The sequence below is a fragment of the Pedobacter hiemivivus genome, assembly GCF_004331685.1.
Classification (GTDB): Bacteria; Bacteroidota; Bacteroidia; order Sphingobacteriales; family Sphingobacteriaceae; genus Pedobacter; species Pedobacter hiemivivus.
The window spans coordinates 1-83,136 of record NZ_SJSM01000022.1 but is presented as its reverse complement, the minus strand read 5'-3'; the positions used below and the strand labels follow the sequence as shown (position 1 = coordinate 83,136).

At 40.0% G+C, this 83,136-nt stretch carries 69 protein-coding genes, 1 tRNA gene and 1 pseudogene; 28 read left to right on the top strand and 43 right to left on the bottom strand.

Going from position 1 to position 83,136, the window contains the following annotated elements; translation table 11 throughout:
- The 3 genes from EZ444_RS27475 to EZ444_RS22475 all read right to left on the bottom strand — a co-directional run.
- The coding region (locus EZ444_RS27475) for an ISAon1 family transposase N-terminal region protein (protein WP_455430282.1) at positions 1–229 on the bottom strand (229 nt) is incomplete at its 3' end.
- Between the two features lie 152 nt (positions 230–381).
- Positions 382–455: transfer RNA gene (locus EZ444_RS22480), tRNA-Arg, on the bottom strand.
- A gap of 86 nt (positions 456–541) precedes the next feature.
- Positions 542–1,912 (bottom strand): exonuclease domain-containing protein, encoded by a 1,371-nt coding sequence (locus EZ444_RS22475; RefSeq protein WP_131611577.1) that lies wholly within the window; start codon positions 1,910–1,912, stop codon positions 542–544.
- 150 nt (positions 1,913–2,062) lie between these two features.
- Here EZ444_RS22475 and EZ444_RS22470 point away from each other — a divergent pair, with 150 nt between their 5' ends.
- Positions 2,063–2,428 carry a response regulator transcription factor gene (locus EZ444_RS22470; RefSeq protein ID WP_131611575.1) on the top strand — a complete coding sequence of 122 codons (366 nt, stop codon included), beginning with the start codon at positions 2,063–2,065 and terminating at the stop codon, positions 2,426–2,428.
- Between the two features lie 63 nt (positions 2,429–2,491).
- On the opposite strand, the gene EZ444_RS22465 is transcribed toward EZ444_RS22470, so the two are convergent.
- From EZ444_RS22465 to EZ444_RS22395, 15 genes are all read right to left on the bottom strand, one after another.
- Entirely contained in the window at positions 2,492–2,893 is a 402-nt protein-coding gene (locus EZ444_RS22465) for an OsmC family protein (RefSeq protein ID WP_131611573.1), read from the bottom strand.
- A gap of 76 nt (positions 2,894–2,969) precedes the next feature.
- Positions 2,970–3,614, bottom strand: a complete 645-nt coding sequence (locus tag EZ444_RS22460) for a hypothetical protein (protein WP_131611571.1) — start codon at positions 3,612–3,614, stop codon at positions 2,970–2,972.
- Between the two features lie 127 nt (positions 3,615–3,741).
- The gene (locus EZ444_RS22455; RefSeq protein WP_225874816.1) at positions 3,742–3,963 is read right to left on the bottom strand and encodes a hypothetical protein; all 222 of its coding nucleotides are present in this window, start codon (positions 3,961–3,963) and stop codon (positions 3,742–3,744) included.
- A 58-nt stretch (positions 3,964–4,021) separates the two neighbouring features.
- The gene (dinB, locus tag EZ444_RS22450; RefSeq protein ID WP_131611567.1) at positions 4,022–5,125 is read right to left on the bottom strand and encodes a DNA polymerase IV; all 1,104 of its coding nucleotides are present in this window, start codon (positions 5,123–5,125) and stop codon (positions 4,022–4,024) included.
- A 60-nt stretch (positions 5,126–5,185) separates the two neighbouring features.
- Positions 5,186–5,362: a histone H1 gene (locus EZ444_RS22445; RefSeq protein ID WP_131611565.1), complete on the bottom strand. Its 177-nt coding sequence runs from the start codon at positions 5,360–5,362 to the stop codon at positions 5,186–5,188.
- A gap of 105 nt (positions 5,363–5,467) precedes the next feature.
- Entirely contained in the window at positions 5,468–6,328 is an 861-nt protein-coding gene (locus EZ444_RS22440; RefSeq protein ID WP_131611563.1) for a sigma-70 family RNA polymerase sigma factor, read from the bottom strand.
- Between the two features lie 232 nt (positions 6,329–6,560).
- Entirely contained in the window at positions 6,561–7,382 is an 822-nt protein-coding gene (locus EZ444_RS22435) for an endonuclease/exonuclease/phosphatase family protein (protein WP_131611561.1), read from the bottom strand.
- A gap of 3 nt (positions 7,383–7,385) precedes the next feature.
- A complete protein-coding gene (locus EZ444_RS22430; RefSeq protein ID WP_131611559.1) occupies positions 7,386–8,972 on the bottom strand; it encodes a RagB/SusD family nutrient uptake outer membrane protein in 1,587 nt (528 codons plus the stop codon).
- Positions 8,973–8,982: 10 nt separating this feature from the next.
- Positions 8,983–12,168, bottom strand: a complete 3,186-nt coding sequence (locus EZ444_RS22425; protein WP_225874815.1) for a TonB-dependent receptor — start codon at positions 12,166–12,168, stop codon at positions 8,983–8,985.
- 155 nt (positions 12,169–12,323) lie between these two features.
- The gene (locus EZ444_RS22420; protein ID WP_131611555.1) at positions 12,324–13,355 is read right to left on the bottom strand and encodes a FecR family protein; all 1,032 of its coding nucleotides are present in this window, start codon (positions 13,353–13,355) and stop codon (positions 12,324–12,326) included.
- Between the two features lie 55 nt (positions 13,356–13,410).
- Positions 13,411–13,980: an RNA polymerase sigma factor gene (locus EZ444_RS22415; RefSeq protein ID WP_131611553.1), complete on the bottom strand. Its 570-nt coding sequence runs from the start codon at positions 13,978–13,980 to the stop codon at positions 13,411–13,413.
- A gap of 244 nt (positions 13,981–14,224) precedes the next feature.
- Entirely contained in the window at positions 14,225–15,310 is a 1,086-nt protein-coding gene (locus EZ444_RS22410) for a Gfo/Idh/MocA family protein (protein WP_131611551.1), read from the bottom strand.
- Between the two features lie 15 nt (positions 15,311–15,325).
- The gene (locus EZ444_RS22405; protein WP_225874814.1) at positions 15,326–16,801 is read right to left on the bottom strand and encodes a Gfo/Idh/MocA family protein; all 1,476 of its coding nucleotides are present in this window, start codon (positions 16,799–16,801) and stop codon (positions 15,326–15,328) included.
- A gap of 2 nt (positions 16,802–16,803) precedes the next feature.
- Positions 16,804–20,232: a DUF1080 domain-containing protein gene (locus EZ444_RS22400; RefSeq protein WP_131611549.1), complete on the bottom strand. Its 3,429-nt coding sequence runs from the start codon at positions 20,230–20,232 to the stop codon at positions 16,804–16,806.
- A 49-nt stretch (positions 20,233–20,281) separates the two neighbouring features.
- Positions 20,282–21,625, bottom strand: coding sequence for a Gfo/Idh/MocA family oxidoreductase (locus EZ444_RS22395; protein ID WP_225874813.1), 1,344 nt, complete (start codon positions 21,623–21,625; stop codon positions 20,282–20,284).
- Between the two features lie 256 nt (positions 21,626–21,881).
- Here EZ444_RS22395 and EZ444_RS22390 point away from each other — a divergent pair, with 256 nt between their 5' ends.
- The 4 genes from EZ444_RS22390 (at position 21,882) to EZ444_RS22375 (ending at position 24,968) form a co-directional block, all read left to right on the top strand.
- Positions 21,882–23,021 carry an ROK family protein gene (locus EZ444_RS22390; RefSeq protein WP_205945333.1) on the top strand — a complete coding sequence of 380 codons (1,140 nt, stop codon included), beginning with the start codon at positions 21,882–21,884 and terminating at the stop codon, positions 23,019–23,021.
- A 78-nt stretch (positions 23,022–23,099) separates the two neighbouring features.
- On the top strand, positions 23,100–24,023 hold the full coding sequence (locus EZ444_RS22385; RefSeq protein ID WP_131611545.1) for a DnaJ C-terminal domain-containing protein: 924 nt from the start codon (positions 23,100–23,102) through the stop codon (positions 24,021–24,023).
- A gap of 11 nt (positions 24,024–24,034) precedes the next feature.
- Positions 24,035–24,325: a chaperone modulator CbpM gene (locus EZ444_RS22380; protein ID WP_131611543.1), complete on the top strand. Its 291-nt coding sequence runs from the start codon at positions 24,035–24,037 to the stop codon at positions 24,323–24,325.
- 145 nt (positions 24,326–24,470) lie between these two features.
- A complete protein-coding gene (locus EZ444_RS22375) occupies positions 24,471–24,968 on the top strand; it encodes a hypothetical protein (protein ID WP_131611541.1) in 498 nt (165 codons plus the stop codon).
- A gap of 61 nt (positions 24,969–25,029) precedes the next feature.
- Here the strand turns inward: EZ444_RS22375 and EZ444_RS22370 are convergent, their stop codons facing one another.
- The 8 genes from EZ444_RS22370 to EZ444_RS22335 form a co-directional block, all read right to left on the bottom strand.
- Positions 25,030–27,840: a M16 family metallopeptidase gene (locus EZ444_RS22370; protein WP_131611539.1), complete on the bottom strand. Its 2,811-nt coding sequence runs from the start codon at positions 27,838–27,840 to the stop codon at positions 25,030–25,032.
- A gap of 101 nt (positions 27,841–27,941) precedes the next feature.
- Positions 27,942–29,375 carry a RagB/SusD family nutrient uptake outer membrane protein gene (locus tag EZ444_RS22365; protein ID WP_131611537.1) on the bottom strand — a complete coding sequence of 478 codons (1,434 nt, stop codon included), beginning with the start codon at positions 29,373–29,375 and terminating at the stop codon, positions 27,942–27,944.
- 11 nt (positions 29,376–29,386) lie between these two features.
- Positions 29,387–32,866, bottom strand: a complete 3,480-nt coding sequence (locus tag EZ444_RS22360; RefSeq protein WP_165503697.1) for a SusC/RagA family TonB-linked outer membrane protein — start codon at positions 32,864–32,866, stop codon at positions 29,387–29,389.
- A 215-nt stretch (positions 32,867–33,081) separates the two neighbouring features.
- A complete protein-coding gene (locus EZ444_RS22355) occupies positions 33,082–34,221 on the bottom strand; it encodes a FecR family protein (protein ID WP_131611533.1) in 1,140 nt (379 codons plus the stop codon).
- A 69-nt stretch (positions 34,222–34,290) separates the two neighbouring features.
- Positions 34,291–34,854: an RNA polymerase sigma-70 factor gene (locus EZ444_RS22350; RefSeq protein WP_131611531.1), complete on the bottom strand. Its 564-nt coding sequence runs from the start codon at positions 34,852–34,854 to the stop codon at positions 34,291–34,293.
- Positions 34,855–34,975: 121 nt separating this feature from the next.
- Entirely contained in the window at positions 34,976–35,326 is a 351-nt protein-coding gene (locus EZ444_RS22345) for a c-type cytochrome (RefSeq protein WP_131611529.1), read from the bottom strand.
- Between the two features lie 67 nt (positions 35,327–35,393).
- Positions 35,394–36,008: a sterol desaturase family protein gene (locus EZ444_RS22340; RefSeq protein ID WP_131611527.1), complete on the bottom strand. Its 615-nt coding sequence runs from the start codon at positions 36,006–36,008 to the stop codon at positions 35,394–35,396.
- A 93-nt stretch (positions 36,009–36,101) separates the two neighbouring features.
- Positions 36,102–38,639 carry a BamA/TamA family outer membrane protein gene (locus tag EZ444_RS22335; RefSeq protein ID WP_131611525.1) on the bottom strand — a complete coding sequence of 846 codons (2,538 nt, stop codon included), beginning with the start codon at positions 38,637–38,639 and terminating at the stop codon, positions 36,102–36,104.
- Positions 38,640–38,709: 70 nt separating this feature from the next.
- On the opposite strand from EZ444_RS22335, the gene EZ444_RS22330 reads away from it, so the two are divergent.
- From EZ444_RS22330 to EZ444_RS22320, 3 genes are read left to right on the top strand one after another with little or no spacing between them, the layout of a single operon-like run.
- The gene (locus EZ444_RS22330; RefSeq protein ID WP_131611523.1) at positions 38,710–39,645 is read left to right on the top strand and encodes a ring-cleaving dioxygenase; all 936 of its coding nucleotides are present in this window, start codon (positions 38,710–38,712) and stop codon (positions 39,643–39,645) included.
- A 1-nt stretch (position 39,646) separates the two neighbouring features.
- Positions 39,647–40,267: an alpha/beta hydrolase gene (locus tag EZ444_RS22325; protein WP_131611521.1), complete on the top strand. Its 621-nt coding sequence runs from the start codon at positions 39,647–39,649 to the stop codon at positions 40,265–40,267.
- Positions 40,268–40,320: 53 nt separating this feature from the next.
- Positions 40,321–41,322, top strand: coding sequence for a 2-hydroxyacid dehydrogenase (locus EZ444_RS22320; protein WP_131611519.1), 1,002 nt, complete (start codon positions 40,321–40,323; stop codon positions 41,320–41,322).
- Here the strand turns inward: EZ444_RS22320 and EZ444_RS22315 are convergent.
- The 4 genes from EZ444_RS22315 to EZ444_RS22300 all read right to left on the bottom strand — a co-directional run bounded on the left by EZ444_RS22315 (position 41,319) and on the right by EZ444_RS22300 (position 50,514).
- Positions 41,319–41,855 carry an NADPH-dependent FMN reductase gene (locus EZ444_RS22315; RefSeq protein ID WP_131611517.1) on the bottom strand — a complete coding sequence of 179 codons (537 nt, stop codon included), beginning with the start codon at positions 41,853–41,855 and terminating at the stop codon, positions 41,319–41,321. The genes EZ444_RS22320 and EZ444_RS22315 overlap by 4 nt on opposite strands.
- A gap of 223 nt (positions 41,856–42,078) precedes the next feature.
- The gene (locus EZ444_RS22310) at positions 42,079–43,827 is read right to left on the bottom strand and encodes an OmpA family protein (protein WP_131611515.1); all 1,749 of its coding nucleotides are present in this window, start codon (positions 43,825–43,827) and stop codon (positions 42,079–42,081) included.
- A 15-nt stretch (positions 43,828–43,842) separates the two neighbouring features.
- A complete protein-coding gene (locus EZ444_RS22305; protein ID WP_131611513.1) occupies positions 43,843–44,817 on the bottom strand; it encodes a PorP/SprF family type IX secretion system membrane protein in 975 nt (324 codons plus the stop codon).
- A 27-nt stretch (positions 44,818–44,844) separates the two neighbouring features.
- Positions 44,845–50,514 (bottom strand): T9SS type B sorting domain-containing protein, encoded by a 5,670-nt coding sequence (locus EZ444_RS22300; protein ID WP_131611511.1) that lies wholly within the window; start codon positions 50,512–50,514, stop codon positions 44,845–44,847.
- 147 nt (positions 50,515–50,661) lie between these two features.
- Between EZ444_RS22300 and EZ444_RS22295 the strand changes: the two genes are divergently transcribed.
- The 6 genes from EZ444_RS22295 to pgl all read left to right on the top strand — a co-directional run bounded on the left by EZ444_RS22295 (position 50,662) and on the right by pgl (position 56,008).
- Positions 50,662–51,057 (top strand): hypothetical protein, encoded by a 396-nt coding sequence (locus EZ444_RS22295; RefSeq protein ID WP_131611509.1) that lies wholly within the window; start codon positions 50,662–50,664, stop codon positions 51,055–51,057.
- A gap of 43 nt (positions 51,058–51,100) precedes the next feature.
- Positions 51,101–51,298 (top strand): hypothetical protein, encoded by a 198-nt coding sequence (locus tag EZ444_RS22290; RefSeq protein ID WP_131611507.1) that lies wholly within the window; start codon positions 51,101–51,103, stop codon positions 51,296–51,298.
- Between the two features lie 277 nt (positions 51,299–51,575).
- Entirely contained in the window at positions 51,576–52,340 is a 765-nt protein-coding gene (locus tag EZ444_RS22285; RefSeq protein ID WP_131611505.1) for an ROK family protein, read from the top strand.
- Positions 52,341–52,343: 3 nt separating this feature from the next.
- Positions 52,344–53,759 (top strand): NADP-dependent phosphogluconate dehydrogenase, encoded by a 1,416-nt coding sequence (gndA, locus tag EZ444_RS22280; RefSeq protein WP_131611503.1) that lies wholly within the window; start codon positions 52,344–52,346, stop codon positions 53,757–53,759.
- A gap of 12 nt (positions 53,760–53,771) precedes the next feature.
- Positions 53,772–55,283 (top strand): glucose-6-phosphate dehydrogenase, encoded by a 1,512-nt coding sequence (gene zwf, locus EZ444_RS22275; protein ID WP_131611501.1) that lies wholly within the window; start codon positions 53,772–53,774, stop codon positions 55,281–55,283.
- Positions 55,283–56,008: a 6-phosphogluconolactonase gene (pgl, locus tag EZ444_RS22270; protein WP_131611499.1), complete on the top strand. Its 726-nt coding sequence runs from the start codon at positions 55,283–55,285 to the stop codon at positions 56,006–56,008. The genes zwf and pgl overlap by 1 nt, the downstream gene beginning before the upstream one ends.
- 29 nt (positions 56,009–56,037) lie before the next feature.
- Here the strand turns inward: pgl and EZ444_RS22265 are convergent, their stop codons facing one another.
- Both EZ444_RS22265 and EZ444_RS27310 read right to left on the bottom strand, forming a co-directional pair.
- Positions 56,038–56,487, bottom strand: coding sequence for a DinB family protein (locus EZ444_RS22265; RefSeq protein ID WP_131611497.1), 450 nt, complete (start codon positions 56,485–56,487; stop codon positions 56,038–56,040).
- Between the two features lie 45 nt (positions 56,488–56,532).
- Positions 56,533–56,709: a hypothetical protein gene (locus EZ444_RS27310; protein ID WP_165503696.1), complete on the bottom strand. Its 177-nt coding sequence runs from the start codon at positions 56,707–56,709 to the stop codon at positions 56,533–56,535.
- A gap of 229 nt (positions 56,710–56,938) precedes the next feature.
- On the opposite strand from EZ444_RS27310, the gene EZ444_RS22260 reads away from it, so the two are divergent.
- Positions 56,939–57,514: an RNA polymerase sigma factor gene (locus EZ444_RS22260; protein WP_131611495.1), complete on the top strand. Its 576-nt coding sequence runs from the start codon at positions 56,939–56,941 to the stop codon at positions 57,512–57,514.
- Positions 57,515–57,562: 48 nt separating this feature from the next.
- Positions 57,563–58,786 carry a FecR family protein gene (locus tag EZ444_RS22255; RefSeq protein WP_131611493.1) on the top strand — a complete coding sequence of 408 codons (1,224 nt, stop codon included), beginning with the start codon at positions 57,563–57,565 and terminating at the stop codon, positions 58,784–58,786.
- Between the two features lie 54 nt (positions 58,787–58,840).
- Here EZ444_RS22255 and EZ444_RS22250 read toward each other — a convergent pair whose 3' ends face one another.
- Positions 58,841–59,203 (bottom strand): hypothetical protein, encoded by a 363-nt coding sequence (locus EZ444_RS22250; RefSeq protein ID WP_131611492.1) that lies wholly within the window; start codon positions 59,201–59,203, stop codon positions 58,841–58,843.
- A 642-nt stretch (positions 59,204–59,845) separates the two neighbouring features.
- Here EZ444_RS22250 and EZ444_RS22245 point away from each other — a divergent pair.
- The 5 genes from EZ444_RS22245 to EZ444_RS22225 all read left to right on the top strand — a co-directional run bounded on the left by EZ444_RS22245 (position 59,846) and on the right by EZ444_RS22225 (position 68,157).
- Entirely contained in the window at positions 59,846–60,406 is a 561-nt protein-coding gene (locus EZ444_RS22245; RefSeq protein WP_131611490.1) for an RNA polymerase sigma factor, read from the top strand.
- Positions 60,407–60,481: 75 nt separating this feature from the next.
- Positions 60,482–61,579 carry a FecR family protein gene (locus EZ444_RS22240; protein ID WP_131611488.1) on the top strand — a complete coding sequence of 366 codons (1,098 nt, stop codon included), beginning with the start codon at positions 60,482–60,484 and terminating at the stop codon, positions 61,577–61,579.
- Between the two features lie 207 nt (positions 61,580–61,786).
- The gene (locus EZ444_RS22235; protein WP_131611486.1) at positions 61,787–65,110 is read left to right on the top strand and encodes a SusC/RagA family TonB-linked outer membrane protein; all 3,324 of its coding nucleotides are present in this window, start codon (positions 61,787–61,789) and stop codon (positions 65,108–65,110) included.
- Between the two features lie 10 nt (positions 65,111–65,120).
- Positions 65,121–66,512: a RagB/SusD family nutrient uptake outer membrane protein gene (locus EZ444_RS22230; protein ID WP_131611484.1), complete on the top strand. Its 1,392-nt coding sequence runs from the start codon at positions 65,121–65,123 to the stop codon at positions 66,510–66,512.
- Between the two features lie 70 nt (positions 66,513–66,582).
- Positions 66,583–68,157: a TlpA family protein disulfide reductase gene (locus EZ444_RS22225; RefSeq protein ID WP_131611482.1), complete on the top strand. Its 1,575-nt coding sequence runs from the start codon at positions 66,583–66,585 to the stop codon at positions 68,155–68,157.
- 163 nt (positions 68,158–68,320) lie between these two features.
- Here EZ444_RS22225 and EZ444_RS22220 read toward each other — a convergent pair whose 3' ends face one another.
- The 8 genes from EZ444_RS22220 to EZ444_RS27915 all read right to left on the bottom strand — a co-directional run bounded on the left by EZ444_RS22220 (position 68,321) and on the right by EZ444_RS27915 (position 74,071).
- Complete coding sequence (locus EZ444_RS22220) at positions 68,321–68,539, bottom strand: hypothetical protein (protein ID WP_131611480.1); 219 nt, start codon at positions 68,537–68,539, stop codon at positions 68,321–68,323.
- Positions 68,540–69,354: 815 nt separating this feature from the next.
- The gene (locus EZ444_RS22215; protein WP_131611478.1) at positions 69,355–70,383 is read right to left on the bottom strand and encodes a hypothetical protein; all 1,029 of its coding nucleotides are present in this window, start codon (positions 70,381–70,383) and stop codon (positions 69,355–69,357) included.
- Between the two features lie 71 nt (positions 70,384–70,454).
- Positions 70,455–70,676: a hypothetical protein gene (locus EZ444_RS22210; protein WP_131611476.1), complete on the bottom strand. Its 222-nt coding sequence runs from the start codon at positions 70,674–70,676 to the stop codon at positions 70,455–70,457.
- Between the two features lie 102 nt (positions 70,677–70,778).
- The gene (locus EZ444_RS22205; protein WP_225874812.1) at positions 70,779–71,234 is read right to left on the bottom strand and encodes a MauE/DoxX family redox-associated membrane protein; all 456 of its coding nucleotides are present in this window, start codon (positions 71,232–71,234) and stop codon (positions 70,779–70,781) included.
- A gap of 169 nt (positions 71,235–71,403) precedes the next feature.
- The gene (locus EZ444_RS22200; RefSeq protein WP_131611472.1) at positions 71,404–71,763 is read right to left on the bottom strand and encodes a hypothetical protein; all 360 of its coding nucleotides are present in this window, start codon (positions 71,761–71,763) and stop codon (positions 71,404–71,406) included.
- A gap of 101 nt (positions 71,764–71,864) precedes the next feature.
- Entirely contained in the window at positions 71,865–72,518 is a 654-nt protein-coding gene (locus EZ444_RS22195; protein ID WP_131611471.1) for a Crp/Fnr family transcriptional regulator, read from the bottom strand.
- Between the two features lie 160 nt (positions 72,519–72,678).
- Positions 72,679–73,659 carry a helix-turn-helix transcriptional regulator gene (locus EZ444_RS22190; RefSeq protein WP_131611470.1) on the bottom strand — a complete coding sequence of 327 codons (981 nt, stop codon included), beginning with the start codon at positions 73,657–73,659 and terminating at the stop codon, positions 72,679–72,681.
- On the bottom strand, positions 73,613–74,071 hold the full coding sequence (locus EZ444_RS27915) for a MauE/DoxX family redox-associated membrane protein (RefSeq protein WP_165503695.1): 459 nt from the start codon (positions 74,069–74,071) through the stop codon (positions 73,613–73,615). Before EZ444_RS27915 ends, EZ444_RS22190 begins: the two co-directional genes overlap by 47 nt.
- Positions 74,072–74,236: 165 nt before the next feature.
- Here EZ444_RS27915 and EZ444_RS22180 point away from each other — a divergent pair, with 165 nt between their 5' ends.
- From EZ444_RS22180 to EZ444_RS22160, 5 genes are all read left to right on the top strand, one after another.
- Complete coding sequence (locus EZ444_RS22180) at positions 74,237–75,703, top strand: aminotransferase-like domain-containing protein (RefSeq protein ID WP_131611466.1); 1,467 nt, start codon at positions 74,237–74,239, stop codon at positions 75,701–75,703.
- Positions 75,704–76,254: 551 nt separating this feature from the next.
- Positions 76,255–77,925 (top strand): immunoglobulin domain-containing protein, encoded by a 1,671-nt coding sequence (locus EZ444_RS22175; RefSeq protein ID WP_205945331.1) that lies wholly within the window; start codon positions 76,255–76,257, stop codon positions 77,923–77,925.
- Between the two features lie 27 nt (positions 77,926–77,952).
- Complete coding sequence (locus EZ444_RS22170) at positions 77,953–78,717, top strand: hypothetical protein (RefSeq protein ID WP_131611462.1); 765 nt, start codon at positions 77,953–77,955, stop codon at positions 78,715–78,717.
- A gap of 18 nt (positions 78,718–78,735) precedes the next feature.
- Positions 78,736–79,686: a T9SS type B sorting domain-containing protein gene (locus EZ444_RS22165; protein WP_131611460.1), complete on the top strand. Its 951-nt coding sequence runs from the start codon at positions 78,736–78,738 to the stop codon at positions 79,684–79,686.
- Between the two features lies 1 nt (position 79,687).
- Positions 79,688–80,671: a PorP/SprF family type IX secretion system membrane protein gene (locus EZ444_RS22160; protein WP_131611458.1), complete on the top strand. Its 984-nt coding sequence runs from the start codon at positions 79,688–79,690 to the stop codon at positions 80,669–80,671.
- Between the two features lie 35 nt (positions 80,672–80,706).
- Here EZ444_RS22160 and EZ444_RS22155 read toward each other — a convergent pair whose 3' ends face one another.
- Entirely contained in the window at positions 80,707–81,336 is a 630-nt protein-coding gene (locus EZ444_RS22155; RefSeq protein ID WP_131611456.1) for a P-loop NTPase family protein, read from the bottom strand.
- Between the two features lie 253 nt (positions 81,337–81,589).
- On the opposite strand from EZ444_RS22155, the gene EZ444_RS22150 reads away from it, so the two are divergent.
- Both EZ444_RS22150 and EZ444_RS27305 read left to right on the top strand, forming a co-directional pair.
- Complete coding sequence (locus tag EZ444_RS22150; RefSeq protein WP_131611454.1) at positions 81,590–82,546, top strand: hypothetical protein; 957 nt, start codon at positions 81,590–81,592, stop codon at positions 82,544–82,546.
- 18 nt (positions 82,547–82,564) lie between these two features.
- Entirely contained in the window at positions 82,565–82,732 is a 168-nt protein-coding gene (locus EZ444_RS27305; protein WP_165503694.1) for a hypothetical protein, read from the top strand.
- Positions 82,733–82,891: 159 nt separating this feature from the next.
- On the opposite strand, the pseudogene EZ444_RS22145 reads toward EZ444_RS27305, so the two are convergent.
- A pseudogene (locus tag EZ444_RS22145) lies at positions 82,892–83,136 on the bottom strand (hypothetical protein); the annotation flags it as partial.

The following is an 83,136-nucleotide window of genomic DNA, read 5'->3' as shown; positions in this document are numbered from 1 at the left end:
TATGAAAAAACACTTTATGACCACGGATAGGAAAGTCTTGAATTACAATCTGAGGGAAAAAGCCTTTGGACAAAACTTTGATCCCATCCCATTCTGAGGGGGGATTATTCAATTCTTCGAGTTCGATATGGAAGGTTTCACTATCCTCAATAACCCCTTTGAATTCAAAATTCTCTAGTATAAAATCTGGCAGAAATAATCTGAGCAAGGATGCAGTAGCTGATGGCATAAATATAAAACGGTATAGAAATACAAATCTATAATTTTATCGATTGCTCCACAACTTTTGGGATTGATCCGCTCTTATCTATCACATTAACAGAAGATTAAGGCATAAAAAAACCGGAGTAAAAACTTCTGAAAATTTTCACTCCGGTGATGTACCCTGGAAGGGACTCGAACCCCTGACCCTCGGTTTAGAAAACCGACGCTCTATCCAGCTGAGCTACCAAGGCATCTCCCCGTTAGGGAACGCAAAGATAGAATTTTGGATGTAAACACACAAATCTATTTGCAATTTTTATTAGAATAAATGCACATTTTAGATAACTACCTTTCTCTGTGGGAATTGCTGAACATGACTAATAATCAAATTTAGAATATAATCATCAGAAGGATAAGGTTGCAACACCGACTTCAGCATTTCTGCCCCCTCAACATCAGTATGCGGAGAAATATATCCCATACCATAAAACTTTCCCTGTTCAACCAAAAGACAGCTTTTTTCGTCTTCATTTCGCCCCTCACCCATCACCGCAAAGGTCGGAAGTATGGTTTTTAAATACTCAATCGCGTACTTCACCCTCACATTGTAAGCGGCGGCAGACTCTTTGCCTACACAAGCCCCACTACACTTCCCTTCCTCATGACCGGTACAGGCAATCCGGTTCTTCTGAATAAAACACAACTTCTCGCAAAGCAAATGCTCCTTGATCAAAAGCCTTAGTAAATCATAGCCCTCCAATTGCGTATTGAAACTATACAATGCAGGCGACTGCTTTTTATATTTATCCACCATGAGTCGCATATAGCCCTTTTGATCTTCAAAAACGTACAAACCATATTTCTGCTCATGACGCTTTAATGCACGGTTATTTTCAGGCCATAAACGCTTAATCTCTGTAGCTTCCAAAATAAAGGCCATCAATTCGGTTCCACAAACCTCAAAATCTACCGTATAAATGTGCTGAAGAAAATCCTGACGTTGTTTGCTGATATTATTCCCTGTAAAATGAGTACACACCCGCTTTTTAATGTTCTTGGCTTTACCAATATAGATCACCTTGCCTTTCTGGTCTTTAAAATAATAAACCCCTGGTACAGAAGGTAAGCGGTCTATCTGGCTTTTCGGCAAATTAGGCGGCAGCGCTTGCTCTTTCGAAAACTTATGAAGTGTTTGCGCAATGATATTTTCAGCATCCTCAGTAATCAACCTCGTTAACAATATCGCTGTAGCTGCTGCATCTCCACCGGCACGGTGCCTATTGCTCACAGAAATATTCAAAGCAGCACAAAGTTTACCAAGGCTATAAGATTTGTGTCCAGGCAATATTTTTCTACTTAACCGAACTGTACACAGCTTCCTGCTATTCAATTCATAACCACTCTGCATCAGTTGGTGCCTGATGAAAGAAAAATCGAAATTCACATTATGTGCGACAAAGATCTTATCATGTAGCAATTCATAGATCTGAGCAGCCACATCCTTAAATACAGGAGCCGTCATCACCATATCGTTGCTAATTCCGGTAAGTGACTCTATATAGGGTGGAATATCTTGCTCAGGATTAATCAATGTTTCAAAAACATTAACAACCTCTTGACCATCATGCACCAAAATAGAAATCTCTGTAATTCCATTTCCCGATGCAAACCCACCAGTAGTCTCAATATCTACAACAGCATATAACATTAAACTTTCATTAAACGATTAATAACGCAAATATGCTAATAATTTTAGCATTCAAAATGTAAATATTTCAATTGTCATCAGTTTTTATTTCCCAAATTTCATATATGGCATTAAAATAGTATACCATTAAATAACAAATGGGATACAGTAATGTCTAAAAAAATATTAGCAGTTGATGATGATACGGAGATCGTTGAGGTCATCAAGATCATATTAGAAGATGAAGGTTATGAAGTTTCCACGCTTACAAATGGAAAAAATGTATTAAATGTAATATCATCGCTCAGGCCCGACCTTATTCTGTTAGACGTGATGCTAGGGGGAATGGATGGCAGGGAAATATGTAAATCCATAAAATCCCACGCCATATTTAAATATATTCCTATCGTTATGATATCTGCAAGCCACAATTTACAAAATCTGTTAAAACTACCAGGCTCTCCAAACGACTTCCTCTCCAAGCCATTCGACATAGATCATCTTGTAAGCATGGTTAGAGCTCAGCTTCCTACCTGAGCTAAAAGTGTACTAATTATAGAATTTATAGTACTAAATTGTATATGATCGTTTAAAACCAGCTTAACTGGTTTCAATTTTTATAGGATTACTTAGTATTTTATGTATGGGACATTTATCCGCGATCACCAATAAACGTTGACGTTCGTCCTCAGTTAAATTCCCAGAAAACTCAATCTTCCTCGTTATCCTGGTTTCCTTATTCATTTCTTCTTCTTTACAAATAGCTAGTTCTATTTTGATCGCATCCAGATTATAGTTTTTTCGGTCTGCATACATCCTTATGGTGATGGCGGTACAACTACCTAAACTAGCCAACAATAATGCACCAGGAGGCATCCCTTCGTCTGTACCACCAATTTCTTCTGGTTCATCAGCATATATAAAATGTCCACCAGCGTACACTTTGGTTTTGTAATGAGATTTATCTAACTCCGTAATTGCTGTAATTTGATTGCTTGCCATAATTAAAAGTATAAAATCCAAAATACAACAAAGGCCGGAAAAATCCAGCCTTTGTTGTTTTATTTTAAAAAAGAAATCATTCAACTTCTCTTTTCACATACGTTTTATTACCATTTTTATTAATGTAGTATTTTCCACCACGCGGACCAGTTAAGATCTCCTCACCGTTCGGGCCTTTTAAACTCCTATCAATAGTTGGCACATATTCTTTAGCAGTTGAACTCGCAGTTGTGGTTACTTTTCTCGCAGTAGTTGTTGTTTTAGTGGTGGCTTTTGTAGCGGCTGCAGGTGCCGTTGCGGCCTCCTTAGCTCCTTTGTAACGTTTATCAGGCGTACCATCTTTTTTCATTCCAGGTACCGTTGCTGTTGCAGCAGCTCCTTCAGCGGCAGCTTTTTTGCTTGCAGCTGTTGCCTTTTTAGTTTCAGCTTTTGTTGCTTCTTTTGCTGCTGCTGCTTTAGCCCCTGCAGAGCGCATGTCAGGTGTACCGTCTTTTTTAAGCTTTACAGCAGCGGCAGCTGGTTTCTCTGCAGCAGCTTTTGTGGATGCTTTAACTTTTGCCGATTCTTTTTTAGCATCAGCTTTAGCCTTAGCTGCTTCTTTTTTAGCGGCAGCTTTGGTTTTAGCTGTCTGCTGTTGCGCTGTAGATCCTGCAGCTGTTTGCGCCATGCTTAAGTTTACACATAAACCCAACATAGCAATCAAGGAAAATAACTTTTTCATAGTGTTTAAATAATCTGATTTCTAAAAAACGACTTGTTACCTTGTCAGGTAACCTTATACAATTTAGGGTATTTTGTCGAATTTATAAAAAAAATGTATTATTTAACACTAACTTAATTTCATTAAACTACATTCTAAATCTCAGAGATACAGACCTTCCCAGCGCTTGGGCAAGCTCTGGCTCAACTTTAAACTCTCCACCATTCTGAACCCACACATTTTTCTCATCCTTCACCAGAACAATATCCTGTCCATCAAAATTGATGTGAAGCTCGGTTGTCTCCTTATTGATAGCAGAACTATTTAATATCTCATAAATATAGTCTGTATCCTTATATGTAATACGCATTGGCAGCCCCATAATCTTATCTCTAGGTTACAAAGGTAAGTTAAAATAAATTATAAGCTCAGGGAAACAACCGCGGTTGGTAAATATCTCTCTCATTTCCTGACGAATTTTCAAAATTCGAGATAGAAATACCAAGCAATCTCACCCGCCTATCTGTAAAATCTATAGCCGCCAATAAGCTCTTCGAAATATCAAAAATCGACTCAAAAGTCGTCACTCCTTCTGCAAAGGATTTACTTCGTGTGATTTGCTTAAAATCACTAAACTTAACTTTCACTGTTACCGTCCGGCCAGACAAATGATATAGTTTAATTCGGTTGAATACCAATTGGCTAATCTTTTCCAATTCGCCGTTCATTTCGGCCAATTCAGTTAAATCATAGGAAAAGGTATCTTCGGCACCAACCGATTTAGTTTCCTGATTAGGCTCAACAGGCCTGTTATCGATTCCCCTTACAATCTTGTAAAAGAACAGTCCACTTTTCCCAAACAGATTGGCCAATTCCGTTTCGGATAACCTTTTTAAATCCGCACCATAATGCAATCCCCTCAATTTCATTTTTGCCGCTGTCACCTTCCCTACTCCATAAAATTTTTCGACAGGCAACTGCTCAATAAATTTTTCAACTTTCGACGGCCCAATAAAGGTTAAGCCATCAGGTTTGTTCATATCAGAAGCTATTTTCGCGACAAACTTATTTACCGAGACGCCTGCCGAGGCAGTTAGCTGAAGTTCTTCCTTGATAGCTTGTTTAATTTCTTTGGCAATATCAATTGCAGAGCCTATGCCGAGCTTATCGTCTGTAACATCCAGATAAGCCTCATCTAATGATAAAGGTTGTATCAAGTCAGTATAACGATGAAAAATTTCACGGATATGTCTGGATACTTCTTTATAAGCTGCAAATCTGGGGTAAACAAAGATAAGATGTGGACATAATTTTAGCGCTTGTTTAGATGACATGGCCGAGTGCACGCCATACTTCCGGGCTTCGTAGCTTGCTGTCGCCACCACGCCACCTCTTCCTTCAGGAGAGCCACCCACAGCAATAGCCTTCCCCAGCAGCTCAGGGTTGTCCCTTTGCTCTACAGAAGCATAAAATGAATCCATATCAATATGAATTATTTTACGGTATTGCCTTTTCTCTATATGATCATCCATAAGCTAAAAACAAGAAAGGCCCACAATCTGCGGGCCTTTCTTGTAATAATTCAAAGAATATTATTTTACATTCTTTTTTTCAGTTACTTCAGTACGAATTTCTTGTGCTAAGCCTTTTAAATCTTGCATTGCTTTACGTACTCTGGTACCAGCAGCACCGTTACCTGAATTATAAAATTTGTCCGCATCAGCCTCTACGCCAGCGATTAATTCTTTAAGTTTTGAAAATTTTTCCATGTTTTTCTTTCGTTTAAGATTTTAAAATATATGATATAACGCTCTAAAGTATATAATTATTGGATTTTCACCAAATGATTTTTTATCAAAAAGGTCATTTTTCACCTAATTGAAGTAATCTGACAGGGTATTACAGCATTTTAAGCTAAGTGTTTTATGCGCTTTATCTCTCAACTTTCGGATCCGATCCCGCCCCAAATTAAAGATTGGCTCCATGTCATCCAGACTCGTTTTCGGGTAACCATTGATGCCATAAAACAACATCAATATCTTTTGTTCCCTTTTGGGCAAAATACTCAAGGACCTATTCAGATCCACCAGCAAAGAGGTGTTAAAGGTAAGGTGGTCACTCCCTGGGATGCTTTTGTCGCCAATGATATCTAACAAAGTAAAGCCATTCTTTTCATCAGCAATGTGGTCTAATGAATAAGGCCTTACTGTACTATTTAAATAACAAGCAATCTTATCCGTACTCAGCGTAGTATGTGCTACCAGTTCTTCAACTGTTGGCGTCCTTTCCAGCTTTTGCTCCAATTCGATAATTGCCCTATTAATCGTTTCAATAGCCAGCACCTGGTTAATCGGCAAACGCACCAGACGCTTCTGCTCTGCAATAGCCAGCAAAATAGACTGCCGAATCCACCACACTGCAAAAGAGATAAATTTAAATCCTTTGGTATCGTCAAAACGGCTTGCTGCTTTGATCAGACCAATATTGCCCTCACTGATTAAATCACTCAGCTTCAATCCCCGCTCCTGATATTTCTTTGCCACCGAGACCACAAAACGCAAATTACCTTTAACCAACTGCTGTAATGCGCCAATATCTCCATTGCGTATCCTGGCCGCCAAACTAATTTCATCCTCAACACTAAGCAGATCTATTTTACCTATATCATTTAAATACCGCTCTACCGAATCAGAATCCCTTCGGGTAATAGATCGTATTACTCTAAACTGTTTCATGCCTAATTTCAATAAAGTTTAACAACATTTCAGCAAAGCTCAAAAGCTAAAATGGAATTATCTTTACCTCAACCCAAATACAGCGGTTTCAACCGTGTTATGAGCAAATCACCGTACAATATTAGGTTTAAGAGATTTCCAGTCTTCTCAAATAAAATATAATTGCGTGGCACAAATACAAAAGACAGCCATTTAGGGCTGTCTTTTGGTAATAACGGTTTTGTTTAATCAATTAAGGCTTAAACCCAAGTACAGCAACAACAGGTAAATGATCAGAAGCCTCAGGAGCCGAAATCACCTGATGCGCCTGAACCGTCATTGGTTTCTTTGTCGTATAACCTACAAAATCAATACATTTAGTGGGTTTATTGGCAGGTATCGTCGGTCCGCAAGTGAAGCAAGTCCTTGTGAAAACCTCATCCATAGCCACAATCACCTCGCTGCCCGGCACCGCATTAAAATCTCCTGTAATAATAAATGGAGTACGTTCCTTTAATGCAATTGCATTGATCTCCTTAATTTGCAGACTCCTATTTGTAGGATTACTTGTTGCATCCAAATGTGTATTTGCAAAACGAATCACCTTACCTGAGGGTAAAACTACCTTGGCCGTAACCAATACACGCGGCTCCGCATTTGTTGAGGGATCAGAACTTAAAGGATAAACCTGAGCCTCACTAAGCTCATACTTACTTAAAATCGCAACACCATATCCTCCACCCTGGTAATCAATCGCTTTAGCGAAGTAATAATGCATATTGGTTTTTGCCGCAAGTTCCTTTGCCTGGTTAATCTCTTTGCCGGAGCGTATAGTATTCACATCGATCTCTTGTAACCCAACCAAATCTGGCTTTGCCGCATTAATTACCGCAGCAATTGCATTTAAGTCTATCACTTCAGGCTTTGCCGGGGGATTACAGTGGTGAACATTGTAGGACATGACTTTAATTGTTTCCTGATCTTTATCTCCAGGTTTAGCCAAATGCTTTTTTTCCGAACAAGATGATAACAGAAAACAAGTACCGGCAATAAAACAGATAAATAGATGCTTCATATTTTAATAATTAGGATTTTGAGTAATACCTGGATTCGCTTGTATTTCTAATTGTGGGATTGGCCATAAGAAATCTCTGTTTGCCTTGGCCGATTGCGTTTCTACTGGCACTGCGATACCTGTCAGCGGGTCAATAGCTCCGGTAACGGCTCCATTCATCACCTCTTCAAATATCCCCCAACGCCTGATATCATAATACCTTACACCTTCAAATGCAAGTTCCACCCTACGCTCACGTCTAACCAGCTCCCGTAATTTGTCCTTCGTGTTATACACCGCCACATTTACATTTGGCATGCCGGCGCGGTTTCTAATTTCGTTTAAATATTTAACCACATCAGGATTAGCAAAGTCATCCGTCTCAATAAGCGCTTCAACATAAGTCAGTAAAACCTCGGCATATCTGATGATCATAAAGTCAAGGGTTTTCGTCCCTGTTTTATCTTTTGGATCAAGATACTTGTTCTGCCAGTATCCAGTCGCAGTAGAATTCTGCGCACCAATTTTATCATTATTAGCAGGATTCAGGTCAAAAGGCTTCAATACCAACGCAGCATAAGTCTGGTCAGGAAACAATACTGAAGCTGCCAGCCTCGGATCCCTATTGTTCTTGTATTTCGGTTCTTTTAAATAAATAGCCAACGAATCAGGCCCCAGCTCGTAAATCGTTTTCCCCTGTTTGGTTTCATAACTATTGATCATATCTGAAGTTGGCGACAATACCGTTTTACCACCTACACCCTGAGGCGCAAAAGTTGACCAAGCCCCCGAGCATCCATTTTCCCTAAAAAAGATCCTTTCCTTATTTAACTCCCCTGTATAAAGAAATAAATCTGCATAGCTATTCTTTACATTTGCACTTTTGTATAAAGCATAAACATCCAATTTAATAACCTCCTTTGCCGCATTTTTAGCGACTTCATAGTGCTTATAAAAAGTGGCCAATCTGGTAATCAGTGCCCAGCATACCCCAGAAGTAATGCGTTTAATCTCTGCATTGGTGTATTCCTTAGGCAATTGACCGGCGCATTCCGTTAACTCAGCCAGTACAAAATCATAAACTTCCTTTTCGGTATTCCTTTTCAGGTAACTCGCATCCGGAACCACAGAATTGGTCATCAATGGAACCCCACCAAAAAACAACAATAGCTCCATATGATAATACGCCCTTAATGCTCTGGCTTCATACTTATACCTGGTTTTCAACTCTTCGTCCATATAGCAATTGTCTACATTTTCTAAAAAGCGGTTCGCACGTCTAATCGTCTTATAATCATCTCTCCATATACCTAATCCTACCCCCCAAGTACCATTCTGCAATCCTTTTACATAAGACTCGTAATCGCCTCTTGCAGCACCCTGACGTGAAACATTCTCATCCGCCATGGCAGACAAAAACAGTATTTGTCTACCCGAAGCTCCATCCGGTATACCAACATATGCTGTGTTTAGCGCATTTGTCGCATCAGTTTGTGTTTTCCAAAATTCTTCATCCGAAATACTCTGTGGATGATCATGTGTCAGAAACTTTTCGCAGGATGTGAATGTGATCAACATCATGCCTATGATAAAATAAAATCCCTTTTTCATCTGTAGCCTATTAAAATTGAACGTTTAAACCAAATGTGTATGTTTTCATAATCCCGTATGTCCATTCATCCCCCCGACTTTCCGGATCAGTTATTTTTAAGGAGGAGAACGTTACTGGATTTTGGGCATTCACATAAAAACGGATAGCGCTGATGCCCATCTGCTTCACAAATGAATTATCCAGATCATAACCTAACTGAATAAACTTAACCCTTAAATAAGCCGCGTTCTGAAACCAGAAATCAGATGACAACCTGTTATTAGATGGCGCAGTTGAGATCCGTGGATAACGGGCATCGGTACGTTGCGGTGTCCAGTAATTATTGGCATAATATACTGTGGGCACCCCACCATTCCCACTCATATCCAATGGAAATGCAAATTCATTTAACAAGGGGGCATCACTCTTCCCTGTACCCTGCAGTAAAAACTCCAGATTTATCTTTTTATAAGCAATCCTAAAATTTGCGAAATAATCCAATTCAGGGGTTGGATTACCAATATTTGTTTGGTCATCAGCATCAATAATACCATTCCTATTCAAATCAAGATACTTAATATCCCCAGGCTTTGCATCTTTAAGCATGGGCACCAATGGCGTACCATTGTTATCATAATCACTGCTTTGCAACAATCCATTTGTGCGGTAACCATAAAAACTACCGATACTTCCGCTCTCCTCATTAATAGTAGTCGTAGTTAGATAAGGTCCGCCCTTTAATGATAAAATAGTGTTTTTATTATAAGTAACTCCCGGAGAGAATGAAAAATCTACATGTTGTCCAAAACGCTCATTATAATTAAAAGACAGCTCAAGACCCCTGTTTTTAACCTTTCCAGCGTTAATCGGCACCACACCTTCAAAACCGCCAATCAAGGGCAATTGTGGGTTCAAAATGATCCCATCAGTAACTTTGTCGTAATAATCGAAGGTCAACCCGAGTTTGTTATTTTTAAAGAGCGATAAATCCATACCAATATCCAACATGTTCACCGTTTCCCAGGATACATCTGCGTTCCCATAGGTTGCTTCCTGCCCGTTGCTACTACTAATTAAGGTCTGATATTTATACAAGCCTATATTTTCATTACCCAACTGCCCATAAGAAGCCCTTAATTTCAAATTATTAATAGCCTTCATCCCTTTCATAAATCCCTCATTGTGAACATTCCAGCCCACAGCGCCGGATGGAAAGAAACCAAACTTATTTCCCGGACCAAAGCGGGAAGAACCATCGGTACGAACAGTACCTTCCAACAGATACTTATCCCTATAGGAATAGTTTAATTTAGCATAACCGGATACCATCGAATATATATCCCACTCTCCACTATTCGTTTCCTCCTGAGAATAACCCGCCATCGCAAACAAATAATGATCTTTAACCTTCAATGTATAATCTACATTACCGCCGATATAATAATAGGTTGTTCTGGCCATGCCAGCATCTCTTTGGGCAGTCCAGGATTGTAAGAGCTGACCATTATAATAATCGAAGAAATTATAAGCATCTCTTACGTCCCGCGTAGCATCACTGTTTAACCTAAAACTGAACTGACCTTTAACGTTAAAATTCTTAAACACTTCCCATTTAGGTTGCAAATTGATGCTGGTCTGCCCACTTTCAAAATTTCTAACACCTCCTCTTTCGGCATAGGCCAGTGGGTTTACAATATCCACGTACCTTCCATAAATGGTAGGCACACCGTCCTTTTCTGGATATTTAGGTAAAACAGTTGGCGGCGTACGGTAAATATCCTGCAACAACCTATTTCCATTACTCCCACTTGGTCTGTTTGGCTGTGTGGTATTTCTTTTTATGGCCAGCATATCCAGGTTTACCAGGAAATTCTTACTCAATGAAGTAGAAGTATTTGCCCTGATGGTGATGCGATTGGCATCATTTACTGGCAACATTCCCTTTTGATAAAGGTAATTGCCACTAAGGGCAAACCTACTCGTATTGTTACCACCACTTACAGAAACAGAATGACTGGTAATTTCGGCCGACCTGTCGATGATCAGATCCCCCCAATTTGTATTTGGGTATTTAACAGGATCCACATTATTGATGGTATTCTGAATATCTTCCTCCGAATAAAACAAAGGCTTACCCGCATTTAACTGCCCTTCATTATACATATTCATATATGTAGGTGCATCAACTGTATTTGGTAAATAAGAAGGCGAAGCCAGGCCAAAATAACTATCATAGGCCACTCTAACCTTACCCGGCACGCCTCGTTTAGTCGTTACCAGAATCACCCCATTTGCGGCCCTTGCGCCATAAATCGCAGCAGCTGCAGCGTCCTTCAATACGGTAACACTTTCTACCGTAACCGGATCAATATAGTTCATATCCATAGGAATCCCATCCACCAAAACCAGCGGATTAGAGTTCCCCAACGTACTAATCCCCCTTATTTTTATCGTTGCTGCATCACCACCGGGCAAACCAGAGTTCTGTGTCACATTGATTCCCGTTACCCCACCCTGAAGGGCTTGTGATAACGAAGTAATCGGTTTCCCTACAATCTGCGAGTTCACATCCAGCGAAGCGATAGAACTGGCAATGTGTTTCTTCTGCTGCTCAGATAAGCCAACTACGACGATCTCATTCAAGGCAGAAATGTTCTCTTTCAGAGAAACATTCAAACTTTTATCGGCTCTCAAAACCGTATACTCAAAGCTTAGGTAACTGATCATGGAGAAAACCAAAACATCATTCTTTCTGGCTTTAATCGTAAAATAACCATCCCCATCTGTCGTAGTTCCGGTTGTCGAACCTTTTATTCTGATACTAACGCCGGGCAATACACTAGGCGGTTCGTGTGTATCATATACCCGTCCACGAAGTGTTACCAAACTATCTTGCACAACACCCCGCGCTCTTTCTTTGGATAAGATGACAATCTGTCTACCCGAAATCGTGTAAGTAAGTCCGCTATCTTTTAGCGCTTTATCCAGAATCTCTTTAACTGTTTTATTGTTCAGTTTCAGGTTTAGCTCTTCGTACTTATTTAATTTAATAAAATCGTCTTTATAAAGGATCTGGTAATCACTTTGCTTTTGAATTTGCTGAAATAATTCTGGTAAATTACCTCTTACAAGGTCTATGTTCATCTTAAGCTGAGCAGATGTATTGGCATAAGTGGTCATCATCCCCATCCATAATAAAACCATTGTTACTTTCATAGTTCTTATTATTCTAGTTTTGAGCCTTAAATAAAATGCATGAGGTTCACATACATGAAGTTTTTTCATATTTTTGTTAATGAGTTAAATAGTAGCTTGAATTAGTTATTGTTGGAAGGAGGTGTTAGCGCACCTCCTTTTTTTTTATTCAATAGTTAGCGTTTTCTCAGTTCCAGCCTCCTTTCTACACCATTGTAAACGTATGGTGTTCCTGCGCATAAAATATTCAATACGTCATCGGCGCTACGCTGAAAATCCAGCCTACCCGAGAATTTTTCATTAGACAGATCCAACTGCTGTGTGCTGATCTCTATGTTATAATATTTAGCAATCCGCTGTATAATGAGATCCAAGGACTCACTGTTCACATCAACAAACCCCTCCTTCCAGGACTGAAATTCGGCTGTTTTAACCTCCGATATCAAAAGTTTGTTCTCTTTCAGGTCGTAATTGATCCGCTGCCCCGGTACCAGTTGGCGTTCTATTTTATTTAACCAGCTACCCGTTGAGAAGGCAATACTCCCCGCAACCAAAACCGCATAATTACGATCACTATTTGCGCTAGAACTCACATAAAACTCTGTACCTAACACTTTAATATCCATTTTATTGGCATGCACATAAAATGGATGTTTTTTATCATGACTGACATCAAAGTAGGCTTCTCCCTCTAAATAAACTTCCCTCGTATCTCCTGAAAATGCAACCGGATAAATTAACCTTGAATCAGAATTTAACCAAACTTTAGTACCATCAGGAAGTTTGATAACCGAACGCTGTCCATTACCTACAACCAGTGTATTAAAATCATTTGTAGTCGTAATATTTTCCGCCTCATGATCTGAGGATGCTGAAGCATCAGTGTTTGGCTTTAAGGTCTGATGCTGATCGGTACCGCTCTTTTTACCTACTTGCGTAGCTGCAAAATCCAGTAGCTTATGAGTAGGTGTATTTTGCTGATACAGCCAAATCCCAATACCTGATACGATGAATAGTATTGCAGCAACCTGCAAATACAGCTTCCAGCTAGATAAAAAAGGTTTATTGACGGACCGGAGCGCAATCTTTTCCCATAACTCATCCTTTACTAACGGGGATAACTTCTCATTCCCTACATGATTTAAAACCTGCTTGATCTCGCCAGCAAATTCACGTTCGCTATGCTCGCTATTGTTCTTTGAATCCATTTGTACTTTTACTAGTACTTACCAGAGTAAAGAACTTGTACTTTATAGACTCCCCTTACGCTAATATTTTGTAAGCATAATTGGCTAGCATTTGTTCTTTCAACTGCTTCACTCCACGATATACCAAAGTACGACAGGTTGCTAAAGAAACATCCATAATCTCAGAGATCTGCTCATATTCAAGTTCGGAGTTGTAGCGCAAATACAAAGCTTCCTTTTGCCTGGCTGGCAATAAGGCTAACTCCGTATTCAATTTCTGTAAGAGTTCCGCTTCATACTCATCATTGGTAATCTGCTCTTCAATACTGGGCGACAATAAAAAAGGGAGTTCAAAGCTATGTTTTACAGTTGCTGCGTTCTTTTTTAGTACGAGGCAAATCTTACGCTTTAAGGAGGTAAATAGATATGATTTTACATTAACTTCAGTCGCCAATTTCTTTCGATACTTATAAAGATCAACAAACAAGTCTTGAATGCCATCCTTAACCATATCAGTGTCATCTGTAAACCTTAATCCAAAGGCATACAGTAGGTCCACAAATTGCTCATACAGCAATTTTAAAGCATTGTCATCTCCATTAATGAATGAAGCCCATAAATCTTTATCTGTGTTTTTAAACATCATTCATCCAGTTCAAGTAAACCAGCCGCTACTACTAAATAACGAATTTCAATCCTACAAACCTAATCTTAGCATATAATATATAGTGCAACTCCCTGTTATGAATACATTAATTCGACCGTCATGACGAATACCAACGACAGATTGTCTTTCTATTGCGAGATCCTGAGATAAACTCAGGATGACGCCCGCTTAAAAACAATTTTATTTCAGGATGACGAAGCGCATAAAGAATAGCATAAATCAATCAGGAAAGCTGAACAATCTGCCCGGTTTTAACCGATTCATCACATGCAAAAGCAATTCTCAAACTGTTTATGGCATCATCAGTAGGATTCGTTAAATCAATATCCTCCAAAATGGCCTTTAAAAAATGACGTTGTTCGCGATTACAAAGTTCCTGATGATCCGGTTCATCCTTAAGGTCAATCCAGGTATCCGGCCTTGAGAATTTATCATTTCCATCCAGATCAGCATAATGTACCTTGATCGACTCGGTTTTAGTATGCGCGTCTACCTCATCAGATTTGCCAGCAGCACTGGCTGCTTTGGCCACTATAGATACCGAGCCTTTTGGACCGATCACATCTTTCACAAAGAAAGCCGTTTCACTCATCATTGGTCCCCAGCCCGCTTCATACCAACCCACAGAACCGTCTTCAAAACGAATTTGAAGCTGTCCGTAGTTATAGTTCCCCACAGGTACGTCATCGCTCAGTCTTGCGCCAATGGCGCTTACCTGTAAAGGTTTCGAACGCGTCATCTGGCACATCACATCAATATAATGAACCCCACAATCTACAATTGGGCTCAGACTTTTCATCAGGTTGCGGTGTACGGTCCATTTTGCACCCTGACTCTGCTGGTTCAGGTTCATTCGCATCACCAATGGTCTGCCCATATCTGATGATAATTCGATAAAACGTTCCCAGGATGGGTGATAGCGTAAAATATAACCGACCAACAATTTCTTACCATACCGCCTGGCTGCATCCGCAACACGTTCTGCCCCTTCAACAGAATCCGCCAATGGCTTTTCTATAAACACATGGGCTCCGCTTTCCATTGCTTTGATGGCAAAAGCCTCATGCGTATCCGGGTAAGTCGAAATGCAGACGGCATCGGGTTTGGTCTGTTCCAATGCTTCGTAATAATCATTAAACAAGGCATAACCACCCCCCAGCTTTTCATTCAACACGACCTTACTGTTACCAGTGGAGACGAGACCAGATATTTCAAAACCATCCAGGGTATGGTAAGCGGTAGCATGAGCCGAACCCATATTACCGCAACCAACCACCAGTACCCTAAGATTTTTTGTTCCTAACGACATGTTTTCTGATTAAAATTATACGCCTAAGCTCCAACCTTTACGGTATTCGCGTTTCACAAACTGATTCACATCATCAAAGTTTGTCACCCTTAGATTTTCCTTATCCCAAAGTAATTTGATATCTCTTCCCGGATAAGTAAAGCCTTTACCATTTTCCTTTGCCTTCTGCACATCTGTACCACGGATGGCCAGATTAGCAATTAAAAGTGTCTCGGTTAATGGCCCTGCAATTTCGAATGGTGAGCTTAGTTTTACTTTGCCATAACCCGCAATAGCAGCCTCTGCCCATTGCCAATAATGACCATCGACTCCACCTGGCACACGCTCCACACGTTTTTTAGTACGGTCTTCCGCATTTTTAGTCAGGGGTAATAAACGAGGGTTAGCCCCATAGGTATCACACATCATTTTCCCTCTTGTCCCTTCAAAAAGCACGCCGTTAGCACCAAAAGGTTCATTAGGCAATAACTCTTCCGGACGGGCAGGTTTTATACCACCATCCATCCAGTGAATCTGTAAATTGCCTTTGGTCTTTTTAGTTTTCTCAAAGGTCATGATTACATGGCTCGAAGGCGGACAACTATCAGGGAAATATCCTCTTTTAAATTCATCCACATAAATACTACCTACGCTACATTGCACATCAATTGGTGTATCCAAACCTAATACTCTAAAAGGAGGTTCAACCAAATGACAGCCCATATCGCCTATTGCACCGGTACCATAATCCCACCAGCCTCTCCAGTTAAAAGGAACCAGTTTCTCGATATAAGGCTTGTAAGGCGCACTACCCAACCATAAGTCCCAATCCAGCTCTTTAGGGATTTCGCCATTTGTTGATGGCCATAAAATCCCCTGAGGCCAGGATGGACGATCTGTCCAGCAATACACATTCTCCACTTTACCAATTACACCTGCATCAATCCAATCTTGTAACTGACGCACACCATCACCAGAGGAGCCCTGGTTACCCATTTGCGTAACCACCTGATAACGATTGGCAGCTTCTGTTAATTTACGGGCCTCATAAATATCATGGGTTAATGGTTTTTCTACATATACATGTTTACCCAACTGCATCGCAGCCATTGTAATCATCGCATGGTTATGATCCGGAGTAGAAATCACTACCGCATCAAAGTTTTTACCATCCTTATCCAGCATTTCACGGTAATCTCTGTAGTATTTTGCTTTCGGAAAGCTTTTTACAGAATTTGCGGCTCTCCTATCATCTACATCACATAAAAATGCAATTTCAGATTTACCACCTTTATAAATATTGGCAATATTACTTTGTCCTTTTCCACCTGCACCTACGGCAGCCACCATCAAACGATCACTTGGTGCTAAAAAGCCCCTACCGCCCAATACATGGCGGGGCACGATCATAAATCCTGCGGCCGCCAGTGCTGTGTTTTTAATAAAATTTCTTCTTGAATTATCCGTTCCTGAAGCTTTCTTCTCTTCCGTCATTTCTGATCCCTTTATCATTTTTATTTCGTTTTACTCAAGTCTTTAATTCTGATATTTTTAAATTGAACCGGAGAACCATGACCAAGGAAACCAACATGGCCGCTTTCACGCAATAATCCAGGATGCGGTTTACCATCAGCAGCACCATTCTTTCTAGCCTCAGTAATGTCGGCATCAAGAATCTCCGTACCATTTAAGATCACTTTAATTTTAGGACCTTTAACAATCACCTCCTGGTAATTCCATTCGCCTACAGGTTTTAAGAAACCTCTTTTTGCTGGAATCGTACCGTAAACTGAACCATGGTACTGATAAACATGAAGTTTACTATAAATTGGGGCTTCATTATCGATAATTTGTAATTCCATTCCCTGATAAGCAGCATCACCGGTTAAAGGCGCTCTGATGCCCAAACCATTGTTTGCACCGGGAGTTAACTGAAATTCAAAACGGAATACAAAATCACTATATTCTTCTTTGCTGAATAAATTACCACCAGAACCTTTTCCAGGTTTCGGGCGAATCGCAATGTTGCCATCTTCAATGATATAATCAGTCGTATTTCCTGTCCAGTTGTGCATATTCGTACCATCAAACAATACCTTATAGCCTTCTTTCTTTTCGGCCGCACTTAGTTCAAAAGGTTTTACACGAGGAATTTCTCTGATGTACAAGTCACGGTAAGCAACTGGCGATCCATGTGCCTGTAACTCAATCTGCTCTTCTGCAAAAATTGGCAAGGTCCTGTCCCAGAAGTTTTCAAGGATTACATTGTCAGTTACCAGTACACCATTTAAGTAAACCGTAACACGATCCCCCTTCATCAAAATGCGGAAGGTATTCCATTCATCTAACTTATTGTCGGCAACTGTAAGTGGTTTACTTGGATTTGATTTATTGTTGTACAAACCACCAGAACCTACCTGAGCGCCTACTTTTACACGGGCATTGTCCCAGATCTGTACTTGCGGTGTACCACGTAGATAGATACCAGCATCACCCTCACCTTTTTTATCATCAATAATTTTCCAGTCAACCAACATTTCAAAATCACCATATTTTTTTACGGTAGCCAGGTTGTTTCCATGGCTCATAAACTGAAGTTCGCCATTTACTGGCTTCCAGCTATCAATGGCCTCAGCATCCGCTTTTTCCTGAGCAGCAGCCAAAGTTTTGGCATCCATCTTCGCTCTTTTTAGTGGATCGCCAACCAAACCCTTCCAACCAGTAAGGTCGATACCATTAAACATAGATACGAAACCGTCACCCTTCGGCATTTCAGCAAGATATTTACGCATTGCTTCTTGTTGATACTCGCTATCAGCACCTTTAATTGCGCTAATTGTTTTATTTAACAAGCCTTTTACTAAATCACCATTGTACGATTTGTCTGCCAATGCGATGTTCATAACCGCCATAGCCGCAGCTTGCTGTGTTGATGCCTGATCAAGATATCTACCAGCAAACAATAAAGAGTTTAAGCATTTTGCCTGCTCCAGGTCTTTAAGAATTTGTTGTTGCTGAGCCGCTTTTTTGGATACCCCCATAGCCTCACGCAGCAACAACAACCTTTGTTCAGCCGGATATTTGGCCGCTCTCACCAAACGTAAATAACCATCAACAGCCTGGTTAACATAGGCCGCATTAGCTGGCTGACGAGCAATTTTGATCAATTCTCCTACAGCACCAGCATCAGCCCAAGATGATAAAGCCGACACAGTCGCTTTTTTAGTAGCTGCATCACCTGTATTAAAGGCATCTGAAACAGCTTTTAATGATTTGTCCCCACCTAAACTGGCCAGCATTTTATAAAAAAGCACTTTTTTATCTTCCGATGCAGCTGCCATTTGTTGCAACACCATATCCACCTGCTGATCTTTATTATCGCTACCTTTTATGGCAGCAATAATCGCATCCTGCACGTTTGTTAATTCAGAAGGATCCGAACTTTCTTTTAGCAACTTAAACAATTGCGGAAGGTTCTCACTGGTTACAGTTTGCTTAAGCGCAGCAAATGCCGCATTTTTAACCGCTGTATTTTTATTCTTCAGCTGACTATATATCGTATTTAACTGCGAATTTGCAGCTCTAGCAGCCAACACGTTAATTAAAGCAACCTGAACTTCTGGTTTGGCTTTAGGAATAAAAGCAGCAACCTTAGCTACAACTCCATCACCTTTCATTCTTAAGATCGCATTAGAAACCGTTACTACATCCGTAGAATCACCTTTACCAGCTATTTTAAGCAAGCCCGCCAATGCTTCCTCTGCGCCAATTTTACCAGCTGCAGCTATAGCGGCAGACCTTACGTTCTGATCTTTACTTTTATATAAAGCCGAAACAGCAGGAAGGATTGACTTAACTTTACTATCTCCAAGCATGTCCACAATAGCTACTTGCGTAACAGGATCAGCATTTTTAATCTTTTTAATCCAAAGGTTAGCAGTTACAGGCGTAATAGTTGGCAAGGCTAATTTCAATGCCGCAGCACGGTATTTAAATTGCGTATCACTCATTGCAGCTAATAAATACTCATCACTTTGTGCTTTACTAAAATCAGAAACCAATTTAAGGGCCGCAATACGGATGTGTACCTGATCGTCTGCCACTGCTTTTCCAAGTATTTTCTTAGCGATATTGTTTGCTTCTACCTTATTTCCATTGCTCATTAACCTTTCGGCATATAGCAAATAGGAAGCAACAGCATTGGTATTTTCGTATTTAAAACCTGCTTTTTCAGCAGTAGCAGCCAAAACAGCTTCAGAAGAAGGATCAGCTATGTTTGCCAAAGCATACAATGACATTTTAGCCAGGCGCTCATCTCCAGTAGTCAATTCAGCAATTGCTTTCGCAGCTTCTTTGGTACGACTGTCGCCCAAAGTTTCCACAACAGAAAGCTTTGCAGCACCCTTCGCTTTAGCCAATCCAGTCAATAAAGCTGCTTTTGAAGCCTGAGAGTTAATTTTCACCAATGCTCTTGCGGCTGGATCTGCCAGTTGTGCATCCGTTAAATAAGCACCTAAACTAGCTATAGCATCATCTTTACCAACCAACTCCAGTTGACTGATGACAAATGATTTATTTTGTTTATCAGACAACTTATCTAAAGCTTTAACATAGGCGTTTACACTCATTTTTCTCCAGCTTTCCTGCCCAGGCTGACTTACATAAGCAGAAAATCCGCCAATGGCATATTCCAGCAAAGCATTGTTGCCTTTTCCCGGAGCAGTTAATCCAGTAATTAGGGTCAGATAACCATCCTCTCCTAACTGTGCAATTTCCTGCATGTTTCCTTTTAGTTGTTTAGCATCCTTCGCAGGCAATTGTGCCAACAAATCTGCGATACGCGTAGTGATTGTACGCTCGTCTTTATTCCCCTGTGCTTGTGCAAAAACATTGCTCTGTAATAGGACAACCGCTAGCAGGATAAAACATATCTTTTTTATCATTATAGTATGAGTAAAATGTTCGTTTAAATTATTTTAAGGATGAAAATGATTAGATGGTAAATGGTGCACGCATTACTGGGTTGATCAACCTGTTTGCTCCTTCATCATCCACAAATCCCTGCTTAACCGGATCAAATTTCAAGTTCCTTCCTAAACGCAATGCAGCCAATCCAATGTTAATGATGTTACATGAACGATGTCCGTTTTGCTCATTTAAAGCAAATTGTTGCCTGGTCCTAACGGCTTCAGAGAAATCCGTCATTTGTGGAGCAGGATCAGGGAAAGCGGCTAGTTTACGATCCAAATCAGGAATATCTGATTTAAAACCTGGGTATAGCTTTCCTTTTGGTCCTTCAATATAAGGCACATTGGCATCTTTAGCCTCGCCATCTAAAATAATCTGACAACCGTCAGCATAAGTATATGTTATTCTTCTCCAAATCCCTACTGCATCAGTATGTTGCTGAGGAGCATCGATTTCAACAGAAATCGGATTGGTATCATCTTTACCTAAAAAGTATTGTATCGGATCCAGGTAATGTTGGCCCATATCACTCAAACCACCACCATCATAATCCCAATAGCCACGGAAAGTGGAATGAACACGATGTGTACTATATGGTTTGTAAGGTGCCGGACCTAACCACGAATCATAATCCAACTCAGCCGGAACCGGCTCAGGTGGCAAATTGTCTTTACCTACCCAGAAAAACTTCCAGTCATAGCCTGTATGTCTGCTTACGGTTACCTTTAGAGGCCAGCCCAGCAAACCGCTATCCACTAGTTTTTTAACCGGTTTAACCGTAGTCCCTAAACCGTAAAAATTATCTTTAAAGCGGAACCAGGTATTTAACCTAAAGATGCTGCCATTTTGTTTTACAGCTTCCATCACCCTTTTTCCTTCACCTATGGTATGGGTCATTGGTTTTTCACACCAAATATCCTTCCCCGCATTGGCTGCATCTACAGCCATAATGCCGTGCCAGTGTGGCGGCGTGGCAATGTGTACAATATCCACTTCTGGTAGCTTAATCAATTCCCTGTAGTCGCTAAAGGTTTTAACCCCTTTATCCAGCATGGGTAATGCTTTGGCAATGTGTCTTTTATCGACATCACAGATGGCAACTACCTGAGTTCCATCATATGGAAAATGGTTCCTGCCCATCCCACCAACACCTATAACGGCTTTGGTTAATTTATCACTTGGAGCAATAAATCCTTGTCCACCCAAAACATATCGGGGCACAATGGTAAATGCGGCTACTCCTACCGCAGCTTTTTTAATAAAATCTCTTCTTGTGTTTGGTTGTTGTGGTTCTTCCGGTTTCATATCAATGTGTGTTGAATTCATCTTCATGCCATCCCCAACGTTCATTACATCAGACAATTGCATGGTTAATATTAGGGAGAAATTGTCGAAAACACAAAACATATGTTAATTATTTATATAATAAAAATACTTTTATTATTTTTTAATATAAGTTTCCTACATTTAGCAAAGCAGAGCAATCAAACTAATGAATCTTCGTCTATTAAATAACATAACAGGACCAACGCATGATAAACAGCTGACCCATAAATACCAGCTTGTAAAACATCTTTTTAATTCAGGTCCATGTTCAGTTTCTACTTTATGTCATACTATGAACATGAGTTCACCTAGTATTTTAAAACTGATTAACAGTTTAATTGACGAAGACTGGGTCGAAAAGAAAGGCTATGGCGTGTCTATTGGTGGCAGAAAACCCGATCTGTATAGCTTAAAGGATAAAAAAATTCTGATCCTCTGTATTGATATCGCATTGTTCCACACCAAAATAGCCATAGTAGACAATAATTACAATTACATTGTCGAAGCTCAAACCATTGCCTTGCCGATCTCAAAAAGCACAGGATCCGATTTCTTCCATATTTTAAGCAGCCATATCCAGAACATTTTAAAAGATTGTGGCATCACCAGCGACCAGTTAATCGGTTGTAGCGTAGGCATGCCGGGCCTGATTGATTCCGAAAAAGGCAAAAGCTACAGTTATTTTCTTAGCGATATAGCAGACACTTCCCTAACAGCTGAATTTGAAAAAATGCTGAAACTCCCTGTTGTGATCCAAAATGATGTAAACGGATCATCCATGGCAGAATTTACACATGGGATGGCAAAAGGCAAGCAAAACGTCCTGATCCTCTTGATGGATCTGGGTGTTGGACTAGGAATTATTATGGATGGAAAATTAAGAAAAGGTGCCTGTGGTTTTTCGGGGGAACTCGGACACATCCCCTTTGTAGAGAACGGAGCCTTGTGTTATTGCGGAAAACACGGCTGCCTGGAAACCATCGCTTCAGGCAATGCTTTATCAGAAATGGCAAAAGAAGGTATTCTCTCTGGCAAAAATTCGATGCTGAACAAACTCAGCAAAGAGGAACTGCAAAGAATTGAACCCGCTGTCATCATCGAAGCAGCAAATAAAGGCGATCAATATGCCATTCAGCTGCTCTCCAATATTGGCACGCATATGGGAAAAGGAATCGCTATGCTGATCCAGCTCTTCAACCCCGAACTGATCATTTTAAGCGGAAAAATTGCCGAAGCGAAGCAATACATTACCCTGCCGATGCAACAAGCCATCAATACCTATTGCATGACCCAGATCAGGGAGCGAACAACAATTGTCTCTTCCGAGCTTGGTGAAAATTCAAGACTTTTGGGCTATGCCACAACAGGCATCGATCATTTTCTGGACACCTACATTAAGAAAATCGGAAAGTCAAAGCCAAAACCTCAGATGTCGTAATGATTATTAGCTTATTATTAGTATAAGCAATCATTTTATATTTTACTTTGTTATTAAATTGTAATAGCAAAGACATACATGGCATTCATCGATTATTATAAAATTCTTGGCGTTAACAAAACTGCCTCTCCAGAGGACATTAAAAAAGCCTATAGAAAACTCGCCAGGAAATATCATCCTGATCTAAATCCAAATGATAAAGAGGCGAATAAACTATTTCAACAGATCAATGAGGCGAATGAAGCTCTAAGTGATCCCGAAAAGCGTAAAAAATATGACGAATATGGGGAGCATTGGAAAAATGCTGACCAATTTGAGCAGGCTAAGCAATCGCGAGGAAGACAACAAGCCTATCAAGGCTCTGGAAATCCTTATGGGAGATCTTCTGCTGGCGGCTATACTGCTGAAGATTTTGGTAGTGGCGATTTCTCTGATTTTTTCGAATCCATGTTTGGTGGCGCAACTGGCAGGCAAGGCCGCAGTCAGGTAAAGTACAAAGGACATGACTATCAGGCCGAGTTAAAACTCAATTTATTGGATGCCTACAAAACCCATAAACAAACCATAACGGTAAATGATAAAACCCTACGCATCACCATCCCTGCGGGTATTGCAGATGGACAAGTCATCAAATTAAAAGGTCAGGGCGGTCCTGGTACCAATGGCGGTCCAAATGGCGATCTATACATTACGATTAACGTAACCGAGCACCCGGTTTTTAAAAGATTAAACGACGATATTTATATCAATAAAGAAATTGACCTGTATACGGCGGTCCTAGGTGGCGAGGTAATGGTCGACACCCTTGATGGTAAAGTAAAACTAAAAGTTGCAGCGGGTACCCAAAATGGCACTAAAGTAAGGCTAAAAAACAAGGGTTTCCCCCTTTACAAAAAGGAGGGCAATTTTGGCAACCTGTTTGTCAGCTACATTGTAAAAATACCTACAGCACTTACCGATAGACAAAAAGAGTTATTTGAGGAGTTACAAAACCTTGCTTAAAATCTGGAACCATGGAAAAAGAACTAATTGCCATCACCGAATACTGTATTAAATACGATATCGAGCCTTCTTTTATCAGTTCACTCGAAGAATCGGGAATCATTATACTAACCAACATTGGCGAAGAAAAGTATATCAGTACCGCTCAACTTACAGAAATAGACCGATACATCCACTTCCACTATGATCTGCTGATCAATATAGAAGGCATTGATGCCATCAGGCATTTACTCGAAAAGGTTAGCCTGATGCAACATGAAATCCACGAGTTAAAAAAACAATTACAGCTCCATCAACCCTAAATGTTTCTTTTTAAACCGATTAAAAAAAAAGAAACGCAAAATATTATAAATATTCTATATTTTAGTTTTAAATTAACCATTCTTACTCGCTAAATCTCTGAACATGTTAACTTTAAGACAGGCTTTCAAATAATCAAAACAGGCAGTGGAAATTAACGAATATATAGAAAGTGGAGCCCTGGAGGCCTATTTATTGGGTTCGGCCTCCGAAAAGGAAATCAGTGAATTGTTGATGTTAAAAGACAGACATCCACAACTACAGGATGCTTTGACGCAACTAGAAGAAGATCTGGAGCGGATTGCACAACATGGAGCGATCACTCCACCACCGGAAACCTGGAGCAAAATAGAAACTGAGATTAATGAAATTACCAGGAGGCAAAATTTTACTGGTTTAAAAATAACCAAGGCACCTTCAATTAATGGCAATGATAAAAAAGAAAATGCCGGAGAATTTGTTGAAGTGCAGGGCCCATCTAGCCACATGCGCGTTCATAAATTGTGGCGCTGGGTACTCGGGGCAATTTTTGTACTAGGGAAAATATTCCTGGCCTTTGCCATTTACTATTACCTGGAAACCAGGCAAGTGAAACAGGAAATCCAAGAGTTAAAACAAGAACTGAAAAACATTCAGAAAAAGTAAAAGAAAAAAAAGGTGTATCATTATGATACACCTTTTTTGTACGCTATCGTCAAAAAAAATACTATTCAGGCCTCATCGTTACCGTAACCACATTATTAGGCTCCAATATCTCTGTTAAAATCGCCTTCACTTCCTTCGCATCTATTTCATTCAATACCTTCTCCGCGTCCTTGTCATTATTTACACCGTTCTTGGTCGCATAAGTGTACAAAATATGGTGCCAGTAGCCATTATTTGTTGCCCGCTGTATCCGGCTTTTATTCATAAACTCACGACCTTTGGCAAGATCTGCAGCATCTACGCCTTCAACCGATAACCTTTTCAACTCCTGATGAACCACTTTAGTCAGCTCATCCATTAACTTAGGATCTGTCTCAAAAGATACAATCAGCTGCAATTTGGAAAGTGGGTCCTGCACTATAGAAGCTTCAGACATCGTCGAATAAACTCCAGAACGTTCATCCCTAAGCAATTTGTTAAAACGGATATCTATAATACCCTGCAAAAGCTGCATCGTTATTGCGCGCCTAAAAGAATATGGAGCCTCACGCGTATACTCAATAAAGGTGGTCGACTTTGGCGTTTCCATTTTCTGCTTAATTTCAATGCTCACAGGTCCTTTAGGACTCCTTTTACCTACATCACGCCATTCATCTTTACGATGTGTGGCACTAAGACCGCCAACATACTCCTCAATCATAGGTTTTACCTTAACCAGGTCAATTGCTCCAGTGAAAACGAAAACAAAATCTGCAGGATTACCAAAGGCTTGCTTATGAATGTCTTTCATCTTGCTAAAATCTACTTTATCAATATCATTGGCATCCAAAATCAAATTGCTCGACCTATAATGATGATTGCTTCTAATGTAAGTCACACTATCCTGCAAAGCAGAAAACGGATTCTTTTTACGGGAGACAAGGTTCTCTTTCGTCTTTTTCATATCCATTTTAAACGCAGCTTCATCAAAGCGCGGCTCTGTAAAATACATATAAACCAATTTCAACATCGTTTCTGCATCCGACGGCGTAGTTGAACAATCAATGCTCTCCGACAACTCCGATAAAAAAGGAGTTACATATACAATTTTACCAGCTAAAGCATTGCTCAGCTCTGTCGAACTCAAATTACCTACTCCCGAAGTCAGCATGGCCGAAGTCAGCAACCTTGCCGAGAAGTAGTCTTTATCATTCATTACAGAATGGCCACCTTTACTATAGGCCGTCATCATCAACTCATCCTTTTTATGTGGCGTTGGCAACAAGTATACTTTTGCACCGTTAGCTAAAGTCCATAAAGTAGCGCCAAAGTCAACCTTTTGCTCGCTGATGACTTTACCCGGTTTTGGGGCCGTTTTCGGCTCTAACTTAACCAGCGCTTTATCTTTATAAATTTCAACAGGCAAGGCCGACATACCAGCAAGCTTTTTAACAACCAGCTCGCGCGAAGGAATACCTGCCGCATCTTCAGTCGAAGTCACTACAGTTGCAATCACATTCTGCGCTGTAAAGAGGCCCTTCAACATCGCATTAGCCTGTGCCAGGGTAAAATTATCCAACACCTGGGTAAATAACTTATAGGACACCTCAGCACTGATCATCGGCGTATTCTCCAAAAAGTTATTCATATAACTTTCTATAAAGTTGTTGTTCGGTTTCTTATCTCTTTCCAAATACGAGCGTTCTAGTCTGCGTTTAAAATTGGCCTTCACCAAGTCCAATTCCCCTTTTGTAAAGCCATATCTTTTAAATCGTTCCGTTTCCGATAGCATCATGTCAAATGCAGGCATAATGTTGGCTACCCCCGGTTTAACATCTGCAGACACGCTAAAAACATCCTTATCCGCTACAAAAGAGCCAAAACCATACTGCAACCCTTTAATTGCAAAATCCTTTTTATGGGATAGTTCTTCCCAGCGACTGTTCATCATTGAGGTAATGATGGCATACTGGTACCCCAATGTGTAAGTACTTGGTTTTTGTCTGTCCGCCCATTTTTGCTGTGGATGTTTAACCATTAAGCTTATGGATGATGACGAGGCCTCTTTATCGCTGTATGTTCCGTAAATCAATTCCTTGTTATCAGGCAATGGATAAGCAGTTTTCGCTGTAGGGTTTACTGCTTTTGGCAATTTCGAGAACAGCTTTTTAACAGCAGCCTCCATGGCGTCCACATCAAAATCACCTACAATGGCTACTGCCTGCAAATCTGGTCTGTACCATTTGTGGTAAAAGTCCAACAGCTCCTGTTGTTTAAAGCTTTCAATGATCTTCATGTCACCAATTACATTTCTGATCGCATACTTTGAACCTTTAAAAAAGTAGGGAGAAAGGCCCTGATTGATGCGGTAATCTACCCCACCACGCATCCGCCATTCTTCCTTAATTACACCACGTTCAGAATCTACGGCTTCCTTATTGGCGGTAATAGAACCCGACCAGTCAGACAAGACCAGCAAACAAGTATCAATAATTCCTTGTCGGCTAATCGGCACCTGGTTAATCATATAGCGAGTATAATCAGTGGTCGTAGCAGCATTCAGGTTTTCTCCAAACTTCACCCCTATTTTCTCCATGTAGTTGGTCATGGATTTACCGGGAAAATGTGCCAATCCTTTAAAAGCCTGATGCTCTAAAAAGTGAGCCAGTCCATTCTGATTGTCTTCTTCCTGCATGGCCCCAACAGCATGGAAGATTTGAAAGTCAGCAAGTCCCTTAGGAAAATTATTATGACGGATGTAATACGTTAAGCCATTTGGCAACTTTCCAACCCTAAGTTTCGGGTCTGTAGGCAGTGCTGCGTCAGGTTTAATTTGAGCATAAGTGCCCAGGCCACTCATGGTGATGAGTAGCAGTGCTAAAATTGATTTCATTTTTTTAGTGTTTTTTAAATTGAATTTTTAGGTTAGAAAGCGCCTGCATCAACATCTTAGGGGAATTTAAAAGATTACACGATGACACAGGCGCTATATCATTAATTAAGTACCCAATCTGGGTTAAACTTAGCAGCATCAGGATAAATCTGACGCAAATAATCATCAGTATTTGGTTGTAAAACGTATTCCTTCCCTTCTGCAGTATGTCTGATCACCTTAGCGAACTTTGGATCTTTGTTTAACCGTTTTAAATCGGCTACCCTTGTCCCCATAAAAGCCAGTTCCCTACGTCTTTCGTCCAACACAAACCGCAATACCTTTTCCTGATCATTGTTAAAATCAGCCAACGTAAAGTCCCTGTAAGCTGCAGGTACAATCCTATTCTTTCTTAGCTTATTTACATCATCCAATGCGCCCTGCTTGTCATTTGCCCTGGCTTTACATTCGGCACGGGTAAGGTAAACCTCTGGCGTGCCCAAAGCATTGTTATAGTAATCACCACGTAAGTAAATTCTTACCTTATAGCGGGTCCAGTAATCTACAGGCGGCGGTAATGGTGGCCAGGCATTGGCATAATATAGTGTCCATCGCTGATCATTGTTATCAAATAAGGCCGACAGCTCTGGCGATGCACAAGCCACATTTCCTAAACCAAAAGGGCGCAAAAAATGGCGGGCAACAATAGCTTCAGGATGTTTTTTTCCATCTGGAATATCTGTCCAGCCTACCGGAGAACCGGGAACATTAGGAAAGGGCCCCGGAGTAACTATTTTAAAAGTATTCATATCCACCAATGTACTGTACAAGGCCAGGGTCTGATTGGCATAATCAAGCGCTTTGGCATAATCACCCATGTACAAATACACACGACTTAACAAGGCATAGCCGGCCGCTTTATTGGTTCTAAATTTGGTAATCTTGCTGTTTGCCGGCAGTGATTTAACGGCTTCTTCCAGATCCAGAATAATCTGGTCGTATACCTCTTTTACGGTATTCCGGCGGTGCTTTGCACTAATATCGGCAACCAACACCAATGGCACACCAGGATCAGTAGCTGCAGTTGCAGGATCATAATGCCTAGCATATACATTTACCAGCAGTAAATGTTCCAAAGCCCTTCCGAATAGCGCCTCTGCTCTTACACTTTTTTTATTGCTTTCAGTTCCATCAACCGCCTTCATAATGTCATTAGCTACACTATTAAAATAGAAGATACGTTTATAAGTTTCGGTCCATAAAAAGTCATTGGATCCCGGGTCAAAAACTTGCTTTTTAAAAGTATATATCCTTCTGGCGTGCAAGGGCTGTCTGCTGAAAAGCGCTCCAGGATTCTCTTCAGGAAAAAAAACATCATCAGTCAGCAAGTCATTAAAATAATCGCCATAACTAACAACGGTCATATCGTTTAGCATGTTTTCATAATCCTCTACCGTGGTAGGAATCAGTTTTCCTTTTGGCACAATGTCCAGATAATCCTTACATCCACTAAATGAGATCAGGATCAATAGGATTAATAAATATTTAGATTTCATGTTCTGTAGGGTTAAAAGTTAACACTGGCACCAAGGCTATAAACAGGCGTAACGGGCATGGTTCTTTCGGCATAAATGCTCGATTGCGCATAGGCTTCCGGATCAAGGCCTTTATCATTTCTAAACCATTTGTAAGGATCCCGCACCTGAAAAGTTAACAACGCATTTACATCCTTCCTTTTTTTGAAAAGTGCAGTTGTTAAATCATAAGTAAAGTTGATGCTTCTAATCTTAATATAATCTGCTTTTAGGGTATTGATGTTTGCGGCATACCATAAAGAAGCGAAATAAGAATTACCGGTATTGTTCAGATCGGGTGCCGGCATTACTCCAGGTATTTTTTCATCACCCGCCTTTCTCCAGAAGTTCATCACACGGCGATCTACATTCTGCGAAAGATTATTCTTCGACAAGATGGATGGCGTAGCATCACGCATCACATTTCCACCGTTGGCAATCAACTGTATGGCCACACTAAATTGCTTATACCTAAATGAATTGTTAAAACCGATGGTATAAGTAGGGCGCAAAGTACCTGCATATTCCAAGCCATTAACATCAGTCATATTTGCAACATAGCCACCTTGAGCATCATAATTCTTAACCACATTTCCGTCCTTATCATACACCATCACGGTGCCGTTGGTAGGATCTAAACCTGCCCACTTAAAGTTAAACAAGCTACTCATCGGATAACCCACCTTTTCTATTCCGCCACCATCCGTATAACCATACACCGTCTCGTGTCTGGTACTAATCTCGGTCATTCTGTTTTTGTTGAAACTCAAACTTACATTGGTATTCCAGCTAAAATTATCACTCTTAATGATTGTTGAGTTTAATCCCAATTCAATTCCACGATTGTATAGACTCCCGTAATTGACCAATGCAGTTCCAAAAGCATTGGTTGGATCGGTCTCTCTTTCGCCCAATAAATCGGTACTCTTTCTACCATACAAATCAATTGATCCAGATATGCGATCGTTAAGAATCGAGAAATCAAGCCCAATATTGGTTACTGCTGTACTTTCCCACCTTAAAGATTTATTCGGCGGATTTGTAATTAGCGTGGCCATGGCTTCGGCTTCCATATTATAAATCGTTGTGGCCTGTAAATAAGGACCAACACCTTGGGCCACATTACCATTTAAACCATAAGTAGCACGCAAACTCAGATTATTCAGCCAACGTATATTTTTCATAAACGACTCTTTGCTCAATTGCCAGCTTGCACCTACACTCCATAGAGGTTGGTGACGATATTTTGGGTCTGCGCCAAATAAGTTCGAATCATCAATACGTACACTACCAGTGATGTTGTATCTATCGTTATAAGTATGCCCTACATTGGCATATACAGATACAAATCGATCTTCATAAGCACCAAAATTATTGTTTTGAGTTTCATCGTAACTAAATTCGTCATTTACCGACTCTGTACCCGGTATTTTGGCCAGATCCACTGCATTTACAGGAACATACCTCAGGTTATTGTCATCATAACCCATCCGATGGGTATTAGTTGAGGAGCCCATTACACTTCTCTGCTCCATACCAATTAATGATGTAGTATGGTGCTTAGCTGCGATCTGACGATCAAAGTTTAGCTGAGCACGCGCAGTATAACTACGGGAATCTCCCCTACCTTCATAAATCTGTCCACCATTAGGCACGTTCAATTCTGCTACTCCATTTTCCATCTTTGTCGCATCATTGACCATGTTCTTTACCGTATATGCTGTTTTCTTGTAATAGCTTTTGCTATAATTGCCCCCTTTTTCGATCTGATATTTTAAATCCAAAGAGAGCCCCTTTATAATTTTAGCGTTAACATTTCCATTCAGTCTTACGTAGTTAGACTTCCCCAAACCATCAAATTTATCCAGCTCATTTAAGGGGTTAAAAGACTCATCATGCAAGCCCAATCCTATTAAGCGTTCAATCTCATAAGATGACTTGCGGTAATTCCAACGTAAATTCTCTCCATTTTCATCCTGCAGCATTTCATAAGGCATTGCCGATCTGTAATACCCTAAAGCATTAATCGGCGAAAATTTATTGTCACTAAAATAAGTCGTCATATTTACACCCGCAGTTAACCATTTTGAAATTCTAACGTTCTCATTTAGGTTCAAATTGATCTCATTGCTATTGCTGCCAATATTATATCCGCTATTGCGGGTATAATTCGCAGAAAGTCTAAACTCATGCACTTCATTCCCTCCCGAAACGGAGAAATTATGTTGTTGTTTGAATTGCTTCTGCATCAATAAGCCTTCTAACTGCGATCTATTGTCCAAACCTCTTAATTTGTTCAATGTTGCATTTAACTGATCATCGGATAAGCCCTCATATTTATTTAGGTATAAGGCTTCAATGGCTTTAGGCTGAGCGGTACGCTTGATGTAATCCGAGTAATCGTGGTGTGTCAGATTAAACAATTCTTGCTGCAAATCCACCGTTTCCTTCGCATTCATAAAATTGAAGTAGGATACATCAGGAAGTGGTGTAATGAAAAAGCTGTTGCTGTAACTGATCCTCGTCTTTCCCGGTGATCCTTTTTTGGTGGTAATCACGATTACCCCGTTTGCAGCGCGACTACCATATATAGAAGCTGCCGCTGCATCTTTTAGCACATAAATATCTGCTATATCATCATTAATTAAATAATTGGTACTTCCTTCGTAAGGAAATCCGTCAACCACATAAAGCGGAGTGCGATTGCCATACAAGGTAGATACCCCGCGAATGTTAATGTCGCCGTTTTTCATAAAGAGGCCTGGTACCGAACCTTCAATCCTATCCAGCAAATTGGTTTCCATTCTTCTCTTTAAAGTTTCTCTGGGCACCACGCTAAATGATCCTGTTGCGCGTTCCTTTGGCAAGGTTTGATAACCTGTGCTCACCATTACTTCTTCCAGTTTACTACTGGTAAGAATTAGCTTAATGTTGGTCAAATCACTATCCGCTCGTAGCTCTTTCGGTTCATAGCCTATAAAGGAGATCACAATAATGGCTTTTTCATCTACCCCCCTCAGCTCAAACAGGCCTTCGCCGTTGGTCATCACCACTCTATTGCTGCCTTTAATTTTTACGGACGCACCAGCCAAGGGCTGACCGCCCTCATCCAATACTCGCCCCCGGATATTGATGGCTCTAAAATAGTCCCGCAGCACATCCATCAACACCCTTTCCTTACGCTGTATCACTACTGTACGGTCAATAATCGCATACGTAAACAACTGTCCGTCCAGCAAAGCCTTAAGGGCTTGATCTAAACTTGCATTTTTAAGGTTCACATTCACGGGGGCTGCATCCCGCAGCATAGGCGTATTGTAAAAGATGTAATAACCGCTTTGTGCTTCTATGACGCGAAGGGCATCAGTAAGTGCAGCATTCTTTTGCTTAAGCGTAATCTTTTGTGCAAAACTGGAAGCCGAAACCTGGAAACAGGCCAAGGCAATGAAAAAAGCGATTAGGTTAATTCGCATAATTATCTTCCTGGTGCATTTTATCCAAGGCTCCGATTTCTTATCGTAGCACAAGGAGGTTTGAATATAAAAATTCATACTTTTGTTTGGTCTGGTTGATCAATCGATTTATTAGTTCAAGCTATAATTTGAGTAAAGCCAGATATAGATCAGGTTCCGATTCGCCGTCGGTTCCTGATTATTTTTGTTCTGCTTCACCGCTCTGTTTGTAAAGATTATGGCATAGCGATGATCCTCCTTCCTTCTATTTTAAATTGAATAGCCCCTGTTAATTGTAAAATCTGAAGTACTTCCGAAACATTACCATAACGCGAAACTTTCCCGTTAAAAATCTTATCCGTCATTTTCCCTTTATACTGTATATCTACATCGTACCACCGCGATACTTTCTTTAAAATCGTTGCAATATCCTCATCATTAAATTTGAAATAGCCGTTCTTCCAGGCTACGGCCTCTTCGGTATCAGCCGTTTTAACGGTTAAGCCTGCAGCTGAAAATTGTGATTGCTGACCAGGTTTAAGGATCAGATCTTTTCCCGATAACGAGCCTTCAGCCCCAGTAACTTGCACCGATCCTTCCAATAAGGTAGTTTTAACCTGACTGTCATCGGCATAGGCACTAACATTAAAATGTGTACCCAAAACCATTAAGTCCTGCTTGCCCGAGCGCAACTTAAATGGCCTGTGTTTATCCTTCGCTACTTCAAAATAAGCCTCCCCTTTTAATTCTACAGTACGAGTAGTTCCAGTAAATACCGCTGGATATTTTAAAGATGAAGATGCGTTGAGCCATACCTGCGTACCGTCAGGAAGTTTAATCTGATATTGTCCGCCTCTGGGTGTTTCGATGGTATTAAATCCCGCATTCCTATCTACAGCCCCATCCTGTTGTGCCAGGGTATAAATCAGCTGCCCATCTTTAGTTTTAGTAATGCTAACCCCTGCTTGTTCAGCAACCGCTCCATCAAGGGCATCGGTAAGGGATATCTTTGAACCATCAGCCAATGTTAAAAACGCTTTATTTCCTCCCGGCTTGATGTCGTTTGCGAATTGCAATTGTTTGCCGGCACCGGCTTTATCCATATAAAAATAAAGTCCAATACTTAAACAGAGGATCACAGCCGCTGCCGAAGCCACGAATGTCCAACGATAGGTCTTAACTGGTTTAGTAAGGGTGTGAAAAGGGAATGCCTCATCCAGTTCATTTAAGGCCCCAGCAAAATCATGGTGATCCTTTAAGGATGGATTTTGTACTGCCTGTTGGTTATACCAGGTTTCGAGTTCAGCCCGTTCCTGCGGACTAACCTTACCTTTTTTATATTGTGCTAAAAGTGCTTTTGCTTTATTGTTCTTCATACGGTTAAAAGAAAATTAATCCCTTTATACACGTAAGACGGACAAGTATACTACTGGTAGTACTGTAACTTAAAAAAAAGTTAACAATAAATTTATTTTCAGGCGAAGGAGCTTAATTGCTTTACTCACCTGCTTTTTCACGGTCTTATCGGAAATATTCAATTGAGCAGCAATTTGTTTATGAGATAGGTCCTGCTGCCGGCTCAGCTCAAACACTTCCCGCATTTTCGGGGGCATCAAACTGATTTCCGTTTCAATGATCGCCGTCAACTCCTTTTCCCTGATTTGATCATCTGTAACAGATTCTCCAGCTTCTAAAAAGCTTTGCAAGGTATCTGTGTATTTTAAAACAATCTTTTGATGGGCAATCACATCGAGAATGCGATTTCTGATCGCGCCATAGAGGTAGGCAGATAAGGTGGTTTTAATGATCAACTTTTCATGATTTGCCCAGATGGCAGCAAAAAGTTCCTGAACAACATCCTTTGCTTCTTCCCTATTCTGAATCATTCGATAGGCATGCAAGTACAGCACTGCCTTGTACCTGTTATAAATCTCAGCAAATACAGTTGGGTTGCCCGACTTTAACAAGCCCGACAGCTCTTGATCTGTAAGATTGCTGTATAATCCCATAATTCAAAATTCAAGGGGTCTAGGGATTCGTCATTTTGTTTAAATCGGTCGTCATCCTTTTTATGACGACCGATTTATCAAACGCCCTTTTTGTGCTGTCGTTTTCGTTATGACGATAGCCTTATTTCTTTGCAGGTGCTAAAGACAAAATATATTTTACCATCTTTTTTGCATCAGCCTGACTCACATTAGGATGGCCAGCCATAGGGATTGCACCCCAAACGCCGCTACCACCTTTAAGTACTTTTGCCGATAATTTGGTAACATTAGCTTCTGTAGGCGTATATTTTTTAGCAATATCTGCATAAGATGGTCCTACCAACTTGCCTTCTGGTTTATGACAAGCAAAGCAATCTGATTTTGAAATCAATAATTTACCTGCTTCTACGTCTTTCGGCGCTTGACTCTTCGCTAATTCACTGCTTAACAAGCCGATAGCAAGGCAGCTTGAAAAAATTAAGGTTCTTTTCATTTCTTGTGTAATAATTAGAGGTTGTGTGTTGCTGCTAAAAGTAAAATATTCCCCTAATTAAAGCAATTTATTTTTTCAGAAAATCTGAACCGAAAATTTTATCCCATAAAGCAGACGTCACCCCATACCCTCTTGTAGAGTCATCATAATGATGTAGCATATGGTGATGCTTAATTTTTTTCCATACCCCATTTTTAAAGTTAGCGTGGTGCAACATATAATGGGTAATGTCATAAAAAAGGTAGCCAAATAGGAAACCGGCAAAGAGACCGTCTAACATATCAATCGGCAATAACCACCTGAAAAGGAAATAAAATGCAGTTGCCAAAGGGATACTTGCCGAAGGTGGCAGTACTAATCTTTGTGCATCATTTGGGTAATCGTGGTGTACACCATGAAATATAAAATGAATGCGCTTGCCCCATTTAGACGAAGGGTAAAAATGGAAAACAAAGCGGTGCATGATATACTCAACAAGCGTCCAAACAATTAAGCCCAGAAAAAAATTCAGCAAAAGCGCCAATACCCCAGTGGTAGCAATTGCCGACCAAAGGAAATATCCAATAATAGGTATAAAAACTATTAGAGGTACATAATAAGGTACTTTAGACAATGCTTCGAACAAAGGGTTCTTAAACATCCTTATCGACTCCCGCGAATTGGATATAAAGTTTTTTTTCATGATTAACGAATCCTGCTATCTGATAAAATGAGGCGCTAAATTACAGCTTTTCTTTCATTCTAAAAATGGCAATTATTAATTATAAGTCATAATTTAATATCTGAACCTCAGGGACACATACGGGTACCAACCTTCGTTAGAATGGCCCATCACAAAACGAAACACGCCTAATGATGCTGGCGCAAAATAAAGGCCTCCACCATAGCCCTGATGCCATACATCCGACTTTTCGCCTTTTAACCAAACCCTACCCACATCATGAAAAGCCATCAATCCAAATTGCCCCGGCAGTATATAGTTTATAAAATCAGCAACCTTAACCCGCAGCTCCAAATTATTATAAAGGCTATGCTGTCCACCAAACCTAAATTCCCTATATCCCAACAAATTGCCTTGTCCACCTATAAACTGAGATTGGTAAAAAGCCTGCTGACCAATGGTAAGACCAGCACCAATGCGATCAGTAAGTACTACTTTTCGCCCTTTGCTTAGGTCTTTGTAAATGGAAAAAGCCGCTGTAAGTTGACCAATAGAGTTAGAAAAGTTATTTAAACCTTTATATGCAGCCATACGTGCTTCTAAATAAGTGCCGGCAGAAGGTAAAATATCGCTATTTCGGGTATTGTTAACGTAATTAACAACCAAGCCAGCATAAAGTTTATCTTTTGTTATTGTTGCACTATCTGGCGAGTTCAATTCCTGAACCTGGGTAATAAACCTTCCTTCATTGTCTTTCTTGTCGTAACTATAATATTGAAAAGAAGGACCAACACTTAATGAAGAATTAGACCATGACCACCTCAATGCCGGATCCAGCTGGTATATGCTAAACCTTGCCCGGTAATAGCGCACAAAATCTCCTGTGTTGTTAAAAGTACTTTCATTGCCCAAGCCATAAAAGTTCTGGGAATTTTCTGGAGCTAAAACATCAGCCTGCAAAACAATATCGGCCTTACCTAAGACTTTAAACAACTCAGCCTTGTAATTAAACCTAAAGCCCGAAGTCGCGAAAGAATGTAAAAAAGAAAAGGAATGTGTACTTCCATAGGGCAGCTTACGGAAGCCTGGCTGCACAATTTTATAAGAAAGACCCAACAATACCCGATCGTCGATGTTGTAACCAGCATTTAAAAGCAAGGTAGTTCGGGTATACAAATCTGTTGGGACAAAATGGGTATTCGAGGTATCATTATCTAGTTTTTTATACGCCCTGCCTGTATTTCCGCTAAACGTAACATTGTCAGCCTTACCATAAACCTGAACTTTTCTATAGGCGTTTTCTATCTGATATACCTTTTGCCCCTCTGCTCCGATGATCCTCAATTTTATCGTTGAGCTGTTGTTATTCAAGATTAAGCTGTCATTACCATCCTTCACATACAGCCTGATTTCTTTGGTCACCGCCGGATCAAATGTCCGGTTAAAAATAATATCCTTAACCCCACCATCCTTTGCAATTTTATGAATAGTAACAGTAAGCGCCTTACCAGGTGCATCTGTAATCTTAACCAATTCATTTTTATTGGTCGCCTGTACATCCACAATGCGGTTTATAAAATGATAATATTCATTCATCATTTTCGGCAATCTTGCCCTTCGTTCTTTCATCTGCGCCAGCAGCTGATCATGCCTTAATGAATATCCAGGTTCCGGCAATTTCTTTAAGGCCTTTTCCATCACCTCATCGGTTACCGCGTTACAAAAGTCATTTACAATCTTTGTCCATTCTTCCTCGGTTAACTGGGCAAACCACTTGCTATAGATCTCCCTACCCTCCCAAAAAAACCAATTGATGTTGTGCAGGTTTCTTTCATAGCCCTGAATCATCGGCAAGAGCCAGGAAGCCTGTGCATATCTTGGGATGATGCCCTCTGTCAAGTAAAAAACCTGGTCCCGATCACGGGGAATCGCCTGATATTCCGTCGTTCCATCCGCACGTTTTACCGGTTTCCAGCGCCACTGATCCTCATGCCTGTCCCAGTCCCCCAACAAAGCATCCAAAGCTTTTGCCCTTAACAACAAAGGGGCATCGTAACCATTGTCATTGTTGTCATTTAGCTTGCGCATCATTTTTAAGGAGTTATCGGTATCTCCGGCAGGCTCTCTTTCTTCGAGCAAACACAAGGTATTGGCAAATACTTTAGTATATTCTCCTAATTTTTCATCGGGTACTACCCAACCAATCATGGGATCACTGTGTGGTACATTTACAGCTTTCGCAATATCAGGCACCACCAAGGCCGAGAAAGGGTTCTGGGCCGACATATTGTCTTTCACCACTACACCGGCAAATGTTTTTCGCAATATCGGTGGTAAAAGTATCTCCGGAAACTTCTCTACACTTCTTAACACCCATTCTTTTCCCTGTTTATCCACCAATCTTAAGGAATGCGACTGGTTGCCGCCACCCCGTTGTGTTGGCGTAAGACCGCCTTTAATCACTGAAATTCGAATAATTGGCACCTTTACCGGCAGCGCATATTCTTTTCTGTAATTTTCTCCAAACAAAAAGCGGTGAAATTTACTTACTCTATCGTATTTGGGATATATGCTTACACTAACGGAGTCCTGTGCTTTGACAGCATAGCAACCTGCAAACAATAAAATGGCAGAGAGGAGAAGTTTAGTCATTTCTTAATCTATGGTAAGATTTGTAAAACATTGAAAAGGTAATTTTGTGTTGTAATTTAAATAAAGCAAAATGAAGAACGAAATTTTAGGAATACATCACATTACTGCAATAGCTGGCAATGCAAAAAAGAACTATGATTTTTACACAAAAATACTAGGATTAAGGTTGATAAAAAAGACTGTAAACTTTGATGATCCCCATACCTACCACTTCTATTATGGAGATGAAAAAGGAACACCAGGAAGCATTTTAACATTCTTCCCATGGGAAGGCATACAAGCTGGCAGAAGAGGCACAAAGCAGGTGACCGAAATCGGCTATAGCGTTCCTGCTGGAAGTTTAGACTTTTGGCAAAACCGCTTTGAGCTACACAACGTCATTTACAACAAACCTGCTGTGAAGTTTGGCGAGCGTTACCTTACTTTTTTGGATCCCGATGGATTGAAATTTGAGTTGACGGAAGCTAAGGTAAAAGATAGCCGCCCACAATGGGAAACGAAAGAAGTGAGCAAAGAAAATGCGGTTCATGGTTTTCACCACATTACCATTACCACCAATAAAATGGAGGCTACGGCTGCCGTCTTAACGCATATCTTTGGTTATAAATTAGCTGAAACAGAAGTTAACCGTTCAAGGTTTGTGACTGATACTGTTGAGCAGGCGAATATTGTCGACCTGGTTGAAGCTCCGGGTGAAGCTATCGGTCATGTTGCCGGCGGATCTGTACACCATGTGGCCTTCAGGGTAAAAGATGAAGCTACATTGATGTACTTCAGGGATAAAATAGTGGAAATGGGATTAAACATCACGGAAAAGATAGATCGTAATTACTTCTATTCTTTGTATTTCCGCGAACCAGGAGGCGTGCTTTTCGAATTGGCGACGGATAATCCAGGCTTCACCATTGATGAACCATTAGAAGAACTAGGTCAGAACTTAAAATTACCTGCCCAATACGAAAGTATCAGGGAAGAAATAGAAGATATTTTACCAAAATTAACTTAACATGTACACACATCAAAAAGATATCATGACTGCCGGCGTCCCAATAGCGGACGCCAAAAAGGCCGTTATCTTTATTCATGGAAGAGGAGCGTCTGCAGCAGACATCCTCTCCCTTAATGATCACCTACAAATAGATGATGCGGCGCTCTTCGCTCCTCAGGCTACCCACCATAGTTGGTACCCGTATAGCTTTCTCGCACCTGTTATGGAAAACCAACCGGCATTAGATTCCGCGTTAGCCCTCCTAAAAATTCTGGTAGCTGAGCTTAAAAACGCAGGTATCCCGCAGGAGAAGATCTATTTTGTCGGTTTCTCCCAAGGGGCTTGTTTAGTTTTGGAATACATCACTAGAAATGCGGGTAAATATGGAGGCGCAGTAGCTTTTACTGGCGGATTGATCGGCAAAGAGCTGAACATGCAAAATTACAAAGGCGACTTTAAAAAAACGCCGGTACTGATCACCACGGGCGACCCAGATCCCCATGTACCGGTTTCAAGAGTTGAGGTGAGCGAAGGCATTATGAAAAAGATGAATGCAAATGTGACGGTAAAAATATATCCGGGCAGACTGCATACCATTTCAAAAACAGAAATAGAGTTAGCAAAAAAGTTAGTATTTTAGGCCAGTGCCAAAGCTTAGTCCGGCATCAAAGCGCCTAAAATAACTACTCATTTATGAAAATAGCATTTTTCTCTACGAAGCCATACGACAAGACCTTTTTCAACAAGTATAATGAAACATATGGCTTCGAATTGGAGTTCTGGGAAACACACCTTGGGCCACATATCGTAAATGCAATTACTGAAGGTACCGAAGTCGTATGCGTATTTGTAAATGATAAGCTTACCGAAGAGGTTATCGACATCATGGCCGCCAAAGGTGTTAAAGTGATCGCCTTGCGCTGTGCAGGCTTCAACAATGTGCAGCTTGAAACCGCAAAAAAACATGGCATCAGGATTTGCAGGGTCCCAGCGTACTCTCCCGAAGCGGTTGCAGAACATGCGGTAGCCATGTTGCTTACCTTAAACAGAAAAACCCACAAAGCTTACAACCGTGTACGTGAGCAGAATTTCTCCTTAAATGGGCTTTTAGGCTTTAACCTTCATGGTCGTACGGTAGGGATCATAGGAACAGGAAAAATAGGTAAGGCTTTTATCAAAATCATGCTTGGCTTTGGCTGCAAAATACTAGCCTATGATATTTTTGAGGATGATAGCTTAACAGCAATAGGCGTTCAATATTTACCTTTTGACGAGGTATTGGCACATTCGGATATCCTTTCTCTCCATTGCCCGCTTACTATCGAAAACCATTACCTGATCAATGAAAGCACCATTGCCAATATGAAAAAAGGGGTAACACTGATCAACACCAGTCGCGGCGGATTAATCAAGACACACGATGTGATCCAAGCTTTAAAATCCGGACATATCGCTTATTTGGGAATTGATGTGTACGAGCAGGAAGAAAAACTGTTCTTCAAAGACCTTTCCGGATCCATCATCGAGAATGACGAAATCCAACGTTTAATGAGTTTCTCAAATGTGTTGGTAACAGGTCATCAGGCTTTTTTCACTGAAGAAGCCCTCTCGCAAATCGCATCGATTACCTTAAACAGTGTCGATCACCTTATTAGAGGTACCGTACCAGAAGATCAATCGGTATTGCTTGCTTAAGGCAATATCGTTACCAAATCCTGAAACGCTTTTACAAAAGCGTCCAGCTGCTGTTCTGTTTTCTGGTCTGTTATATTTCCAGCTGCATCAAACTTGCCTTTAATCCCCTGGATCAGCAACAGGGTACGTTCATTGTAGGTTGTTTCCAGTGTGCTCATGATCAGCTGAAGCTCCTCATGCCCCTTTACGCCGCTGGCAGAAGCAGTGATTATACCGAGCGGCTTACCCGAGAAAACAGTGGTAGCCACACACCATTCAATGGCATTTTTTAACCCACTCGGGATACTAAAGATATACTCCGGTGTACAGATCAATATCCCATCAGCCTTTAAAACAGCTTCCCTGAAATTTAAAACTTCCTGTGGCGTATTTTCAAGAGACAATTCTGGATTGAAATGAGGCAGCTCAGCTAAACGATCGAAAATGATGAAATTAAAATCATCATCAGCCAATGCTGCAATTTTCTCTACCAACCTCAAGTTTGAGGATTGCTTACTCGCACTTCCAATAATTGCAAAAATGTTCTTCTTCATTGATTATACACTCTTTTTTGTACGGTCGCCATTACGTCAGTTTTTGAACGGTCTACTAAAGCGTTCGTCATAATACAGACTAAAACGGTCGTCATTCTGAATTTTTCAGTAGTATTCATTGATTATTGTCTTCAAGAATGCTTCGCCGTTTATTTCAGCATCTCGCAATGCTAAGCTACCTTTCTCTTGAGAGATTCTGAAATAAATTCAGAATGACGAACGACTAAAGAAACAACTTAATTTCCGTTCGCCTGTTTAATTGCCGCCCTTCCGGATTATCCTTGCCGTTTAAGCTATTTGGAGCAACCGGTCTGCTTTCACCAAAACCATCTGCTTCCATACGCGATCGCTCGATTCCCTTTTCGGTTAAATATTTAACCGCAGCTGCAGCACGTTGTCTAGACAAGCGTAAGTTATAAGCGGTTGTTCCCTTACTATCGGTATGCGATGAAAGCACCAAATTCGAACTCGGATTCTGCAGCATCAAGTCGTACACCTTGTTCAATACCACAGAGGCATCCCGACGAATATTCGCCTTATCAAAATTATAGTAAATGTTCTCCACATAAATAGAATCCCTTTTCTTTACAGCCACAACTGCCAGCACAGGAGCAATTGGCGTTACCAAAACCACCTCAGCAGGTTTTTCCGGTAAAAGCGTAAAAGCATAAATGTCATCACTGCCAGCTCCATTCATACGGTTAGATGAAATAAAACCCGATGATGCTCCAGTCAAACTAGTTGCAAAATCATCCTGAGCCGAATTCATTGGATAGCCCACATTAACCGCCTTTCCATTTTGGACATTACTTAATGCGATCTTAAAGATATCCAATCCCCCCATTCCTATAAGTCCATCAGAAGAAAAATAAAGCAGATCATTGTAAACCGCGGGAGAACGTTCATTCCCAGTCGTATTCACCGCAGGGCCAAGATTAACAGCATCAGACCAGGTACCATCAGTCTTCCTGCTTGATTTATAAATGTCCGTCCCCCCCTGTCCACCTGGCATGTCCGACACAAAGTATAAGGTTTGGCCATCAGCAGCAATACATGGATCACCAACAGACCATTTCGTCATATCCGTATAGCGAAAAGCCTTAGGCGCTGTCCATTTCCCATCCTCATACCTACTGCTGTACAAGCCAATATAAATGGTGTTCAAAGTCTTGTCAAGCTTCTTTTTGTCCTTTACATTGGTCATGGTAAAATAAGCTTCCTTCCCATCCGCAGTAAAAGAAACCGCAGCCGTATGATAGTCATTTCCGACAGCCAAAGGGAAAAGACTAATTTGATCGCCTTTGCTGTAATACAAATGTTCATAAGGACTCCCAGTCCACCGGTAAATCTGTTTATCTGGCAGCCTAGTCCCATCAAACTTTAAGAAAGGTCTGCCTTTTGCAGCCTCAGCAATTAAAGCAGAGGAACGGTCGGATGTAAAAACAACACCATCCGCATATTTAACAGCGCCCCAGTCTGAGCCTCCACTATTCAACTTTGCTTCGTTTTCAATTTTAAAGGGCTTCGGGGCAGCGATCCAAGCCATAGCCGAATCACAGGCGCTTATCCAGGTTTGTATTTGAGCCGGCGTTGCTGTTCCCCCTGTATATTGCTGATACGCTGTTTTAGCCGCCGTATACATGCCCAGACTTTTTAAAGCTTCAGCCTGCCACAGCCGGCTATCCGGATTACTCCCAGCCATGCCTGACAAGCGGCCATACCATTGTTCCGCAGACTGGTAATCATTCATTCTCCGGTAACTTTCCCCAATTCGCTCCGCAGTATAAGGCTTTTCCTTCTTCTTCCAGGCCTTTAAATAAAGTTTTACGGCCTCACTGTAGTTGTAAAGTTCATACTGTTGATCGGCTGCTTTAATCACATATTGTGAATGGGCATCGAAGCTGAATATGCTCAGCAGAATCACTAACATCCATGTCAATGATTTTTTATGTTTTAATATGCTTGATTTCATGTTGACTTGCTTAGGCTAAAAATATCTTGGACTTAACATTCTGGAACTTTTACGCTTAAAGAAAAAGCCTATTGAGATCTCGTGGGATCCATTGTTAAAGTTGCCGGCTTTATTCAGGTTATGGTCATAAGCATAACCAATCCTTAATCGGTCGGTAGCAAACAATTCAACCAATCCTACCAATGCATTTTCCTTCGGTAAATTCGCTTGCAAATAATCCTTACTATACAAACTCACACCAGTACGGTAAGATGCGCCAATCCAGATGCGGTTCCCCAAAAGCACAAAGGAATTAATGTCCAGGCTTGTCGGGCCGCCCCTATCATCCTTTAACAAAAAAGAGGGTTTTAAAAGTATATCTTCCGACAAAGGAAACAGCATACCCGCAGTCAGGTAATAATGCATTTTTGGCCTCCGTATTCCCTTTTCTCTAAAATCATCGCTTGAAGCGTATTGTGCAATCAGGTTGTCCACAGAAAAACCTGCATAAAACCGGTCATCCGAGTAATATACACCAGCACGCGCATCAGGTGTTAAAACACTTTCTGTACCAACAGGAATTCCGGGATCATTGCCATCGTAAGGGTTTAACTTAGCACCGTCAATACCATGCTGGATAATTCCAGCAGCTACTCCAAAGGCTAAGCGCGAAGATTCGGACTGCCCAATACGTAGGCGATAGGCATAATTGGCATAGGCCGAAAGCGTATTTTGAGCACCAACTACATCACTGGCTACCTGCAAAGCCAAACCAACATTGCCATCATTGGCAATCGCATCTACAGCAAAGCTGAAGGTTTTAGGCGCTCCTCTTACACCTGTCCATTGGTTTCTGTAAAAACTATGCAGATTAAGCTGCTCTTTATAACCGGCATAAGCTGGGTTAATATAAATTCCATTAAACATATATTGACTAAACTGCGCGTCCTGCTGTGCCACAGACAACAAGGATGCAGTGCATATTCCGATAGTGATCATTAATTTTTTCACGGCGATTCTTTTTATGTAATACATCTGTTATCTGTTGCGAAGTAGGGTGATATAACCTTTAAATATTTGCCATTGGCCCGATGTGGTTTGAACCCTTAAGGAGTAAAAATAAGTCCCATCGTTTAAGCCTTCTCCTGTCCAGTCGTTCTTATACCCCGTACTTCGATACACGCTATTGCCCCATCGGTTCAAAATATTCAACTCATTGGCTGCATACATTTCAATACCTCTGATTTTAAACTGGTCATTTTTACCATCGCCATTTGCCGTAATTACATCAGGGATGAAAAGCCCTGTAATCTCCTGCTCGGTATTCGATATATTATTACCAGGAACAACATCCTGTTCTTTTGAGGATATTTCGGCAACAACCGCATATTTCCCAGGTCCAACAGCTTTAACACTCAATATTAGGGTTTCCGTTTTCCCGGCTGCCAATGCACCAATATTCCAGGAAAGGGTGCCTGTACTTTGGTTATAATTTGCCGTTCCAACCGCAGTTTGAAAGCTAACAAAATTTAATCCTGCCGGAAGTTTTACCGACACCAAGGCTTCTGTAGCATTTTGTACGCTTTTATTTGATGCAGCGATGGTGTAATTGAAAACCTCGCCCGCCCCAATAGGCCTGGATTCAGCTGCAATGGTAACGCCAAGATCTACTTTTGGCGCTTCAACTACTTTGATGGTAAACGACAGCGTAGCAGTACAATTACCAGGTCCGGTATAGCTATAGGTAAGCGTATGCGTGCCAATACCCGCTGTTATCGGATTAAATGATGCTGTTCCGCCATTCAACACCACGCCCGTACCAGTAAATGTACCTCCAGCGGGAGTTGCAGTTAATACTCTGGCAGCATCTTCATTGGTCAGATCAGCAACGCTGCTTGTGATGTTGAGCACTGGTTTAGCGTTAATCGTTACTGTAAGTCCTATCCGTGCACTCTCACAACCGCTTGCATTGGTTTGACTGGCCCACCAGGTTGTTACTCCAGCCACTGTTGTTGCTGGAATGGGTGCTGCAGGCAAGGGAATCCCCCCAGTTTGTCCTGTATACCATTTAATCTGTTGCCCGGTTGCTACCAAAGCAATAGCAGGATCGCCCTGGCAGTAAGCTATATTTTGAACAATCGGTACACCAGGTGTAGCAGGCTGTGGAATAATCACTACTGATAATGCTGTAGAAACACAGCCAGCAGCATTCTTAACCGTCAGCGGATAAGTTGTTCCTGCGGCTAAGTTGTTAAAATTAACACCAGCTTGATAATTAGTTCCATCAATAGAATAAGTTAGACCGAGTCCCAATGGCGCAGTAACCGTGATGCTTCCAGTAGCCACTCCACAAGTAGGCTGAACTGTTGTTGCTGTAGCAATTGGGGGTGTAGCAGGTTGAGGATTGATCACTACCGATAACGCAGTAGAAACGCAACCTGCTCCATTCATTACCGTCAGCGGGTAAGTTCCGGCAGGAAGTGCTGAAAAATCAACTTCAGACTGATAATTACTTCCATCAATAGCATAAGTTAAACCAACACCTAAAGGCGCAGTTACCGTAAAACTCCCTGTAGCTACTGCACAAGTTGGCTGAACAATCGTTACACTAGCCACAGTAGGTGTGGCAGGCTGAGGAATGATTACGACTTGTAATGGAGCAGAAACACAACCAGCAGCATTCTTAACTGTAACTTGATATGTAGCTGCAGCTAATCCTGTAAAATTAACTCCCGACTGATAGGTAGCACCATTCACAGAATAGGTTAAACCAATACCCAATGGCGCGGTAACTGTTATACTTCCTGTTGCGACAGCGCAAGTAGGTTCAACGGTTGTTACTGTTGCAATAGCGGGTGCCGCAGGTGGCGTATTGATCACTACGGCTGCCGGACTAGAAACACATCCTGCACTATTCTTAACCGTCAGTTGATAAGTTCCCGCAGCCAGTCCTGTAAAATTAAGACCAGCCTGATAAGTCGTACCATTTACAGAATAGGTAAAATCAGGATCCAATGGAGCAGTAACTGTAATACTTCCCGTCGCCACAGCACAGGTAGGTTGAACGGCTGTTGCTACAGCAATAACAGGCGTGGCAGGTTGCGGATTGATCACAATCGACAATGGATCAGAAATACAACCACTGGCATTCTTAACCGTCAGCAGATAGGTTCCGGCAATTAAACCATTAAAGCCAACACCTACCTGATCAGCGCCCCCATTAATGGCGTAAGTTAAGCCGACACCTAGTGGTGCAGTAACGGTAATCGTTCCAGTCGCCAAAGCACAAGTAGGCTGAACTGTTATGGCTCTTGCAATTACAGGTTTCAGCGGCTGAGGATTAATCGTAATAGATACGCTAGTAGAAACACATCCCGCATTATTCTTAACCGTCAAGTTGTAAACACCTGGAACCACAGCCGCAAATGTTGGACTTGACTGGTAATCTATCCCATTAATCGAATAGGATAATCCGACACCCAATGGAGCATTAACTATAATACTTCCTGTAGCAGTAGTACAATTTGGATTCAGTACACTAAATGTAGCTGCTGTCGGTGTAGCCGGTTGAGGGTTGATCACGACCGTTATTATCCCCGACAAACAATTGTTACCATTCTCTTTTACAACAATCTGGTAAGTCGCCGGGCTTAAACCCGAAAACAAATTCCCAGCCTGATAAGTCCCACCCCCGTTAATAGAAAAGGTATATCCAGCCCCAAATAATGGATTGATTATTTTGATACTTCCTGTACCCGTACCACACGTTGTTTGAATAACTTCAACTACAGGGTCCTCAATTGGAAAAGCAATTTTTGCAATGTAAGGTTCCGAAACACAGCCCCCCACACTCCTTATCGTTATGGAATGTGTCCCCGGGGCAACACCTGTAAAAACCGCCCCTGGCTGATAAACACCATCCAAGCCATACTCCTCACCAACAGCTCCTGTAGGCGTAATCGTAATTGTACCGGTCGGTAAGGCGCAACTCGCATCAACCTGAGAAATGACAGGTGCAGGTTCTGGAAAGTCTACCTTTATACTAAGCGGAGCTGAAACACATCCAGATGCATTCTTAACCGTTAAATTATAAGTACCGGGAGCAACTCCTGAAAACACAAGCCCAGCCTGATAGCTTAGTCCATCGATGGAATAACTTACCCCTACTCCCAGTGGTCCGGTCACGGTAATCGTACCTGTCGGAGTAGCGCATGTTGCCGCGGTAGCGGTTGCGCTTGCCGTAGCAGGTAAAATCGGTGCCGCATTTATCGTGATTGGAGTTGCTGCAGAAACACAGCCAGCAGCATTTTTCACGGTCAGTTGATAATTACCTGCCGCTAAACCACTAAAAGTCGTCGATGGCTGGTAGCTAATTCCATTAATCGAGTACGTCAAACCCGCCCCTAAGGGTGCAGTCACCATAATACTACCCGTAGTAACAGCACAGCCAGGCTGAACAGCAGTGGCCGCAGCAGCCACAGGCGTTACAGGTTGGTTGTTAATGGTTACATTGGCAATGGGCGACAAACATCCACCTGCATTTTTAACCTGCAACACATAATCTCCAGGAGTAAGCGAAGTAAATGATGTGCTTGCCTGAAACGTAATCCCATCAACAGAATAAGTTAAAGCAGCCCCCAAAGGCGCAGTAACCGTAATACTTCCGGTTGCAACCGCGCAAGTAGGTTGTACTACAGTACTTACCGGTGCTGTAACCAATGCCGGATTTACCGTAACCTGAATATTTTTTATGTTATTGCAACCTACACCTGATGGTGCCGAATTACACTCTGCATCCGGGTCTGTAGGGACCGCAATATCAGGATTAGTTGCATCAGGGTCGGTTACATCCGCAGGGCGAAGTATACTTGCCTTAAAAGCTAAAAAACCTGCAGGAGGTACAGCAGGAACAGTACCACTAATGGTAAATGTCATAACCGCTGCATTGTTCATATTCAAAACCGCATCGTAAGAACCTGCGAGTAGATTTGAAGATACTGTCGTTGCCGTGCCCGAGCTAACTGCAGGAACAACCGTTGTACCGCTTAATCCGGCTGGCAAATCGATATGAAACTTAGTCCCGCTTACATTGTCTGGCCCATTGTTTCTTACCGTCACTACAAAACTTGCGGCAGCACCCTGACAAATAGAGGCTGGACTTGTAATCGAAACCACTTCTAGATTGGCTTCAGCAAGTCTAAAAGCAACCGGATTAAGTAATGGCGTACTTGGTATATAGCCCCAACTGTCCATCCCATTATTGTCACCAAAATTATCAGTCCATTTATGCCCATTCGTCTGACTACTAATACCCGCCAGGTTTCTTTTTGGGTTAGAGGGTGTCCCGGAATCAGGAATATCCGAATCATCCCAATATAGTTTATCATCGGGCGAATTTCCGTTTAAGCGAGTCACAATAATACCCCCCGGATTCTTTTCTACATCCAATAAGGGAAAATGGACTTCACCACTTAACAGCTCAACCCTTACTGTTCCCGGCGGGAAAATTGTATTCCCCAAAACTTTAACACCTTGTCCATCCAAACCATCCCAATTCACAACAATATCGGTATTGATCGTTGTTGCGTATCCGGTCAACATGCGATCAATTACATCTGTAAAGACCCCATTTTTGTTGATATCCAAGGCGATCTGATAAGCTCCGGCGACAGTGGTTCGAAAGGTAAAATTACCCCCTAGTGGATTTGTTCCCGAAAGGTTTGCTGTCCCCTCAACTCCTTTAAAAGAAAGGTTGCTTAAGGTTGGCGTAACTATGGTATTCAGTAGCCACACAGAACCTGATGCCGATGGAGCAGCGGAAGGAAGATCTGATGCAGGCGCATTAAAAAAGAGTTTATGGGTTACATTGGTTGCATCGTCGGCCGCAGTAGGATTTTGTACAGGAATAGTCGCTGCAGAAGTCCCAACATTGACCACACTTTTATACATTGCATTCCCAGTCAAGTCTCTGAACCCTTTGTTATTGACAAAAAACTGAAATGCAGCGCCCTGCATTCCATTTGCATTCACTGTATACTTATACCCATCCCTGGTGAGCACATTAAATATCCCGTTAAATGAGCCATAGGTATTGGCTACATTGGAAGTATTACCAGAAAACACATTCATAAAAGCACGTCCAGGTACGATAGCATTCGTGGTACTTTTCACCGAGACATCAAAAGCCTCAATATAAAAGCCATTTGGATTTTGTGCCAGCTCATCCCCAACGGGAACAATTGGCGCATTTCCGCCGGCAGCGGTCAGACTGGTAGAGATAAAAGTAATTTCCCATACCCCTTCCTGCCCTGGCCCAACCACTAGGGTATAAGGCGTGTAGCCGCCGTCTCCAACTGTTAATGATGGACCAAAGACTTCCTGTGCTCTTGTTTTAATTAAACCAACTGTTGTGCTCGTTCCACTATTTCCCTGAACACCATTTGGCGCAGACCATCTCATGGTCCCCGTTGTAGAACCGACTATACCCTGGGCACTGGAGCCCAAATAGATGGTTTCACCAACTTTGGCGTAAACTTTAATAATGCCTAATGAAGGAAAAGGGAATTGCGTACTTGACACCGTACTACTTCGCCAATGGGCGCGACTGCCACCATTAGCTGCTAATTGTTTACTGCCTTCTGCCACAACTTTAAATGTGGCAAAGACCAGCAAGAGCATGAGTATGCCCTTAAGACGAGATGTTTTCATAGATGTAGGAGGATGATTGTTTTAGGTATTTTTTTTATGTTTTTACATGCTTTCGTGCTTAGTGTTAGATAATTAGTACTAAACTAAATTTAACAAGTTTTAAGCAAAAAGCAATAAAAAATATTTTTTTCATACCTTTATATCTAAATGAATACTAAGGCAATCCAATATCAAAACCCCTTTTCAAAATACCTGTTCGCAGTTATTTTGCTCCTTAGTATCTTCAATTTCTCTGGCTTTTCCATTGCTCCCGTTCAAGTTAAAACCGATAGCCAACAAACCGGCCGATTAGGAAATACCCAACGTAAACCAATAAAAAGCCTCAGTTATAAAAGTGCGCTTAACCAGCTTAACCACCTAAAGTATCAAAGTTCCTTTCTCGCAACTGATCCAAACTACTTAGCTGCATACCACACCCTACTTTTTAACCTGGTATTTACAGCGCACAATAAACCAAACCTCTCCACCCAACAAAATATCCTCTCTTATCAAACAACAATCACCGTTTCCAAAAATGATGATGATGACGACCTTAAATGCTAATCACATAAGCATCTAAACAATCATTTCATTTTAAAAACAGCCCATGAAACAGCTCAAAAAGCTGATGCGGTTCTGTACATTATTTCTTTTTATGGTATTGGCTTTGGTAGGAATAGGTATCACCGGCGTTCCACCAACACTATCCCGTGACAGGAAATTATTTGCAGACACCGAATCAGTTGCAGAAATAACCTCAAATAAAATAGAAAAAAACAAGCAGTTACCCCCAGAAAAAGAATAGCAATTGCGAGATCCTGATACCGGCCTGCGCCGGCATGACGAAATTCAGGATGACGACCGACCTTACAGTAAAACCGACTCCAACTATGCTAACACCCCTGTGAGGAGAAAATTTGCCTTCTCAGAAAGAGCCTAGCTTTCTTCGCTTTTTCAGCGAAGCAATGCAGATCTTGAGGAGAATGGCTAATTTTCATCCTTAGCATACAAGATTATTGCGCTTTATTTTGTTATTTTGAAGAACAATAAAGAACAGGCCATTTTTTATCAAAAATCAAAACATGCCAGTTACAGAGAAAAAAGAGAACAACCATAATATTTTATCGATTGATATTGGTGGCACTAGCATTAAGGCCTGCATTTTAAACGCTAAAGGTGATCTTATTTCCGAGTTCAAAAAGGTACCTACACCAAATAAGGCCACTCCGCATGACGTATTAAGTTGCATCCAGGAGCTGGCCAATACTTTAAGCAAAGATTTCGACAAGATCTCTATAGGCTTTCCCGGGTATGTAAAATGTGGTAGAGTGCAGACGGCGGTAAACCTGGCTGCAGACAAATGGATAGATATAGACCTTGCCCAACAGGTAAGCGATATCTTTGGCCGACAAGTGCGCTTAGTCAACGATGCCGACCAACAAGCCTTAGGCATTGTATCTGGCAAAGGATTTGAAATTGTATTTACGGTCGGTACTGGCTTCGGTACAGCGCTGGTATTTGATGGCGACCTGCTTCCACACCTGGAACTGGCACACTTGCCTATTAACAAAACCAAAGACTACGATGATTATATCGGCGACAAGGCCTTCCAAAAAATCGGTAAGGAGAAATGGAATGAGCGCTTGCAACGCATTATCGAAATCTACAAAACAGTATTCAATTACGATACCCTTTATATAGGAGGGGGGAACTCCAAAGAAATTACTTTAACGCTCGATCACAACATCAAACTCGTTTCCAATAAAGACGGAATTAAGGGCGGTGCGAAACTTTGGGATCTGGAAGAAAAATATCATGTATTTACCAACCACCCTAATAAAAATTAGACAATGAACAACAAATATACTTTAGGAATGATCGGCCTTGGCACCATGGGCCGCAATTTATTGCTCAACATGGCCGATAATGGGTTTGCCGTAACAGGTTACGACAAAAGCGTCAAGATGCTGCAAAAATTGAAGGAAGATGGTAGAGCCCATAATTTACAAGGTTTTGCTATTTTATCAGATTTTGTCCAGTCATTAGAATTGCCAAGAAGAGTCATGTTATTGGTTCCTGCAGGGCAAATTGTAGACAGTGTAATTCAGGAGCTTATTCCTTTATTGGATAAGGGCGACATGATCATCGACAGTGGAAACTCACACTTTACCGATACCGACAGAAGAGCTACTCAGCTTGCTAAAGAAGGTATTCACTTTTTCGGAATGGGAATCTCTGGTGGTGAAGAAGGTGCACGTTTCGGTCCTAGCATGATGCCTGGTGGTGACAAAGCGGCTTATACCGCAGTAAAACCTATCCTCGAAGCTGTATCTGCTAAAGTAAAAGGCGACCCTTGTGTGGCCTATATCGGTCCGGGCGCTTCTGGTCACTTCGTAAAAATGGTGCACAATGGTATCGAATATGCCATGATGCAGATCCTTGCCGAAACTTATTACTTGCTTAAAAACGGTATGGGTTACGATAACGAGCAAATCTACAACACCTTTAAAAAGTGGAACGAAGGCAGGTTACAATGTTTCCTGATGGAAGTAACCAGAGATATTTTTAAAGTTAAAGACGAAAAGTCTGGCGGTTATTTAATCGATGTGATTAAAGATGAAGCCAGATCTAAAGGAACCGGTAAATGGACTTCTCAGGTTTCTATGGACCTGCAATTGCCTATCCCGACCATCAATGAGTCGGTAAGCTGCAGAGACCTTTCTAAATTTAAACAATTGCGCGTAGCACTAGCTGCTGCCCTACCGCATGCTGCCGAGAAAATAGAAAACGTTGCCGAGTTTGAAGTTCAACTGGAGCAGTCACTTTACTTCTCTATGATCACTTGTTATGCCCAAGGTTTACACCTGCTTACACAAGCATCTGCAGAGTTTAAGTACGAACTGAACCTGCAAGAGATCTCTCAGATCTGGCGTGGTGGATGTATCATCAGAGCGACCTTGCTAGAAAACATATACCAGGCCTATAAAAAACAACCTGATCTGGCACACCTTTATGCGGATGCAGGCATTCAGGAATTGCTAAAAGAGATCATTCCGGGAACTAGAAAAGTAATCGGTTCGGCCATTCAAAATGGCTTGGCTGTACCTGCTTTTGCTTCGGCATTGACTTATTATGACTCATTAAGAACGGATAAGTCTCCACTTAATTTAACCCAGGCACAGAGAGATTTCTTTGGCGCCCATACTTTCGAACGTACGGATGAAGACGGTATTTTCCATGCCGACTGGAATTCTAATAATTTGTAAAAACCCCATATAATGAAGACAAGTATCAACCTTAGCCCAACCATTATCGTAATTTTTGGTGGTACCGGTGATTTAAATCTGCGCAAATTGGCGCCTGCTCTTTACAACCTTTATGCTGAGGGCTATATGCCCGAAAAATTTGCCATTATTGGTACGGCAAGAAAGCCACTTAACGACGAACAGTTCAGAGGGACACTGATGGCGGGCGTAAACAGCTTCTCACGTACGGGTAAAGTAGATAAGGATAAATGGGGAACTTTTTCAGAGAATGTTCATTATAACTCGGTGGATGTTAAAGATTCAGCATCTTTTGACAACCTTAAAGTTACCATAGATAAATTTAAAGATGAATTCGGTGCAGGCACACAAATCGTGTTTTACCTGGCTGTATCACCTGATCTTTTCCCATCAATAGCCAAACGCCTGGCTAAATTTAAGATGGCAGAAAATGAAGACAACTGCCGTATTGTAGTCGAAAAACCATTCGGTAAAGATCTGGACACTGCCCGTGAATTAAATGAGCTATTGAAATGTCGCTTTACGGAAAAACAGATCTATAGAATTGACCACTACCTTGGTAAGGAAACTGTTCAGAACATTATGGCTTTCCGTTTTGCCAATTCATTTCTTGAACCGCTTTGGAATAGAAATTATATCGACCACATCCAGATTTCGGTAACAGAACAATTGGGTGTAGGTGATCGTGGTGGTTATTATGATGGATCGGGTGCTTTACGCGACATGATTCAGAACCATTTGCTACAATTGCTGTGCATCATTGGTATGGAAACTCCAATTAATTTAGATGCGGATGAAATCAGGGATAAAAAAGTAGATGTATTGAAAGCAATGCGTACTTTCTCTGCCGAAGATATCCGTTTCAATACGGTACGCGGACAATATACCAAAGGCTGGATTAAAGGCGATGAGGTGGTAGGTTACCGTTCGGAAAAAGATGTTGCCGAAGATTCTAATACAGAAACCTTTGCAGCTGTCAAATTCTTTGTTGATAACTGGCGTTGGAAAGGCGTACCGTTTTATGTACGTACCGGAAAACACTTAGCGCAAACTTCTTCTTTGATCACCATCCAATTTAGGGATGTTCCACATCACGTATTCCCGGGAGGGGCGGCGGAGCATTGGCAGCAAAACAGGTTGATCATCAGTATACAACCAGAAATGAGTATCCGTTTGCAGGTTCAGGGCAAGAGACCTGGACTGGACATGATATTGAACCCGGTTGATATGGTATTTGATTACAAAGGCACTTACACAACTGAATCTCCAGAAGCATACGAAACGTTGTTACTAGATGTAATGACTGGTGATCAAACGCAGTTTATGCGTGCTGACCAGGTTGAAATTGCATGGGAGTTGTTGATGCCTGTAGTCAATGCATGGGAAACTAAAAAATCGTTGAGCTTCCCTAACTATACTGCTGGTTCATGGGGACCAGAAGATGCCGAAGCATTGATTGCCAGAGATGGTTTTCACTGGTTCACTTTACCTTTGAGCAAAGACTAATGAATTTATTGATCTATAAAACACAAAACGAATTATTAGAAGATCTTGCAGCCTATATCATCAAAATAGCCAATAAGGCAATTGATGAGCAGGGTCGCTTTAATTTCGTACTGACTGGTGGCAATTCGCCCAAGGCTTTGTACGAAATGTTGGCTACTACCTATAAGGACAAAATAGACTGGACCAAAGTGTTTTTCTTTTTTGGCGATGAGCGCAATGTGATGCCTACGCATGAAAGCTATAATGGCCTGATGGCAAAAAATGCGATATTGGATCCCTTGAATATTCCTGCAGCGCAGATCTTTTATGTAGATACTACCCTGGCACCAGAAAAAGCAGCGATAGAATACAACAAAGCTATTGTAAAGCACTTTGACGGTGCTGATCTGATCTTCGATCTGATTTTATTGGGTATGGGTGATGATGCACATACGGCATCGTTGTTCCCAGGAACCAGCATCTTAAAAAATGAGAATGTGGAGATTGATTCTGTGTATGTAGATAAGTTATCTACTTACCGTATTACTTTTACCGCACCATTAATCAATAAGGCAAAGAATATAGCCTTCCTTGTTTTTGGCGAGAATAAAGCGAAAGCAGTAAAACATGTGATTGAAGACGAGCACAAGAATACGAGCTTGTACCCTACTCAATTGATCCAACCAATTGATGGCAGCGTAACGTGGTTTTTAGACCAAGCCGCAGCAAGTTTACTAGAAAACTAAAAAAGGGGGCCTCTGGCCCCCTTTTTCTTTTAAATATCCAGCAATCTCCGATGATAATTGATTTGCCCAAGGTGATAAGCCAGGTGCGTGCTCAAGTGAATCAGCATAAAACCTACAGAACTCCCTCCTGCTACAATCTTAACCAACGGATAATCTACCATCAGGTCCCCCTCAGATAATCCATCCAGCGTCGTATTTACCGCCTTAATCGTATCCTCAACTTTCACCAGCAACTCAGCTCTAGGAACATCCTTTAAAGAGAACTCCAGTTCTCTGTTTCTAACATATCCTGTTTTCCCAAGCTCGGCACCAATAAACGTATTCAAATTTCCAACCAGGTGCAAACATAAGTTACCCGCAGAATTGGATATCCCCTTGTCTACAATCCATAAATTCTCCTCTTTCTGGTATTGTTCAATTTCAGACTTTAGTTTATTCAGATCTCGCGTAAAAAGTGATTTTAAAGATTCTTTTAGCATAATAAAATAGTTATCGACTAAAAGTAAACAGAAAAATCAATATTACTATTTCTTGGGACCGAACAATCTATCAGCTTCAGCTTTCAACTTATCCAGCTTTACATTTACCTGATTAAACTTCTCTTCAATCAACGTCCTTTTGTCGATGATGCCTTTAAATACATCTACTTCTGTTTGAATCCTTTCTAGAAGATTCTTTTGGTTTAGTACTTTTTTTTCCATATACTTTAAATTAGTTATAGTAAAAATGGCGAAAGCGTCAAACACACCAAACATTCATATTGTTCATTAATTTACAACAATATTTATCAACTTTCCAAATATATTAAACAATTAATTTTCATTGGTGTTACGCTTAAAAAATGAACACAATGAATAAAAAGCAAAAGTTACGATTCCTATAGTTTTACCACCATACAAAACGGTTTAGTATTTAATCCTAAGCATAAATATGAGCGATTATACAAAATATCCGGATGTAGAGCTGGTCAGGCTTTTAAAAACCTCCGACCATGCAGCTTTCACCGAAATTTACAACAGGTATTTTTATCTACTATATGTACACGCAGTTAAAAAGCTTCGGGATGAGGACCTGGCTAAAGATCTCCTTCACGAGCTTTTTACCAAACTTTGGGTCAGGCGCGAATGGCCGCTAACCGCCGAAAACCTGACCGGCTACTTGTTCACTTTAACCAGAAACCGTATACTCGATCATTTCTCTCATCAAAAGGTGAAAGCAAGGTATATGGACTCCTTAAAAAACTACATGACTACATGGAGTAGCAGTCGCACCGACGCCTTGGTGAGGGAGAATGACCTCAATGCCCTGATCAATAAAGAAATCGATGCCATGCCAAAAAAAATGCGGGCCATATTTGTATTGAGCAGAAGAGAACAACTCACCTATACAGAAATCGCAGAGAAGCTAAACACCAACGAAAACAACGTTTCGAAGCAGGTAAACAACGGAATTAGGTTACTTAAAAAAAAATTAAGCATTTTTTTTCATTTCCTCTTCCTATTTTAATACCCCTCCTCGTTTTAACCACAATCAATAAGACAACAACAATAAAAAATGGACGACAAAGACCCCAAAGACTTACTCCTCAAGTACACTTCAGGCACTTGTAATGAGGAGGAGAAGCGCCTAGTCGACGATTGGTATGCTAGCTACAATATAGATGTAGCCGATATTTCATTTGAAGAAGTTGAAGCAGCAAGGCTGGAAGTTCTTAGCCTATTGCCGCAACCTAAAAAGTCAGTTAAGAAAGTATTAATGCCTTGGCTTAAACCGCTTACAGGTGTTGCTGCAGCTTGTACACTTATATATGGTATTCATTACTTCTTAAAAGAAGAAATTCTTCCAAAAGCAGAGACAAAAACAGAAGCGCTTGTCAACGATATAAAACCTGGCTCCAATAAAGCTACCCTTACCTTGCCAAATGGTAAAACCATTGATTTAGCCGATGCCAAAGAGGGTGAAATAGCCAGCGAGCAGAATGTAAAAATTATAAAAAAGGCGGATGGGCAACTCCTTTACCTATTTAATCCAGATCCGGTTTTAGCAACAGGCAAAATGGACTCCCTACCCTCAAAGATTACAGGCAAAATAAGTTATGCAAAAGACCACCCAGGTTTAAATGTCATCATGACTCCATCTGGGGGACAATACAACATCGTTTTACCCGATGGTACCCAGGTTTGGGTAAATGCCGGGTCAACACTTAAGTTCCCTTCTACATTCGAGGATATGCCAGAGCGCCGGGTTTATTTATCAGGTGAGGCTTACTTTGAAGTTAGGCAGATCCAATCTGTTTTAAATATGAAACGCAGAGCGCGAAAAGTACCTTTCATCGTACAAACCAATACACAAGAAATAACGGTATTGGGCACGCGCTTCAACATCAACAGTTACGATGAGGACGGGTTGATCAAAACAACTTTAGCCCAGGGGCTGGTCAAGGTTTCTACGCCCACAGAAAATGTTACTATTAAACCAGGACAAGCAGCCTACAGTTCAGGTACTGTTATCAGGGTAGAAAAGACTGATGTAGCAGCAGATTTAGCCTGGAAAAACGGCGAGTTTAACTTCGACAGTGATAATTTACGTGAGGTTATGAAAAAAATAGCAAGATGGTACGACGTAAAAGTAGTGTATACTGATCCAAATCTCGGCAGTAAGCCTTTTAGCGGTATCATCACAAAATACGCGAATATATCTGAAGTATTGAATTTACTGCAGCTAACAGGTGCAATAAAATTTAAGGTTCATGGAAAAACGGTTACGGTTATGAAATGAGTTATAATTGAAAAATGGGAAAGTTGATACGGCCTTGGATGGAGATCCAGGGCTTTATTTTCTCAAGAACTCCTCTTTCTCCTTTAGCAATCTGATGACTTCATCTTGCTGCTTCAGCAGCTCAGTGCTGTGCATCAATTCAGCGGTCAATTTATCCAGTGCTGCCTGATGCGCTAATGCCTCTGCCTGGCGAAAGCTGGCAATTGGCTCCGCATCATTATAATAGGAAAAAAGGTTATAGTCCAGCACTCTGCTCAATATCAACATCAGCTCAGAGTCTATGCTTCTACGTTTATAAATATCCGAAACGTTCTGTTTGGTGCAATTAATCAATTCACTAAGGTCAGAAGGCCTAAGGTTCTTTCTTTCGGCAATCTCTCTTACGAATTCTCCAAATAATTTAAATTTATTCTTCATAAAACAAATATTTGTATAAAAAACAACATATGCGCTTATTACAAAGTAATTATTTTTATTTTTTATGAAGTTATTTTTGCCAATGTAAGATTAAATGTTTACATTTGTTCTATGTCAACATGTACCTCTAAGCTGTTCATAGCTTCCCCAGAGGTACAACTGTTCTTCATTATTGCATCTAATGAGCGACAGTTTTGTAGAAGAAAATCTACCCAAAAAACCCATGAAAACTGCCCAAGAACCGCTTTTTCCCCATCTAAAAAGAAATAGACGCTTCAACCACTCTTTAATCAATCTAAATAGTGATAAGCCATTTATTGAACAATATAGCAGTAGCTAAGCACTGTTCAAGCACAAAAAAACCGATCATTTAAAGGGCCAAACAAAGCGCAAAACACTTAGGAACAAAACTGCCTTAACAGCACCTCAAGAGGCTTTTAAAGCCGTTATGAAGTTAGAAATCAGCACGATAATAACACCAGAATAGCTAAGCTTTATTTCTTTATATTGAACAATGTTTCAGCCTAAACAAAATGAACAAAATGAACAAGATCCAATGGTTCTATTATTCGGTTTATTGATATAGAATATCAACATAGGGATATTATTTCTAGTATTATAAACATTTTAAGACTCAAAGACATGGGCCAGGCGATAGACTATAAGCAACTTTCAGACGCTGATCTCGTTCTACAATTAAGACATTCGGACGACGCCGCGTTCATCGAGATTTTCGAGCGGTACTATATTTTACTATTTTCATTTACCTGTAGACGTTTAAATGATAAAGAGATCTCAAAAGATTTGATCCATGATGCATTTGCTGATATATGGGAGAAACGCACCACAGTTAATATTCCTGGCGAATTAATCGCGTTTCTCTTCACCGTAGTTAAGAACCGGATTTTAGATCACTATAAGCACAAAAAAATCACACAAAAATATGCTGAAAATTTCCAGCCCTATCTTGATCAGGTGCAAAACTCTACCGACCATTTGGTCCGTCAGCATGACCTACAGTCATTAATTGAAAAGGAAATTGCTGCCCTGCCCGAAAAAATGCGGACTGTTTTCGAACTTAGCAGAAAGAATGCTATGAATCGTCAAGAAATTTCGCAACATCTGGGAATGCCAGAAAATACGGTAAAAACAAATCTTCAGCGTTCACTTAAAATTCTTAGGGGCAAACTACGACCAGAATAAAAGTTCAAATAAATTAACATTAATTGAATACTAATTTAACCTACGATCGTAAGAATATTAAAAATAAGAAACAAAATGGCAAATTTCAACGCTTACGACTTTTTAAAAAAATATGAGGCTGATGAATGTACCCCAGAGGAACAGGCTATTATAGAAGAAACTTATATTGACGCTCAAGTAACGCCTCAGGATTTACTTGAAATGGAACCAGACTTAAATGATTTAAGGTTAAGGCTTTCGAAAATCCCGAATAAACCTAGAAGAATAAACTGGCCGCTAAATATTCTCCTTACTGCAGCAGCAATAGCAATTATTGGTACCGCTACTACACTCCTCTTTAAAAAAGCTGCGCCTGCGCCTATACAATTTGCTACCGATATTTACCCAGGTGGCAACAGGGCAACTTTAACCTTGCAAAACGGTAAAACGATTCAACTCAGCGATACAAAAAGCGGTATTATCATCGATGCCTCAAAATTAACCTACAATGATGGGACATTCATTAACAACGAGCAGGCTCAAGCCTTTACCGTCTCCACTCCTCGCGGCGGCACCTATCAAGTGCAGCTTCCAGATGGTTCAAGTGTATGGCTTAATGCGTCATCCAGTATAACTTATAACCCCGCTTTAAAAGGACAAGAACAATACCGAAGTGTTAAGCTATCCGGCGAAGCATATTTCGAGGTAGCTAAAGATAAAAATCATCCTTTCGTCGTTACCACAGATAAACAAAGGGTTGAGGTACTGGGTACCCACTTTAACGTATCTGCCTACAACGATGATCTCTCAGTAAGCACAACCCTGTTGGAGGGCAGCGTTAAGGTTGCCCCTCTTACTACAACTGGTGTAAGTAAAGAAATAATACTAAAGCCTAATCAACAATCTGAGTTTGATGCAAATGGCATTACTGTGCATGCGGTTTATGCGGATGATGTTATTGACTGGAAAAATGGATCGTTCAGCTTTGCAAGCGAAAGCCTGGAAAGTATCATGAAGAAAATCTCACGCTGGTATGATGTTGAGGTAGTATATACCGATAAACAAGTTGGAGATAAGCCCTTCAGTGGGGCTATATCTAAATACGAAAAAGTCTCCCAGGTATTATGCCTTTTAGAGGCAACCGGAGAGGTGAAATTTAAAATTAATGGGAGGAAAATCACTGTTATGAAGTAAAAAAACAACCATTCAGCACGCGTACGCGCGCGCGGATAAGGCAAAAAAAAGTCGCTTATGTCTACGAAACACAAACGACGATGGCCTGTATTCAATCAAAAGTATCGAACTATCAACTAAACAGACAAACGAATTTAGCGAATTTTATTTAATCATCAAAATTAAATTTAAATCATCGTAAGCTACGTTTGTCATAAAACCGATGAAATGTATAAGATCAATTTCATGAACAGGGATGCTCTCATGAACGGCATCCACAAAACATTCTTCATAATGCGGTTAATCATTATTATAATTTTAATAGCAGTAATCCAATTGAGTGCAAAAGACTCGAATGGACAAAAGCTAACTTATAATAAAAATAACGCCACCATTAGAGAAATCTTTAAAGAAATCAAACGCCAAACCGGATACAACGTGATTTGGTACGAAGGTAAACTTAATTCCCACATGCCTATTGATGTAAATTTTTACAATACGCCACTTAATCAAGTGTTGGATAATGTTTTAGATGGCCGCTCAGTAACTTACCAAATTATCGGAAAAGCCATTGTTGTTAAAGCAGGTGAGCCTGCCTTTCGTGATAATGTTATTAGTACTCTGGCTACTATTGATGTGCGTGGCCGTGTGCTTGATGAAAATAACGATCCACTGGTGGGCGCGGTTGTAAAAGTAAAAGGCGGCTCGGCCTCTACCTCTACCAATTTGGCTGGAGAGTTTCTATTGAGGAATGTAGACGAAAAGGCCATTTTGGTAATCTCATTTGTCGGTTATGTGACTAAGGAGGCAAAAGCAGCTAAAAGAATAGAATTCATAAAATTAACACCAAGCAATGATAAATTAGAAGAGGTCGAGATCAATGCGGGGTATTATAAAGTTACAGAAAGAGAAAGAACAGGCTCTATTTCCAGAATTACTTCAAAAGATATTGAAAAGCAGCCAGTAAATAATGTACTGGCTGCTATGCAAGCTAACATTCCGGGAATACAAATAGTTCAAACAACGGGCGTGCCTGGCGGTGGATTTACAGTGCAAATTAGGGGTCGAAATAGTATTGCCCAAGGTAGTAATCCCTTTTATATGGTTGATGGAATTCCTTTTAATGCGACAAGTTTGGCTGGAGCCGCTGGAATTACAGCCAACGCAAATCCTATTGCAAATATTAATCCAAATGATATTGAAAGCATCGAGGTTTTAAAAGATGCTGATGCCACAGCAATTTATGGTTCAAGAGGCGCCAATGGTGTCATACTTATAACAACAAAAAAAGGTAAAAGCGGTAAAACAATTACATCAATTTCTATGAACCAGGGAATTTCACGTGTAGGTAAAATGATGGATTTCATGAATACTCAGCAATATCTGGAAATGAGAAATGAAGCATATTTTATAAATGACAAATTAACTAACAGTTCACCAATTTATGCCTCTCAATATGATATTAACGGAACATGGGATCAGAATAAATATACCAATTGGCAAAAGGAACTTATAGGGTCGTCTGCACCTTTAACTAATATTCAGGCGACATCATCTGGTGGCACAAACAATATTACTTATTTAATGGGGGCTAATTATTTCCGAGAAGGAACCGTTTTTTCTAAGGACCAAAGTTACAAGAGAGCATCCTCAAATCTTAATTTGCAGTATACATCGGATAATAAAAAGTTGAACATCTCTTTAGGTGCAAACTATAGCCAAATTAACAGTAATTTACTCTTAAACGATTTAACATCATTTATAACACTTCCTCCGAATTACCCAAATTTATTAACCAATGATGGATTATTAAACTGGGGAAATAATACCATGAATGTTAACCCAATGGCTCAGCTACAAAAGCAATTTGAGGCTAAAACAAATAATCTCATAGGTCATGCACAAATCAGCTATAAAATAATTTCTGATCTAAGAATCCAATCTACGATAGGCTATAACCTCACCACCAGAAAAGAATTTGATAGTCAACCCTTAGCGACATATAACCCTGCAAATAATCCCGGTCCGGCACAAAGAGTATCGGTATTTCGCGACAATTCAGCGGATAACTGGAACATAGAAGCGCAGGCCGACTATAATAAAAAAATTGGGCTGAGTACCTTTAGCGCTCTGGCTGGCTTAACTTTTCAAGAAGGAATGAGAGATCAGCAGGCCGTCACTGGTTCTGGATATGCGAGTGATGCATTAATGAGAAATATCGCCTCGGCTTCCGTATTTAGTACTTCTGCATCATTTGCTCAATATAGATATACTGCCGTGTTCGGGCGTTTAAACTATAATTATAATAGCAAGTATCTAATTAATGCTACCGCTAGAAGAGACGGAAGTAGTCGTTTTGGCCCTGAAAATCGTTTTGCAAATTTTGGAGCTTTAGGTGCAGCATGGCTGATCAGCGAAGAAAGCTTGATAAAGAAATACTTGTCATTTATCAGCTTTTTAAAATTAAGGGGAAGTTATGGCATTACTGGTAATGACCAAATTAATGACTACGGTTATCTAGAATTATGGCGGCCAACAGTGGGATCTTATCAAAATCAAGCAACTATATCCCCTTCTTCTATTTCCAATCCCACATATGCATGGGAGTTAAACAAAAAGGCAGAATTAGGATTAGAAACAGGATTTTTTAATAATCGCCTAGAGTTATCAATTAACTATTATTCAAATAGATCATCTAATCTATTAGTTTCCACATCCTTACCTCGAACTACCGGTTTTAGTGGAATCACCGATAATTTACCAGCAAAAGTTAGCAATGAAGGATGGGAATATGATTTTTCGTCTCAAAACATTAATAATGCTGTATTCAAATGGAATACTTCGTTTAATCTAACTATTCCAAAAAACAAGCTTATTTCATTTCCAAATATAGCCGCAACTAGTTACAACAGCCAGTATGCCGTTGGCGAACCTTTGTCAATTCTAAAATTGTATGATACTTTTGTTGATCCAATAACTGGATTATACCAGGTTGACGATTTCAATGAAGATGGAATTGTGGATAATAAAGACAAACATATAAATGTCTTCGTTGGTCGACGATATTATGGCGGCATCCAAAACTCATTCTCATATAAGGGATTCTCTTTTGATTTTCTATTTCAATTCGTAAAGCAAACAGGAAAAAGTTTACTGTCGGGTCTAAGAAACACAGGAAGTTTTAGTGTTGGTATCCCAGGCCGCAATCAGCCATCATTTTTAGTAGATAGATGGACGTTCAATCAAAACACCTCAATATATCAAAAGTATAGCACGTTATCGTCGGCAGATGTCAGCAATCTTAATGCAACAAGTTTTGGAAGCTATGGGACAGAGGATGCATCGTTTATTCGACTTAAAAATGTTTCCTTGTCCTACACCGTACCAGAAAAGATCTCTCAAAGATTGAAAATTGGAAGCACAAAATTCTTTTTGCAAGGACAAAATTTACTGACTATTACAAAATACAAAGGTCTTGATCCCGAGACTTTATCAATCGCCAATCTTCCTACCTTACAAATTTTTATAATAGGGATTCAAATCACTCTTTAATTAAATCATCATGAAGGTATTAAAATTAAATCTTATACTGATTGGGTTAATAACATTATCCGTCAATTTCTCCTGCAAAAAGTTTCTTGAAATTGACCCCCCAAAAGACTCGGCTACACCGAAGGAAGTATTTTCTAACGACGTGATAGCTACATCGGCTGTAACAGGAATTTATAGTCGAATGGCGACTTCGGGAGCTTTTTCAGGTGATGAAAATTCAATTTCAGTTTTTGCCGGGCTTTCGGCAGATGAGTTACTGAGTTACAGCACGGTATTAAATGTATTTTATGTCAATGATATTCCTACAACCAATACTGTAGTTGCAGGATTTTGGTTAGAGGCATATAATAATATCTATATTTCAAATGCAATTTTACAAGGCTTAGCTTCTTCGAATGGAGTATCCGAACCTGCAAAAAAACAACTTCAGGGTGAAGTAAAATTCATTAGGGCATTTTGTTATTTTTACTTGGTTAATATATTCGGGGAGGTTCCATTAGTTTTGCAAACCGACTATAGATTAAATCAAAGTCTCGGAAAATCAAGTACACAAAGCGTATATAGTCAGATTGTAAGCGATTTAAAGGATGCGGAGTCTTTGCTGTCTCCATCTTATATAACGACAGAGCGAATTAGGCCAAACAAATGGGCTGCTGCTGCTCTCTTAGCCAGGGTGTATTTGTATAATAGTCAGTGGTCAGATGCATTGATTAAGTCTAACGAAGTAATTAATGAAAAGCTCACTTATGAGTTATTGGATGACTTGGATAAAATATTCTTAAAGAACAGTAAAGAGGCAATCTGGCAACTGATGCCAGTTGCAGGGAGTAATACTAGAGAAGGAGCACTATTCATTCTTACTGCCACTCCACGATTTGTTTCTTTATCCAAAGCTTTCGTGCTGGAATTTGAATCCAATGATAATAGAAAATTAAAATGGACTAACCAGTTTACGACCAATTACTATTATCCGTGGAAATATAAGATTAGTACAACTACAAACGGAAGCATTAATGAATATTCTATGGTGATAAGGTTAGCCGAGATTTATCTCATCAGGGCTGAGGCCAAAATAAACCAAGGGGACATACCTGGAGGTGTGGCTGATCTTAATTTAGTAAGACAAAGACCTAGAGCAAATGGAACATTTTCCAATGGGATTTCAGCTCTTCCTACGACACTTAGTAAAAATAATGCCTTGTTGGCTGTAGAAAAAGAAAGACGATTTGAGTTTTTCTGTGAGTGGGGACATAGGTGGTTGGATTTAAAAAGAACCGGAAGAGCAACTTCAGTCCTTTCACCTATAAAGGGAAGTTCCTGGAAAGACACCGATGTTCTTTATCCGATTCCCAATGAGGAAATAACTAGAAATCCCAATTTAACCCCAAACAATGGCTATTAACAGTTCATTTGTAATGACTTCAAAGTCGCGAACGGTAATATTTAATTAGTAACACATTAATAATAAAATCATGAAAAAGCAATTTACATTTCTGTTATTTATACTATTTATTGCAAATACAACTATTTTTGCACAAAAAAACGAGTCCAGAAGACCCACATTTACATTTAAGCCTGCTTCTAATTTAGATATTCCCGATACCATTAAAGTGTTTATTAAGAAAGGTCCAGTGAATCTTCTTAAAGAAGGTGAAAGACTTAAAATAGTTCCAAATCCTGACGGAAGTTTTAATTTCTCTCCTTCATTCGACCAGCCTATCTATTGGATGCAAATAGGTTTTCAGTTTCAAAAAAAGAGACAACGTCCCAAAGTCCTAATTTATTACGCTGAACCAGGCGATAACTTAAATATTGTTTACAAAAAAGATACTACAACAGCTATTGGGCCTATTCCAAGAATGACTCTTTCGTTTTCGGGCATAGGGTCAGCAAAGTACAGGGTAGTTGAGAGTTTGGAAAAGGTAAATTTGGAACTAAAAAAAGAACTATCCGCAGATTTGAGGGGAGAATTTGGCAAAACGAACAAATCATTTGTTGCAAAAGCTGAGTCGGTAAATTATGCAAAATCCTCAGAATTTTCTCGTTATCTTGAATCAATAACAAGAAATATTCAAATATCACAACAGCGAAGAAAGGATACATTATCTAAATATCAAAGTCACCTTACTCCTAAAGTTTTTGATTTTTTCAAATATGAATTAGCTAGTCCAGGATACGAACCGATTTTTGCCTCAACTATCAATTACCTATTCAAAGTCAGTAAATCGAACTATTTCCATAAAATATTGACCGATTTTTATTTTGCAAATAAAGATTATTCTGTTCCTGAAGTAAATGATTCGCTATTCCAATATGCTGCAAGTTACAAAACAAGTAAATTAGCTGAGATCATGTTTGAAGGGACTTTCAAATCACAGGGAAAGGGGCTGTTATTTAGAGACCAGTATGAAACAATAAAAAAAATCAAAAATTCAGATCTTAGGCAAAACCTTTTGGCACATTATATCTATCAGCCATGGTTTCAGCAGAATGTCACGGATAAGGAGACGCAGGATTCCTGTATTCGAGATGCGATAAAATATATACAGTCGCCAATATTGCAAGCTCCCGTTAAGGAACAGTTAGTATTCTTTAAAGGTGCCGCAGTTCCAGATTTTTCATTTACCGACGTTAATGGAAATAAAACGACCTTGGCGGACCTAAAAGGCAAAGTATGGATGATTGACTTTTATTTTTATGGTTGTAAGGGATGTATTTCATTTGCGGAGCGATTTAAAAAAGAGGTCTATCCTCAATTTTCAAACAATCCAGATTTTAAAGTACTGAGCGTGAGTGTTGATGCAAAAAGGGAGCATTGGATAGCTGCCCTGAATACTAACTCATATAATGAAAAAGAATACTTGAACCTAAGTGCCGGTAGTATGGCATGGAGACACCCATTCTTACAACACTATAATAGAACCAGTTTTCCTTTTGTACTTCTTGTAGATAGGAACGGCAAGCTGCTTGAAAGAATGGAAGATTTCTCCCCAGCAGTTATTATCGACGAAATAAATAAAGCGTTGATACTAATTAAAAGCAAATAAATTAATATGAAATGTGCAATTATATAATAAATACTGATAAGCATTGAAATTACTCTTTATTCACAGATTAAGATTGGTTTTTCTTTTTTATCATAGTTTCAATATTACTATTTTTCATCAGAATTGATTCCTAAGTCAATCCTGATGAAAAATAGTTTTATGATTAAATTTCATCATAAAAAAGATCTGGTAAAGGGTAAACATAGATTCCAGAAGGATATTCATAAGCTCCACCAGATATTTCACGACACGTAGGTAATTCCTCTAAAGAACAGATGAAACGGAAACCCGAGCCATCAGCATTTTGAGTATACATCTGTTGAGCATAACCACCCCCTATCGCAACTGTTGCGAGGATGGCAGAAAAAAGTAATTTTTTCATTGTTTTGAGTTTTTGATTATTTACCTACTCTTTTACAGGTTTTCGGCTAACCCTGATTTTCAAATTGCGCAAAGAATATTTTACAGATTTAAAAAAATAGCAACGAAGGCCATAATAATAAAGATGATCTTAAAAATCAAATGACTCATTTCAAGTCAATTCAGAGATAACACCACCACGGGACTCTTGTACTCGGGATGCGACAAAATATATGAAGTCATCAATATTGAGAGCTCCAGTTGAGAAGCGGTTAGTGTTCTTTAGGAGCAGTTCCAAATTTTTCATTTGCCAACGTTAGTGGGAATAATACGGCCTTAACGACACATGAAAGGACTCATTCCTAAAGCATTATAATATAACGGGTTTTCTTTCTGCACTTTTTATTGATAAGAACGATAGCTTACTTGAAAGAATTAAAGATTCTTTCCAAAAGCGATTCGCCCAAATAAATAAAGTATTAAAAGTAATTAAAGGAAATAAATTAGTAGGAAATATGCGATTATATAATATGCTAATGAGTATTGAAATTGCCCATGATTCACAGATTAAGAGTTATTTTTTCTGGAAAATGCCTATATAAAAGTAAATGCGAATTTAAATGGTTTTTAATTATTTTACCAAAAAATTTGTATGTTGATCAAAAGATGACATATGTCTCAAGCCAATGTTAATAACAAATAGAACGTAAAGCCATAAACTGATTCTCTGTAACATATGGGCATCATTGATCGAAGGAGGTAGCTGGAGTATGAGCTTTGCCTAATATTTGAAATAATTGTGAAAATAAACCGTTTTAATAGGATCTTAGAACATATTTATAGGTTCGGAATTGTAAATACTGCCAAGGTATTTCGATACAATGCAATGATTTGTTTTTTGTAAACTTTAAATTCGGTTAATTTTTGTCTATCAATCCTTGGCAGATAAAAACTAACAGAATATTTGCCATCCTTTAGATCATAAATATCAATAACCTCTTGGAAGTTAAAATCTGATTCTTTCTCATTGTCAGCTTTTAATGCGGACTGAATATATACTTTACCATCTGCAATTGACATTTTTTTATTAACTAGATTGGGTGGGGTTGTATGGGTTTTCATTCCATTTTTAACCAAAAAATGGATTTTTGATTTTTTTACTGTGTCAATAGTTTTCGCTTGGTACTGCATTTTTAAGTTTGTGTCTAAGCAAACAAAATTACCTCTATAATAAAAAAGATAAACAAATAGTTTTGAGTCAGGATCATACCTTAATCTACCGTCATTGCAAAAATACCCATCAATTTGCATTTCAGGAAGATACATATTTAATTCCTGCCCTTGCCAACTTACTTTTTTTATTGCTCTTCTACTTATTTTTTCAACCTTTTTCTTACTCATATACACGAAAGAGTTGGGACTTATAACTTCAGCATGGTTAAAAGGTATACTATCTAATTTGCTGCTTATTACTTTATTTTTATCAAAGCCTATTCTATAGGCTTTAGATGCACCACCAGACATAATGAAAGTATAGTTATTCCTTTCTGCAACTGAGATCAACCCAGTAAATGATACATTCTTTAGAATGGCAACTTCGTTAGTAGCTCTGCTTTGAAGAGCTAAATTGATAGCTAACATTTCATAAGGTTTGTTTTTCTTGTAAAGAGTAATTCGATCTGATTTTACCTCTAGAATAGAGTACTTTTCTTTTTCCAATATCGTCTTACTTTTTAGTAAGGGCATTCGCTTAGAAAAGGTGCGATTAAATCCAGTCTTTAAATTGGAATTTCGATTAGAATAGATGTAAAAAGCAGTAAATATAGATAGGCTAATCAATAGCGCTAACATTGTTTTTTTTACCATAATTTTCGTTATTATTATAATTTATCAGGATTGATTACTAAGAACCAATCCTGATTGAAAATGCTTAATAATTAAATTTCGTCATAAAAAAGATCCGGTAAAGTCGAAACAGGAGTTAATGAAGGATATTCAAATGCCCCGTTAGGAAATATTTCACGACATGTAGGTTGATCTTCTTCAACGCAGATGAACTTTGTACCAGACCCATCTGAATTAGGAGCATACTGTTGTTGAGCATACGCGCTACCTATCGCAACTGTTGCGAGCAAAGCAGCAAAAAATAATTTTTTCATAATTTTATTTTTGTGATTTAACGCCTACTATTTCGGTTGCAGGGTTTCGGCTTTCCCTGATTCAAATTGCGCAAAGAATATTTTATTCGTTTATTACGAGGATTAATGTTTTATAGATTTTAAAGAAATAGCAATGAAGGCTAGGATAATAAATATGATGTTAAAAATCAAATGCTCATTCCAGTTCAATGCAGAGATTACGCCACCGCAACTGCAAGGAATATGGCTGCTCAAGTTTAATATAGCAATGATGTATGCTGTAAAAATTATCATCAGCATAAATGAGACATATAACCCGATGAAATTAGTTTTTGTCCAAATTAACAAAAGGGAGATGATAATTTCAATAGTTGGAACCAGCCAAACAAGTATGTAAGCAAACTCTGTAATAATTGGGGACTTTGACATCTGTAGTTCTGAATTTTCATAGTCCATCAACTTACTCGCAGCAGTATACAAAAACAGGAGTACATACAAATAAGTTATAATGTCAACAATGATTCTTTTTATTTTATCCGAAAGCCAACTTTTTGACTGCTTATTCATTGTTGTTTCCATTTTTAGAATCTTAGTCATTTGTTAATTTTAATTTATTCAAACGCTTCATCATCCATCCTCACCTAATTTTCAATTCAGCATCGAAGAAAAGACCGGGACTAATAGTCCATCAGATTAGCCCACGGCCTTTCTTAGAGTAAAAACTGTATATAATTTGGTTTTATTTGTATTATCTACTTTTTCTATTGAACCGCGATTGCTGTAACTTATGTCTTTCCCAGGCTAGACCCCACTCCCCTTTTGCAATCGCCTCATTCCTTATTTTAATCGCTCTTTTCAACGCCTGTGCTTCCGTATCTGCAAATACCTTCGAAATAAACAAACCATGATAACTCTCTGCTCCACCATAAAAGCAGATGTTGTGTTCTTCATTTTTAATATCTTCTTCATCATTGTCGTATTCGCACATAAAAATATCTTTCGGCGTAGTACTGTTTTGTTCAAGTGTAATGTAATAAGAACTCTGTTGCTCATCCATCACATCACAACTTTCTTCCTTCTGGAAATGGATTGTTTGATCAGCGTTCATAGTTTTGAGTATTAGCGTTTTGTTATACCAAATGTAAGGGGCTTTTAAAGGATAGCTTGTCCAATTTTGGACAAATGCATGTCCAAAATTGGACATTTAAATCATTTGGCGAATGACTTATCACTACCTTGCTTATATTGTGCATAAGCATCACTAAAACCACTTCTGGAAACTCCCAAAAGTGTAGCAATATAATCCTTGTTAATCCTATTACTTAGAGTAGGATTGTCATTCAGATACAGACGAACCCTATCTTCGACACTTAATTTTAACAAGCGCTGATAGAACATAAAATACCTCTCCCGTTCCGCCTGAAGACAGAGCACACAGGAAATCATTTTCGGAAAATTATTCAATAAGTTTTTTAAGCTGTAATAATCTATAGTCAACAACTCCCCTTCCTCCAGCATTTGAACAGTCTCCACACGATCTTCTTCATTCTGAAAACTATTGACATCAAATATCACATCGTGTTTTTTCCAGATTCTGGAAATGATCGGTTTATCACTAGAAGTATCATAATAAAATGTGCGGGCAATTCCGCTGGTAATGTAGAACAGTTTCCCATCTTCGAAAGACCTGCTTTCTTCGAGGTAGTGATCTTTAGCAAAGTTTTTTAACTTACTGCTTTGCAGCAGCAAATCGACAAATTCTGAGAGTTGAGCGCCAACAATTGATTCTAATTTAGGTAGAATTTCATTCCTGATGATCCGTTCTAATCTGTCTTTGTTTGATTCATTTTGAAATGGTATCATATATTCCTGATTAAAAAGATTTCAATAAACTACTGGTAACCAAAATATCGTAATAACTCAAAATTCGTGACTATTCTTTTAAGTTCATCTGGATTTTTCTGGCAAAATGCAGCAATTTTTAGCTACCCCTCATGCAAGAAAAATGCTACTCCTCCCAGAGCTATATCACACAAATTCTGACTTCATTTGGCGTAATGCCAAAGCGCTTTTTAAATGCACGGCTAAAATAATTAGCGTCTTCGTAACCAACGCTTACAGCGATCTCTTGTACGGTATGTTGAGTGGCTAAAAGCATTTTCAACCCATGGTGGGCACGCAGCTCTATCACCTGCTGATGTAATGGTCTACCGAAATAAAGTTTGGCCAGCCTGACCAACATCGTTGTAGAGATCATAAAGTGGCTGGCCAGAGCGGGCTCATCGCCAACAATTTTATTGGCAAAATTCGCAGTTACAAATTCACCAATTTCCCTGGCCTTCAGCTCCTGGCTTTTTGCCTGGCGAATGCTATCATGTAATTTGACCAGATATCTGCTGATGCAGTCATTTACAAAAGTATGCATGTCATTATCTAAATCCCTTAGCCCAATTCCTTTATTCAATGTCCTGAGGCCAGTATATACCTGATGTCCGATACTAAAAGCCGGTAAGCTATAGCATTCCAATTCTCCCTCGTTATAACTGGAAATAAGCTCGCGCAACTCTTCGAGTGCACCATATTTCTTAATTAGCCATTCTGGCCAGATGTTTAAAACCTGAACCTGGTGCTCGCCACACATGATACTGCATTTATATTTGCCTGCTTTGAGGTAAACCAATCTGCAGGAGTTACCAAAAACTTCTGAGATCACTTCGTCGGCCTCGTTGTAAAGTATAGAACAGCCATCCAGCGAAGCCACCATGAAAAAAGAAGCGGCAGTAACCTCTACATCTACCAATGCATGTTTTTCTATTTTATATTCATACAAGTGAATATGAACCAGGTAATGATCCATAGATTGAATGAGCAAGGTGCCCTCATCCAAGGTTGAATAACTAGCGTCGCCCAGCTTTAATGGGAAAGCGCTTAATTTTTGTAGCCCATCTGAAGATAATTCAATTGTGATAATGGGTTGTAAATCGAGTTTGACGTGAGAGTGCATAGGTATTAGGTTTATTAAAAGAGAGAGCAGCTGCAGAAATCAATATACAGACTGTATTAAACAATAACTGGTTTACCCAGCTCATAGTAAGAAATGAATGTCCACAAGCACAAGGGATATAGGTGCTGGCATTTAATAAAAACATAATGTAAAAAGAAAAAAACACAAACCAAAAGCTCGTGATATAAAGTCCGAGCAGCCTTGTTTTTCGCTTGAACAACAATATAGCAATGGCAATTTCAATTATAGGAATAAGCCAGGATAATGGTAAAGAAAAAGAAGACAAAATGGGAAACTCAGCAAGCTGAGCCTCGAATTTATCCATATACATAAACTGGATCTCTGCTATTAGCATAAAGAGCAATCCAAAAAGATAGGCAACCAATTGGGTAGTCTTGTTATAGTGATTCATAATGTCTGGAAATTTAAAAACCATATAAAGATCAGGAGTGAAAATTAAATTATATGAACTCACTTATACGAATTTTACTGAACTCACTTTTGTTCTTCTTTTTTATAATCTTTTAGTTTACATTTGTTTAACAACCAAATACGCTCTTAAAAACGCTTTCAAACCATGAAAAATAAATATTCCATTGATTGGCTCATTCCGGGTTTAGATAAGACCAAATGTACTAGCCAAATTATAGATTTCATTATTCAGGCCGTTACCTCAGGGGATCTGATGGCAGGGGATTTTATTCCCTCCTACCGGGCTCTGGCCAAGCTAAACAAGGTTGGCGAAAGCTCCGTGAGAAGAGCCTATACCAAGCTTGTAGATACCTATTGGCTAACCAGCAATCCTGGTTCGGCAACTTCCATTTCAAAGCACAATCCTACCGAAAATCTTATCCACGAAGAATCTGGTTTCACAGAACGTTTTTCGGCGGGTATGCCTGTTAAAAATAAAAATGCGGAGCCGAAAAAAATCGCGGAGCCCTTTAGTGGAGTCGGCTCTGACTTTCCAAGTCCAGCCTCCTTCCCTGATGAAAAATTATTATCCTATTATGTCCCTTTGCTGGTAGAAAGCAAAGGTTTAACTCAGGCAGAATTTTTTGCGGCTTTTGACAGCAAAGAATTAAGAGCAGCGGTGATAGACAATTTAAACCGTAAGCGAGGCTTTGGTTTAAACCAAGACATGCTTACGGTTATTCATGGCAGAAAAAGCAGTCTGGACCGCGTATTCAAATGCCTCATTACCCCCGGAGATGTGGTGGTAAACACTGCTCCTTTCGATTTAAAACTCGCGATAGCCCTGGAGAAATGCGGCGCAAAGGTTCAGATCATAGATCGTAAGCATGACGACTTTTTAGAAAGGCTGGAACAATTGCTACAAAACACCAAAGTAAGGGCGATACACATTCGTCCACAATGCAGCTATCCAGAAAGCTATTCATTAAGCGAATCAGCTTGTAATAGGTTAATTGAATTGGCAAAGAAATACAAAATATGCCTTATCGAAGAGGAAGACGATCATGAGTTTTGGTACGGCAAGTATCCTTTTAGAGCATTGGCAAGTCGCCGCCATGGTGGTTTTGTAATTTATATGGGCGCCTTAAGTAAAGCCAGTCCGGAAACAAGTGCGCTTAGGTTGGTTGTAGCGCCTACTCAATTTATCGCTGACATGCAATTGCTACCCAAGCAATCTATCGAGCATAGGGATGTGATTAGAGAGCGGGCGATCGCCAAAATGATCGCCAATGGAGATATGTTAGAGTACGCTCGTGACATCAGACTAAAATCGAGGGTTTATCGGGATCAGTTACACAAGATCCTTAAGGACCATTTGGAAAAATATATCAAGTACCAGGTTCCTCAAAATGGCTTAACCTTTTGGCTGAAGTTTGATGAGGTAATTGACCTGAATATGGTGCTTGATAAACTAGAGGAAATGGGTGTTCCTGTCCCTTACCATCCAAACCATCAGAAAACCAAAGAGAAATTAAATCATATGATGTTGGGCTTTGGCGCTTTCGACATCGATGAGGCCTTAGGCGGGGCAACCTTGCTTGGGCAGATCATTTCGGGTTTACACCCGAAATAACCGATTTTGTTTAGGCGTTCGTCATCATATTTTTTTCTTAAGAGAGCCTAGTCAGGCTCTTTTTTTATGCGCTTCGTCATCCTGAATTTTTCAGTAGTATTTATTGATTCTTGTCTTAAAGAATGCTACGCAGTTTATTTCAGGACCTCGCACCAGCTATTCAAAAAAAACATGCACAAGAGTGATCCTGAAATGAATTCAGGATGACGAAGCGCATAATCTTTCGTGCCCGCAGGATTTAGACTGGCAATGCTAAAGTTTTCTTTTCAGTTAACTACATAAAAGCAGTTTGCTACCTCCATATACCCGGACATTACCCGGACGTTACTCGGACATTACTCGGACACTACTCGGGTGGAGCCGCGTAGTGTCCGGGTAACGTCCGGTTAACAGCTGTTAATTAGAGGTGAAATAGATTACCTTTGACTAGAATCGGAGCTTCAGCTAAAGACTGAACAAGATGAACGGACTGAAAGGGTTCTGATCAGCCTAGCTTTAACGTTATGTCCAGGCTCTCGTTCAGACTCAACCAAATATCCGCCAGCTGCGCGATGCTACTATTGATCGTGATAGTAATGGTTGCCGGTATGGGACAGGTTAAGGGGCAGTATGCTAAAGTTAGAGCGGAATATGTTGGCCCATATCCGGCCAACACAGGTGGTACTAATGGAGCTGCTGGTACAGCTGGCATTGGAGGCGGTCAAGGAGCCCTGGGAACCCATAGCACATCCACTCCGGCTGACCTTAACGATACAAATTACGCTACGAATTTTGCTGCTGTTAAGGCTGCAAGTGGTACCAACGGAACAGGGATTGGTGGGGGAGCTGGTAAATCAAGTACTGCTTACTTAACCTTAAATTTTACAGGAACAATTTCCCCTAAAATAGGTGATCAGGTCTTTTTAAAAATCAGCCCTTCAAACTCTGTAGTCTTAGTAGGAGCCGACCCTAAATCACAGGTAACCATACAAGGTTTTAATGGGGCCACATCTGCGGGTTCCGCATTCGCATTGTCAACATTAGCAACTAATGCTGATGGCTACTATGTATTTCCTGTTACAGCTGATTTTACATCCATAAAAATTCTGGTAACAACAGGTGATACCGGTTTAGCCACGGGAAATCCTGCAAGTACACAAGCAGACGTATACGATGTTTATATGTTTGATCCAACATGTAATCCGGCCAAATCAACCGCAATAAACTTTACTGGGGTATCATTACTGAGTTCTATCAATAATCCAGATAATGCCATTGATGGAAACCTATCCACATATTCAAGCTTTAATGCAGGAATTGGCCTCGGGGCAACACTAATAGAGTCCATCAATCTATATCATCTTTCGAAAGTTGGAGAAGCTGCCACAGTTACCTTATCCGTACCACAGGCTTTAGTCGCTGTCGGCCTATTAGGAAACCTTCAGATAGAGGCTTTTAACGGAGCTACTTCAGTTGGTGCAATTAGTGTAAGTGCCTTACTTCAAGGTACAGATCTCCTCGGCCTACTGCAATCCGGAAAAATATCTACGCTAACCTTTCTGCCACCCGGAGGACAGTTTGACCGTATTAACGTATCAATGGGCTCACTCTTAAATGTTTCTGGATCACTAAATCTCTATGAGGTTCAGATCACTCCTGCTAAACCTACCTTCACAGCCCCTTCCCTCCAAAATATCACCATTTGCTCCGGCAACACAGCAACCTTCACGCCTAATGCCCCAGCCTCAGGAAATGAACTTAGGTGGTACAAAAATGCTACCGGTGGAACCTGGGTACCAGGAAATTCTTACACCACAGTCAATCTAACTGCTCCAGATACGATTTATGTAGCCCAGGCTATAATTGGCTGCGCTGGAGAATCAGAAAGAGTGCCCGCTACAGTTGTTGTCAATACCATAACTCCAGGAAGCATTGCTACCGGACAAACCATCTGTTCTGGAACTCAACCCGCGGCTTTTACCGGTGCGGTTGCTACCTCTACCGCTATAGGAGCAGTCATTACGTATCAGTGGCAAAAATCATCCAATGACAATACCCATTACGCCAATATCAGCGGAGCAACAGCCGCCACTTTTACCGAAAGTGCAAACCTTAGCCAAAATACTTATTACAAACGAATAGCAACAACTACCCTTAATGGAGTAAGCTGCACAGCAAATAGCAATGAAATTCTGATCAGCCTCCATCCCAAACCTCCAACTCCTTTTGTATCCATAAACTAATTAAATAAAACTCTTAAACCTTAAATTATGAAAACGAAAATTACCACTTTCAGACTGTTAACCATCGCATTCGTATTGTTTGCATTACCTATCGGCGCATTGGCACAAACTTTCCCGCTTTATCTCTGCGGGGATGGAACAGCCATCTTAAAACCTGATGCAACAACTACAGGAACATTAAAAGCCGGAGACAAGGTTGTTTGGCAAGAATTTTCAACAGCAGATGCGCCAATGAATACGGCAACAGAACTTACGGTCATAACAGATGGTGTTGCACCTGATTTTCAAGTAGGCGGATCAGGTTTAAGTGATGGTGAACATCGTTATAAAGTTTTTATAAAAACAGCAACTGCAAGCTGTTCTGGAGATGTATCGCCAGCACTTGCCCTCTATAATTTACCAGATGCATCAGTAACATTGGGAAGTCCTTCGCAAAGTACCTTCTGCGAAGGCGGCTCACATCCAACGATCCAGGCTTCGACACTAACGGCAACTGCAACGACCATTAATGCTTTACTGACTGACGTTAGCTATGTGTACAGCTGGACAGCTACAAAAAATACGGTTGCGGTAGCGGATATCACAACTATCGGGACTCAAACTGCAAATACGTTTACCCTAAACAACCTTGCTACAGCAGGATCGTATGTATTAACAGCTTCCATTAAATACGCTGTTGCTGCCGGGCAATTAAAATCCGGAGACGCGCTAGGTTGTGTAAAATCATCAGGAGCGTCGTCGGCGATTACTGTTTCACCTAAACCGGCTACACCGACCATCACATTTAACTAAAAAGATTAAAACGTATTCATGTTTAACAGAAAACAAGGTTTCGTAACCAGTCTGCTGTTGCTTAGCGCAACGGCAGGCTTTGCGCAATCCAATGGTTCGGGCCAAACAGTAAACCTCCCGCGAGGAGCTTCACTTAAAGCTAAAGCCAATTCTGTGAATGCGGTTTCCTATCAATGGTTAAAAGATGATGTTGCCATTACTGGCGCTACTTCTGCCGATTATACGATACTACTTGCAGGAACTTACAAAGTAGTGTCCTTTAATGCTGCCGGCTGCGCGTCGGACATCTCCGATCCCGTAATCGTAAACATCTCCCCCACATCCTTGCTGACCGCTGATCTGATGATCAATAAAAACTCGGAATCGAGATCTATAACCATCAACCAAACTTTTGAATACCTGATACAGGTGAAAAATAATGGAGTTGGCGATGCTACACTTTTAAAAGTACAGGATGTTTTACCTGAGGAACTCATTTTCGAGGAGATGATGAATCCGGTATTGGGATTGGCAAGATACAACCTGGGTACGAAGACCATTTTATGGGAAATCGACCAGCTAAACAATGGGCAAATGGCCGACCTGAAGATCAAGGTTAAAGCCATAAAATCTGGCGTCATCAGAAATACGGCTACGGTAACCGCACAAGAAACTGATCCTAACCTGCAAAACAACACTTCTACCGACAGCAAATCAATTGTAGGTATCATCGTACCCAATGTTTTTACGCCTAACGGAGATGGCTTAAATGACACCTTCGTCATACCGGGACTAGAGTTTTATGAAGCCAACGAGTTGACTATAGTGAATCGCTGGGGTGGTACGGTTTACGAAAAGAAAGGTTACCAGGGCGATTGGGCAGCCACAGGACTTACCGAGGGCACCTATTTCTACTTGCTAAAAGTAAAAACTGCAGGCAACAAATGGGAAGTGTATAAAGGATTTGTCACCATGCTTAGAAGCAAATAATATGAAGAAAATTATACTCCTGCTTTTTATTTCCAGCTTACTATTTACGGCAAGGGCACAACAGGACAGCCAGTTTACACAGTACCTGTTTAACGGCCTACACATTAACCCTGCTTATGCGGGTTATAAGGATGATATTTACATCCAGTCTTTTTACCGATCTCAATGGGATGGCGTTAATGGTGCACCCAAAAGTTTTTCGGTTGCTGCTGATGGCGCTTTTAATGATGGCAGAGTAGGTCTAGGCCTGATCCTCGCTAATGATCAGCTGGGTGCTCAAAGTTACCTCACAGCTTATGCAAACTATGCCTACCGCATTAGACTGGGCGACAATGAAGCTTCGCAACTTGCTTTCGGAATAGCAGCGGGATTACTGCAACTTGGATTGGATGGCAATAAGCTGGGCGGTTATCAACCAGGTGATGAACTGATCCCTGTAGGTTCGCAAACCAATACGGTACCTGATGCACGTTTTGGAATTTATTATGCCAATAAAACCTTTTTCGCTGGTTTATCGGCTACCAATGTGTTGGCAAAATATATGGCAAAAACGAATACGCAGAATATGATGGTGCCGATTCCGCAGCCACACCTCTACTTCACCGCAGGAGCCATGTTTCCTTTAACCGAAGATGTACAAATTAAACCGGTACTATTGGTTAAAGATGACACCAATGGTCCTTCGTCTGTAGATTTGAATGCTTTTGTATTGCTCAAACAAAGGATCTGGATTGGTGGCTTTTACAGAACTTCCTTTGACTTTTACAAAAAAGACTACTTACAAACTGGCTTGACGAAGCAAAATGCAATTGGCGCAATTCTGGAGGTTTACACCAGTCAAAATATACGAATCGGGTACTCCTACGATTACTCGCTTAACAAGTTACGCGATTATAATTCCGGTAGCCATGAAATATCCGCTGGATTTTACATCAACCGTAAAGACTCGAGAAGAAACAGGGAGTTAAGGTGCTATGATTTTTAGATTCTCCATCATACGAACTATTTACAAATGTGCTTTTAACATTCAACTTCCACAGTCATAAGATCATTTACAGCTGTTAGTGAAGTTACCTTTTCAACTATAGGATACAATGGCAATGAGCCAGTATAAATAAATCTTACCTTATCCAGTACATGCTTGTGATGACGCAATACTCTATTTTTCTGGATAAATTGCTCAGCGGGTCGAGCACCTTCCTTATTCAGAATATTCTGAATTGTTTGAGGAAATTCATCTATCAATATCACTAGATTTCCTGACTCCTTTTTTATACTGGAAAATAATTCGGTAAGCATTTCATAATAGTCAGTTTCATATCCATCCCCTAAAATACTACCTATCACATTTTTAACAGAGGCAGACACCTTGGCAAGACGATTTATCGCCTTACTTTTTATTAATTGTTCAAAAATGACTTTAAAAAAGTCGTTGTGCGATTCAACAGCTTCAGTTAGGACATATATGCAATGGAAATTTTCCTCAGGAAACTCCTCTATATACCTAAGTATTGAAGTTCTAGCTACCCTACTAGGAGCGGATAGGTAAATACTGGTTCCAGCATTCAATACACTATAAATCTTACTAATTTCTTTATCACGAGGATAAAAAGCTTCACCTCTGGCGGGACTCCCTAAACTATTCTTCATTTGACAATAAATTTATTACTGTGTCATCTCCTCTTGCATCCAGGTGCTCCAATCTTTCTTCGATCAAATCTAGCCTTTCGTCTATCCGAGTAAGCCGCCCTTCGATCCTTTTGAGTGTTTCTAGTATTTCTTTCATAATTATCTTATCGATAAACAAAAATCACTATTTATTTTTTATAAATAACTATATGTAACAATATTTAATAAATAATTATTATTATATTAGCTTATAAATTATAATAAACTTACAGAAATGACTTTTATTGCTAGCATAATAGCCAAAGAGGGAATAGCCATTGTAGCTGATTCATTTGGGACTACCATGGAACATTCCATAAAAGAGAATAAGTTTTTAGATCATATAAAAGAAAATGGGAACAAAGAAAATATTGCAGTTGCCGATTTGGTTGGTCTTTTTGAAGAACGTCCATCACATACTAGAAATTATATAGATAAGCTTTTTAAATTTGATAAATATTCAGCAGTAACGTTTACAGGAGCTGTTTATATTAACGGAAAAGAAATAAAGGAAATTATTAAAATAATTGCTACTGAACTTCAAGAAGACACAGCAGCTTACAATGCGAAAGACATTTCTGATATTTTAAAAGAATTCTGTGAGAAATTAAAATTAGAAATCATCCAACATTGCCAAACTAACGATTTTCCTCAAACCGATTTTATCTTTTCTCATTTTAATACTGGTAAGAACAAGTCTCAGATTTTTCTTATTAAAATTAAAGGAATTGAAATGGATTATTTTGATCCAGACGACCCAAATTTAATTGAAGTTAATGATCAATCGCATTTAGGGATCGTAACTGACGGACAAAACAACTTCGTTGAACGGCTAATATTTGGGTCTTTAGTTTCTACAGTTGATACTGTCAAGTCAGTATTAATTAAAGATGTGGTAGAAATATTGGGTCTGAAAGATGAACAAATAGAAAAGCTAAGTAATCATATAAACAGCTTCGAGTGCTTAATGCAGACTGTCTTAGATGACATGCTTTCAATTAATTTTAGACAACTTAGCTTGCAGGAGGCCCTAGACTTGGCAGCATTATTAATAAAGATTGTCGTAGACATTCAAATTTATACAGAAAAGATTCCCACAGTTGGTGGATTAATACGACTAGCAGTTATTCACGAGGAAAGAGGGTTCGAATGGATATCTGGAAATAATTTAATACCTTCTAATATTATTTAATAATTTAAACATTTGCAAATGGAACAGCTAAAAAACGACACCTACAAAAATGAATTATGGCAACAGGTTCTGGTAAAAATTAGAAATGCCGCAAATGATAAGCGTGCTAAAGATCAATACATAATGAATAAAGTTCGATCTATAATTGAAAAAGAAAAAGCAACGAGAAATTTAACTCAAAAATAGATTTCAATCTGTATGCAGGTGCGAGGTCCTGAAATGAATTCAGGATGACGATCGCTTTACATGACGATCGCTTAAAAAACAATCTGTCCTGATACCGGCCTGCGTCGGCATGATTGTTATGATTCATACAAGTATTTTTTATTTTTTTTTTATAAAATATTATGCAGCAATTAATTGATTATTTACATAAGGTTTCTGGTGGTTCACCACAGCGACTACTCTTAGTGCGATTTTATTTCTTATCGCATTTAAGATACTCATTGGGTGCTTGCCTTCTTCCTTTTTACGGTTATAATACGTCCTGAACTCAGGGTAGTATTGTATGACCGTTAAAGCACTTAGATGGAATAGTTTTTTGAGTTCTTTATTAGCCATATGATGCACGCGGTTACGCCCTTTAATGC

Coding starts and splice junctions, on each gene's coding strand:
- EZ444_RS22475 (WP_131611577.1), bottom strand. CDS start 1,912: ATGTTATATGCTGTTGTAGATATTGAGACTACTGGTGGGTTTGCATCG.
- EZ444_RS22470 (WP_131611575.1), top strand. CDS start 2,063: ATGTCTAAAAAAATATTAGCAGTTGATGATGATACGGAGATCGTTGAG.
- EZ444_RS22465 (WP_131611573.1), bottom strand. CDS start 2,893: ATGGCAAGCAATCAAATTACAGCAATTACGGAGTTAGATAAATCTCAT.
- EZ444_RS22460 (WP_131611571.1), bottom strand. CDS start 3,614: ATGAAAAAGTTATTTTCCTTGATTGCTATGTTGGGTTTATGTGTAAAC.
- EZ444_RS22455 (WP_225874816.1), bottom strand. CDS start 3,963: ATGCGTATTACATATAAGGATACAGACTATATTTATGAGATATTAAAT.
- dinB (WP_131611567.1), bottom strand. CDS start 5,125: ATGGATGATCATATAGAGAAAAGGCAATACCGTAAAATAATTCATATT.
- EZ444_RS22445 (WP_131611565.1), bottom strand. CDS start 5,362: ATGGAAAAATTTTCAAAACTTAAAGAATTAATCGCTGGCGTAGAGGCT.
- EZ444_RS22440 (WP_131611563.1), bottom strand. CDS start 6,328: ATGAAACAGTTTAGAGTAATACGATCTATTACCCGAAGGGATTCTGAT.
- EZ444_RS22435 (WP_131611561.1), bottom strand. CDS start 7,382: ATGAAGCATCTATTTATCTGTTTTATTGCCGGTACTTGTTTTCTGTTA.
- EZ444_RS22430 (WP_131611559.1), bottom strand. CDS start 8,972: ATGAAAAAGGGATTTTATTTTATCATAGGCATGATGTTGATCACATTC.
- EZ444_RS22425 (WP_225874815.1), bottom strand. CDS start 12,168: ATGAAAGTAACAATGGTTTTATTATGGATGGGGATGATGACCACTTAT.
- EZ444_RS22420 (WP_131611555.1), bottom strand. CDS start 13,355: ATGGATTCAAAGAACAATAGCGAGCATAGCGAACGTGAATTTGCTGGC.
- EZ444_RS22415 (WP_131611553.1), bottom strand. CDS start 13,980: ATGATGTTTAAAAACACAGATAAAGATTTATGGGCTTCATTCATTAAT.
- EZ444_RS22410 (WP_131611551.1), bottom strand. CDS start 15,310: ATGTCGTTAGGAACAAAAAATCTTAGGGTACTGGTGGTTGGTTGCGGT.
- EZ444_RS22405 (WP_225874814.1), bottom strand. CDS start 16,801: ATGATAAAGGGATCAGAAATGACGGAAGAGAAGAAAGCTTCAGGAACG.
- EZ444_RS22400 (WP_131611549.1), bottom strand. CDS start 20,232: ATGATAAAAAAGATATGTTTTATCCTGCTAGCGGTTGTCCTATTACAG.
- EZ444_RS22395 (WP_225874813.1), bottom strand. CDS start 21,625: ATGCAATTGTCTGATGTAATGAACGTTGGGGATGGCATGAAGATGAAT.
- EZ444_RS22390 (WP_205945333.1), top strand. CDS start 21,882: ATGAGTTCACCTAGTATTTTAAAACTGATTAACAGTTTAATTGACGAA.
- EZ444_RS22385 (WP_131611545.1), top strand. CDS start 23,100: ATGGCATTCATCGATTATTATAAAATTCTTGGCGTTAACAAAACTGCC.
- EZ444_RS22380 (WP_131611543.1), top strand. CDS start 24,035: ATGGAAAAAGAACTAATTGCCATCACCGAATACTGTATTAAATACGAT.
- EZ444_RS22370 (WP_131611539.1), bottom strand. CDS start 27,840: ATGAAATCAATTTTAGCACTGCTACTCATCACCATGAGTGGCCTGGGC.
- EZ444_RS22365 (WP_131611537.1), bottom strand. CDS start 29,375: ATGAAATCTAAATATTTATTAATCCTATTGATCCTGATCTCATTTAGT.
- EZ444_RS22360 (WP_165503697.1), bottom strand. CDS start 32,866: ATGCGAATTAACCTAATCGCTTTTTTCATTGCCTTGGCCTGTTTCCAG.
- EZ444_RS22355 (WP_131611533.1), bottom strand. CDS start 34,221: ATGAAGAACAATAAAGCAAAAGCACTTTTAGCACAATATAAAAAAGGT.
- EZ444_RS22350 (WP_131611531.1), bottom strand. CDS start 34,854: ATGGGATTATACAGCAATCTTACAGATCAAGAGCTGTCGGGCTTGTTA.
- EZ444_RS22345 (WP_131611529.1), bottom strand. CDS start 35,326: ATGAAAAGAACCTTAATTTTTTCAAGCTGCCTTGCTATCGGCTTGTTA.
- EZ444_RS22340 (WP_131611527.1), bottom strand. CDS start 36,008: ATGAAAAAAAACTTTATATCCAATTCGCGGGAGTCGATAAGGATGTTT.
- EZ444_RS22335 (WP_131611525.1), bottom strand. CDS start 38,639: ATGACTAAACTTCTCCTCTCTGCCATTTTATTGTTTGCAGGTTGCTAT.
- EZ444_RS22330 (WP_131611523.1), top strand. CDS start 38,710: ATGAAGAACGAAATTTTAGGAATACATCACATTACTGCAATAGCTGGC.
- EZ444_RS22325 (WP_131611521.1), top strand. CDS start 39,647: ATGTACACACATCAAAAAGATATCATGACTGCCGGCGTCCCAATAGCG.
- EZ444_RS22320 (WP_131611519.1), top strand. CDS start 40,321: ATGAAAATAGCATTTTTCTCTACGAAGCCATACGACAAGACCTTTTTC.
- EZ444_RS22315 (WP_131611517.1), bottom strand. CDS start 41,855: ATGAAGAAGAACATTTTTGCAATTATTGGAAGTGCGAGTAAGCAATCC.
- EZ444_RS22310 (WP_131611515.1), bottom strand. CDS start 43,827: ATGAAATCAAGCATATTAAAACATAAAAAATCATTGACATGGATGTTA.
- EZ444_RS22300 (WP_131611511.1), bottom strand. CDS start 50,514: ATGAAAACATCTCGTCTTAAGGGCATACTCATGCTCTTGCTGGTCTTT.
- EZ444_RS22295 (WP_131611509.1), top strand. CDS start 50,662: ATGAATACTAAGGCAATCCAATATCAAAACCCCTTTTCAAAATACCTG.
- EZ444_RS22290 (WP_131611507.1), top strand. CDS start 51,101: ATGAAACAGCTCAAAAAGCTGATGCGGTTCTGTACATTATTTCTTTTT.
- EZ444_RS22285 (WP_131611505.1), top strand. CDS start 51,576: ATGCCAGTTACAGAGAAAAAAGAGAACAACCATAATATTTTATCGATT.
- gndA (WP_131611503.1), top strand. CDS start 52,344: ATGAACAACAAATATACTTTAGGAATGATCGGCCTTGGCACCATGGGC.
- zwf (WP_131611501.1), top strand. CDS start 53,772: ATGAAGACAAGTATCAACCTTAGCCCAACCATTATCGTAATTTTTGGT.
- pgl (WP_131611499.1), top strand. CDS start 55,283: ATGAATTTATTGATCTATAAAACACAAAACGAATTATTAGAAGATCTT.
- EZ444_RS22265 (WP_131611497.1), bottom strand. CDS start 56,487: ATGCTAAAAGAATCTTTAAAATCACTTTTTACGCGAGATCTGAATAAA.
- EZ444_RS27310 (WP_165503696.1), bottom strand. CDS start 56,709: ATGGAAAAAAAAGTACTAAACCAAAAGAATCTTCTAGAAAGGATTCAA.
- EZ444_RS22260 (WP_131611495.1), top strand. CDS start 56,939: ATGAGCGATTATACAAAATATCCGGATGTAGAGCTGGTCAGGCTTTTA.
- EZ444_RS22255 (WP_131611493.1), top strand. CDS start 57,563: ATGGACGACAAAGACCCCAAAGACTTACTCCTCAAGTACACTTCAGGC.
- EZ444_RS22250 (WP_131611492.1), bottom strand. CDS start 59,203: ATGAAGAATAAATTTAAATTATTTGGAGAATTCGTAAGAGAGATTGCC.
- EZ444_RS22245 (WP_131611490.1), top strand. CDS start 59,846: ATGGGCCAGGCGATAGACTATAAGCAACTTTCAGACGCTGATCTCGTT.
- EZ444_RS22240 (WP_131611488.1), top strand. CDS start 60,482: ATGGCAAATTTCAACGCTTACGACTTTTTAAAAAAATATGAGGCTGAT.
- EZ444_RS22235 (WP_131611486.1), top strand. CDS start 61,787: ATGTATAAGATCAATTTCATGAACAGGGATGCTCTCATGAACGGCATC.
- EZ444_RS22230 (WP_131611484.1), top strand. CDS start 65,121: ATGAAGGTATTAAAATTAAATCTTATACTGATTGGGTTAATAACATTA.
- EZ444_RS22225 (WP_131611482.1), top strand. CDS start 66,583: ATGAAAAAGCAATTTACATTTCTGTTATTTATACTATTTATTGCAAAT.
- EZ444_RS22220 (WP_131611480.1), bottom strand. CDS start 68,539: ATGAAAAAATTACTTTTTTCTGCCATCCTCGCAACAGTTGCGATAGGG.
- EZ444_RS22215 (WP_131611478.1), bottom strand. CDS start 70,383: ATGGTAAAAAAAACAATGTTAGCGCTATTGATTAGCCTATCTATATTT.
- EZ444_RS22210 (WP_131611476.1), bottom strand. CDS start 70,676: ATGAAAAAATTATTTTTTGCTGCTTTGCTCGCAACAGTTGCGATAGGT.
- EZ444_RS22205 (WP_225874812.1), bottom strand. CDS start 71,234: ATGGAAACAACAATGAATAAGCAGTCAAAAAGTTGGCTTTCGGATAAA.
- EZ444_RS22200 (WP_131611472.1), bottom strand. CDS start 71,763: ATGAACGCTGATCAAACAATCCATTTCCAGAAGGAAGAAAGTTGTGAT.
- EZ444_RS22195 (WP_131611471.1), bottom strand. CDS start 72,518: ATGATACCATTTCAAAATGAATCAAACAAAGACAGATTAGAACGGATC.
- EZ444_RS22190 (WP_131611470.1), bottom strand. CDS start 73,659: ATGCACTCTCACGTCAAACTCGATTTACAACCCATTATCACAATTGAA.
- EZ444_RS27915 (WP_165503695.1), bottom strand. CDS start 74,071: ATGAATCACTATAACAAGACTACCCAATTGGTTGCCTATCTTTTTGGA.
- EZ444_RS22180 (WP_131611466.1), top strand. CDS start 74,237: ATGAAAAATAAATATTCCATTGATTGGCTCATTCCGGGTTTAGATAAG.
- EZ444_RS22175 (WP_205945331.1), top strand. CDS start 76,255: ATGCTACTATTGATCGTGATAGTAATGGTTGCCGGTATGGGACAGGTT.
- EZ444_RS22170 (WP_131611462.1), top strand. CDS start 77,953: ATGAAAACGAAAATTACCACTTTCAGACTGTTAACCATCGCATTCGTA.
- EZ444_RS22165 (WP_131611460.1), top strand. CDS start 78,736: ATGTTTAACAGAAAACAAGGTTTCGTAACCAGTCTGCTGTTGCTTAGC.
- EZ444_RS22160 (WP_131611458.1), top strand. CDS start 79,688: ATGAAGAAAATTATACTCCTGCTTTTTATTTCCAGCTTACTATTTACG.
- EZ444_RS22155 (WP_131611456.1), bottom strand. CDS start 81,336: ATGAAGAATAGTTTAGGGAGTCCCGCCAGAGGTGAAGCTTTTTATCCT.
- EZ444_RS22150 (WP_131611454.1), top strand. CDS start 81,590: ATGACTTTTATTGCTAGCATAATAGCCAAAGAGGGAATAGCCATTGTA.
- EZ444_RS27305 (WP_165503694.1), top strand. CDS start 82,565: ATGGAACAGCTAAAAAACGACACCTACAAAAATGAATTATGGCAACAG.